Source organism: Streptomyces sp. NPDC058001 (genome assembly GCF_042886315.1).
Taxonomy (GTDB): domain Bacteria; phylum Actinomycetota; class Actinomycetes; order Streptomycetales; family Streptomycetaceae; genus Streptomyces.
This window is the reverse complement of sequence record NZ_JBHVQT010000023.1, coordinates 1-83426: the sequence shown is the minus strand read 5'-3', so window position 1 is coordinate 83426 and position 83426 is coordinate 1. Positions and strand designations below refer to the sequence as shown.

Genomic DNA, 83426 nt, shown 5'->3' with positions numbered 1-83426 from the left:
TACGTCGGATCGGCGCGGGCTTCGGGCGCCCAAGGATCTCGCGGCGCTGTGTTCCGAGGCGATCGTGATACCCCTGCCGGATCACAGGCCGTGTATGTAAGGGATCCCCAACCGGACACCGGTCAGCTCGTGCTGAGCGGGAGTCTGCTGGTCATATTGAGTTTCACCTCGCCGTAGGGCCGGACGTGGGACCAGAACAACGGGGTCAGGCCGCGCCGGTCCGCGGGCGTGAGGAGGCCCGCCCACTCCGGTTCGCCGAGGATGTCCTGGAGCATCAGGGCAGCATGGCCGCGTAGGTGGGGTGGGAGGCGTTGCGGGTGAAGCGGCGCAGGATCGCCTCGGTGGACGCGGTGCGGGTCCGGATCGCGGTGACGTACTTGATCATCTGGTCGTACTGCTGGGCGATGAGTTCCCAGCGGATCGGCCGGGTCAGCGCCGGGGTGAGCTGCGGGTAGGCGTCCGGTTCGCCAGCCACGGGCCGGTACAGCTTCACCTTGTTGATCCGCTTGATGCGCGGCAGTAGGTCGAAGTTCAGCAGCCTCGTGATGCCGAACCCGATCTCCGACTGGCCATGACTGTCGGTGTAGTTGGCCTCGACGTCCATGGTGGTGCCGTGCCGCATCGCGCCCTCGACCATCGCGGCGACCTCGGAAGCGGTGCAGTTGATCAGCTGGGAGTGGATGGCCAGGGACTTCTTCCCCGCGTGCCAGTAGATGAGCACCCCACGGCCGCCGTAGCGCGAGTGCCACTGTGCAACATCCCGCGAGTTCCACTGAGTACGGCTGCCCCCCCTGCCCCTGTGGCCAGGTGCTTCTACCTCTTTGCGGCGTCTTGTCGTCTGGTGACGTAACTTCGGGATTCTTGAAGCGTCCTCACTGTGTCCGACCGGTATGCCGTCAGGCTGAAGGTGAGGAGGCTGGGTTGGCGCTGGTGGTGAATGTAGTCAGCGGTAGTCGTCGGGGTGGTCCCGCATCCAGACGTTTATCCGGTCGCGGACGCCGATCAGCTGTGTACGGTGCGTCTCCAGGTTCTCCGTGGAGGTGTCGCCGTCGAGCGTCGTGCGGAGGCCGTCGATCCACGCGATGGGCTCGGGGAAGTGGCCTGGGCCTTTCGGGTCCGCCTTCATCGCCGCATCGAGGCCCATCACTTCTTCGTGGACCCTGCCCAGGAAGTACGCGCAGTCTCCCGAGCCTGGTGTGCAGGCGTCGTTGAGTGTGGCCTGGAGGCCGGCGAAGGCGTCACGGACCAGTTCCGGCCCCGGGGACGCCGCCGGGGTTGGGCTGACGGCGGCGTTCTCCTGCACGGTGGCGTCCGCAGGTGCCGGGGCGGACGAGGAACGGGAGGTGTCCCGCGTCCCGACGCCTCCGGAGGTGTCGTCCGTGCCCGCGGAACAGGACAGCAGACAGGCCGCAGTCACCGCGGTGAAGATCGCCGTACGCCGGACACGCCGAATCTGCATGAAGCCCCCCTCGTAGTGATCACAGCGACTCTACTGAGGGTGGGGAGGGCCAGGTCTTGCGAGTGGTCCGATACGTCGGCCGCAGTGTCGGCGCGTAAGTACGACATCCTCGAACACGGTGCCGGAACACCGGCAAGGGCGACGCTGATGTCGCCCCCGAAGCGCTTCGACTCGCTCACCACCTCGTGTTCCACCCACCCACGGATTCACCAGCCTGAAGCACACCGGTGGACCCGTGGGTTCGCACTGAAGAACCTTCAGTTTCCGCGAACCGCCGGGGCTCTCCGGCCTCGGAGAACATCGGTACAGCGGCTATCGGTGAGATTGATCATGGTCCGGGCGGCCTTCGCGCTTCTGCGCTGGTTGCGCCGGCCGCGTATCCGCTGGGAAATCCGCGCCGACATCCACCAGGCATTCCTCACCCTCGGCCGCGCAATCGTCTGCTGGCGGCGCCTCAAAAGCAGTCCTGATCCGATCCCTCAGCCCGTACCGCCTACCAGTGCCTCGCCGAGCGGGGTGCGCCGGTAGAGCACCGACCGTCCGGACCGGCCGCGGACGAGCAGTCCCGCGCCTCGCAGGATGGCGAGGTGGTCTCCCACCGCGCCGGGTGTCATGGCGAGGCTTCGGGCGAGGTGGCTGGTACTGGCCGGGGCGTCCAGCGCCAACAGCAGCCGGGCTCGGGACCGGCCGACCAGAGCGGTCAGGGCGTCCGGTCGGGGGACGCTCTCCTGTTCGCCCCACAGGGCGGCGGTGCCGCGGGCACGATAGATCAAGGTCCTGGGCCAGGGGTCTTCCAGGTGGGCGGCGATATTCGCGACGAAGACCGAAGGGATCAGCAGGAGCCCGTTGCCGGCGAGGCGGACTGTTCCGACTTGAGGGAAGTGGCCGATCTCGATACCGCCGGCTTGCCAGGCGATGCTCGGGTGCAGGCTCTCGATGGTCGTGACCCATCCGTGTTCGCCGATCACACCCACCCGGTGCACGACGTCGCGCTCACAGATCGCGCGCAGTTGCGGCCAGTCCGTGGCGAGCAGCTCGTGCCAGGCATGGTCCATCGCCTCGGCGATCCTGGAGACGGCGTCCGTCGAGTCCAGCACTGCGCGTACGCGGGGATCACGGGCGGACGGGCCGGTCGCGTTGGTGGCGATTTCGTGGCGGGCCGCTTCCAGCGGTGTGGCCCGGATCATGGCTAGGTCGTCTGCCCAGGTCTGGTTGAGGCCGCGCGGGGGCGGGGCGACGAAGTTCGGTCCGGATTGCGGGGTGTGCAGGGCGAGGGCGGCGTTCAGTTCGCTCTCGCGGCGAAGCCGTTCAAAGGCCGGCAGGAGGCGGGTGGCCCAGGCTCGCGGCAGCGGCCGGTCTTGGCCGGCGAGCGAGCGTAGCAGGAAGCAGAGGTCCATCGCGGGCGACAGCGCGAAGCGGCTGCGCAGCAGGTCCTCGACGGAGACTTCGAAGCGGAGCACCGCGCCATGCTACCGAAGGACGTCTGTTCCGATTCGTCCAGCGACGAATCATTGGTGAGTGGCGTGGGCGCACGGTGAGGGTGGGCGTCATGATCCCAACCGCCGGACCCGCGCAGGGCAACCACCGTGCCACCTACCGGGATGTGCTGGCCGAGCCGCGATTCCGGCTGCTCTTCTCAACCCGCACCGTCGCGATCACCGCGGACGCGCTGCGGATCACCACGTTCTCGGTTCTGGTCTTCTCGGCCACCGGCTCCGCGCTGCTGAGCGCACTGGCCTTCGGCATCGGCTTCATTCCGCAGCTGTTCGGCTCGCTGCTGCTGGGCTCACTGGCCGACCGGCTGCCGGCCCGCGCGCTCATCACCGGCGGCTACGCCTTGACGTGCGCCGCCGCTCTGCTGCTCGCCCTGTTGCGGATGCCGGTCGCGGCAAGCCTTGGTGTCGTGGCGCTGGTCGCCCTCGCCACACCGGTGTTTTACGGCGCGTCGAGTCGGCTGGTCGCGCAGTCGCTGGAGGGCGACGCCTATGTACTGGGCCGTTCACTGAACAACATCGCTGCCTCCGGCGCGCAATTGTTCGGTCTGGTGCTGGGAGGTGCGGCCGTCGCGGTACTCGGCCCGCGCCGGGCGCTCGCGGTCAGCACCGCCCTCTACCTCGGCTGCGCGCTCGCTGTCCGCATCGGGCTACCCCGGCTGCAGCTGGGAGAGTTCGGCGACACACCCGGCAGCGCTCGGGGCGATGGCGGCACCGTCCGGGCAAGCCTGCACGGTGCCGGCCTGCTGCTGCGCAAACACACGGTGCGACGACTGATGCTGGCCCAGTGGCTACCCGTCGCATTCGTAGCGGGCGCGGAAGGTTTGATCGTCGCCTACGCGGGAGGACGCCACTTCGCGCCCGGCTGGTACGCGGTGCTGATGGGCTGTCTGCCGGTCGGCATGCTGGCCGGTGATCTGCTGGTGGGTCGACTGCTGCGGCCGCCCACCCGGGAGCGACTGGTGGTCCCGTTGATTGTGCTGATGGGACTGCCGCTGGTCGGCTTCGCGGCCGAGCCCGGAGTGGGTGTCTCGTCCTGTCTGCTGCTGCTCTGCGGCTTCGGATTCGCCTCCGGTCTCGGCCTGCAACGGCCGTTTCTGGACGCCCTGCCGCAGGATGGCCAGGGCCAGGCCTTCGGTCTGCTCGGCTCCGGAAGCATGACGCTGCAGGGCGTTGGGCCGGCCGGCTTCGGCGCGGTGGCCGCAGGCATCGGAACAGGCGGCGCAATCGCCCTGGCAGGCGGTGCGGCGGCGCTTACCGCCGGCTGGATTCTCACCTGGCACCCGCCCACCTCACCGGTCCCCGTCCCGAACTGCTCAACGGGATCAGAGAACGGCACCGAACAGCATGCGTGTAGTTCTCCTGCGCAGTAACCGTCGCCGGTCGAGTCGGCCGCGAGCCGTCACGCACCCCACCCCCACCCCACATCTCTCTGACAGACAGTCATTCCCGGTAGTTCATCGTGTAAGGAGTCCTTAAGCCTCGGCTCTGTCAGCCGTTGCGGACCACGTACGGGATCTTGAGACCACGAACAGTCCATGGCAGGCTCATGCCGCATGATCGATGATTTCGCGAAGGACAACCTGCACGGGAGACTGCGGCGGGACCGCGAGGCGCTGCTCTGGAAACTCGACGGCTTGTCCGAATACGACGCCCGCCGGCCTTTGACAGCGACCGGGACCAACCTCCTCGGCCTGGTCAAGCACGTGGCCACCGTCGAGGCCAGGTACTTCGGCGAGGTCTTCGACCGCCCTTCCCCGGAGCCGCTGCCCCGGTGGCAGGACTCCAACGGCAGCGATCTGTGGGCGACGGAGGACGAGACCCGCGATCAGATCATCGGGTTCTACCGGCGCACGTGGGAACACTCGGACGCGACGATCAACGAGCTTCCCCTCGACGCCCCCGGCCACGTGCCGTGGTGGCCGGAGCCTTATCTCAACACGAACCTGTTCGCCGTCATGACCCATGTCCTCGCCGAGACCGTCCGGCATGCCGGGCACGCCGATATCCTGCGCGAGGGCCTCGACGGCCGGACCGGGGTGCGCGCCGAACACGAGAAGCCGATCGACGAGGAAGCCCGTGCCGCCTACTGCGCGAAGATCGAGCAGGCCGCCAGATCGGATGCACCAATCGAGGCTTAGTCGAATGTATCGGGCAACCTGACATCGGCTCCCCTGCCGGCGCTTGCGATTTCCGAGCACCCGGCCACCTGATATGCCCGCGTCACCCGATGTGGGCGTTCAGTCCGCGCGTTCGTCGTCCTCGTCCAGCTCGGGCGCGTCCGGGTCGCGCAGCGGGCGCAGGCCCTGGGGCGGGGTGGAGGGGGTGAAGCTGTAGCGGCCCAGGACGTTGAGGTTCTTGAACTTCAGCGGGGACAGGCGTGCGACATCCTCATCGCTGATCTCGTGGCCCTCGGCACGCAGCTGGGCGACTGCGGCGTCGATGTACTTCGTCGTCCAGAGCACGACAGCGTTCAGCAACAGTCCCGGCGAGCCGAGTTGGTCTTATCCGAACTACCCCAGCTCAGCGGCGGGTCTTGAGCTCGCCCTTCATGATGCGAGGTCCGACGAGTCCCAGGACTGCCGGCAACAAGGTCAGAGCGACAAGGACCGCGACGGCCACCGCGAAGGCCGCGGCCAGGCCGATGGTGACCAGCGACTTGATCCCGATCACGGTCAGACCCGCCAGCGCGATCATCACGGTCAGGCCGGCGAATACCACCGCCGAACCTGCCGTGCCCAGCGCTCGCCCGGCGGCCTCCTCCGGCTCCTGCCCGCGGCGCAGCTCGCCGCGGTAGCGGGAGACGATGAACAGGGCATAGTCGATGGCCACCGCCAGGCCCAGCATCAGCGCCAGGGTCGGGGAACTCGAACTCATGTCGAAGACCGCCGTGGCCATCGTCAGCATGAGAACTGCCGCGCCCACGCCGACGATCGCCATCAGTAGGGGCAGCCCGGCCGCGAGCAGCGAACCGAACGTGATCACCAGGGTGACGGCGGCGACCGCGACCCCGATCAGCTCGGCCGGGCCGGTGCCCGCCTTCCCCTGTACGGCGTTGCCGCCCATGTTCACCGTCAGCCCGGACTTCTCGCCCCGCTCGGCGACCTGGCGCAGGGCGTCCCGCGCGGCGCCGCTGACATCGGACTCGGAGACCTTGTAGGCGACCTGTGTGTAGGCGATGCTGCCGTCCTCGCTCACCAGACGGTTGGCGTAGGGGTCGGCGACGCTCGCCACCTGGGGTGCCGTCCTCAGCTTGGCGACCAGCGCCTCGATGTCGGACTTGTTCGTGCCGGAGGCGAGCGTCTGCCCCTCCGGTGCCTCGAAGACGACCCGGGCCGTGGCGCCGTCGGCGGATGCCTGCGGGAACTCCTTGTGCAGCAGGTCGATCGCCTGCTGCGACTGCGTGCCGGGAAGGGTGAAGCCCTCGGTCGTCTTGCCCGAGATGGTGCCCGCACCGATCCCGACGGCGGCCAGGACGACTATCCACAACATCAGAACGAGCCGTCGTCGCCGGAAGGCGAACCGGCCCAGCCGGTTAAGGAACGTGGCCACGGAAGTACTCCCACGGAAGAGGGGCTGCGCTGAGCAGGGCCGATGAGGCCCGGTCACCAACCTAGAAAGGGCCGCGGCCCCTCCACAGGACGCAAAGGGACACACTTCGCGGCCGGCACTCTCCTCCGAAGGTAGGAAGGGCGCTCATCCTCGGGGCCCATCCGTCCGCCTTCACGCAGCGCTGCGTGTCCGGTCGTCCCCGGCGGCGCACGGGCGCGTCAGTCCGTGCGGAAGCCAGCCATGATCGAGGCCGGGTAGCGGGCGCCCGCGGAGCCCTGGGGGAGGATCTCCCGGACACGGGCGAGGTCGGCCTCGTCGAGTGTCATGCTCGCGGCGCCTGCGTTCTCCTCCAGGCGTACGGCGCTGCGGGTGCCGGGAATCGGGACGACATCCTCCCCCTGGGCGAGCAGCCAGGCGAGGGCGAGCTGGGCGGGGGTGATGCTCTTGGTCGCGGCGAGCTTTCGGAGCTGCTCGGCGGCGTTGAGGTTGTACGCGTAGTTCTCTCCCTGCCAGCGCTCGTCCCAGCGGCGCATGTCGCCCTCGGGGTACTCGTCGGCCGGCTTGACCACTCCGGACAGGAAGCCGCGGCCGAGTGGCGAATAGGGCACCAGGCCGATCCCCAGCTCCCGCAGGACCGGCAGGATCTCGTCCTCCACTTCGCGCTCGAACAGCGAGTACTCGTACTGGAGGGCCGTGACCGGGGTGACGGCGTGGGCGCGGCGGATGTACTGCGAGCCGACGTTACTCAGGCCGAAGTACCGCACCTTGCCCTCGGCCATCAGTTCACCCACGGTGCCGGCGACCTCATCGGCCGGTACGTCGGGGTCCGAGATGTGCTGATAGAAGAGGTCGATCCGATCGGTACGGAGGTAGCGCAGGCTGTTCTCGGCGACCCTGCGGATGTTCTCCGGGCGGCTGTTGACACCACGCCCCGGCGTCTCGCTGGTCATGTCGAAGCCGAACTTGGTTGCCAGGACCACCTCGTCACGGAATCCCTCGACGGCGTTGCCGAGCAGCGTCTCGTTGCTGCCGGTGCCCTGGCCGTACAGCTCGGCGGTGTCGAAGAAGTCGACCCCGAGCTGGTGGGCACGGCGGATGGTGGAGATGCCGTCCTCGTCGCGGGAGGGGCCGTACGCCATGGTCATACCCATCACGCCCAGCCCGAGCGCGGAGACGCGCAGTCCCTGCTGTCCCAAGGTGCGGTGCTGCATGAGGTCACTCCTCGTATCGTGTCGGCGACCCCCGAAGGGCCAAACCGAACTGTTTGGTATGAGCGTATGTCCGGGTGTCGCACGATGCAAAACCGAACGGTTCGGTCGCCTATCCTGGACCCATGCCTCGCTCCACCACCCCTGGCCAGAGTCCGGACGCCGCCGTCGCGGGAGAGTCCGCCGACTCCACCCGCCGACGGATCGTCGCCGCGGCCAAGGAGGAGTTCGCCCGGCACGGTATTGCCGGCGCCCGCGTCGACCGCATCGCCAAGCAGGCCAGGACGAGCAAGGAACGGGTCTACGCCTACTTCCGCAGCAAGGAAGCCCTGTACGCCCACGTCTCCGAACGCGAACTGACCGCGCTCATCGAGGCCACACAGCTCGATCCGGCCGACCTGCCTGGCTATGCGGGCATCCTCTTCGATCACTTCACCGCCCACCCCGACCATTACCGCCTGATCACGTGGGGTCGCCTGGAGCTGGACGAGTCCGCCGCCGACCTCACTGCTCCGCTCCAGGCCACCATCACCCGCAAACTCGACCAGCTCCGCGACGCACAGCACCGCGGACTGCTCGATCCCGCCTGGGACCCGGTCGACGTCCTCGCCCTGATCAACCAGATCGCCACGACCTGGGCAGGTCAGCCCGAAATCGGCGCCGCCGCCGAGGACCAGGCCGCGGACCCGTCCACAGCCGCCCGCCGCGCCGCATTGGTGACAGCCGTCGAGCGTCTGTTTCCGCGCACCAACTGAGACCCCCGGCGCTCGGCCGGTCGCTCGTCCGAGAACTCCTCGTCACGGAGCTTCCGGATGGCGGCAAAGCGTGCAGGGGCCTTTCCTGAGCCAGAGGGCGTGCAGGAAGGCGCCTGCCGCGATGATTGCCACGTACAGCGGGGCGACGACCACCTCGCCGATGTAAGGGAATCACTACTGGCCATCGCGGACGCGGCCGGCAGGGACTGGTTGGAGGGGGCCCACGAAGCGTGCGTGACGTTGGTCAGCACGTGGAGATCTTTCCAGAGCATGGGTGTCCCGTCTCAGACGATCTGGCTTCGATGGGGGCCACTGACCTGTGGCGACCAGGTCAGATGAGACGCCGAGACGCGGGAATCTCAGGTGAAGTGGTCCCGGGCGGGTGAATGTTGGATTCCGTCTCAGTTGATCTGGTCCGGCTCTGCTGTTTCGAACTGATACCACGCCTGGGTCGTCAGCCATGACTGGTAGTCCCGGAAGATCCTTCCGAGGCCGTCGGGCTGTGCTCGTGCGTCGAAGAACTCGCCGAGGAGACGGTGGAGTGCGGTCACGGCTGCGGTGTCGGCCTGCTGGGTGAGCGGGTGGGTCCACCCCCGGGGGCGAGGCGGCGGACGAGGATGGGCCAGGTCAGGTCGTGTCCTGCGCCGCGGCGGACGACGAGCCATTCCTGGAAACCGGCAAGCATGTTCCAGTCGCTTCCGGCATCCAGGCCGAGGACGAAGGCGGTGGTTGTGTTGAAGGTGCCGTCGAGGCCGTGCCGGGCGGGCTCGCGGCGGACTGCGATCAGCAGCGCCCGGTACTGCTTGAACACGGCGGCGTGGAAGGTCTGCTGGGTGGCAGCGAGGTAGTTGCCTGTGGTGAGTTCAGTGTGGCTGATCAACGTGTCCGGGTTCTTGAGCGGGTGGCTGGACATGTAGCGGTGAACTGTTCCGTAGGAAGCGGCGGCGTCGTGGTCGGCCAGCAGCTTCTCCCAGACCTCTCTCACGGTGGGGAGCCGGCCGGCGTGCATATTGGCGTACTTGTCGAGGATGGCGTCGATGGTGGGGCCGAGGCGTTCCTTGGCAGGGCCGACGATAGGGGGCCGCTTCTTTCGGGGCGGCGGCGTTGGCGATTTCAGGGCCTGCCGGACCGTGGCATGGCTGACGTGGTGGCGCTTCGCCAGGTGAGAGACCGGCAGTTGTTCGGCTTGAGCGTCCTTGCGGATCGCCGCGAAGAGCGCGGGCTTGCCTTCGGCCCTCGTGAAGCGGCGCCTGGGCTTGTCGACAGTCTCAAACAAGCTGGTCAATGCAGGTCAGCAGAAGTTCGACCACTCCCGCGCCATCATCAGGACCGGAGGCACCGTGCCTGTGGGTCATAGCAGTTGAGGCCCATTGACGAAGCCACCTCGGCCGCGTAGGCGGATGCCTCCTCCGCCATGCTCCAGCGCATCGGGAAGTAGATCAGGGGGCCGCTCGCCTCGCCGATAAGCGGACCGGTCGACCACGGCGAGATGTCGTCCTCGTCTTCGGTGAGATCGGGCCATCGTTCCAAGAGTGCAGCGACATAGGCCGCGATCAGCTTGGTCGGAGCAACGTCGGGCCCGTCCGCGTCGATGTACTTGTCGTACAGATCGGTGAAGCACTGGCCCGCAGCAGCGTCGTCTGCAGGCCGCTCGCCTTCCCAGACCGCAAGGTCATAACTCATGGGCGAAGCCTGCCATCCAGCACCGACAGAAAGACCGCCGGACCAGATCGCCTGAGACGCCGAGCGAATCGGACCAGATCGTTCAAGACCGGGACCAGATCCGCTGAGACGGGACAATGGGCGGAGCGGGCCCGACCCGACCCGACTGAGCTGTCACAACGGTCTTTCAGCATGGCCGACACGATGAGGTCGATGTGTTCTGGTGGCCGTGTCAGGGGCGGGGACTGGAAGCGGAACATAGACCACCGCGCCAGTCCCCGGCCCTACTGAGGAGTTCCGTACGGTCTGTCCGGCACTGCTCGTCTTCGCCGTCCAGGCGTAGGAGCCAGAGCGGGTGATGCGGAAGACGGCGTACTCGGCATTGAAGACCGTCTTGGTTCCGAGGTAATGGGCCTTGTGTCCCGACTCCTGCACCGCGCGCTTGCCCGCCGTGAGTGGTACGAAGACTTCAGCTTGCTTGCCGGGTGAGGCGACGGCCAGCCTGACATCGCCTGAGGCGCTGTTCTTCCGGTACTGGACGTCGATGTGGCCGATCTGTGAGGGCACTCTGGTCTTGATGGAGAGGAAGCGGCCGGGTTGCGGGACGACCTGCCAGGTCGCATCAGGCGTTCTTGTACTCGGTGTCGTCGGCGCTGTCGAAGCTCTCGGTGCCCAGCGTCACGGTGACGACGGCGCCGGCGTCCAGGACGACGGGGGCCACGTAGACCGGGGTGGTGGTGTTCTCGCCCATGGCGGACTTCCTTCCGCTCTTGCCCGGCTTCGGTGTCGCCGGGCTGATGACCATCAGTCAACGCGCAGACGCGGAACGTGCACAGCTGCCGGAATGTCTGCCATCTGTAGGCCAGTTGTGAACCAGGACCGACGATCGGGCCGGACATGACCATCGGGGAGCGCATCCCCCGGCGCGTGAAGCACGGCGCCCCAAATGCAGCCAGGAAAAGCTCGCGGATGAGCTGTCGATGGCGCGCTGGGGGAAGACCGGGTTCTGTGACCGGCAGCAGGTCTACCGGTGGGAGAAGAGCATCAGGGCTCCCCGGGTGTGGCTGCCGTTCATCGAACAGGTTCTCGGCGTGGATCTTTCCGAGGACAATGGGGGCCGACTCGCCGATACCGTGACCTCGGTGCTGCTCTTGGGAGGCGGCGACGTGGACGTGGACCGGCGGCAGTTCCTCGCGGCGTCCGCCGCCGTCGGCCTGGCCGCGCTCGACCTCCCCGACGCCGAGGCGGTCACCCGGCGTATGAGGCATCCCGGGCCGGTCGCGGTCGGCATGGGCGAGGTCACCGCGGTCCGCACGATGACCACCACCCTCGGTGACGCAGCCTCAGAACTCGGCGGCGGTCACGCCCGTCACCTCGCGGTCCGGTATCTGACGGTGGACGTCAAGCGGTGGCTGGACGGCCGCTACATTGAGACGACCGGCCGGGAACTGTTCGCCGCAACCAGCGAACTGGTCCACCTCATCGGCTGGATGGCCCGCGACGAGGGCAACCAGGGCCTGAGCCAGAAATACCACCTGCACAGCTACCGGCTCGCCGCCGAAGCCGGGGAGAACGAACTCGCCGCCACAGCCCTGCGCGGACTCGCGGACCAGGCCATCGACCTCGGCCACATCCCCACCGCCGTCCGGCTCGCCGAGGCATGCGAACAACGCGGCCGGAAGCTGGCCAACCCCAAGGCACTCGCGTACTACCGCAATACCTACGCCCGCGCGGCAGCCGCCGACGGCGACCACACCACCGCCGCCAAGCTCCTCACCTCCGCCCAGAACGCCATCGAACACGCCCCCGCTCTGCCGGGACAGTCCTGGGCGAGCCACTACAGCCCTGGCAGATGGGCGCACGAGTCAGGCATGATCCACGCCCGGCTCGGCGACCTCGGCGCCGCCGAGGAACACCTCCACCTCGCCCTCGACATCCACGGCCTCGACCGCAAAAGGACCCTGGGCGATCGTGCTCGCCGACCTCGGACACGTCCAGCTCAAACGCGGCAACACCGAGACCGCCCTGGCCACTTGGAGCACATTCCTCGACTGCTCCGACGGCGTGCAGTCCGTACGGATCAACGACGGCCTGACCAACATCGCCGCCCGCCTGCCCTCGATCCCCGGCAACCCGGCCGCCGACGAACTCGGCGAACGCATCGCCGCCCGCGCCTGAGTCAGGTTGTACAGACGGCTACCGAGCCACGGAGTCGCCGGTGTGAGTCCTCGCCTCGGCCTTCACGTCCGCCTCGGCGGTCGACACGAGACAATCCCTCCGCCTTCGCGTACTCGGTGACCGCGGCCTGGACGTCGCGAGCGCGGTCCCGCCAAGTGCTCCAGGCCGTCTCGTACGTGCTGGTCTGCTCATCGCTCCAGGGTGCTGCCGTCGGCCGGCCATAGGAGTCGCGCAGTTGCCGTACTTGCGCGTTCGCCTCGTTGGCCGCGCGCTGCATCTCCACCAGTTCATCGAATGTGTGTGCCACGCGGATCTTAGGTAGGCATCGTGGGCGATATTCAGTGGCGACCCGCCGCCAGCCTGTCGTTCGTAGAGCTACCGTGGCAGGGTCGACGTCCGCCGGTCGCTGCGGGTGCAGCGGGACTTGACCGGGCACTTGCCGCAGTCCTCCTTTGAGAACCTGGCCTGGACACAGGGAGCGATCGCCGACGGCGTGGTCAGGGCACCGGTATGGTCCGGCATGACCCACGTGATCACTGCCGCGTATCCTGACGACGCCGCGACGTTGGGGCCCTTGCACCTGCGGAACTGGCTGCACAACTACACCGACGCAGGCGCGGGGATCGATGAGTCCTGGATCCGTGAGCACCGCGGTTCGTATGCCACTGCGGAAGGCGTCGCCCGGTGGCGGGAGTTCATCGACGTGGCAGACCAGCACCCGCATCCTGCCCCGCACTTCTGCCGTGTCGTCCGGTTCGGGACAGAGATCGTCGGTTACCTCTGCGGCCACTGGGAGACATCGGAATCGGTCACCCTCGGACCGATGTATGTGCTGGACCACGCACAGGACTATCCGTTCCTGACCCGACGCCTGCGCGAATGGTTCCTCTTCCGAACCATCGCACTGCGGCAACCGTGGCGTCCGGGACGCCCTGCTCGACTCATCCGACTGGCTCCAACTCAAAACAGCCGAAGCGGCGAACGCCGCCGCCCCTCGAGATCCTCGCCGACCGTGGCCGCACCAAGCGGATCCGCAACACCGCCCGGGCCAACCTGAAACAGCAAAGGAGACACTGACCGCAGTCAACTCATCGACAAGTCTTTTCTATTACTCAAGGCCCTTGCGGCCAAGCACCGTTCATCGGTGCCGAAGATGAGTGCCAAGCGCAGAGCCAGAATCGACACTCTCGGCGGGCCCCGAGTCTGTTTCGAGGCCCGCATCGAGCGGAGGAATAGGAAACTACTGGTGGTGCGGTGCGGTGGAATTCCACTCCAGCGGCAGCGGGCGGCGGAAATCGCCGACCGTGAGCCGGTCCGGGTGAACTATCCGCAGAAGGAACTCATTGCGAGGCTCCTGTCACCGCGCGGCCGACCCAACCTCCTGGCCGGCAGGCTGCCGACACCTCCACCGCCGCTACGAACGAAAACCAGAGCACTTCCTCGCCTTCACCGCCATCGCTGCAACCCTCATATGCCGTCGTCGACCGGTCACGTGAGAGGGCGTGTGGAGCTGATGTCATCCAAAGGTGGCGACCAACCGCCCGATGACTTCGCCGCGCTCAAGCCGGCCGATTCCGTCGGCGATCTCCTCGAAGTCGATCTCGGTGATGCGCGAGGACAGCTTGCCATCGGCAACGAGGTCCAGTACCGCCACGCAATCTTCCTTCGTCCCGGCCTGTGAGCCGACGAGTTCGACCTCGTTGAGGGTGAGCGCCTGGAGGTCGATCTCGGCGCGTGCGCGGCCGAGTCCGACCTGGACGATCCGTCCGCCGCGGCGGACGGCATGGATCGCGCCGTCGGTGGTCGTTCCGAAGCCGGCGAAGTCGATGACCACGTCGAGGCCCTCGCCGGCGAAGTCGGTGATGTCGCTGGCGACCGTCTCGGCGCCGAGCGAGCGGGCGAAGTCGTGCACGCGGTGGTTCTTCTCGGCGACGAAAACGCTCGCGCCGAGTGCGAGCGCGGTCTGTGCGCCGAGCGAGCCCAACCCGCCGAGGCCGATGATCCCGACTCGGGAGCCGGCGGAAACTTTCCCCTGCACCGAGACAGCGTGATAGGAGGTGAGACCCGCGTCGGTGGCGGCTGCCGCCTGGTCGAAGGGCACGCCGTCCGGCAGTGCGACGACGAGCCGTTCGAGGACGACGACCTCGTCGGCGAATCCGCCGTTCTTCGACGTTCCTGGTCCTTCGATGGCCGCGGGGATGACGACTTTCTGGCCTACGGTGAACTGGGTCACGGCGGGCCCCACGGCAGAGACTGTGCCCGCGATCTCATGACCGAGCGTGATCGGACGGAAGGGAAGCAGGGGCGTCAGAGTGCCGTCGAGAAATCCGACATCGCTGTGGCAGAGTCCGGCGGCGCGGACATGCACGACGAGTTCGTCCGCGGCAGGTGTCGGTGTCGGCACCTCGCTCAGGATGAGAGGTTTTCCGACTTCGGTGAACTGCCATGCGCGCATCGTCTGCTCCTTGGGTGCCTGTCTCCAGGCGGGTGACTGGTGTGGTGGCCGCGTTTCCGGCAACCGCCCGAAACCATACTGGTACCGCGTCCCAAAAATACTCCCCTAGGCTCGGCCGATGACTACCTCCCGTCCTCGCCGCGGGCGACCGCGGGCCTCGTCCCGCGAGGCCCTTGAAGAGATCGCCTTCGAGATGTTGCTCCGCGACGGCTACGAGGCGACGACACTCCAGGCCATCATGACGGCCGGCGGCGTAGGGCGGTCGACGCTGTTCCGCTACTTCGGCTCGAAGGCGGGAATCGTGTGGGGCGAGTTCGACCGCGCCGTCGAACGACTGCGCGAGGCCCTCTACGGCGCCGGCGACGTGCCCGTCATGACGGCTGTCCGCTCGGCGGTCGTCCGCTCGACGCGTCTGTCGCAGGCGGCGGCACCAGACTCGTGGCTCGACCGTTTCCGCGTACTCGACCGGGACCCCGCGCTCATTGCGGAGACTGCCGCGCACTGGCGCGTATGGGCGGAGACGGTGAGCCGGTACGCGGGTGAGCGTACCGGTCTCGCCGCGGGCGGTCCGGTCCCGGCCGCGATCGGCGGCGCCGTACAGGCGGCCTACGTCGCGGTGCTCAGACGGTGGGCCGAGGCGGATGAGGAGGTCGACGTCGACGAGCTGGACATCGCGCTGCGGCCGGTCACCGATGCGTTCCAGACAGTCCTCGACGGCACGACGCGGGGCTGAGCGGAAGGCTGCGAGGCCCGAGGCAGATTTGTGGGGCTGAGTTCCGACATCCGGATGCTCTATGCGCGACTACCGGCCGGCCGTCGTTGTCAGCGAGGCGCTCGAACTCGCGGAAAGGGGTGCGGGATTCCGGCGAGCTTCGCCTCCAGCGGCCCGTCTCCAAAGCCGCGGTCCAGGACTATCGTGCGGCCGCGGACGCGCTGGCCGAGCACGGCATGGACGTCACCGTCACTCTGGGGCCGCGGGGCTGGTTCAGCTCGGCGACCGGGCCTGTGTCACCGCCGCGCCGCAGCCGTCGCACGCCTCGGCGGGCCGAGTGCGCACCGTCGGCTTCGCGCCACATGCAGTCCCGACCACGCCGCGTCTGCGCCGTCTCGAAGGGAGGTCTGCGCTGGGTGGACAGCATCGGCTTCGAAGTGGTCGCGGCGGTGGCTGGGAGGCACCTGGCCGAGGTGGCGCATCGGCCCGCGACCTGCGTCAGGGTGTGCGCACCACGCGGTCTCAGGAGGCCGAGGCGAGACCAACGTCCTGCGGGCTGGAGGCCGCACCTGCCATGGTCGCGATTCGATCGGACGGCAACATGCCTCACGTGGCGAGTCATTGGCCGTCGATGGGTGAACACCTGCTATCAAGAATGGTCAGCGTGTTGGGTCAAAAAGTTGTCTCTTGTACCTAACCTAATAGGGCTACATGCCATACGCTCTCTGTGATGCGCTCGATCGCCACCGCAGGGGAGAGTGATGCCCGCATGTTTGACGTGAGGTCCGCTGACGACGAAGCGATGATCCGGCTCAGGCTTGCGCCGAGCGACGCCCGATACGCAGGCAACTTGGTTCCCGGCTCTAAGGTCATGGAGATCTTCGCTGATCTCGAGACCGAGCTCGCGCTGCGCGAGGGCGGTGACGAAGGGCTGTGCGCCGCGTACGAGTCGGTGGAGTTCACCGCACCGCTGCGGGCCGGGGACTACGTCGAGGGCATCGCGCGGGTGGTCGGTTCGGGACGGCGTAGCCGGAAAGTGGAGGCGCGGGTATACAAGGTGCTGGGCGTAGACGACAAGGGCGCCCGGATCGACCTTCCCGAGCCCGTGCTGGCGGCCACCGCGGTCGCGACCATCGTGATACGCACCCTCGACCGCGCCGGGACCGTCTGAAGTGGCCGGGGCCGCAGCTTCGGTCGTCTCCTGGATCGGAGCGGTCGTCCGGGCTCATCCCGGCCGGCCGGCCCTGATCCACGAGCAATCGGTGTGGACCTACCAGGAGTTCTGGGACCGGGCTGGCGCCGTCGCCCGCCGGCTGCTCCAGCTTGGCCTGCGGCCCGGGCAGGCGGTCGGCCTGGTCGGCGCCAACGAGCGCGACTACGTGGTGAACTACTTCGCCATCATGCGCGCAGGCGGCGCGGTCGTCCCGGTCAACCACCGCCTCGACGCCGCCTCGATCACCGAACAGCTCACCCTCGTCGACGCCCGAGTGGTGTTCGTCGGCGAGGTGGACGCGGCCGTGCGGGACGAACTGGCCGTGCCCTTCCGGCTGCTGCCCATGGCCGCCGCCCGGAACGACGCCACCGCAAGCCGCGGCCGCCTGCCCTACATCAAGGCCGGTTCGCCCTGCGCCATCATGCTCACCAGCGGCTCGACCGGGCGGTCGAAAGCCGTTGTGCACAGCCACGGCACGATGCTGCACTGCGCGCAGCAGCTCGCTGGCGTCTTCCCGTACGGGCTCGGCGAGCGCGGCGCCGTCTTCCTGCCGCTGTACGCCTGCATACCGGAGCAGGTGCTGCCGATGCTGTGCACCGGCGGGGCGCTGGAGGTGCTGCCCGGCTTCGACATCGAGCGGGTCGCCGACGCCTGCACCCGCGCGACCTGCTTCGACGCCGTGCCCACCATCCTCAGCCGGTTGATCGAGCACGCGCCACTGCCCAAGCTCGCCCACCTGAAGTGGCTCACCTTCGCCTCGGAGGTGATGCCCGTACCTTTGCTGCGCCGCTGGTGGGAGGAGCTGCCGGGGGTGAAGACGCATCAGTTCTACGGGATGACGGAGGTGGTGACGCTCACCGCCGCCCCCCACCGCCTGCTGCGTGCCGAACCCGGCACCGTGGGGCGGCCCTTTCCCACCACCTCCCTCGCTGTCGAGGACGCCGACGGGGCCACGACGCGCGTGGGCAGCGGCGAGCTGCTGGGCGCCAGTCCGGCCCGGATGCGCGGCTATCACGACGACGTCACCGCGACCAAGGCCGCGCTCACCCCCGACGGCTCCATGCGCACCGGCGACCTGGGGCGGATCGACGAGCGCGGGCTGGTCTTTCTGACCGGCCGCAGCAAGGACATCATCATCTCCGGCGGCATCAACATCGCCCCGGTGGAGATCGAGGACATCGCCGCGCAGCACCCGGCCGTCGAACGCGTGCTTGTCGTCGGCATCCCCAGCGCCCGCTGGGGCGAGACGCCCGTCGTGGTCGCCGTGCCGCGGGCGGGCCGGCCGCTCACCGCCGACGAGCTGCTGCACCACTGCCGGGACCGGCTGACCGGCTACAAGCGACCGACTGGGGCCGGCCTGATCGATACCTTTCCCACCACCGGGATCGGCAAGACCGCCAAGGACGCCGTACGCAAGATGATCGTGGACGGGAAGATCCGCATTGTACGCGTTTGAAGACATCGAGGCCGTCGCCGCCAAGGGCCGCAAAGGACTGTGGGGCCCGCTCGCCCGCTCCGTCACCGTCGTCGAGAACAGCCGGCCGTGGGAGGTGACCGTGCCGCGGGCGGCCGTGCCCTGCCACATCGTCGGCGTCACCGGGCCGCCCGGAGCCGGCAAGAGCACCCTCACCGGCCGGCTGATCGAGTCGTACGCCGACGCCGGGCAGCGCGTCGCGGTGCTGGCCATCGACCCGTCCAGCCCGCTCACCGGCGGCGCGGTGCTCGGTGACCGGCTGCGGATGGAGACCCATCTGTCTGGCCGCCCGGAGGTGTTCGTGCGCAGCCTCGCCAGCCGCGGCTCGCACGGCGCGGTGGCCGCGGCGACCCGCAACATTGCGCGGCTGCTGGAGCTGTCAGGGCTGTTCGACGTCGTCCTCATCGAGACCGTGGGGGCCGGTCAGACCGAGGTCGCCATCGTCGACGTCGCCGACACCGTGCTGCTGGTCACCGTGCCGGGTCTCGGCGATGCCGTGCAGTCCATCAAGGCGGGCCTGATGGAGGTCGCCGACGCCTTCGTCGTCAACATGGCCGACAGGCCCGGAGCGCGCGAGACCGTACGGCACCTGCGGCTGGCCGCGGGCCGCGCGAGCGCCGTCTACGAGACGGTCGCGACCGAGGGCGAGGGCGTCGAGAAGCTGCGGTCGGGACTCGCGGACCGCTGGCAGCGCCTGCTGGCCCAAGACCGGCTACAGCAGCTGCGGCAGCAGAAGTGGGGCTCGGACGCTGCCCTCACCGCCGAGGCATGGGTGGCGGAGGTCGCCGCAGCCCTGGACCTGGAGCCGCAGGACAGCATGCACCACTCCGTGAACAGGATATTGAAGGAGGCGGCGGGCCGATGGGCGCAATGAGCGACGACGCCAGGAACTGGGACGAGCGGGTCGAGACCTGGGAGCGGGAGCGGGTAGCCGCGGACTACGAGCGGATACCGCGCCGCCGCAAGGAGTTCACGACGCTGTCCGGCGCCCCGGTCAAGGACATCTACACTCCGGCCGATCTCCGCGGCCTGGACCCGACGGCGGACATCGGGCTGCCGGGCGAATATCCGTACACCCGGGGCGTGCACGCCACGATGTACCGCGGCCGGCCCTGGACCATCCGCCAGGTCGCCGGCTTCGGGCAGGCCGAGGACACCAACAACCGGTACAAGTACCTGCTGAAGACCGGGCAGACGGGCCTTTCGACCGACTTCGATCTGCCTACGCTGCTGGGTTACGACTCCGACCATGAGATCTACCGCCGCGAGGTCGGCAGGATCGGCGTCGCCATTGACACCGTCGTCGACATGCACGCGCTCTTCGACGGGATCCCCCTGGACGAGATCTCGACGTCGCTGACCATCAACCCGTCCGCCGCGGTGCTGCTCGCCATGTACCGCGTGGTGGCGGACGAGCGGGGCATCCCCGGCCACGCGCTCAACGGCACCACGCAGAACGACATCCTCAAGGAGTACATCGCCCAGAACGAGTTCATCTTCCCGCCGCTGCCGGCCGTGGAACTCGTCGTCGACACCATGGAGTACGGCGCCGACGTGATGCCGCGCTTCAACCCGCTGAACGTCTGCGGCTACCACATCCGCGACGCCGGGGCCACGGCGGTCGAGGAGGTGGGCCTGACGATCAGCAACGCGCTCTGCTACCTCGAGCACGCCGCCGCCCGCGGCATCGACCCCGACCGGCTCGCGCCCCGGGTGTCGTTCTTCTGGGACGTGCACAACAACTTCTTCGAGGAGGCAGCGAAGCTCCGCGCGGCCCGCCGCATGTGGGCCCGGCTCACCCGCGAGCGGCTCGGCTGCAAGAACCCGAAGTCGTGGCTGATGCGGGCGCACTGCCAGACGGCAGGGGTGTCCCTCACCGCCCAGCAGCCGATCAACAACGTGGCCCGGACCGCGATCCAGGCCCTGGCGGCGATCCTCGGCGGCACCCAGTCGCTGCACACCAACTCCCTGGATGAGGCGCTGTCCATCCCGTCGGAGAGCGCCATCAAGATCGCCGTACGCACCCAGCAGATCATCCTGCACGAGACCGGCGCCGCTGACGTCGTGGACCCGCTGGGCGGCTCGTACTACGTGGAGTCGCTGACCTCCCAGATCGAACAGGACGCTCTCGAACTCATCGAACGGATCGACGGCATGGGTGGCATGATCGAGGCCGTCGAGAACGGCTATGCCGCCCAGCTCATCGCCGACTCGGCCTGGGAGCAGCAGGTCAAGGTCGAGAGTAATGACGCGATCGTCGTCGGCCAGAACGGCTTCGTCGACGATAACGAGACCCAGGACCTTGAGATCGACCGCCCCATCCCCGGCGTCATGGAGCGGCAGATGGAGCGCCTCGCCGAGGTCAAGCGCGCCCGCGACGACCGGCAGGTGGCCGCGTCACTGCGCGCCATTGAGCAGGCGGCACCCGATCTGCACCACAACCTCATGCCGCTGATCGAGGACGCCGTCCGGGCCCGCGCCACCGTCGGCGAGATCTGCGACGTCCTGCGCGGCACCTGGGGTCATCACCAGCCGTCGACCGTGTTCTGAAAAGGAGCGAGACATGCAGTCAGTCACTGACGGGCGCCCGGAGGCGCCGCTCAAGGTGGTCGTGGCCAAGCCCGGCCTCGACGGGCACGACCGGGGCGCGAAAGTGGTCGCCAGGGCGCTGCGGGACGCGGGCATGGAGGTCGTCTACACCGGCATCTACCAGACGCCGGAATCGATCCTGCGCGCCGTGGTCCAGGAAGACGCCGACGTGCTGGGCCTGTCCAGCCTCTCCGGCGCGCACCTGGAGTACGCCAAGGAGCTCGGCGAGCTGCTCCGGGACAACGACCGCCAGGACGTGCTCTTCGTCCTCGGCGGCACGGTGCCGCCCGAGGACGCCGAAGTCCTCAGCGGCTACGGCGTGCACGCGGTCTTCGGCCCGGGCACGCCGACGGCCGAGCTCGTCAAGTACATCAAGGCCAACGCGCGCCGCGTGGGCGCGGCATGAGAGCCCGGGACCTCGGGATCATCATCGGCGAGCTGCCGACCGGGCCGTACAACGCGATCACCGACGTCGCCGGCGTGCGGGTCGGTCACCGCACGGTGGTCTCCGGCGACGGGCCCCTGAAGGTCGGCAGCGGGCCGGTGCGGACGGGGGTGACGATCATCGAGCCGCGGCCTGCGGTCTGGAGCTCGCCCGTCTTCGCCGGCTCCCACCGGCTCAACGGCAACGGCGAGATGACCGGTCTCGCGTGGGTTCGTGAAAGCGGACAGCTCACCACACCGATCGGCCTCACCAACACCCACTCGGTGGGGGTCGTGCGCGACGTGATCGTCGGGCAACTGCACCGCGAGCGGGGAGACGACGAGCTGTACTTCCACCTCCCGGTCGTCGCCGAGACCTACGACGGGATTCTCAGCGACATCAACGGCCACCATGTGTCTCAGGAGCATGTGGACGCTGCCTTCGAGGCGCTCGCAAGCGGCCCAGTGGAGGAGGGGGCAGTCGGCAGCGGAACGGGCATGATCTGCCACGAGTTCAAGGGCGGCATCGGCACTGCCTCGCGGGTGGTGGCGGCCGGCCGGAGGGATTATGTCGTGGGCGTGCTCGTCCAGGCCAACCACGGGCGCAGGCGGCGGCTGCGGGTCAACGGAGCGCCGGTGGGCGAGCGCATCCCCACCGACGTCGTGCCCTCCCCGTTCGACGAGGCACGCCGGGCCATGGCCGGCAGCGGATCCATCATTGTGCTCATCGCCACCGACGCGCCCCTGCTGCCGCATCAGTGCGAGCGGCTGGCCCAGCGCGGCGCCCTGGCGATCGGGCGGACCGGCGGCACAGGCGAGAACAGCAGCGGAGACCTGCTGCTCGCCTTCTCCACAGGCAACGACGGACTGCCCACCGTCCGCCTGGGCCCGGCGGCCGAGGGCGAGATCAGCGTCCGCACGGTCAGCGACACGGTGATCGACCTACTCTTCGACGCCGTCATCGACAGCACGGAGGAGGCCATTCTGAACGCCATGGTGGCGGCCACCACCACGGTCGGCCGCGACGGCATCACTGCGCACGCCCTCGATCACGACATGCTGCGTTCGGCGCTCGACGATCGCTGACCAGCCCTGCTGGGCTCAGGCGTCGGAGTCCTGCGCGCCGCCCCGCTTGGCGGCCTGCATGTCACTGACGACCTCGACCACCATGCGTTTGGACGCGGCATCCAACACGTTCCCGAACTCGATCACCCGCACCCGGCCCTCCAGGCTCTCCTTCAGATGCGGCATCTCGCTCGGGATGACGACCAGGTCCGTGCCCTCAAGATCCTCGTCCTCGGTGCCGTGCAGAACCTTGATGTTCTTGATGCCCGCCTGGGTCAGCGAGTCCTGGACACTCAGAGCCTGGTCGTCGGTGCGGTACCAGATGCCGACCGTCCGCTTCTTCGACACGGACGCGATCTGCACCAGCGTCTGCACATGCGGCGCCACAACGATCGCGACCACGTCACTCTTGAGGCGGCGGAACAGGCCGCGGACCTCGGCCAGATGGAAGAAGGTAGTGAGGACCAGGTCGGCCTGCTCCTCCTGTGCCTCGAACGCGCCGAGCACCAGCGGCTTTACCTTGAAGCCGAGATGCCCCTCGAGTTCGCTGGCGAAGTACTTGGCCCGGTCGTCATTGCATTCGATGAACGAGACCTTGAGGAGGTTTTCCTCTGCGCGCATGGCAAGGCCCGTGACCAGCGACTGGATCTCGGCAGCGGACAGGCCGAGGTTGATGCATTCCATGGCCGCCGTCTCGAGGATGTTCCGTGCCTGGTCGCGGGCCGGTGACGGCGTCTGTTCCGGGCCCGGGCCGACCACCCGGGTGCCGCTGCGGCCGTGGCTCTCGGCCAGGCCGAGCTCGCTGAGCTGCGCGTAGGCGCGGGCGACCGTGTTTCTGTTGATGTGCAGGTTGTCGCCCAGCAGCCGTGCGCTGGGAAGGGTCTGCCCCGGTGCGAGATCGCCGGACTCGATCATGAATGACAGCTGCGTGACGATCTGCCGAAAGATGGGCACGTCGGAGTGACGGCTCACGTGAAGGTTGTCCACCAAAGCTCGGCTCTCCTCTGCTCAACGCTGCCCCGTCCCCATGTACACCGGGCGCGTGCAACCCACAGGTCAACACAGTGCCGGTGTGAGCAGCATCGTCCTATGCTATTCAGCTGAGATCGCTAGGACAAATGGCCTGGATCTCATGCGTCATGCGGAGTGTCCAGGTTCAGGTGCCGAGTGAACCAGTCCATGATCCGCCGGCTCACGTCGATGACGTGTTCCCGCTCCGACATCCCGTGCCCGGCGCCCCGGTACGTGACCAGCTCGCTCTCGCATCCTGCGGCGGCCAGCCCCTGGTAGAACTCCTGCGCCTGGCCCAGCGGACAGGCCAGATCGGCGTCGCCGTGGAGCAGCAGGGTCGGTGTACGGCAGCCGCGCACGTACATGACCGGCGACCGGTCGAGGTGGGGCCCAGCCGGGTCGTACGGATCGCCGTCCAGGAAAATCTCGTCGAATCTGCCCACATTCGAAGTGTTGTGGAAGCTCAGCCAGTTCATCAGCCCGGAGATCGGCACCGACGCGGCGAACACCTCGCTGCGCACGGCCGCCCACGCGGCCATGAACCCGCCGTAGGAGAGCCCGACGATTCCCACCCGATCCCGGTCCACCAGGCCCGTATCGACGAGCGAGGCCACCCCGGCCTCCAGGTCCGCAAGGTCGCCGCCGCCGAGGTCGCCGATGTTCGCGGCCATGAACTCCCGGCCGCGACCGGTGGAGCCGCGGGGGTTGGGCAGCAGCACCGCGCAGCCGGCCTGGGCCAGCAGCAGCGCGTCGCCGCGGTGTGCACCCTGGGCGAAGGTCGAGGTGGTGGCGTTGGTGGGGCCGCCGTGCGCGACGACGACGAGCGGCAGTGACTCGGACGCCCGGTCCGTGGGGAGGAGCAACAGCCCGTGGACTTCGGTGCCGTCGCCGGCCTTCCAGCGGTGCACCGACTCCCGCGCCGGCGCGTAGCCGGCAAGCGCGGCATTGACCGCGGTGAGCGGCTGCCAGTCCGCGCCCGGCCGCAGCTCCTGCAGTTCCGGTGGCTGGTCGTGTGCCTGTCGTACGGCCACGATGGTGCCGCCGTCGTGACTGCAGTCCGCCCTGACCTGGTAGGTCCGGCCGAGTGTCGCCCGCCCTCGCCAGCTCTCGTCCACCTGCCAGGCGTGCGACTCGCGGCGCAGAAATCCGCAGGCGGTCTCGACCGACGCGATGCCCACCCAGAACAGCCGGCCGTCCCGCGTCCAGCGCAGCCGCGTGACATCCGCCTCGTGCGGCGGACGCTCGACCGACCCAGTGGTCAGGTCCAGGACGGTGATGTCCCCGGCCAGCAGCGCACGGTCGCTCTGCGGTGCCTCGACGAAGGCAAGGGTGCGGGCGTCGTCCGATATGACGGGCGACTGCAGCTGCCAGGTGGGAGTGTGTACGGTCCGTGCGGTCCGCGACTCGATGTCGAGGAGCGCCAGTTGGGCGTCGTACCAGCCGTTCTCGCCGGGCTCCACCGAGACCACCGCGGCGACCGGGCCGCGGCCTGTCCATCCGAATTCCCACACGGTCAGGTTGTCGGGGCTGACCTGCATGACCGTGCCCGAGGCCAGGTCCACCCGGTACAGCCGCCGCCATCCGGTGGCGGGGCGGCGGACGGTCCAGGGCGTATCCTCCTCGTCCTTGGGTGCGAACCGGACGCCGCCGCGGGCGTTGCCCGTATCGGAGCCGTCGTCGGCGGTGCACACGAGCAGCGCGGACTCGTCGTCGGCCCAGGCAATGTCCTCGACGACCCCGGGCAGGGCGCTGAACTTCCGTGGCTTGGTGGCTGCTTCGGCACCGGCGAGCGGCAGCACGTACAGCCGCCACAGGCCCGGCTGCTCGCGGTCCGAGGCGAAGGCCAGGAGGCGTCCGGTGGGGGAGATCCGGGGGGTGAGGTCCACGCCGGGACCGGAGGTCACCGGGCGGGCCTGGCCATCGCCCTGGACCACCAAGATCTCCGAGCGCGGGGCCGCTCCACGCGCCGGGGCGGGGTCGTGGACCACCCCCGCGCGGATCGCCCCGTCGTCGGACACCTGCGGGTCGGTGACGGCTCTGATGGTTGCCAGGTCCTCGGGAGTGAGCGGTGTTGACGGCACGTTCGACCCTTCCTTCGAGCGGGCACGCTAGCGCTTCGGGCGCCGTATGGCTGCCCGTAGAGGCCAATTTAGATGCCCTTAACTAGGCTATTGACGGCTGGAAGTTGGCCCAATGATACTGGCCCATGCCATAGGTGCAGGCTGGTTGATGCAAATGATCCCCGCCCGCGCAGCGACCGCGGTTCAGCACAGGCGGCCGGCCATCCGGCGCGAGCCGCGTTCACCACTGACTCACCGGCACCCCAATCGAACCCGGAGTCACCATGAAGTCCGATGTGAACGGCCCAGCAAGACGGCGCCTTTTGCGCCCGGCTGCGCTGGCGGTGGCCGCCCTCGTGGCGATAGGGGCCGCGGCCTGCACTGACAACTCCCCGGATGCCGGCGGAACGGCGGGTAAGGCCGGTGACGCGGTGAAGAAGCGGACCGTGGGGCCCGGCAAGCCAGAGTCGGACAAGAAGATCCCGCAGCTCAAGGTCGGCATCCTCGGCCAGGTGCCCACCCTGAACCTCAAGAAGGGCATCGGCGCCGGTCTCTACACCAACACCCTGGGCCTGGAGTCGCTGCTACGGGTCGGCCCCGGCGGCGAACTCGAGCCGTGGCTGGCGACCAGCTGGAAGCAGACCAGTGACACCGTCTACGAGTACACGTTGCGCGAGGGCGTGAAGTTCTCCGACGGCACGCCGTTTACCTCCGCCGATGTGAAGTATTCCTGGGACTTCTACCGCGACCAGGGCAGCCGGCGCAGCCACTACTACGCCAACGTGGACCACATCGAAACCCCGGACGAACACACGGTCAAGGTCATCCTCAAGTCGCCGACCGCCTCCTTCAAGTACACCCCGGCGATGTTCTGGTCGGTCATCTTCCAGAAGAAGTTCGCTCAGGCGCACCCGAAGGACTTCGGTCAGCCGGGCACCCTGCTGGTGGCCACCGGCCCCTGGAAGTTCGACAGCCTCAACCCCACCAGTGGCATGGAGCTCTCGGCCAACCCGTACTACTGGGGCGGTAAGCCGCCCATCGAGAAGATTTCCGTCAAATCCTACGCCGACGACAACAGCATGGCCCTGGCCATGCGCTCCGGCGAGATCGACCTGTCCCCGGGGATCGGTTCACCGAAAGGCTTCAGCGCCACCGCGGGCAAGAACACCGTCACCACGGTGGCGACGTGCGCCACCACCTTCCTCAGCATGCCGACCAAGACGGCACCGTGGGATGACATACACGTCCGCCGCGCCGCCGCGTACGCCATCGACCGCAAGGCCGTCATCGCCTCCACCCAGGGCCGCGCCGGCGCCCCGCTGAACACCCTCATCTCGCCGCTGCTGCTGGATCCGCTGGGCAGCAAGGACGAGGTCGACAAGGCGCTGGGCACCGTCCCCGTCTACGAGCACTCCGTCGCCAAGGCGAAGGCCGAGCTGAAGAAGTCCAAGGTGCCCAACGGCTTCAAGGACACCTACGTGAGCCCCACCTCGATCGCCGCCACCGGCGAGGTCATTGTCGACCAGCTCAAGAAGATTGGCATCAACCTCAAGCTGCAAAAAGTCGCCGACTCCGCCTTCGCCGCCAGAGCCACCGGGCCCGCGGACCAGCGGCCGGTGACCGCCTCCGAGACCGGTGCGTGTTCCCCCGACCCGAGCTGGGATGCGATCTTCCTCGGCAAGGCGAATACCGCCAAGGGCGGCCTGAACATCGCCAACTACACCCCGCCCGAGGTCGACAAGCTCCTCGCGGACGGCCTGGCCACACAGGAGCCGAAGAAGCGTCTGCAGATCTACACGGATCTGCTCAAGCGCCTCGGCGAGGACGTCCCGTACGTGCCGCTGTACGCCGAGGGCAACCACTACGCGTCCCCGAAGTACGACATCGCGGGCTATGACAGTTACTGGATGAACAGCCCCTGGGCGCTGAACGTGGTGCCCAAATGAACCTGCAGGGAATCGCATGGTTCATCGCCAGACGGCTCGGCGCGATGGTGGTGCTGATGGTCCTGCTGTCCTTCGGCGTCTTCTCGCTGACCTACCTCGCGCCCGGCGACGCCGTCGACGCGCTGCTCGGTGGCAGGCAGAGTTCACCCGAACTGGTCGCGCAGCTGCGCGCGGAATACCACCTCAACGACCCGTTCTTCACCCAGTACTGGATCTGGGCCCGCGACGCCCTGCACTTCGACTTCGGCGACTCGGTGCAGACCACCCTGCCGGTCACCGACGAGATCACCGCCCGCCTCGGCGCGTCGGCCTTCCTGGGCATCTACGCGTACCTGCTGACCGTGCTGTTCGGCGTCATCCCCGGCGTCGTCGCCGCACTCAAGCAGCGCAAGGCGCTGGACCGGGGCCTGGTGGCCGGGGCCGTCGTCACGCTGAGCACGCCGCCCTTCGTCCTCGGCATCCTGCTGCTGTATCTCTTCGCGGTGCTGATGCCGATGTTCCCCGCGGCCGGCAAGGGCGAGGGCTTCATCGACATGCTGTGGCATCTGACGCTGCCCGCGGTGGCGCTCTCCCTGACCATCGCGGCCTTCATGCTCCGCCATACCAGGGCCTCGATGATCGCCGTCCTGGACCAGGACTACGTGACCTTCGCCAGGGCGCGCGGGCTGGCCTGGCGCCGGGTGCTGCAGCGGTATCTGCTGCGCAACGCCCTCATTCCCGTGATCACCGTCAGCGGCGTGCTGCTGTCGTACTTCGTCACCGGCGCCGTGCTCGTGGAGACCACCTTCTCGCTCGGCGGCCTCGGTGAACTCCTGGTGCGCTCGGCGCAGGACAGCGACCTGCCCATGATCCAGGGGCTGACGCTGCTCATCGCCGCGGTCATCGTGCTGGCCAATCTGCTGACCGACCTGACCTACATGGCGATCGATCCCCGGATCCGATACGAAGGGCGCACCTGATGGCTGAGGGCGTTGTCGCCGTAACCGAGACCCGTAAGGCCACGGCCGAGTCGGCGGCGAAACGGCGCCGGCGGATGCCGGTCCCCATCGTCATGTGCTGCGCCCTCCTGGGCATCGTCGTCGTCATGGTGGTGTTCGGCCCGCTGCTGACACCGCACGACCCCGGGGCGCAGAACGCCCTGGCCGGGTCGGCCGGGCCCAGCGCCGAACACTGGCTGGGCACCGACGCGCTGGGACGGGACGTCTTCTCCCGGGTGATCGCCGGGGCCCGGTCCGCCATCCTCGGCCCGTTGCTGATCGCGGTCGCCACCATGGTGTGCGGCAACCTCCTCGGCCTGCTCTCCGGCTACCGCGGCGGCCTCGCCGACTTCGTGATCATGCGCTGGGTCGACCTGATGGTGGCCATGCCCGCGCTGCTGGTCATCATCGTGGTGGCGGGCGCGCTGGACGGTGGCTACTGGATGGCCGTCGCCCTCCTGACGGTGCTGTCGATCCCCTTCGACGCCCGGGTGATCCGTGCCGCCGCCCTGGAGCAGAACCCCCGGCCGTACGTGGAGGCCGCCAAGACGCTGGGGGTGGCGGACCGGCGCATCATGTTCTTTCACATCTGGCCCAACATCGCGGCGACGGCGTTTGCGAACACCTTCCTGCTCTTCGCCGGGGCGCTGATCGCGCTCTCCGGGCTGTCCTTCCTTGGCCTCGGCGCCGAACCGGGCACCCCGGACTGGGGCCAGATGCTCTCCGAGAACCAGGCACTGCTGTTCGCCAACCCCATCGCCAGCATCGCCCCCGGACTGGCGATCGTCCTCGCCGCCACCGCGACGAACCTGGTCGGCGACTGGACCTTCGAGAAGATCTCGAGCCGAGGAGCCACCCGTTGAACCCCACCACCGAACAGCCACAGCCTCCGGGTGCACCCGTCCTCAGCGTCAGCCGCCTCAAGATCGGCCGCGCGGGCCAGGGCGCCGCCGGGGCCATCGTCTCGGCCAACGAGTTCACCCTCGCGGCGGGCGAAAGCCTGGGCATCGTCGGCGAGTCCGGCAGCGGCAAGTCCATGACCGCCAAGGCCCTCACCGGGCTGCTGCCGCCCGGCGTGGAAGCCAGTGGCGTCGCCGAATACGGCGGCCGCAACCTCCTCGAATTCGCCGAGCGCGACTGGCGCACGATCCGCGGCAGCGAGATCGGCACCGTCATGCAGGACCCCTTCACCATGCTCAACCCGGTGATGCGTATCGCCACCATCCTGGTGGAGTCCCTCCCCCCCGGCCGCCGGCTGACCCGCGTGGAGAAGCGGGAGGAGGCCGTCCGCCGGCTCGCCGAGGTCGGCATCAACGATCCCTCGGTGGCCGACCGCTATCCGTTCCAGCTCTCCGGCGGCATGCGCCAGCGCGTCGCCATCGCCGCCGCGCTCGCCCGCGACCCGAAGGTGCTGATCGCCGACGAGCCGTCGACGGCACTGGACGTGGTGACCCAACGCGAGGTCCTCGCCCTCATCAAGCGGATCCAGCAGGCCCGCGGCATGAGCCTGATCCTCATCACCCACGACCTGCGCGTCGCCTTCGCGACCTGCGACCGCATCCATGTGCTGTACGCGGGTTCGCTGGTGGAGGCCGCCGCGGCCGACGACATGCAGCGCGAGCCGCGGCACCCGTACACCCAGGGCCTGCTGCTGTCCGAGCCGCCCGCCGACCGCCGGGTGCGCGGCCTGGTGGCCATCCCCGGCTCGGTGCCCGCGGCCGGCGAGGTGCAGGACTGCTGCCCCTTCGCCGCCCGGTGTCAGTGGGCGGCGCCGGAGTGCCGGGACGGCATGCCGAAGCTCGACGTGGTCGCGGACGGCCACGAGTCGCGCTGCGTCCGGCTTCCCGGGATCCGTACGGAGATGGCGGAGATACGGGCCCGCGCGGCCGAACCCGCGCCGTCGCTGCCCGACGGCCGCCACGGCCCCGCGCTGATCGAAGTCGACCACGTCGAGAAGGCATTCACCAGCGGCAACCGCACCGTCCGCGCCGTCGACGACGTGACGCTGACCGTACGCGACGGGGAAAGCGTCGGCATCGTGGGCGAGTCGGGGTCCGGGAAGACCACCCTCGCCCGGATGCTGGTCGGCCTGGAGACCCCGACCGGCGGCGACATCCGCATCGACGGCATCTCCGTACGCAGCTGGCGCGCCCTCAGCGACCGCGACCGGCGCAAGCTGCGCAGGACCGTGCAGACGGTCTTCCAGGACCCGTACTCCAGCCTCAACCCCATGCGGTCCATCGGCTGGACGCTGAAGGAAGCCATCACCACACACGCCGACGACGCGGTGGATGTCACAGGGCAGGTGGGCGAGTTGCTCACGTCCGTCGGCCTGCCCCGGGACTACGCCCAGCGCCGGCCCGCCGCCCTCTCCGGCGGCGAGCGGCAGCGCATCGCCATCGCCCGCGCGCTGGCCGCCGGCCCCCGCCTGCTGATCTGCGACGAGCCGGTATCCGCCCTCGACATGTCGGTGCAGGCGCAGATCCTCAACCTCCTGGAGCAACTGCGCACCGACCGCGGCATCAGCTACCTCTTCATCACCCACGACCTGTCGATCGTCCGGCAGGCATCCGAATTCCTCTACGTGATGAACAGCGGCCGGGTCGTCGAATCCGGCCCCACAGAGGTCGTCCTCGACAGCCCGGAACACGCCTACACCGGCGAACTCCTGCGCTCCATCCCGCGCACCGACGGCAACTGGCTCAGCGCGCCCGCATGACCGAACACATGCTCGCCCCGACCGACGACCAGGAGAAACACGCCGTGACGTCCGATCTGCACGCCCGGTACACGAAGGCCGAGGCACTGCTGCCGCACAACCTGAAGAAACTGATCCAATCCCCGCACGTGAGGCCCAACTGGATCCGGGACACCGAGACGTTCTGGTACCGCAACCGTACGAACGAAGGCGTTGCATTCGTTCTGGTCGACGCGCAGGCGGGAACAAGGCGCTCGCTGTTCGACCGCGTGAGGCTGGCGGAGGCGCTGAGCGGCGTCGTCGAGAAGAAGCTCGATCCGGCGGACCTTCCGATTTTCGAGATTGAATTCCTCGACGGTGCGATCCGCGTGGACGTCGAGAAGCAACGCCTCGAAGTCTCCCTCGATTCCTACACCGCGACCGTCCTCGGCCCGGCACCGACGGGGGAGAAGCGCTCACCGGACGGTCGCTGGGCGGTAGGCCGCCGCGACCACAACGTCTACATACGCGACACCACCACCGGCGAGGAGCGGCAGCTCACCACGGACGGTGTCGAGGCATACGCATACGCCTCGCCCGCCGACGCGACCGCCTCCCAGGTCATGCAGGAAAACCTCGACGTCACAATGCCGCCGCTGATCGTGTGGTCGCCGGACTCGACCCGTTTCATCACCCACCGCCTCGACCAGCGGGATTGTGCGCTGATGCACCTCGTCCGCTCCGCGCCATTGGACGGGGGCCGTCCGAAGCCCATGACATACCGCTACTCGATGGTCGGTGATGAGAACCTCGCCACCGCGGAGTTCATGGCCTTCGATGTGGCGACCGGCGAGATGACGCAAGCGAAGTGCGAGCCGGTGCTGATGCCGTACGTATCGCCGATTCAGCTCGACCAGTGCTGGTGGAACGACGGGGGGACGAAGGCGTACTGGCTGGCCGGCGACCGCGGTGAGCGGACGGTTCGGCTGTACGAGATGGACCCCGGCACCGGAGAGACCGCGGTCCTCGTCGAGGAGACCAACGAGACGACCATCCAGTACGGCCCGCACTTCTTCGACCGCAACGCCAGGGTGCTGGTCTCGGGCGAGGTGCTGTGGTGGTCGGAGCGCAGCGGCTGGGGCCACCTCTATCTCTATGGCACAGATGGCACAGTCGCCGCGGTCACATCCGGCGACTGGCTGGTGCGCAGGGTCGTCGCTGTGGACGAGGAGGCACGCCGCGTCATCCTCACCGCGTCCGGTCGCGAGCCCGGCGCGGACGTCTACTTTCAGGAGCTGTACTCGGCGCCGCTCGATGGCGGCGAGATCACAACCATCACCCGGGACGGCCTCGACCACGACGCGCGGCCGTCGCAGTCGGGCAGGTACTTCGTCGACGTCATGTCGCGCCCCGACACCCCCGCCGTCTCGGTTCTGCGCGACGGCACCGGCGCCGTGGTGATGGACCTGGAGCGGGCAGACGCATCCGCACTCTTCGCAGCCGGGTTCACGCCGGCCGAGCGCGTGGTCGTCAAGGCGGCCGACGGCACGACGGACCTCTACTGCTCGGTCTACAAGCCGCACGACTTCGACCCGGCGAAGAAGTATTCCGTGGTCGACGAGATCTACCCGGGCCCGCAGATGGGCGCACTGGCGCACCGCTTCCCGCTCTCAGGCGGAGTCATGGCCGCCGAGCGCAGCGGGCCACTCTTCGCCGCCCTCGGCTTTGTACACGTCGCGGTCGACCACCGCGGGACACCGCTGCGCGGCAAGGTCTTCCAGGACCACGCCCGCCTCGTCGGCGACGGGCAGTACATCGACGACCACGTGGCCGCCATCAAACAACTCGCCGACTCCCGTCCCTGGATGGACCTGGACCGGGTCGGCATCTTCGGTCACTCCGGCGGCGGCTACGCCTCTACGCGGGCAATGCTCCAGGAACCCGGATTCTTCAAGGTCGCGGTGTCCTCGGCCGGGGACCACGACGACGGGACGTACCACGCGTGGTGGGGCGAGAAATACTTCGGCCTCGTCGACGAGTTCGACTTCGCCGCACACGCCAACGCACCGCTCGCCGAGAACCTGAGCGGCAAGCTGCTCCTGGCGCACGGGGAAATGGACGACAACGTCACCCCACACCTGACGATGCGGCTGGTCGACGCCTTGATCAAGGCAAACAAGGACTTCGACCTGCTGATTGTCCCGAACGCGGATCACCGCATGCTCGTGCGCCAGGCGTACTGGTTGCGGCGCCGCTGGGACTACTTCGTCCGCCACCTGATGGAGGAGACGCCGCCGGTGTACCGCATCGCCGACATTCCGTTGGACCCGGAATCGCTCGCCGATCTCCTGGGCGGGTGAGCGACATGGCGCTGCCCCCCTACATTCCCGCCGAGACCTTCTTCGCCGACCCCGAGTTCTCCGGTGCCTCGATCTCCCCGGACGGCACACGCCTCGCCTACCTCGCACCGATGCACGGGCGGACCAACGTCTGGGTGCGCGGCATCGACGAAGATCATGCCGACGCCGAATGCGTGACCCACGACGCGCGGCGCGGAATCAAGACCTACTACTGGACCGACGACCCCCGCTGGCTGCTGTATCTGCAGGATACCGACGGCAATGAGGACTGGCACCTGTACCGGGTGGACCTGCAAGCGCCCGAGCAGCCGGCGGTCGACCTCACCCCGATGGACCCTGGGTCCCGGGTGACGGGCGTGCAGCTGTTGACATCACGGCCCGGCAGCGTCCTGATCTCAGCGAACCCTCGGCCCTTGACCTTCGATGCGTTCCGCATCGACATCGCCACCGGCGAGATGACGCTGCACCGGAAGAACCCCGACCCGAAGAGCACCCTCTTCTTCGGCCCTGCCGGCGAAGTCTTCTCGGCGTCGCTCGCCGACGACCGCGAGTGGGAGTTCCACGCCGTCGACGAGACGGGCGCGACACGGCTGATCACTCGGTGGCCCGGCGCGGAACACCCGATGGGCGTTAGCCCGATGCGCGTCACGCCCGACGGCAAAAGCCTCCTCATCGGTGGCTGCCTGGACTCCGACGACATGCTACTGCTGCGCGTGGACGTCGAGACGGGCGAGGTGACGACCTTCGCGGCCATGGAGGGCCACAGCCTGTGCATCTTGGGGGAGGTATCGCCCACGGTGCCACCCACGCTGTTCCTCAGCCGCAGGACGGGCGCGGTCCTCGCGGCCCGCTTCGTGGCCGGACGGCCCGAGATCGTGCCGGTGGACCCCTACTTTGCCGAGGTGTACGAGGCGCTGTCCAAGCTGTCTGACGGCGTGCTCGCCTCGGTGTCCTCGGACGAGTCGGAACAGCGGTGGGTGGCCACCTTCATCCACGACCGGGAACCAGGTCTGACGTACCTCTATGACCACGGCACGGGGGAGAGCCGTCTGCTGTTCCGGCCGTACCCACGGCTGAACCCCGACCATCTCGCACCGATGAGGCCGGTCGGCCTGCGGGCACGTGATGGGCTGCCGCTGCACGGCTATCTCACCCTGCCCACCGGCGTCGAACCCCGCGGGCTGCCGCTCGTCCTCAAGGTGCACGGCGGGCCCTGGCTCCACGACTCCTGGGGCTACGACCCCCAAGTACAGTTCTTCGCCAACGGCGGCTATGCCGTCCTGCAGGTCAACTTCCGCGGCTCATCGGGATACGGGAAGCGGCACATCACCTCCGCAATCGGCGAGATGGCCGGTGCGATGCACGATGACCTCATCGACGCCGCCAACTGGGCCGTAGAGCGCGGATTCGCCGATCCGAAGCGCCTGGGCATCTACGGCGGCTCCTATGGCGGCTACTCCGCGTTGGTCGGCGTCACCTTCACACCCGACTACTTCGCCGCCGCAGTGGACTACGTCGGCATCTCGAATCTGGCGAACTTCATGCGCACACTGCCGTCCTTCGTCAGGCAGCAGCTTGCCAACAGTTGGCACCGCTACGTCGGTGACCCCGACGCCCCGGCGCAGGAAGCCGACATGCTGGCCCGCTCGCCCATCACCAAGGTCGACGAGATCCGCACGCCGCTGCTGGTGGTGCAGGGCGCCAACGATGTACGGGTCGTGCAGGCGGAGGCCGACAACATCGTCGCGGCGCTGCGGGAAAGAGGCGTGCTTGTCGAATACCTGGTCGCCGAGGACGAGGGCCACGGATTCCAGAACCCCGAGAACCTCATCACCATGTTCCACGCCATTGAGCGCCATTTCGGCACCCACCTCGGTGGCCGTACCGCAGCAACCCGAACGAAGGAGCAGCAGGCGTGAGCAATGACGAACAGAAGACCAAGTCGGACTACGAGCCCCCGCGCGGCGCCTCGACCACCGGGAAGTGGAACGACATCACGTACACGGCGACGGCCGAATGGTTCGTACTCCGCAAGAAGGAAAAGCCCACCGCAGAGGTCTTCTCGGTCGCGTATATCGCGCAGGACGCCGGGCCGGAACGGCCCGTGACCTTCGTCTTCAACGGCGGTCCCGGCGCCGGCTCCGCGTATCTGCACCTGGGCGTGGTCGGCCCGCAGCGGGTGCTCTTCCCGGCGGACGGCTCCATACCGAAGCTGCCGCCGCAGCTGGAGCACAACGAGGACTCCTGGCTGGCCTTCACCGACATCGTGCTCATCGACCCTGTCGGCACCGGCTTCAGCCGCGTGATCGAGCCGGACGATGCGAAGAACGGAGCCGACAAGCCGAAGGACGGCCCGGACCACGACCCGCACCAGTACTTCGGCACGGTCCGCGACCTCGAGGCGATGTGCGAGTTCATCAGCGGCTGGCTGTCGAAGAACCGCCGCTGGGGCGCACCGCTGTTCGTCGCCGGCGAGAGCTACGGCGGGTACCGGGCCGGGCGGCTGACCCGCATGCTGCAGGAGCAGCCCGGCGTCGGCCTGAACGGGGTCATCCTCATCTCGCCCGCGCTCGAACCCGCCTTTCTCGCCACTGGGATGGGCTGGGGCGACTACGCGGTGGAGCCGTGGATCGACCTCCTGCCGACCATGGCGGCCACCGCCGCGCACCACGGCCGCTCGCGCGCCTTCAAAGCCGAGGGCCCGCTCGAGGATGTGCTGCGCGCCGCGGAGGAGTTCGCCACCGGCGACTACGCCAGCTTCCTGACCCGCGGCGTCGCGATGCCGGCGGAGGACCGCGACCGGGTGATCAACCGCTACGCGGACCTCACCGGGCTCGACCCGCGCTTTGTCCGGCGAGCCGAGGGCCGCGTCAACGTCCACCGCTTCAAGAAGGAGCTGCTGCGCGACGAGAGCAAGGTCGTCGGCGCCTACGACGGGACGATTCTGGCACCCGACCCCTTCCCCGACCGTGACCCGTACGAGGGCGCCGACCCGACGCTGACCGCCATGTACTCCGTCTATACGGCCGCGATCAACAAGCATCTGCGGTCGGAGATCGGCCTCGAGACCCACCGCGAGTACAAGCTGCTCAGCACCGACGTCATCATGAACTGGAAGAACGACGAGGCCCCGTTCTACCTCCAGGGCTGCCCGGGCGCCGTCGACGACTTCCGCTACGGCATGGCGATGAGCCCGCACACCCGGGCGTTCATCACCCACGGCTGGTACGACCTGATGACGCCGTACTACACGAGCGACCGCATGCGGAATCTGATGCGCCTCGACGAGTCGGTCGCCAATCGTCTGACCGTGCGCCACTTCGGTGGCGGCCACATGTTCTATGCCTGGCAGGAGAGCCGGCATGCCTTCTCCGCAGCCATCGCCGCGTTCGTGGCTGAGGCGACATGACCGAGCTGATCGTCCATGGCGCCACCCTCCTCGACCTGGAGTCCGGGGAGCTCATTCCCGGATCCTCGGTCCGCGTCTCGGGGGAGCGGATCGTGGAGGTGGCGCCCGGGGCCCGGATCACCGGCGACGCCCCGACGCTGGACGCCGGCGGCAGGACACTCATGCCCGGGCTGATCGACGCCCATGTGCACGCCGCCTTCACCACCCTGGACATGCCGGCGATGGGTCGACGACCGGCGTCGCGTATCGGCATTGAGGCCGCCGGGCTACTGGAGGCCATGCTGCGGCGCGGGTTCACGACCGTACGCGACGCGGGCGGACTCGACCGCGGGGTCGCCGACGCGCTCGACGCCGGGTTGGTCAAGGGCCCGCGGGTCTTCCGCTCCGGCCGCGTGATCAGCCAGACCGGCGGCCACGGCGACCTCGACCCGGCGCCGAACGAGCCGAAGCTGTGCGCCTGCCACATCCACAGCAACTGGTTCGCCCACGTAGCCGACGGCGCCGACGCGGTGCGCCGCGCGGTCCGCGAGGAGCTGAAGAACGGCGCCCAGCAAATCAAGATCATGGCGAGCGGCGGGCTCTCCTCCCCGACGGACGCCGTCGACATGGTGCAGTACACCCCCGAGGAGATACGGGCCGCCGTGACCGAAGCGGCGTCCCGGCACACCTACGTGCTCGCGCACGCTTTCACCCCGGCGGCCATCGTGCAGGCCGTGACCGCGGGCGTGCGGTCGATCGAGCACGGCCTGCTGCTGGACACCGCGTCCGCGCGCGTCATGGCCGAGCACGGGGCGTTCCTCGTCCCCACGCTGGTGACCTTCGACCGGCTGGCCGAGATCGGCCACTGCTGGAACTACCCCCGGGAGAGCGTCGAGAAGCTACAGGCCGTGCTGACCGCCGGAACGAGCGCGATCCAGGTGGCCCTCGACGCCGGCGTGCGGGTTGGCTTCGGCAGCGACCTGCTCGGCGAGGCGCACCCGGCGCAGAGCCGCGAGCTGCTGCTCAGGTCCCAAGTGCAGTCCCCGCTGGACGTGCTCAGGTCGGCCACCGCCGTGAACGCCGAGCTGTTGAACCGCCCCGGCGAGCTGGGCACGCTCGCTCCCGGCGCCCTCGCCGACCTGCTGCTCGTGGCCGGGAATCCCCTGGAGGACCTGTCCGTACTGGCCGACTCCGGCAAGGGCATCGAGTTCATCATGCGCGGCGGAGAGGTTGTGCTCAATGGCCTCCCCTGACGCCGAGGTCCGCGTGGCCCACGCCGCCGCGGTCGAGGCGGGCGAGGCCGGCTATGCCGACCCGGCCACCGGCCTGTTCGTGCTGACGGCCGTCTTCCTGGAGCGGCGCGGCCGCTGCTGCGGGCGGGGCTGTCGGCACTGTCCCTACCGAGCCGCACCGAGGAGGCCACGTGATCAACAGCTATGTGGGCGGCGTCATCTACGACGTGATGGCGCACCATGCGATGCCGGGCAACCATGCGACCGTCCTGCGTGACACGTACATCCCGCGCTGGCGGGCGGGAAAGCTCGACGCCGCCGTGGTGCAGGTCTCCAACTGGCGCGCGACCGGCATGTACTTCGCCGAGATCGCCCGCTCCGAAGGGGAGATCACCTACTGCAAGACCCGGGCGGACTTCGACAACCGCCCGGACGGATCCTTCGGGCTCTTCCTCTCCCTGGAAGGCCACGGCGAACTCGCCGGCGACCTGGAGGCGCTGTACGCGCTCGACGAGCTCGGCGTCACCACCTTCACCTTCTCGCACAACCTGCAGAACCTGCTGTGCACCGGCAGCAACGAGCGCTTCGGCGAGGGCGGCTTCAGCCACCTCGGCAAGCAGACACTCAAGGAGCTGGAACACACCTCCCTGATGGTCGACCTGGTGCACATGTCGCGGGCGTCGTTCTGGGACGCCCTCGACCTCTACGACGGCGACCTCTTCGTCTCCCACTCCAACGCCGACGCGCTCTGCCCCCACCCCCGCAACCTCACCGACGACCAGATCAAGGCGGTCGCCGAACGCAACGGCGTGGTCGGCCTCAACACCTTCCGAGGCTACGTCTCGCCCGACCCCATGACGGCGACCGTCGACGACCTGCTCGACCACGTCATCCACATCTATGAGCTCGTCGGTCCCGAGCACATGAGCATCGGCGCCGACTACTGCGAATCCCCGGTGGAGATGCTGGTGCCGATCCTGGACATGGTCGACCCGGAGGGCGCCCACGGCATCAAGGGCCGGGCGCGCGAGCTGTACGAGTTCGGCCCCGACGGCATCGAGGACGCCGGGCATCTAGGCAACCTTGCCGCCGGCCTCGCCGAGCGCGGGCTGAAGCCGGAGGAGATCGACCTCATCTGCGGCGAGTCGTATCTACGCATGCTGGAGCGTGCCCGACCGAGTGGGAGTGAGCACATTGACTGACGGCTGGGAGTACGACCTGGTGCCGCAGCCGGACGGCCGGCTGACCGAGATCATCACCTACGGCATCGGGACCAAAGGCACGCTGCTCGTCCACGCGGGCACCCCGGGTGGCATCACGCCGAGGAAGCCGTTCGCCGACGTCTGCGACGAGTTCGGCCTGCGCTACGTCATGGCCGCGCGGCCCGGGTACGGCCAGAGCTCGCCGCGCCCCGGCCGCGTGATGGCGGACATCGCCGACGACATCGCCGGCGTCATGGACCACCTGGGCGTCGACACCTTCATCAGCATGGGCGGCTCCGGAGGCGGCGGCAACGTCCTCGGCTGCGCCGCGCTGCTCCCAGAGCGCTGTGAGGCCGCGGCCGCCCTGGTCAGCCCGGCTCCGATAGACGCGGCAGACCTCGACTACTACGCGGGCATGGGCCCGGAGAACGTCGAGGAGTGGAGGCTCGCCGAACAGGGCCGGGCGGCGGTCGAGCCCTGGCTGAAGAAGACGGTCGCCGGCTGGGGCGAGATCACCGCCGAGGACTTCGTGGCCACCTACCGCGGTTCGCTGCCGCCGGTCGACCAGGAGCTGTGCACCACGGAGTTCGGCGACATCTTCATGGCCAGCCTGCGGAAGGCGACTTCCACGGGCGTCGAGGGATGGCTGGAGGACGACCTGGCCCTTGTCACGCCCTGGGGGTTCGACCTCGGCTCGATCACCACCCCGGTCACCATCTGGACCGGAAAACTCGACCTACTGGTCAGCTACGAGCACTCCGTCTGGCTGGCCCGCGCCATCCCCGGCGCCGATCTGCACGTCATCGCCGAACACGGGCACCTCAGCGTGCAGCACGTGTACCTGCGGGACGTCGTTCGCGACCTGCTCCGCAAACGGAAGGGAAGGCCATGACCCCCGCACCCGTCATCCCGATCGAGGACTTCTTCAAGAGCCCGGTCGCCACCGGCGGATCGATCTCCCCGGACGGCACGGAGATCGCCTACCTCGCCCCGGAACAGGGCCGGATGAACGTCTGGATCCGCGGCGTCGGCGCCGACGACGCCGTGTGCGTGACCCACGACCACCACCGCGACGTGCACAGCTACCACTGGACCGACAACCCACGCTGGTTGCTCTACACCCAGGACGGCGACGGCGACGAGAACTGGCACATCTTCCGCGTCGACCTTGAGAACCCGGACGCCCCCGCGGTGGACCTCACCCCGTTCCCCGGCGTCCGCACACTGGACTTCTGGCTGCCCGGCGGCCTCCCCGGCACCGTCGTCGCCGTGCTGAACCGCCGCCGGTTCGACTTGTTCGACGTGCACCGCATCGACATCGCCAGTGGTGAGGTCACCACCCTCGCCGAAAACCCAGGCCATATCGGAGACTGGCTCTGCGGCAGGAACGGCGAGCTGTTCGCGACCGTCATACCGACCACCGGGGGCCATGAGATCCACGCCTGGAACCCGGACACCGGCACTTCCCGGCTGATCACCGCGTATGACGGCGCCGACCTTCCGATGGGCCTCACCCCGACCGACGTCACCCCCGACGGCACTGGCATCTGGATCGGCTCCAACCGCGACAGCGATCTCATCCGCCTGGTCCGCCTCGACGTCGCCACCGGCAAGGAAACGGTGGTCGACAGCCACCCGGAGTACGAGCTCGACACCCGCGGCCGCGTCCATTCGATGTTCCCGTCCCCGCTGATCCTCAGCGAACGCACCGGCGAGATCCTCGCGGTCCGCTACCTCGGGGCGCGTCAGGTCATCCACGCCCTCGACCCGCACTTCGCCGAAGTCCACGAGCAACTGGCCCGGCTGTCCGACGGGGACCTGGCCTTCGTTTCCTCCGACAGGAGTGAGCGGCGCTGGGTGGTGAGCTTCACCCACGACACCGACCCAGGTGTCACGTACTACTACGACCATGAGACGGGCGAGAGCCGCGAGCTCTTCCGCCCGTACCCGCACCTCGACCCGGCCGCGCTGGCCGAGAAGCGGCCGGTCGCCTTCACCGCGCGCGACGGGCTCAGGGTGCACGGCTACCTCACCCTGCCGATCGGCGTCGAGCCCACCCAACTGCCCCTGGTACTGCACGTGCACGGCGGCCCCTGGTTCCGCGACGGCTACGGCTACGAGCCCCGGGTGCAACTGCTCGCCAACCGCGGCTACGCCGTGCTGCAGATCAACATGCGCGGCTCGTCCGGCTACGGCACGGCGTTCACCCGCGCCTCGATGCACGAGTTCGCGGGCCGGATGCACGACGACCTCATCGACGGCGTCGACTGGGCAGTCAAGCAGGGCTACGCCGACCCGGATCGCGTCGGCATCTTCGGCGGCTCCTACGGCGGCTACTCCGCCCTCGTGGCCATCACGTTCACCCCGGACGTCTTCGCGGCCTCGGTCGACATGTGCGGCATCTCCAACCTCGCAAACTTCATGCGCACTCTGCCGGGGTTCGCCCGTACCCAGATCGGTAACAACTGGTACACCTACGTCGGCAATCCGGACATCCCGGAAGAGGAAGCTGACATGCTGGCCCGGTCGCCGATCACCAAAGTGGACCAGGTCCGCACGCCGCTGATGGTCATCCAGGGCTCCAACGACGTCCGCGTCGTGCAGGACGAGTCGGACCTGATGGTCGAGGCGGTACGAGCCCGCGGCGTGGAAGTCGAGTACCTGGTCAAGGCGGACGAGGGCCACCGCTTCCAGAACCCGGAGAACCTCATCGACGTATACCGGGCGATGGAGCGCTTCCTCGCCCGCCACCTGGGCGGAGCACTATGACATCACCGCACGACGGGGCCCTGGTCGCCGACCTCCACAACGACCTCATCCTCCTCGTCGACCACTTCGACCGCCGCGGCCGGCCGGACTACTTCGGCGAGTTCTGGCTGCCGGAGCTGCGCGCCGGCGGTGTGAACGTCCAGGTGCTGCCGGTCTTCATCGACGAGCAGTTCCAGTCCGAGGGCGCGCTGCGCCGCACGCTGCTGCTCATCGAGCGCATCCACCGGCTGGCCGAGCAGTATCCGCAGCTTGCCGTCTGCCGCACCGGCGCCGACATCGCCCGGGCGACAGCCGATGACCGGATCGCGCTGGTCATCGCCCTCGAAGGCGCGCACGCTCTCGGCCAGGACCCGGAGCTGATCCGCACGATGGAGCGGGTTGGCGTGCGGGTGGTGTCCCTCGCTCATATGGGCCGCACCATGCTCGCGGACGGCAGCGGTGTCGACGACTCGTCCTGCGGCGGGCTCACCCCGCAGGGCCTTGAGGTGCTGGCGGAGATGGAGCGCCTGGGCATCGTTTTCGACCTCAGCCACCTCGGCATCGCCGGGGTCGAGGACGTACTGGAGCATGCCCGTCGGCCGCCGCTGGCGACGCATTCGGCCTGCCGCGCCGTCACCGACATCCATCGCAACCTCAGCGACACCCAGCTCAAGGGTGTCGCCAACCTTGGCGGTGTGATCGGCGTGGCGGCGGCGATCCCGCCCTTCATCGATCCCGGCCTGCCCACGGCGGCCCGGGTGGTGGACCACATCGAGTACCTGGCCTCGGTCACCTCGATCGATGCCGTCGCGCTCGGCCCCGACTTCGTGGACGACTACTTCCAGGAGGTCTACGGCGGTTGGCCGACCCTCCCCGGGATGGAAGGGACCTGGGGCGCCAGCGAGATCCAGCGGCCCTCGGACCTCCCCCGTATCACCGAGGAGATGATGACCCGGGGCTTCTCGGACGCCGACATCAAGAAGGTGCTCGGCGGCAATGCGATGCGGGTGCTCGACGAGGTGATGGGTGTCCCCGCAGCGGATTCAGTGCCGTAGCATGACGGCGCTGATCGTCGGGTCGACGCGGCTGGCCGACGAGCTGGTGATGGCCTTCGAGTACGGCGACCCGGACTATGTCCACCTCGCCGAGCGGGACGCGGATCCGGACGCGCTGGCGGCGGCGTTCCGCACCACCGCCGTCGGCGCCGTGATCAACGCGGCGCAGCCCTTCGCGACGGAGCTGACGGCCGCCGTCGCGGCTGCCTGCGCGGCAGCCGGTCTGCCGCTGCTCCGGGCGCTGCCGCCGTCCCTCGCACGCATCGCCGGGTCCGCGCGCTGGCGGTGGATCGACTCACTCGCTGCGGCGGGCCGCGCCGCCCACGACTGCCCCGGGGACGTCCTAGTCGTCCTGCACCCACCGGACCTCGTGCTCCCCGGGTGGGACCGGGAGCCCGCGCGCAGGGTCTACGGGCTCGGCGGAGCGCTTTCGACCATCGACGAACGCCACACACAGCTGCTGATCGCGGCCGACTCCGGCGACGACGACACCGGGTATTACCTCAAGGCAGCCGAGGCCCGCGGCCTGGACGTCGTCATCGTGCGCCGCCCGCACGCCGCCGGCAGTGTTTCCGACGCGTCGGCCGCCTTCGCCTGGCTCAACAACGTGCACACCATCAACTCCGTCGGGAAGGCGGAGCAATGACGCGCAACGGCTGGGACGCATCGTTTTGGGGGCGGGCTCCGCGGGCGCCGCGCTCGCGGCCGGACGGCGGCCCAGGGCAGACGGGTGCTGCTACTGGAGGCCGGGCCGACTACCGGTCGGCGGAAATGAAGGCCGTCTGGCACGCCCAACCCGCGGCTGGCGATCTTGGACCCGGTGGCCAGCGAGGAGCTCATCTGGCCGGAGGTGAACGCTGCCCGCACCGACCGGCAGGAGCAGCAGCTGTACTGGCGCGGCCGCGGCACCGGCGGTAGCTCGTCGGTGAACGGCCAGATCGCCATCCCCCCGCCGATGACCGACTTCGAGGAGTGGCCGGCGCTCGGATGCACGGGCTGGGCCCCCGAGGATGTACTGCCGTACTTCGCCCGGCTGGAGGACGACGAGCTGTTCGGCGACGAGCCGTACCACGGCCGCGGCGGCCCGATCCCGGTCCACCGGCTACCCCAGGAGAACTGGGGCGGCGTCGAAAAGGCACTGGCACGGGCCTGCGCGGCAGCCGGCTACCCCTGGGCCGAGGACGTCAACGCGCCGCGGGGGAGCGGTGTCTCGCCGTACCCGATCAACTCCCGGGACGGCCACCGGGTGACGGTCAACGACGGCTACCCTGAGTGGGCGCGCGACCTGGAGACCCTCACCGTACGCGGGGACAGCCTGGTCGACCGGGTGCTCTTCGACGGCGATCGGGCGGTGGGGGTGCGCCTGATCACCGGGAGAAAGGTGCGCACCGAGCAGGCGGACACCCTCGTGGTCAGCGCCGGAGTCATCCACTCGCCGGCGATCCTGATGCGCTCGGGCATCGGCCCGGCGGCGCAGCTGCGCGAGCTCGGCATCGGCGTACGGCAGGATCTGCCCGTCGGACAGGGGCTGCAGGACCACCCGCTGGCGATGCTGCTCCTGCCGCTCACCGACGAGGTATGCAGCAGGAGTCCGCACGACCGTCACACCAACGTCTGCGTCCGCTGGACCCGCGGACCGGGCGCGCCCGAGAACGACATGATGTTCGTCGCGCTCAACGAGAACGTGCTGGCCATGGGCTCGGCGACACCGACGCGGCGACGCGCCCGGCCTCGGTCAACATCGCAGGCCGGTCCGGCTGAGCGGCGCTACTGAGCAGGCACAATCCGTGCCTGCTCCGGGAAGCGCTCGGCGGCCGCGGCAGTGAATGGCAGCGCATCCGGCTCGCAGCTTGCCCCGTCCTTCGCCTTCAGCTCCACCAGGTAGCGCGCGACCTGCTGGTCCACGCACGCGCTCTGGTAGAGGGAGCCGGCATGGCCCCAGCCCTCCAGCGTGACCACTCGGGCGTCCGGGAAGTGGTCGGCGAACGGGCGGGTGGCCTCGTACGGGGTCGCCGGGTCGAAGCGGGTGCCGACCACCATCACTGGCGCCCCCGTCTGCTGCTCCCAGTCACCCATATGGGCATCGGCGTCCTCATTGCCGATCACCGTGCACGGCAGTCCTGCCCAGGACCGGTAGCGGCCGAAGTGCGGCGCCTTGGCGTCCTGGGAGTCCGCCTCCGCCGGATAGTCCCGCGGCCGGATCGGGTTGAGCGTGTCGACGCAGGAATTTGCCAGCGCCCCGCCAGCCGAGTGATAGTCCTCGCCTTCGCGTAGGGTGCGCAGGTACGTGGACACGTCGGCAGCCGCGTCGCCCGAGCCCTGGCCCGCGGTGGCCACGGCCGCGAAGGTCTCGGCGAGGGCCGGCCATCCGCCTGGGGCGTACATGCCGAAAAAGAGCGTCACGACGGCATAGGGGTAAGTGAACTCGACCGGCGGCCCGCCGGGCGGATCGATCGTGACCGGATCGGACTTCAGGCCCTCCAGTGTCCGTTCCAGCACCGTACGCGGATCGCCGTGCCCGGCCAGCGCGCATCGCTGCGGACCCGCCTTCTTGCACAGCCGGAGGAACTCGCCGTAGGTGCGGCTCGTCGCCGGACCCTGGCCGATCCGGGTCCCCATGGAGCGCCTGTCGCCCTTGCGCCCCGTGTAGCCCTCCGGTTCCAGGGTGGCGTCCAGCACCAGCGCGCGTACGCGGTGCGGGAAGAGCTTCGCGTACGTCGCGCCGAGGAAGGTGCCGTATGAGTAGCCGGCGTAGGTGATCTTCTTGTCGCCCACCGCGGCGCGGAGCAGGTCCATGTCCCGGGCCACATTGGCGGACGAGGCGTGCGCGATCCGTTCCCCGGAGCGTTCCTCGCACTTGTGGGCGAACGCGCGTATGTCGCGGGTGTAGCCGGTCTCCTCGGCCGAGGAGACCGGGAACTCCGTCAGGCCGGAGAGCGCGGCCGTCTCATCGGCGGCGCTCGCGAAGCAGGTGACCGGGTCCGAGGCGCCGACACCGCGCGGGTCGAACCCGATGATGTCGAAATGCTCGCGAACAATGGGGTCGTAGGCGGTCTTACCTGCGAGGTGGACGAATTCGATCCCTGAGCCCCCAGGGCCACCGGGGTTGGTGAACAGCGATCCGATGCGGTGATCCGGGTCGGTCGCCGGCAGCCTGGTCAGCGCGATGGTGGTCGTTGCGCCCTGTGGATTGTCGTAGTCGGTCGGCACCTCGACGCTCGCACACTGGAAGTCGGCGAGCTCCGGTTTGCCGCACGACTGCCAGTCGATCTTCGGCACCGTTGCGGCACTCGAGTGTGGCGCGGTGGTCGCCGCGCCCGTCAGTCCGAGTACGGCAGCCACGCTGAGCACCGCGGTCGTCGTTCGGCGCCCTCGCAGCGAAGGTCGGATCCGTAACATGGCGCGTTCCTCCTTGGATGGGGCGGCGTGCCGGATGGGCTGGGTGCTTACGGCGCGGGTCAGGGGACGCGGCGGTGGACCAGCTGCTGCATGGGTGCGCTCTGGGCGTACTCGTCGAGCTCGCCGTCTTGACTCACTCGGACCTGGGCGTCGGTGGTGCGCTGGACGAGCTGGCCGCCGTCGCGGTCGAGGGTTCCGGGCACTGGTGCGAGCCCGTTGGCCAGGCTCGTGGTGAGGGTGAGCACCGGTGGCAGCTCCTCTGTGCGAGAGCTTCGGACGGCAGCGAGGAGAGCTGGCACGCCGAGATCGCCTCCGGGCAGCAGCGGCCCGGGGACGTCGGCGGCCAGCCGGGAGTCGTCCAGGGCTGTCGTGTGCACGGTGTAGGAGGCGTCGTCGTTCCGCCGCACCGTGGCGGACTCGACTCCCTCGGGGCGGTGCCGCTCGATCTCGGCCGCCACCAGCAGGCCGGCGGTGTCGATGACCGTCGTGCGTGTCTCCGTGCTGTGCCGGGTCACCACCTGTTCCCGCCAAGTGGTCGTGCCGTCGGCCCTCGGGGCGGGAGGACACGCGCGTGAGCGCATCCACGACCCCGTGGTCGGTCCGCTCGTAGTCCCCGATGAGGCGATGGCCCTGGGGAACGGGGCGGAACAGGGACCTGTCCGGCTGCGCATGCAGCAATGCCTCTGCCTTCGTGAGCAGCGCGTCCAGCCGTGGCCGCTCCAGGACCGTCCCGGCCACGACGACCGCCGACGGATCCCGCAGCGCGGTCACGGAAGCCGTGGGGTCGCCGGTGACCGCGACCAGGTCCGCGGCGTAGCCGGCGTCGATCCGGCCGCGGTCGGCCAGCCCGAGGTAATCGGCGGCGCCGCGAGTGGCCATGGTCAGCACCTCGGCGGCCGTATAGCCCGCCTCTACCAGCAGCTCCATCTCCTCGACCAAGGAGGAGCCGTGGAAGACGAACGCGTTGTGGGCGTCGGTGCCGACCAGGACGCGGGCACCGGCGTCCCGTAGCGCCGCGACGATCCGCTGCCCGCGCCGGTGGAAGAGGTCGGCGGCGTACTGCAGCTCCTCCGCCGACAGCGCCTGGAAGCGGAAGTCGTGCTCCGGCAGCCAGGTCCTGGCCGTTACGGGATCGACGTAGCGCAGCCGCAGGTCGGACAGGTCGCGGCGGCCCAGCACGCGGTCGAAGACGATGAGGGTGGGGCAGGAGGTGATGTCTTCGGCGGCGAGGCGCTGGGCGAGGTCGGTGAGCCTTGCGTCGTCGAGGTCGGTGGCCGCTTCCGCCGCCTCGGGGGAGAAGCGGTTGCGTCCGCGGCTGTAGCTGAACCCCTGCGCGTAGAAGGCGTCCAGACGCCTTTGGGCGGCCGGGCGGAGGGTGCCGTACTCGTAGTTGTTGAGGTGCTCGAAACCGGTCTGGCCGCGGTCGATTGCCTCGTGGACGCTGAGCGACTGGGGGCAGTGGCCGACCAGCGGCAGGCCGGTGGCCCGACATGCCTCACCCAGGCCCTGCAGCGCGTCAGCGGAGAGCCATTGATAGGCCTTGACCTGCTGGTAGCCCAGTTCAGCCCACCGGCCCACGGCCTCGTGTGCGGCGGCCCGGTCGGATATCAGCGCTGCGTCAGGCCACACCGTCGTCCCCGGGACGCCGCGCCCGTCTGCCATGGGCGTGCTGGTGACCAGGTGCGGCCCCGGCTCGCGGCCCTCGGCGACCAGCTGCCGCCACCGCAGGTGCCAGGGCTTGCCGCACATGTTGCGGACGGTGGTGACCCCGTGCGCGAGGTTGAGGAGCAGGTCGGCCCGCTCGTCGACATGGGTGTGGCAGTCCGCGAGTCCCGGAACGACAGTCCGGTTCCGCCAATCGACGACGCGACCCCCGGGAAGGTGCTGCTCGCGCGGCTCGACGCGGCTGATCCGGCCGTCGACGACGGTGATTGCCTGGTTCCGGAGGACGCCGCGGTCGGTCATGGTGATGACGGTCCCGGCGAGGATGGTGGTCGGAGCTGACGGGTCCTTCAACGGCCCTCCAAAGCGGCGGTGTTCATGTCATGACGCCATACGTTAGCGTGGTATGGCCTATTGGAATAGGTCAAAAGTTGCCCTAGTCTCTAGCCATGTTTTCGGACCACGCGCTGCCTGCGATTCTGGCCCACTGGGCTGAACACGCCGCCGAGCGCGAATTCCTGCGGTTCGGCGACGAACCGGCGTGCACCTTCGGCGACATGGAGAGCGTCACCAAGCGCGTGGCCCGGGGCCTGCGCGAATACGGAGTCCGGGCCGGCGACAGGGTCGCCATGCTGCTGCCGAACTGCATCGAGGTCGTTCACACCTGGTTCGGCGCGGCCAAGCTCGGCGCCATCGAGGTCCCGGTCAACATCGAGCTGAAGGGCAAGCTGCTCGCCCACGTGCTGTCCAACTCCGGCGCGGGCGTACTGGTATGCGACGTAAGCCTGCTGGAGCAGCGCGCCGAGGTCATCAACGCCATGCCGGCCCTGCATACCGTCGTCACGGTCGCTGGCTCACCCGAGCAGGCGCGTGCCGCGGGGCTCACCGTGCCCGTCGAGCCCTTCGCCGAGCTGCTCGCGGCGGACGACGCCGCCGTGCGGTCGGACATCCGGCACGCCGACCCGATGGCAATCCTCTACACGTCCGGAACGACCGGGCCCGCCACGGGCGTTGTGCTGCCCCACCAGCAGTACTACCTGGGTCCAGCTGTACGCACAGAGCCTGGGGCCTCACCGGCCCGGACTCCTACTTCTCGCCGCCGCCGCTCTTCCACGCCGACGCCCAGCTCTGGGGCGTGTACTTCCCATTGGTCTTCGGGACGACGGGCACCTTCCAGCGGCGCTTCAGCGTCAGCCGCTTCTGGCCGCAGGTCCGGGCAAGCGGCGCCACCGCGACCAATCTGCTCGGGGCCATGGCGCAGCTACTGTGGCGGGCCCCGGCAGCAGCGGACGACACCGCGCACTCGCTGCGGATCGCGCAGGCCCTGCCCGTGATCCCGTTCAAGAGCGGATTCGAGGAGCGCTTCGGACTGCGGCTGGTCACGGCGTACGGCCAGACGGAGACGAACTGGATCGCCTACGACACCCCCTGTGAGTCGCGGCCGGGGGCGGCGGGCAAGGTGGCGGCCGACCACTTCGAGGTGCGGATCGTCGACGAGCTGGACGAACCCCTCCCGCCCCACACGGCGGGGGAGATCGCCGTCCGTCCGAAGCATGCCTGGAGTATGTCGCTCGGCTATCACGCGAGGCCCGGGGAGACCCGAACTGCCTGGCGCAACCTGTGGTTTCATTCCGGCGACGCGGGCTATCCGGACGAGGACGGCTGGCTGTACTTCGTGGACCGCATCAAGGACGTCATCCGCCGCCGCGGCGAGAACATCTCCGCCTTCAAGCTCGAGTCGGTAGTCAACGACCACCCGGCCGTGCGGGAGAGCGCGGCCATCGCGGTGCGTTCGGAGCTCACGGAGGACGACGTGCTGCTCATCGCCGTAGCCGAGCCGGGAGCCGCCCTGGACGCCGCCGGGCTGCTCGCCTACTGCCGGGAGCACCTGCCCAAGTACATGGTCCCGCGCTATCTGGAGATAGCCGGAGACCGGTTACCACGCACGCCGACCGAGAAGGTCGCGAAGGCGGAGCTGCGCAAGCGCGGGCTCACTGCGGCAGCGTGGGACGCCGAGACAGCCGATGGCGGTGTCGCGCGATGACGTACGCGCCCCGATCCCTCCCCGCGGAATTCCTCCGCCGCCCGCACTCGGTCGCGCATGCCGTCGCCACCTTCCTGGCCCGCTCCGGCGTGCTGCGGATCTACGGCCTCACCGGCAGCCACATCAAGCCGCTCTGGGACGAGGCCACCCGGGCGGGCCTGCGCGTGATCGACGTACGGCATGAAGCGGCGGCCGTGCACATGGCCCAGGCGGACGCCGAGCTCACCGGCGAGCCGGCGGTCGCCGTCGTGACCACCGGGCCGGGGCTGGCGAACGCGGTCCCGGGCATCGCCGCTGCCCACCAGGCCCGGGTGCCGGTGCTGATCCTGTCCGCCCTCCCGCCCAGCGCCCAGCTCGGCCTGGGCGCACTGGAGGAGCTCGACCAGGCCGGACTCGTGCGGTCGATCACGCGGCTGGCCGGCACTGTACGGCACCCGCGTCAGCTACTGCCGTTTCTGCAAGCCTCGTTCGAAGCCGCGGTCGGCGCCGAGGCACCCCCGGGGCCGGCCTTTCTCGACTTCCCCACGGATGTGCTGCGGGGGGAGACGACGTGGAGCCGGGCCGAGCAGATCAGCGGCGCGCCGCGCGCACTCCGGCCGATCGCACCCACCCCGGAGGCAATCGACGCCGCGGCCGCGGCTATACGAACGAGCCGGCGACCCGTAGTGATCAGCGGCCGCGGGGCCAGAGCCGCGCAACCGGCGCTGAGCCGGTTCCTCGCGACCAGCGGTGCGCTGTACCTCGACACCCCTGAGAGCAGAGGGCTCGTAGCCGACGACCACCCCGCCTACGTGCCCGCGATGCGGTCGGCGGTCATGGGCGGCGCCGACACGGTCATCACCGTCGGCCGTCGCCTGGACTTCGCCCTCGCGTACGGATCGAACGCCGCGTTCCCCGCCGCCACCTTCATCCGGATCGGCCGCCACGGGGAAGAACTCACCGCGAACCGCGTCGGCGACGTGCAGGTCCATGCGGACACGGGCAGGGCACTCGAACTCCTCGCGGCAAGCGACATCGCCCCCGACGCCCCGGACACCGGATGGCTGCAAGACATTCGCGACCGAAATGCACGCCGCCGCAAACGCTGGGCCGACCGGGCCCGCGCCGAGCCCACCGGACCGGACGGCGCCATCCACCCGAACGCACTGATCAGCGTGATCAACGAGACGCTCGCGGGAGCGGACCAGGCGCCGATCGTCATTGCTGACGGCGGCGACACCTTGTCCTTCGCCCGCGTCGGACTGACCCCGCCCCCGCGCCTGGACACCGGCACTTTCGGCCTGCTCGGCGTCGGCGTCCCCTTCGCCATCGCCGCATCCCTCCTCCACCCCGACCGCACCGTCCTCGCGCTCATCGGCGACGGAGCCTTCGGCTTCAACGCGATGGAGCTGGACACGGCCCGCCGCACCGGCGCCAGACCGATCTTCGTGATCTCCAACAACAGCGCCTGGAACATCGAGCGCTTGGACCACGTCGCCAACTACACGGCGAACCCCCGCTTCAACACCGAGCTCCCTGGCTGCCGCTACGACCAGCTCGCCCGCTCCCTAGGCATGCACGCACAGCGGGTCACCTCCCTCGACCGCCTGGCCCCGGCGCTGCACGAGGCCATCGCGCACGCACCCTCCCTGATCGACGTCCGCACCAGCGGCGAGATTCCCTCGCCCGACTTCACCGCAGGCCTGGCCGACCTCCCCGACCTGCACGTCGTGCGCGGCTGGGATGACGCCGAGCGCGCCCTCCACACCAGACAGGAAGAAGGCTGAGCAGTGATCAACATCTACGTCGGCCCCGCTATCGGAAACGTGATCAGCCTGCACGCGAGCGAGGGCCACACCGCCCAAGTGCTGCGCCACCACCACATCCCGCGGTGGCGCGAAGGCGGCCTGACCGCGGGCGTCGTGCAGATCAGCGACTGGGCCACACTCGGCATCGTCCTGTCCGAGATCCACCGCTCCGAGGGCGAACTGGTGCTGCTCACCAACCGTGCCGACTACGACAACCGCCCGCCGGGATCCTTCGGCATCTTCGTCTCCATCGAGGGCTACACGTCCTTCGCCGGCGACTTCGACGCCCTCCACATCTTCACCGAACTGGGCTGCACCGCCTTCACCTTCTCGCACAACATCCAGAACCCGCTCTGCACCGGCGCAAACGAGCGCTTCGGCGACGGCGGCTTCTCCCATCTCGGCAAGGCCACCCTCAAGGAGCTCGAGACACTCCCTCTGATGGTCGACCTCGTACACACCTCCCGCGGCTCGTTCTGGGACGCCCTCGACCTCTACCATGGCGACCTCTTCGTCTCCCACTCCAACGCCGACGCCGTCCGCCCGCACCCGCGCAACCTCACCGACGACCAGATCAAAGCCGTCGCCGAACGCAACGGCGTCATCGGCCTGAACAGCTGCCGCGAGTACGTCGCCCACGACCCCCTCCAGGCCAGGCTCTCCGACCTCCTCGACCACGCCATGCACATGTACGACCTCGTCGGCCCCGAGCACATCGCCATCGGCGCCGACTACTGGGAAGGCCCGATGGACATGCTGGCGTCCACGATGAAGGCCGTGGACCCCGACGGCGTCCACGGCCTCCGCGACACCGGCGCCCAGATCTACGGCCGCGGCCCCGACGGGATCGAGGACGCCGGACAGCTCAGCAAGCTGCCCGCAGGCCTCGCCGAACGCGGCCTCACCCCGGACGAGATCGACCTGATCTGCGGAGGCAACTACCTGCGCATGCTGGACCGAACTCGGCCACCGGCGTAGGCACGCCCAGCACACCTGGCAGCAGCACTTCACCGAAGGACGAAGACACAGGGTTGGGAATGTCTGCCGCCATCGCTGTGACGTCGTCGCGGGCGTCGGCGTGATTGGTGCCACCTGCGCGGAGGTGCTCAGCGCCGCCGGCGCCGCCGTGACCGTGCTGGATCGTGGCACCGCCGCCTGCGGCAACACCGCTACAGGTGCGGGCAATGTGCTGCTGTCCGACAAGGCGCCGGGCCCCGAGCTGGAGCTCGCCCGAGCCCCGCGGCGTCGCTGGCCCGAGCTGCTGGCCTCCTTGCGTGACGAGCTCGGCCCGCGCTCGCGGAGGCGGAGTGGGAGCCCAAGGGGGGCCTCGCCGTGGCTACCACCGTGAAGCGTCCGCGTTGCTGGCCGAGTTGTCGGACGCGCGGCGCGCCGCCTGCTTCCGAGCGGACGAGATCGTCCCGTCGGCCGCCGCGGACCTGGAACCGCACCTCACCAAGAACCTCACCGCCGCCGCCCACTATCCAGAGGACGCCCAGCTGCAACCGGTGCTTGCGGCGCGGCGCTGCCCGCCACGCCCCTCGCCACCCCTGCAAGACCGAAGGGAGGCGCTGTCGCCCCATCTCGACGCGATGACGTCCTTCCGGCTGGCCGACCGACAACTCGGCGGCGGCCACGTCTACCCCTCGCTTCTGGCCTACCTACGCACCGAGGTGGCCAGCAGCCTCATCGGACTCGGGAGCGTCCAAGGCGCGGAGGCGTTCCGCGACGCTGCGGTGCTGACAGAAATGGCCGGCTGGATGGCCCACGACTCAGGGCGTGACGACGTTGCACAGGGCCACTTCACCAGCGCCCTGAGCTTCGGCCAAGCGGCTGCCGACCCATCCGTTGCAGCCAACGTGGAGGCCGGCATGAGCCACCTGGCCCTCCAAGAAGGCCACGCCGACCAGGCACTCGACTTGGCCCGCAGCGGGCTGGCACGGCTGCGTGCCACCGAGTCCGTACCGGTCCTCTCCGCTCGACTCCACGCCATGAAAGCCCGGTCCCTCGCACGTCTCGGCTACGCCAAACAGGCACAGCACTCCCTGGACTCGGCCCGAGCGGAACTGGCGGCTGCCGACACGGCGTCTGTCCTGAACTGGGTGGCGCCCTTCGATGACGCGGCACTCGCGAGCGAAGCCGCCTCGATCCTCTTCGACCTACGGATGTTCCCAGCGGCCACCGAGGAAGCCACCCGCGCGCTGGAACTCCGCGATGCCAGCAGGGCTCGTAGCCGTGCTCTCAGACAGATCACCCTCGCCCGGAGCTTGATCGCTCAAGGTCAGCTGGAGGCCGCATGCGTAGTCACCCACGACCTGCTGGCAGCCTGCCAGTCACTGGGGTCCGTCCGCGTCAGCCGGGATCTTGTTGATCTTCAGACGGTACTTGAGCCATACGCCAGCTCGTCGAGACCGGTCAAAGAGATGCTTGACCGTCTGACCGGCGTGGCTCGGCATCGTAGATTGCTTCTTGCCAGCCTCACTGCCGCAGAAGGGCCCCAGGTGTGAGTGATGCGACCGATCCGGGAGACCCCGGACATGACGCGTACCTCGCCGAGGGCAATGCCAGGCAGGCCCGGAAGCGCGTGGCCGCAGATGCGCTGATCCGCGATCACCAAGGCCAACTACTGCTGGTGCGCCCCACATACAAAGCTGGCTGGGATCTTCCGGGCGGTATGTCCGAAGGCAACGAAGAGCCGCTGATCACCGTCTACCGCGAACTCGACGAGGAGCTAGGACTCGGTGACGTCGGTATTCAGGGCCTGCTGTGTCTGGACTGGGTGGCACCACACGGCCCTTGGGATGATCTCCTCGCGTTCGTGTTTGACGGAGGGGAACTGTCTGCAACGCAGATCGAGCAATTGGCACCCAGGGACGCTGAGCTATCGGGATACGGCTTCTTTGAAGCCGGGGAGGCACTTCACATGCTGCCCGCTCGTCAGAGCAGGCGCGCCGACCAGGCACTCCGGGCGCTGAGCGATGGCATCGTGAGATATCTCAGGAATGGAATTCCAGCATGGCCCGTACCCGGCGGAAGCGAGCGGCAGAGTCCGGCTGACGGAGCAGAAGACTCGGAGAGGGCGGTATGCGAGTTTTTGCCTTACATCTGATTCTGCTATGGGTTTGGCGTGCAGATCAGGGCGGTTAACGAGTACCGGTTGCATGGCGAGGACGAACAAATCGACTGGGATTCGGCCTGGCGGGCGTGTTGCCGCGGCCCGGCGCCCTGGCATGGGACCGAGCAAGAGGGCCATCCCGGCCCGGGCTCGGCGACATACTGCGGTCATGAGTGGAGAGGATTCGACACGGCTGGCGAGAGCCCTCATCGAGTTCCGTGAGGCCGAAGGCATCTCGGAGCGTGAACTCGCGCGCCGCACCTGGCTGAGTGAGGCGACCATCAGGACCTTCGAACGCGGCCGTGGGGACCTGCCCACCCCGACCGTTGCCCGAAGCTTCGAGGAACTCCTCGGCTGGGCTCCGGGCTGCATCAAGACCGCGCCGTCCGAGGCGATGGGCCGTGAGGCATCGGCCGACTCGACCATGGACCTCGAGTAGGCGTGCTGGTCAGGGCTGAACTCCAGGCGATTGCGGTCGTGGCCTGGTGAACAGTCCTGGCTCGGTTTCGGCCAGGATTCCGCGGTCGGCCAGCCGCTTGAGCTTGAGGCGGACGTTGTTGATGTTGTTGGGTGCGATTTCCAGGTCCATCGACTCGCACACCTGCCGCGCACGCAGCGGATGGTCGGCTACGGTGAACACCGCCATGATCTGCTGGTAGGCCGGATGGTCCGGCAGTTTCAGTGCCGGCGGCGCGGGCGGTTGCGGGTCCGGCAGCGCCAGCAGCGTCTTGCGGGTGATCTGGACTTCGTCGGCGGCCCGGCCGAGTTCGTCGAGCTGGGCGGTCAGCTGCGTGATCAATACCTTCGCCTCATGGCGCAGGGGATGAGCAATTCGGCCGCGCGCCGAGAGGCGGGAATCAACCGCAAGACCGGGAACCGCTGGAGATACGGAAGCAAGGTCGTCGACCGGGCCGGCAACGTGCGCGCCTACCTGCCGATCACAGAGGTACGGGAACCCGACGCGGTCTCCGAGCGGTTCTTGTCGGAGAAGATCCGGATGCACCCTGCTTCGGTGAGTCCGCGGACCCGCCGGTCGAGCAGTTGCCCCTTGGTGGACACGCATGCGTATCTCACGAGGCCGCCGGTCCGTACGGCCGGAACGGGAGCGAGGAGATCGGTGTGGCCTCGTCGGGAGGCTGCTGCACCTGCCAGATCGTACAAAACGGTGCTGCTCAAGTTCTTGAGTGCATCGACGTCTACGTAACACCGTTTCATCGGCATGATCCGGCGCCGATCCGGCCGTACGCCGCCACTTGCCGATCTTGCGCATCAATCGGTCGATCGATGAGCAGCAGCACCCCCGCAACGCGGGCTGGACCGTATGCCGTATGACTGATGCAATGGAGGGCCCCGATGACTCCACCGAAGAGAACTCAGTTGTCCTGGATGCCAGGGGGCTGCGTGCCCTCGCGCATCCGCTGCGGGTGCAGTTGGTCAGGTTGCTGCGGAAGTACGGCCCATCGACGGCCACCCGCCTCGCGGAGCGGCTGGGCGTGAATTCGGGGACGGCCAGCTACCACCTGCGCCAACTCGGTGCGGCGGGTTTCGTCGAGGAGGACGCGGAACGTGGCAACGCACGAGAGCGCTGGTGGCGTTCGGTCCATCAGACAACGGAGCTCAACGACCGGGAGCTGGCCGATCGGGAGCCCGAGGCCGCACTGGCGTATCTGCAGTCAGTCGCAGCCACCTACACCTTGCGCACTCAGCAGACGCTGAACGAGCTGCAGACGCTGCCTCATGCGTGGCGGGGCACCTTCGACATGAGCGACTGGCCCCTGCGGCTCACCCCTGAGGAAGCCATCTCCCTGCGGCAGGAGTTGAGGGCCGTCATCGCCCTCTACAGGAGAGATACTCCAGATGCGGCGGCCAGCGCCCCGAAGGGGGCCGAGCGGGTTTGCGTTATCACGCACATCCTGCCCGAACTGGATGCACCCGCCGCGTCGTCGCTCCCTTACGGCACTCAGGAAGCGGAAGGAAGCCCGACGTTATGACCGCCGACGCCTCGGAGGCCGGCGGCATACCCGGCAAGTGGTCCTTACGGCCGCTGGGCGGGGTGCTGGCGGCCATGGCCGTGTCGCTGACCGGCACTCAGATCTCCGTCGTGGCACTGCCCTGGTTCGTCCTCGTCGCAACCGGCAGCGCCACCCAGACCGGACTGGTCGCCTTTTGCGAGATGGCTCCCTACGTGATGGTCAAGGCGTTCACCGGACCGCTGGTGGACCGGATCGGCCCGCGGGCCGTTTCCTGGACCACCGATCTGGTCAGCGCGACCGCCGCCGCCGCGGTTCCCCTGCTCCACACCCTGGACCTGCTGTCCTTACCCCTTCTGCTGGTTCTGGTCGCGCTGATTGGCGCGGCCCGGGGACCCGGCGACCTGGCCAAGGAGGTGATGGTCCCGGAGGCGGCCGAGCGCGGCCGGGTGCCGCTGGAGCGGGCCACCGGTCTATCCGGCGTGATCGAGCGGCTCGCCTCCACTGTCGGCCTGGCGGTCGGCGGATCTCTGGTGGCGCTGCTCGGTCCCCTGACAGGGCTCGCCGTCAACGCGGGCTGCTTCGCCCTCGGATCGGTGATCATCAAACTCGCACTGCCTCGCGGCATGGGGCACGCGGCTGAGGAAGCCCCCTCGCAGGCCGGGGAGACGGGACCAGGTTACTGGCGGCGGTTCGGCGAGGGCTTCACCTTCCTGCGCGGCCAGCCGCTGCTGCTCACCCTCATCGTCATGGTCGGCATCACCAACCTGCTGGACGCGGCGTTCACCTCGGTACTCGTACCCGTCTGGGCCAGGGAGTCCGGCAACGGGCCGACCGCGATCGGCCTGCTGGGCAGCGTAATGGGGGCCGCGGCGGTCGGCGGGAGCCTGATCGCCGCGGTGGTCGCTCACCGGCTGCGGCGACGGATGGTCGTTCTCACCGGGTTCCTGCTGGCCGGGGCACCGAGGTTCCTGATCCTTGCCTTTGATGCCCCGCTGGGGGTGGTACTGGCCGTCTTCGCGGTCAGTGGGTTCGGTGCCGGCTTCGTCAACCCAGTGCTGGGGGCCGTCCTCGTCGAGCGGGTGCCGCGCCGGATGCTGGGCCGGGTCAACGCGCTCGGTGACTCGCTGGCCTGGTCAGGCATCCCTCTCGGCGGGCTGCTCGCCGGGGCGGCGGTGACCGTTATCGGACTCGTGCCGGTGCTGCTCGCCTGCGGCGCCGCGTACTTCCTCACCACGAATCTGGCCGGACTGCGGCCCGAATGGCGCGAGATAGACCGCACGCGTGGGCGGGGCGTCGTGAAGCCGTACTCCAACGAAGACGCCTCACAGGACAGTGCGAATGTAGCGACATGACGTTTACGGGAGGGAGGTGGACCATCTGGTTTTCTTCTCCCTCCCACCGCTCCTTCTGACCTCGCCCACGCTTCACGCACGCTCAGACGACTGCTGGTCGGCGGCGTCCGTCGGAACTCCGAAAGTCTGACCGCAGCAAGGTCGAGGCGAGTGTCCGTGCCGAAGTTGACCTGCCGCTCTTCGAGACAGACCAGGTTGAGCTTGTTGAAGCGCCGGTACGCCGTGTGCTCGAGGAAGGTCTTGGCGACCACGATGGGGGAGCCGGGCGGGCCGTCGGCGTAGACGCCTGGGCCCGCGAAGGCGTCCACAACCGTGGCCTCGGGGAACGTCTGGAGGATCTTGCCCATCCAGCACTGCAGGTAGTGCCGGTACACGAGGTGTTTGACCTGCGTGTGCGGATCGCTCTTCCAGACAGTCCGCTCCCACAGTTCATCCACTCGCCGCATGGTCCGTCCCCCTGACCCACACCGGTTGGACACCCAGCGTCACCGCTGCGGGACTTGTTGTCTGTAACGTCGGGTCAGCCATCTTCAACAAGCGCACCTGCCCCACGGAGTGGCGCCGCGCCAGCGTGAGGTCGAGTCGGAGCTGGGTGTAGGCGGCGATGATTGGACAGGTCCGCTGGTCGGCTGCCTCGGGTTCCCGCAGCTTGGGGCGAGTCCCGCCCAGCGTCTGCTTGAACAGGAACTCCGCAACCCAACAGCTATCTAGACCCCGTGGATATATTCATCTAGAGGGGCTAGATTCGTAACTCTCGTTCTGTCGCGAGGAGTTGCTGTGGATGCTGGTCAGATTGTGGAACCACCCCGGATCGTCGCGTGTCGAGCAGGCGACGGTTGGGTGCTGCACATGGATGGGGTGGAACCGACCTACGTACGACGCCTGGACGGTGCGATTGAGCACGGACGCATCCTGATGGAGGCAGCCAAAGTGCCCGGAGCCGAACAGGGGGCCGTACTAAAGATCGATCTAGGCGATGAACTCAACCAACGCGTCACGGTGTCGACGCAGGCCACCGTCGATGCGCACAAGGCGCAAGTGGCGGCCGCAGCAGAGCTACGGCGCACAGCGGCAGCGCTCAACGAGCACGGCCTGACCGGCAGGGACATCGCGCACGTCTTGGGAGTCTCACCCCAGCGCGTCTCACAGTTGCTCAACGACCAGCAAGCCCGGGGTTAGAGAACAAGCGAAGTGAGTTCGGGTTCGTGAGTTTCGCGGGGTGGTGACGGCCGCGAGGTGGGCAGCGGATAATGGGCGCAGTGAGTTCTTCCTCTTCAAGTTGGGCACGTGTTGAGCGGCTCGATGCCGCCCGCGTAGTCGACGCCCTTCGCGTGCAGACCGGTGTTTCCTTGACTCTGGAGGGTGCCTGTCCGGGCGGACAGGTGGGTGCGGCGTACGTGCGCTGGGCGGACGGTCACCGGTCCGTTCTGAAGTGGCGGCCGCATGGCTCGGTCGAAGAGATGCGGGCAGGGCCGCTTGTCGTTACCGAGGTGCTACGGCTGGCGGGCTATCCCGCTCCGGCTGCGGAGTTGGTCGCCCAGGTCGGCGATGCGGTGGTCGTGGTGCAGGAGTTGCTGCCGGGGAGGAAGATTGAACACCTCGGCCAGAGTGAGCTGGACCAGATACTTCATCTCAACCAGTTGCAGGCCGATCGGCTTGTCGGCCGGGCCGAAGTTCCCGCTATGGAACTTTATTTGCGTGACGATGGTGTCGGCTACTGCCTGCACGAGCCGCTGCGTCGGCACAATCGCCGCAGTGCGGCGCTGGAACGGTGGATCGCCGCTGTCGGCGCGGATCATCCCGCTCGGTTGGCCGGTGATGACGCGGTGCACCAGGATTTCCATCCGGGGAACATGCTGACGGCCGGGAGGCTGGTCACAGGAGTCGTCGACTGGGACGGCGCGAGCCGCGGTGATCGTCGATTCGATTTGGTCACGCTGCGTTTTGGCGTACACGCGGCGGAGACCGGCCCAGGAGTGACGGAACGTCTCGATGCCATCATCGACTCAGTCCCTGAAGAGGTTCTGCGGCCCGCGTGGGCGCACATGAGCCTTCGCATGGTCGATTGGGCCATCAGGCACTTCAGCCCGGCCGAGGTGGAGAACTGGATGGATCTGGCGGAACAACGCATGAGCTGAACTGGCGCACCCGCGCCGCCGACCATCAGGTCGTCCACGACCACATCGAGGAGTACGGCGAGCAGGGCGAGCAGTCGGCACAGCGCCTGTTCACCCGGGCATTCGCCGCGACCGCGCAGCGCATGTCCGGCCTCGGGCACCTGGACATCGGCCACACCCCGTGGGGGCAGGCATGAGCGGCGGCGAGGTGTCCGGCGTCGACCTGGCCCGAGTCGCACTGCGGACCGTGAGGGAGGCCGCGCGCAGGAACGGCGGCAGCCAGAAGGCGAAAATGACGCGCATCGTCACGACGGTGCGGCGCGACGGGCGCGAGCAGATGGCACTCGGAGCGGTGAGCGGTTCGATGGTCACCGAGCGGGCGTGCGTGTTCCCGACCGTCGGCGCGACGCTTCGGGAGTGGTGGGCGGCCTTCGCTCCCGAACTCGCTGGCGCGCGGGGAAGCAGGGACCGGCGCTCGCTGTCGTGCCCGCGCCCCGCACCGAGCGGTCGTTGAGAATGCCCAGGAACATCCGACCGAAAACCGGCGCTAATAGGACTCCGTTAGGTCTGTCTTGATCTTGGTGTTGTGGGAGTCCTGCTGGGCAGGGGTTGGTGGCAGGTGGTGCAGATGCCGGTCCAGCACCTCAGAGTGTTCTGGAGGGTGTCGAGGACCTGATAGAGAGTGAGGCTGGCGCGGTGTGAGCGTTCATGCAATTCCCCATCGGCGGCACCTTCGGCTCCACGTAATTCCCCAGTTGGTTGCGGCTGGTGACGGGCCGCCCGACTGCTGAGTGTGGGGCTGGACAGTGCCCTCAAGGGCGCCTTCGGCGGCGCTCCGCGCTGGGCCTTCGCCCACCCTTGACCGCCCTGACCAGCCCTGATGGTCGGCGGCTATCGAGCGGCCCGAGGACCCTGGCGTCCGTGGGGAGCACGGAGCACCTCCGCCGCCCGCATGGAGACGAAGGAGTCGGCTCCGCGATGTACCTGGCCCATACCGTGCCGTTCAGGCTGGGGAATTACGCGAACGTCCACACGTGGGGACTTTTGGGGACAGGCGCTGTTCGGTGAGGAAGGCGTGGGCGGCGGTCACGAGGGTGACGTGGTGGTGCCAGCGCTGCCAGGAGCGGCCTTCGAAGTGGTCCAGGCCCAGGCCGTGTTTGAGTTCGCGGTAGTCGTGCTCGATGCGCCAGCGGACCTTGGCCAGACGCACCAGGTCGGCGATCGGAGTGTTGGCCGGCAGGTTGGAGAGCCAGTAGTCGGTCGGCGCCTCGGCATCGGCGGGCCATTCGATCAGCAGCCAGCAATCGGGCAGGACCCCGTCCCACCAGCCCTGTTCAGCCGAGGCAGCGGCTTTGATCGGACGCTCAACGGCCTTGCCTGCCGGCCGGACGCGCACGGCGGCGAAGCGGGAACGTAACTCCCCCCGCGAGCCGTTCCGCCAGGTCAGGGAGGTGAATGAGCCCTACCCGAGACCGGCGGCAAGAGCTGAGGGCGCGGGGTGGCGGTAGCGGGGCTGGGGCCAGCAGCCGACCGGCCCCTTGCGCGCCGGGGCCACGGGCTTCGCGTCGAACGGGTGGGTGGTCACATCCGCCCGGATGGCCAGCACATAGCCGATCTGGCGGGCGGACAGAGCGGACCGGAAGTACGCGTTGGTGCCGTAGGCGGCATCGGCCACCACGGCCGGCGGTGTCATGCCCCAGGCGGCGAGGTTGTCGAGCATGTCCAGGGCCAGACGCCACTTCTCCCGGTGGGCGAGATCGGGTGGGACCCGGCATCTGGCCCGGCGGTCGCTGTCCGTGGCCCATTCCGAGGGCAGGAAGAGCCGCCACTGCAGCGGGCATGAGGCGGTGTCACTCGCAGCGTGGACACTGACGGCGACCTGGCAGTTGGCGCGTTTGCCCAGGGCTCCGCAGTATTGCGCGGCCACGGCGACCGACATCTGTCCGTCTTTGGGCAGCGACACGTCGTCGATCACCCAGGCCGCCGGGTTGACCAGCGGCAGCAGGCGTTCGTTGATCCGGCGCTGTACCGGAACCGGATTCCAGGTGGACTGGTTCACGAACTGCTGCAGATTCTGTTCGTTACCGTCCGGCAGCCGCGAGGCCATCGCCTGGATCGACTTGCGGCGGCCGTTTAGCATCAGTCCCCGCAGATAGCAGTTGCCCTTCGCGCGCTGGTCCTTGCGCGGCACCGACGCGAACACATCTGCCACGAACAACGCCAACTTCGCCCGAACACGATTCACTTCATATGCGTCCACACCCAACATGCTCGTGATCAGAACTAACAGGAAGACCTGACGGAGTCCTATTAGGCAGTGGCAAAGCGGGCACGCCACACAAGGGTGCACCGTACAAGTCCAAGTGGAGTCTGTGGGACTACTTCAGCCCTTCGATTTCACAGAAGATCGCTCTGTATGATGACCTGACGAAAGGGGCATGCGCTGCCAACCTTGAGCTGTCCTGTGGCCTGTGGAACCACTATCGCGGGGCCAGCGGGGACGATTACGTCCTCGACGCGGCCACTGTGGACGACCTGTTGAACGACAAGGGGATGCGAGGTCGCATCAAGCAACAGCTAAGGGGCTGGGGATTGGAAGCGGCCAACCGTTGCGAGGGAAGCAGGGCATGCTCGTTCGGCGCGGACAGTGGGTGGCTTCCGGGTGGCTTCAAGGGACTTGACGCCAAGAACGCCATTGGTCAGGCGAAGTACCGAATCAATGCCTCGGTCTCGGTCGGGGCGGATGATCGAGTCACCACCACCTATCGTGTGAAGATATTTAAGAACTGGAACTTCGACAGGGGGAAGACGGTAGATATTCCGTACACCGGGTTGACGATCGATCTGGGATAATTCCTGGATCTCCCTGAACATGGGTACGCGCAAGAGTACGACATGCTCGGCACCAGTTCGCTGCACGATTTTTAGCCGATAGGGAAGGGGACGACATGAAAAAGTTTCCTAGCGGACGGAGAGTGGCCTCTGGGTTCGTTCTCCCTGGGCTCCTCGCATTCTCGTGCTGGGGCTGCGCTACTGCTCGTGCAGGGGTGGGCACCGAGCCCGCGAGGCAGAATGACCCACGGATGTACGAAGGCTGCACCGGTGGACGAAGCCTCAAGGAGATTCGGCGAGTCTACGGCCTCTCGATTCCCGCTGAGGCAGAGAACCTGCGCTACTGCGAACAGGAGAGCTGGTCCGGCAGCGCTGGAGAGTTGCAGTTCGACACCTCCAGAAATGGATTGAAAGCATTTCTTGATGGAGCCGGGCCCGACCTGATCCTGGAAAAGGTGGAGGGATCCTTGCTGGAGAGGGACTGGCAGAAGATCCCACGTGGAGTCCAAGTCGAAAGCGGCACCTACGTGAACAGGATCGGCGGGTGCGACAACGCCATTACGGTCGACGTTCAAGAGCTGCGTACCGACGAGGTGCGGATCTATCTTGACGTGGTCTGTGCCTCGTGACGGGCTGGCGGACAGGGGGACCCCGGCGAAGGTTGGGGCGGCCGACTTCGACGTCGCACTAGCCTCGCGCTTTCACGTGGCAGGGCGTCGGGTGGGTGATCAGAATCGTGAAGAGCGCTCCTGACCTGCAACGATGAGCTTGTCCAAGGTCCAGGCCGTCGCATGAAAGAAGCACTCTCCAGGTGAAGGTGCGACACGAGGTCGCGTGTGTTGAGTGGATGCTCTTGGAGAGGGGTCGGCGGTGTCGCCGATGACAGGGTAGTTCTGGGTGCGTCGCCGATGACCCGTCCCTGCCTGGACGGGGCCTTGACCCAAGGCCGGTAGTTAGCGTATTTCCGCTGGTGGCATGAGGGTTGAGCGAGTTCTCGGGCTGCTGTAGGTGGCGCGGCCGGTCTTGGTGATGAGTCCGTTTACGGCCCATCTGTCGAGCTGTCGGTACATCGTGCTGAGGGTGATGTCGCCGAGGTGGCGGGCGAGGGCGCGGGTGTGCCACTGGCGGTCGGGTTCTGCGTGAAGGAGGTCCAGGACGCGCTGTCTGCGCCGGTCGGCGGCTGGTGTGTGCCGATCGTCGTGCGAGACGGTGGGCAGGTCGGGATCGGGTTCGACGTTGGTGACGCCCAGCCGAGCCGGTCGGGGATCGGCGGGGTGTAGGCGCGGGCCAGTTGGCGCTGGCCGTAGATCTGCCAGGCCCTGGTGTTGGTGTCCTCGGCGGGCACGGTTGCCTCCTGGGTGGGGGTGCTGGGGATCAGGTGTGCGTGATCAGGTAGGCGGGGCCCTCGCCGCGTTGGGCTCGTTCGTTGGCGTCGAGGCGGGCGAAGGCGCGCGGTGCCATCAGCTCCTGCCAGGTCGCGAGGTCGTGGACGGCCCACATGTCGTGCTCGGCGGGATCGAGGCGGATCCGGCCGAGCTGACTGGCGGTCAGCCGGCCTGCGCCGAAGATGAGCCCCACCTTGTTCAGCGGCTGGCGCGGCCCGGCGTGCAGGAAGTGCGTCAGGAGCAGCTTCGGCGTGTCCAGACCGAGTTCGAGGCTCGTCTCCTCGACCGCCTCTCGCCGTGCGGTCTGCAGCGGGTCCTCGCCTGCGGTGTCCAAGTTGCCGCCCGGGAACTGCCAGAGTCTCAAGCCGTAGACCGAGCGGAGCTGGACCGGCCGGTCGTTCGCGTCGCGGATGTAGAGGCAGCCGTACACCGTGTGGTGGGGGACGGTCTGCGCGTACTGCGCGGGCGTCATCGGCGTGGGGCGGCCCGGCCGTGCAGGGCGGTGGTCGAACGCGAGGGCGAGAGCGCCGAGGGCTTCCTTGGCCGGCGGGTAGATGCTGCGGAGGTTGGCAAGCAGGTCTCCGGGCGGCCCGTCCGGGTCGATGCGTGCGGCGTCCTCCGAGCTGAGCAGGTCCTCGAAGGAGGGGTACGGGGTGATCCGCTGCACGATGACGTCGAGTTCCCGCCCGGTGTCCCGGTCGTGGAAGACGACCGTGTCACCGACTGCGACGGCGCGCTTCTGCGGGGTGGCCGCCCGCACTTCGATCGTTTTGCGGCCTGCTTCCACTTGGCGGTAGTACCGCCCGAGCAAGTGCATGTGGTGCTCTGGTGGTTCACCTCCGGTCGCCGGACTCGGGACGGCTGGGATCGCCTGTTGGGTGTCGTCAGGCACGCGTGCCTCCGTTCGATGTGGTCCGTCCGTTGCGACCTTGGGATCGCAGGCGCGCCAGGGTGCGGTGGCCGCGCTCCTGTGTTTCCGCGTCGGCGTGGGTGGCGCCGTACTGGATTCCGGAGAGGGCGTCGAGTGTGGAGTCGACGACGAAGCGTTCGTCCTCGGCTGGGGTGAGTGCGCGGCCGTAGCCGGACATGAAGGCGTCGTGAAGGCCCGGCTGGGTGGCCCAGGCGTCCGCAAGGCGGACCAGGTCGCGGATGGCCGGGCCGGGCTCGCTGCGTTCGAAGTCGATCACGGCGAGGCTGCCGTTGCCGTCCAGCAGCAGATTGCGCAGCTGAAAGTCCCCGTGTGTCGGCACGCGGTCCAGGGGCGGAACGTCTTCGGCGCGCGCCACGATCTGGCGGATGAACTCCTCGTCCCGCGGGTGCAGGTAGGGGCGGGCTGCTTCCAGGTGCCGCTCGACCTTCGCGAGTGCGGGCACTCCTTCCTCAGCGGGGAGCGGTGCTGCGCTTCGGTGAATGTCCGCGGCCAGGGCGCCGATCTGGTGGAAGAGGAGCTGTTGCTGCTCAGGCGGGTGTGCGATGCCGTGCAGGGGCCGGCCGGGCACCGCGGTGATGACGACGGCCCGCAACGCGCTGTCGGCGGTCACGAGGGTGGGAGCGGCTGTTCCGAGGCTGAGGACCCAGCTGCAGTACGCGTCCACCTCGCGCTGGTGGAACCGCGTGTTCTGGTGGATCTTGACGTACCAGACCCCCTCTTGTACCCCGTCGGCCCGCCATACCCGGCTGCTGTCGCGATCCCAGGAGGCGTCCGTCCAGGCGGCGATGTGCCCCACCGCCTGCTCGGCGAGCTGCCGTACTTCCTCGGGCAGGAGGTCCGGGTGCGTGGACGCGACCGTGCTCATGCCCAGCCCGTTTCGGAGTAGAGGCGGCCGACGCGGATGCCCTCGATGACCACCCGGGTGTAGGGGACGAGATCGTCGGGGAGTGCGGCCGGGTCCCAGAACTTCCACTGGGTGCACTTGTCCGGCTCGCGCAGTTCCGGCTCGCCGCTCCAGGTGCGGGCACGGAAGAACAGGCCCATGCGGGGCCGGTCCCCGGCGCGGTCGATGTGGTGGACGACGTGGACGAGTTCGACGTCCGGTCGCTCGATGTGCAGGCCGGCTTCCTCCCGTGCCTCCCTGATCAGGCAGGTGATGGCGCTCTCCTGCTCGCAGTGGCCGGCCAGGACGTGCCAGGTGGACGGCGCGAACGCGGAGTCGGGGTGGCGCAGCCCGAGCAGCACTGTCCCATCGGGCCGCTCCAGGTAGAGGTGGACGCCGATGACGTTGAGGACCGTGCCGTGCGGGGAGGTAGACCAGCAGTCCTCGTGGGATGAGAGCCCGCTCTGTGGCGCGGTGCCGGCGGGGCGGCTGGCGGCGTGGCGCCGTACGAGGTCGCTGGTGGTGTCTGCGATACGGAGGCGGTGGAGGTCGTCGGGGGCGAACCAGGCCAGCATCACCCCTTCCGTCAGGTGGAGTTCGCGGGGATCGCCGTTCCAGCGGCCCGCGTAGATGGCGATGGGCACGGTCGCGCCGGCCTCGTCGGAGGCGTACTCGGTGCCGAACGGGGTGAGATCAGCGATGTCGAGGCCGGCTTCCTCGGCCAGTTCGCGCCGCACGGTGTGTTCCAGGGTGGCGTCCTGGGGCTCTCGGCCGCCGCCCAGCAGGGACCACATGCCCGGCTCCCAGATCCGGCCGGGGAAGTAGTCGCGCAGGTGGAGCAGGTACTCGCCGCGGTCGTTGTAGATCAGGGCGGAGGCGTTGGCCGTATCCGGTTCGGTCTTCGGCGGGAGCTTGAGCAGCCTCTCGCGCAGGGACGGGGAGGTCACCCTGTCCACGGGCCGCCACTCGATGCCGCCGACCTCTTCTTCCTGCAGCACCACCGGCACATCTGTCGCAGTGTGCAGGCGGAAGAGGAACCGGAGGTCGAAGTGCTGGTGGCCGGGTTCGCCTTTGTCCGGGTCGGCGTCGATGTCGTGGATGTCGATGTCGAGCGGCACGGCCTCGTAGCCGGGCCACGGTGCCACGGCCTGGGGCGGGATCCCGGTCTCCTCGTGCAGCTCCCGCAGCGCCGCTGCTGCCATGGACTCGTCGGCGGGCTCGGTGTGTCCGCCGGGGGCGAGGACCTTCCCGCTCGCCAGGTGCAGCGCGTGCAGGACGCGGCCGAGCGGGTCGACGACGATTGCGCCGCAGGTGAAGTGTCCGGTGAAGGTGGAGCGGCTGGCGATGTCGGTGGGACGGTCGAGGGCGTCCAGGAGGCCGCCGAGTTGCTCGCGCTCGTGAGGGTGGCGAGCGAGGTAGGTCTCGACGGTGGTGCGGATGTGGTCGTGCGACAACGGCATGGGGCTACCTCAGAGGGACGTGGAGCGGGACGAGTCGAGGCGGGGCGGTTGTTCGGGTCAGCTCAGCCGCATCCCCTCCGCCGGGATCTCCTCGATGGAGGCGGCGCGGGCCGTGGGCAGGCCCCACCGATACCGTGCTGTTTCCCCTGCGAGCTGGGCTTGCCGCGCGCCGGGCGGGCCCCAGCCCAGCAGGGCGGCTGCCTGGGTGGGGGTGGTGAGCAGGCGGGCGAAGGGGTGGCCGGTGGCGGGGTCGACGGCCGTCGGCCCGATGGCGGTGACCCGGGCGGCCAGGCGCAGCCGGGCGTTGGGCCCCACGCCGCCGTAGACCTCGCCGGTCTCGTCCAGCACCCAGCCCAGTCGCACCGGATCGGCCAGGGTGAGCTGGGCTTCCTCGGCGGCTTCGCGGTGCAGGGTGTCCTCGGGCGTCGCGTCGGTGCTCTCCACGGTGCCGCCGGGCAGCATCGGCAGCGCGCCCCGCGGGCCGGGGTCGGCCACGAGGACGACCCGGCCGTCGGGGACGAAGCACCACGCCCAGGCTTGCTGCACGGGCAGCTGCGCGGGGACGGGGCCGCGGTTGAGAGGGCTGTCCCACAAGGGCCGGTAGCGGACGTGCACGTCGTGGCGGTCCAGCGCCGGGACGTCGAGGATGTGCCGGCCGTCGGCGAGGTGAGCGGTGGCGGTGTTCCCGAGCCGGGCACGGTAGGCGGCGAGCATGATCTGCCCGTCCACGGGGCGCAGCCGCTGCACCGCGTCCCGGCTCTCCAGGAAGGCGTACTCGGACAGCTCCTCGTGCGGCAGGCGGATCGCCTCCACCTGGTCGGGGGTGAGGGTTCCCCCATCGAAGGCGAACCGGACCTCTCCGGGGCAGGGCGTGCCGGGTTGAAAGTCGGGGTGGTGCGGGGAGAAGGAGTGGACGGCGAGCACGGCCGACAGAGGCAGATCCAGGCCCAGTTCCTCGGCGATCTCGCGCCGGCAGGTGATGTGCGGGTGTTCGCCGGGTTCGACGACGCCTCCGGGCAGCAGCCACGAGTCGTCCTTGCGGTAGGTGGGGTGCACCAGCAGGACCCGGCCGACCTCGTCGGTGATGATCGCGGCGGCGCCGAGCCACGCCGCATGCCGGGATGCGGCGTACTGCGCTGCGGGCAGAGCCGTACGCAGTGTGACGTGATCCGAAGGGGAGACGGGAGAGGTCACGTATCTCTGCCTTTCACGACGGTGGACGGGCGAGTGCGCAGCGCGGACCGGCGAGCGGTGATCAGGAGGCAACGCCGCTCATCCGGCGCTGCAGCTCCCACAGGGTCCGGAACAGACCGGGCTCCTGGGTGAGTTGGGCGTAGGTGCCCTCCTGGACGATCCGCCCTTCATCCAGGACCACGATCCGGTCGGCGACAGCCACGTTGGTGAGCCGGTGCGTGATCAGCAGGATGGCGCGGTCCTTGGCCAGTTCGCGCAGGCCGGCGAAGATCCGGTGCTCTGCGCGGGCGTCGAGGGCGGCCGTGGGTTCATCCATCACCAGCAGCGCCGCCTGCCGGTGGAACGCGCGAGTGAGGACCAGGCGCTGCCACTGCCCGCCGGAGAGCTGCTGTCCGCCGAACCACTCACTGGTCAGGAGGGTATTCAGGCCGGAGCGGAGGCCCGGCAGCATCTCCGCGGCGCCGGACGCCTCGCATGCGGCGAGAAGAGCCGCGTCACTGGTGTCGCCCTGCCCGAACGTGATGTTGTCACGCATCGTCAGCGGCAGGTATGTGAACTTCTGCGGCACCAGCGCGACGTGCTCCCACGCCCCCCACGGGTCCAGGTCCGCGGTGGAGGCGTGGTCCCAGGCCACGTCGCCCTCGGTGGGCAGCAGCAGCCCGCACAGCAGGCGCGAGAGGGTTGTCTTGCCGGAGCCGTTCTCCCCGACCAGCGCCACGATCTCCCCGCGCCGCACGTGCAGGGAGACGTTGCTCAGGCTGTCCTTCGGGGCGCCGTCGTAGCGGTAGGTGACGTCGCGGACCTCGAAACGCTCCGGAGTCACAGCCACGGGCGCGGTGCCGCGGGAGTCGGTCATGGCCTGGCCGTGGGCGTTGTCGAGGAAGTTCTGCCAGTCCTGCACGTACCAGCCGGTGCGCACCAGGCGGGCCCCGCCGTTGATGATGCCGCGCACCGAGCCGGTGGCGGTCTGGAGAGCGAAGACGGCGCCGCCGCCGGCCGCCAGGCTCATCCGCCCGGAGGCCAGGAGCCACAGCAGTGCCGCCCACACCGCGGTCGAGGCGATCCCGCCGGCCACGGCTCCGGCCAGTCCCATCCAGGCACCGGTGTTCGCGGCTTTTCGTTCGGCCGCGTTGACCGAGGCGGCCAGCCGCCGGTACCGGCCGATCAGGAAGGGGCCGGCCAGGCAGGCGCGCATCTCCTCACTGGACTCCTGATAGGCCATGTGCCAGCGCAGCTTGCCCAGCATCCGGCGCCGCCCGGAGGTCTCCAGCCCGGCGAGGTAGAGCACGCGGGCGGCGCGGACGTAGGCGGCGGCCTGCGGCAGGCAGGCGAGGAAGAGCAGGGGAAGGAGCAGGGGGTGCAGGACGGTCAGGACGGTGGCGCCGGCCGCGAGCGTGGCGGTGGCCGCGAGGACGTCCTGCGCTTCTTCGACGAGGTCGGGGGTGACTTGGGCGCCGCGGTCGGCGATGTCGTAGGCGTCGTTGTAGCCGGGCTTGTTGTTGGCGGCCAATTCCGCGCCGAGCGCGGCCTCGATCATCGTCAGCTCCGCTGCCCGGCCGAGCACCGGGCGCAGACGGCCGGTCAGCCAGACGACGGTGATGCCCAGCAGGGCGCGCAGGCCGGCGGCGGCGGCGATCACGGCCAGCTGCGGGGCGGCGTCCCACAGCCGCTCGGTGATGTCGCCCGAGGAGATCAGCGCGGTGATCGTGCCGGTGATGGCCAGGAGGCCGAGGGCCGCGAGGACGCCGGTCCCGATCTGGCACACCAGCAGGCCGATGGTCGCGCCGCGGTCCGCGCGCCAGGCCATTTGCACCGAGCGCCGCACGAGTGAGGGAAGGCGCCGCGCCATGGTGCGGGAGGTCAGCAGGGAGCCGGCCTGGAGCCGTGAATCGTCGCGGTAGAGGTATTCCTCTTCTCGAACACCGGCCTCCTGCGGTTCGTTGTCCGGCGCGGTCCCCTTGGGCGGTTGTGGCGGCTGGTCCTGTGTAATGGCCGAGGTCATCGTTCCCCCTAGGACGGTCGCTGCGGCAGAGTCGTGAGGTCTAACGACACGGCTGCGATATCGAACACACGTCATTCGGTCGTGCTGGGGAGCCCGCTATTTCCTGCGTCAGGGAACCCCGCGGGCGCGGGATCCCTGGTCTGGCTTGGAGCGGCTGCGGGCAGGAAATGGCCGAAACGCCGACACCGCCAAACAGCGTGGGCAGTACGGCGGGGCATCCCGGGTCGTCCCCTCTTAGCTGGGATCTGGTTCGGCCTGCAGCAGCCTTTCCAGTTCTGTCTCGGCGTGGCCGACCGCGCCCGTCAGAGCCTCCTGGTGGTGGGCGGACAGGACGCCGGATCCCAGTCCGGCCGTGGCGATCACCGCGTTGAGCGCGTCTGTCGCCCGGTCGTCCAGGGCGGACGCGGCGACGGGGTGGTGCAGTGCGTCTCGTGCGGCGTAGGCGTCGAGTCGGGCGACGCTGAAGAGGGAGTCGAGTACGCGGGCGGCATGGCGTCCGGTGCGGTCCAGTTCCAGGGCTGACAGGCCCGTCCGGGTCTGGAAGGCGGCGGTCGGCGGATCGGGGTGGGCAAGGAGTTGGACGGCTGCATCAAGGGTGCGGTCAAGGTCGGGTTCAAGGACGGGGGCGTCTGCGGGTCGGCAGTGGGCGTGCAGGAGGAGGGCGATGGCTCTGCGGCGTTCCCTATTGAATGAGGGTGTTGAAGCCGTCAAGAGAGGTCTCCGAAACGTGAGTTGGCGAGTGTTCTGGGTGCCGCGAGATGCGGAACAGGGCGGGGTCCGGAGGAGCCTGTTGGAGGGCTGGGAGGACCTCGCCGAGCGCGAAGAGGCGGTGAGCGTGCAGGCCGGGGACCCGATCGTCTTGTCGCCGGATCGCCGCGTGGATCCGCAGCTGGCCCTGTACGGGCAGTCACGCAAGTTCCGCCGGTACACGGCGGAGACGAAGCGGAATTACACGACGGATATCGCTCTGCTGCTGACCGCGTTGTGGAGGCGGGGCAGGTCGTGGACTGAGGCGACCTCAAAGGACCTGAATGACTTCGAGGACTGGAGGCGATACGCCGTCGCGAACCCGACGCTGATCGGGGGCTCCAAGTGGAATCGTGAACTGGCGGCGTTCGAGAGCCTGTATTCGTGGGCCAAGAGGAAGGGCTATCTGCGGCAGAACCCGATCCTCATGAAGGAGATGACGGGTCGGAACGGGGAAGTGCTTCGGGTTCCCGAGCAGAGAGCCAACGACTCCCGGCCGAGCAACGTGCACTGGTTGACGCCGCGGACCTGGCGCCGGTGGATCGATATCGGGCTGCGAGGCCACACTCGCGAGGGGGTGCCGGAACCTGGCTGGGTCGGGCGCCTGGAAGACCGCAACGTTGCGTTCGTACGGACGCTCAACTCCTCGGGGTTACGCCTGAGTGAGGGCGGTTCCCTGCTGACGTTCGAGGTTCCTAAGCGGCGATTGGGCGGCGGCCGGTACTACCGGGGCAAGGTCGCCGCCGAGGTGACCCGGTCGAAGAAGCAACGGACGTTCTATGTCGCTTCGGACGCTGTCGGGGACATCGAGACCTATGCGGCATCCTCACGAGCCTGGGTCGTGAGGTGAGCCCAGCGAGCCGGCCGCTATGACCGGCTGCCCGAGATGTGGCTGGTCACCGAAGTCACGCGCGGGCTGAAGCCGAAGGTCCGCTGGTGTGATCAGAACGGCGTCATCTTCGAGCGTGAGCTGAACAAGCTCACCTGGCAGGAGCGGGCCCTGCTGTTTGAGGAAGGTCCTCACGGCCCGGAGCCGTTGTGGCTGTGGCTGAACGAGCAGGGTCTGCCGTTCCATCCGCACTCGTGGGAGGGCGTCTTTCGCACGGCGAACCAGCGGTGCGAGCGGACGCTGACCCCGCCCGAGCACCTCCGGCGGGACCCGCACCAGGTCTATGCGCCCTACGCAACGCCGCACTCCGCCCGCCATTCCCACGCCTTGTTCATGCTCGTGGTTCTCAACTACCTCATGGATCAGCGCTACGGGCTGACGCCGGAAGGCGCCGGGATTTCCGCCTCCTCTACGGCGACCCACGGTTCATGGTCCAGAATTTGTTGGGTCACGCTTCACGGGATACGACGGTGCAGCACTACCTCGCTCCCGTCGCGGACCTGCAGCTGCGGTCGATGCTCGCGACCGCTGGAGACCGGGTGGAGGCTCCGATGCCCGAGCTGGACGCGGTCTTCACCCGCATCGCACGGGAGTCAGAAGGCATTCAGGACCTCGATTCCCGGATGCAGTCCACCACTTGCGGTGCCGCGTGAGCCCACGAGGACGCGCCGCGTCCCTGCCGCCTGCCGATCACGCCAGCCCGGACCGGATCACCACCAACGGCCTGGTGGTGCGCCACTACAACCGGCGCAACAGCGTCAAGGAGTACGACTTCTCCACCCTTCCGGTCGCTGAGCCCCTGCAGCGCTCGCTGGCCGCAGCGTTCGCCTCACACTGCACACCGCACCGTTGGGGAGCACACACCACATCGCAGGGGCACTGGGAACACGTCGTACGGTTCGCCGAGTTCCCTTCCCGACAGGACCACCCACCCCAGGACTTGGACGAGTTCACCGCCGCGTTGATGAAGCGGTGGCGCACGAACCAGACCGCAGCCCCGGGCGGCTACAACGCCCTCACCGCGGTCGGCAAGCTGCTTCGCAGCGACAGCCGATTGCGATCCGGACCAGTCGCCGACGAACTGGCCGTGAGGATCCCGCGGGGAAAGAGCAAGACGCAGTCGTACAGCGAAGCGGAGTTCGACCAGATCAAGGTGGCTGCCCGTCGAATGTTCCGCGCCGCGTTGCTGCGGATCGAGGAGAACGGCCGTCATCTGGACGCCTGGCGCGCGGGGGCATTTCCCGAAGGCGGTCGCGCGTGGGTGCTCGGCGAGGGCCTGGACATCCTGGCCCGCACCGGGGACCTTCCGCACAACGTTGGCCCGAGCAGGAAGCGCAACCTTAAGACGCGTTATCAGCGCGCGATGGGCGGAATCTCTGCCGAGGTGACCTGGCAGCGGCTGTTCCTGACGCGGCTGGAAGCAGCCGCCCTGGCCGTGCTTCTGTTGGCCGAGTACGGCTGGAACCTGTCCGTCATCAGCCAGGCTGAGGTGCCCCGGGCTTCCCCGGATACCGGCGAGGACGGTTGTCCGACCTACCGGATTCCCCTGGACAAGTACCGTCGTGGTGCTGGCCAGTACTACGAGAGCCGAAACGTCACCGACGACGGCGCTTCGTCGCGCGGCCGTCTGATCACGCAGGCTCTGGAAGCAACCCGATTCGCTCGCGGAGCCGTCGAGATCCTCGCCCCCGGCACCAATCTGCTGGTGGTCTGGCGCACGGGCTGGCTGGGGCCGGCGTCAACCGATCAGGACCGGCACCCGCCGGTGGGTCCTTTCCGGTTCGGCGTCTTCACCAACGAAGCTCAGGAATGGGTACGGGCCGCAGGATTCGAGGGGTCGCCCTTCCGGCGGGGGAGGCGGACCGTGACGGCTATCGACCGGCGCGAACCGGCCCAGCACAGCCAGACTACCCACGATCGCAACTACGCCTTGGTCGACAAGCGCGTGCAGAACGAAGCCATTGAGGTCATCGCGGCCGGCGCTGAGGACGCAGCTGGTCGTGCCCGCAGAGCGGTGCTGGTGGCCCATCTCCGCGACCAGCCGACCGACGGAGACGTGGAGACCGCGACGGCGGACTGCTCTGACTTCGAGCACGGCCCCGATCCGGCACCTGACGGCGGCTGCGGAGCCTCCTTCCTGATGTGTCTGGGCTGCGAGAACGCCCGGGTCCACCCCGGTCACCATCCACGGCTCGTTCACTTCCACCAGGCCCTGACGAACCTGCGGACTGTTCTGCCTCCCCCCAGTTGGGGAGCCGACTGGGGCGAGACACACGCCCGCCTCGAGGACCTCAAGCGCAAGATCGGCGACGGCCCTTGGCAGCAGGCCCTGACGCGGGTGACCGACGGCGATCGCACACTCATTGACCTTCTACTGACCGGACAACTCGATTACTGATGACCACCGCGCCCGAGCTCGATCCCTACCTCTTGCCCATGCCCACACCGGCCACCCCGGTCGTCTCCGGCGATCGCGTCGCCGCTGTCCACGCCCATCTCAACGCCTGCTACGGCTCCTCGGTCTGGCCGCTTGCCCCGCTCAGCGAGAACCCCAGCGGCAAGACCCCGAAGATCCACTGGCGCAACTGTCCGGCGGTCTTCCAGGACGACATCCGCCTCCTTGCATGGACCGTGATCAACGGGCAACTCCGGCCGACGTTCCTGCGAGAACGCGGCAACCAGCTGCGCGGCCGCCTCAGCGCCGACCGCACCGCAGCCGCAGTGAACAAGTGGATGAACCTGACGACCTGGCTCGATACGCACGGCATCACGACCCTCGCCGACTGCGACTCCGCAGTCCTGCACGAGTACGGGCAACACCTTCTCGGAGAGCACCGCAGCCGCGGCACGGTCAAGCACATCCTGGGCGCGATGACACGGCTATGGGCATTTGACCAGCTCAGCGCCCGTCCGACCGGCATCGGCCGGCCTCCATGGGACGAACTCGGCGCCGACGACTACCTCCCCGCGGCCACTTCTTCCGGCGGTGAGAACATCACCGAACCCCTGGCCGAAGGGACCATGGGCCCTCTCCTGGTCTGGGCGATCCGCATGGTCGACGACTTCGCCGACGACATCTTCGCCGCCTGGGCCGAGACTCAGCGACTGAGCGCCATCGCCCGCACCGCCACTTCCACCCCGCAAAGCCTGGCTGCCCTGCACGCCTTCATCGCTCCACTCATCGCTCGACGCGACCCCCTACCCTCCGTGCAGAATCAGGGCAAGACGCGCGTCGCACGCATCTACATCAGCGGACTCACCGGCGCCTCCGACCACCAGGTCGGTCACCTCATCAGGCAAATGGGCTTGAGGACAGTAGTCACCGAACAGCCAGGCGCGTGCCCGCTGGAAGCCCCCGTGATGGGAGTCATCGGCGGAAAGCCCTGGCGAAAGAAGCTCGACTTCACCGAAACCGCTGGCCTGATGCGGCACCTCGGGACCGCAGCCTTCATCATCCTGTCCTACTTGACCGGAATGCGTCCCGGTGAGGTTCTCGGGCTGAGAATCGGATGCTGTCCCGATCCCGAGCCCGACGAGAATGGCACCGTCGGCCGTCACCTGATCCGCGGGCATGAATACAAGACCGCCCTCGACGAGGACGGCAACCACCAGTCCGCCGGCATCGAGAGGGAAGTGCCCTGGGTCGCGATCGCTCCGGTCGTCAACGCGATCCGCGCGCTGGAGCGCTTCGTCCCTGATGGAGCCCTTCTGTTCGACGTCCGTGTCCACGATCTGCGTTACCACCGCCCCGGAACCGGATCTCTTATGACCGAAGCTCTGGGCAGCCGGATCGAGGACTTCATCGTCTGGGCAAACGCAGAAGCCGCCGCTCAAGGACTGTCAGGCGACGTCATCCCGCCCGACCCCTATGGAAGTGTTGGCACTGAGCGATTCCGCAGATCGCTCGCCTGGCACATCGCCCGCAGGCCAGGCGGCCTCGTTGCGCTCGCCGTCCAATACGGTCACCTACGCACAGCCCTTGTCTCTGAGGGATACGCATCCCGCAGCCGGGGCGGCATCCACGAGCTCATCGACATGGAGACCGTCCGCGCAGTCGCCGACCTCCACGACGACCTCGAAGGCGGCGGAGGGATCTCCGGTCCCGCTGCACGGCACGCCATCAAGGCCGCCGCCCAAGGCCCACGCTTCGCGGGCACAGCCATCACCCCCACCACCGCCCGCCGCCTGCTGGACAACGAGGACGCCGTGATCTTCGACAACCCCCAGGCCTTCATGCTCTGCCATTACAAACGCGCTCAGGCGCTCTGCCACCGTGACGGCGCCAAGGACACTCCCAGCCTGGACCACTGCGTTCCGGGCTGCGGCAATATCGTCCGCACCGATCAGCACGCCGCCCAACTCCGGGTCCGCGCTGATGCCTTGGACACGAGAGCCGCCCATACGCCCCAGCCGGTCGGCGACCGACTCCGGGCCAACGCCACGAAACTCCGGGACTTCGCGGACACTCACGACCGCACGCGAATCACCCTCAAGGAGGCCACTGCATGACTCCGGCCTTCGATGAACGCGAGCGCATCCACGCCGCAATGGATCGCATCCTGGCCGGCACCCCGCAGAGCTCCAGTGGCGCACTGACCATCGTCGCCCTGGCCCACGAAGCCGGTGTTCCCAGGAACGCACTCACTCAGCGGCACCTTGATTTGAAGAACGCATTCTACGAGCGGGTCAAGGAACGCGGGGCACCCTCAGACGTGGAAGTCCGACTCCGCAAGACCGTCGTGAAACTCAAGAAGACAATCGCCAACAAGAACAAGGAAATCGACCAGCTCCGCAACGACGTCCTTGGGCTAGTCAGGGTGGTCAATCAACTCACTCTGGAGAATCAGCGGCTCCGCGAGACACTCGCACAGCCTGCACCGAATGTCGTTGCCTTCCGCAACCGAAACTCACCGCAGCCTGAGGAGTGAGGAGCATCGGCCCGGGAGGGCCTCGCACTGGCCGGGTTCAGAGCGGCCGGGTCTCGAGGATGTCCTGTCTCGCTGAAGCCGAGGCAGTCTCGGTCCATGCGAGGCATCAGGTCATACGTCTCGCTCGATTCCGGGCATCTGCTGCTGGGTCCCAGTGTCAGCCCGGCGCGTCCATCAAGGCGGTGACATAGGCATCCAGCCGCTCCTCCACGGCTCGCGTCGTCAGCTCCGCCCTCCCAGCCTCCCGCCATGGCTGGGACACCGACCGCACTTCTTCCGAGGCGGCCAGCGCGTCCCGCACCCGCCAGTACAGCCGCTCGCTCGCGGTCGCGGCCAGTACCCCGCCGGCCTCCTCGTACGCCTCGGCGAACCGCATACCCCACGCCGGGCCGTGCAGCAGCGCGAGATTGACGGAGCAGTGCGCCACATCGAGATCCGCCGGACCCCAGGAGGGTGCCCAGTCGACGACGCCGGTGATCCGGGCATCTTCCGGGATTGAAGGCGGTACGTCGAACAGCACGTTGCCGGGCTGGAAGTCCCGGTGCAGGAAGCGCCCTTCACAGCGCGGCGCGGGCTTGCGGATCACGTCGATCGCCGCGGTCCATACGGCCGCGTCGGCGCCCTTCGGGACGACGACGGTGTCGGCGGTCGTCAACGTCACATATTTTCGGGGCCGCTCGACGGGTCGTAACGCGTGGATCGCCACGAGTTGGCGGGCCAGCAGGCGAACACGCGTCTCCACTCCCTGATCGTCGAGGACCGTCCGGCCCGCCAGATGTGTCATCAGGAGCGACGGAAACTCGCACTGCGTGGCGGTCGGATCAACCGCGACCAGTGAAGGAGCCGGCACGCCGGTCCCCGTGAGCAGGGTCAGGGCGCCAGCCTCCGCATTCAGCCCGCCCTCGGCGTGCTCCACGTAGAACGGGTCGACGTAGGTCCGCAGCACCAGGTCACGGGTGCCTCCGTCCCGCGTCCCGATGGTCAGCCGCCGCATCTCGGCGGTGATGCCGCCGTGCAGCGCCACGGCCTTGACGATCCGCTCGCCGGCCTCCAGGTGCCGGCTCACCCAAGCCAGTGTCAACGGCCGGACAGTTGCCGCCTCATCGTGGTTCATCACCGTGCCACCTCATCATCCGGACGGCGGCACGCGCGAAGGTTTTTACGGGTGGCGACGGGCGTGCGGCTGAAGTCAGCAAGCCGAGGATCTCAACACGCTGACTTGACAGGGAACTCCCAAGGCTCGGCGGGCTGGGTGGTGTCGATCAGGTCGCGGGCCTGCTGGTCCAGGCCCTGCTCCATCAGGGCCATGATCTTGATCTGGCGGCCGTCGAGGAGCCGGTTGCCGATGCCGCGGTGCTGGGCCATGGCGTCGGCGGCCTCGGTCCACCGCCCGATCTGGGCGAGGGCGCGGGCGCCGTCCACGAGCAGGGTGACGTACAGCTCCTGGCACACCGTGCGGTGGTCCTCGTCCGTGCCGGTCAGAGCAGACAGGTCGACGGTGCGCCCGCCGATCTCAGTCTTGTTCCGGTGTCGGGCAGCGTCGTTGAGGCAGTACAACAAGCCGTAGGCGAGTTCGCCGTGGCCGGCGCGAGTCTGCAACCGGGAGAGGTTGACGAGCGGCATCAGCGACATGACGGCGACTCGTCCGCTGAGGCGTTCGGCGTTGGCGAAGACCTGGTGCTGCCGCCAGCACAGATCCTCGGCCAGGTCGGGCAGGCCGACGTCGGAGGCGATGAGCGCGGCGTAGTTGAGGACCCCGCAGGTGCGGGCCACCAGGTCATGGTGGCCCGCACCTGCGGGCGCGACGGTCAGCCCGGTGAGATGGTTGATGCGCTCCTCCAAGGGGAGCGCGGGCGCCTTGGTGCGGCGGACCAGGGGGATGCGGCTGGCTATCGCGGGGATCATCGGCTCAGCCCTTGCGCGCCCAGTCGACGACGAGACGGTGTACGGCTTGTCGACGACGAAGCGCGGGTCGTCCGCCGTCAGCCGGTCACGCGAGTCCGCGGCGGCCATCCGGAAGCCCGGTTCGGGGGCGTCGTTGCCGCCGGTCGCGTCCCAGGCGCGGATCTCGCTCACGACGCGCTCGGCGAGGTCGGCGCCGCCCTCGCCGTGGCCGATCACGCCGACCTCCCAGGACCGGCCCTTCTCGTCCTCGCCCTCGCGGATGGTCAGGTACGCGAGCGACCCGCCGTCGAGGGCGGCCATGGACCCCCACCCGAAGTGCGGAGTGAACCCGGGGCGCTGGCCCGGCAGCCGGGACAGGCCGTCGGGCAGCACGCAGGCCAGGTACAGGTACAGCCACTCCCACGCCGAGCCCTGCCGGAACTTCACCCCGGTGTAGAGCTTGGTCTGCTGCTGGTCGAGGACGGTACGCAGCGTGTCGCGGTCGACGTCCTGCTCGCTGAACGTCTCCCGGCGCACGTTGCCCTCGCCGGCCATCGGCACGAGGGTGTACACGTCGTCGCAGACGCCCTTGCGCAGCGGGATGAAGGTGGCCATCTCGCAGGAGACGCTCTTCCACGTGTCGCCGTCGCGTTCGAAGGCGAAGCTCCGGGAGATGCTGCCGCGGATGCGCATCGGTAGGACCATGCGTCCGCCGGGGGCGAGCTGGTCGAGGATCTTCACGGGGACGTCGCCGGCGCCGACGGTGAAGATGATCCGGTCATAGGGGGCGTGCTCGGGCAGCCCGGCCGCGCCGTCGGCCATCACCGCGGTGGCGTTGTCGACGCCGGCTTCGGCAAGGTGCTTGCTCGCGCCGGCGACGAGGTCCTGGTCGACGTCGAGGGTCCACACCTGCCCGCCGGGGGAGACGATCTTGCCGAGGAGGGCGGCGTTGTAGCCGGTTGCGGCGCCGGCCTCCAGGACCTTGTGGCCGGGCTGGGCGCCGAGCTGTTCGAGCTGGGTGGCGACGATGGACGGCGCGGAGATGCAGGAGATCATCTCCCCGTGCTCGTCGTGCTTGATCCGGACCGCGTCCTCCTTGTACGCGCTCTCCAGGTCGACGCCGGGCAGGAAGGCGTGCCGGTCGGTGGTGCGGAAGGTGTCGATGGCCGCCTGGCTGCGCAGGTGGCCGCTGTCGACGAGCCGCTGGGCGAGGGCTTCGCGCAGCTGGTTGGGGTCGGTCACGGGTGTCTCCATTCGAGGGAGGCTAGGGTCCGCGGATACGGACTTGCGGGTAGACACGTCAGCTCCTTCTCCGGCGGAGAAGGTGACGTGACGGCCGAGCCACGCGGTGGCGGCCTGCGCGTCGGCAGGCACGCCCGCGCGGTTGAACGCGAAGATCGCCTGATGGGCGATGACGCCCCGGATTCCGCGTATCAGTCGGCCGTCGGCGACGAGCCGGCGCAGGCGGCGGCCGGCGTCCTCGAACGCGGCGACGTGCTCGCCCCAGCCCGCCTCCGCGTCGGGGCGCCGGGCGGCGTCCGCGTTCATCAGCCGCCGCATCGCGGAGACGGCTTGCTATCGTCCACCCCCAGCACCCGGGGCGTGACCAGTGGCGGGAATGGCACCCGCATCAGCTGGGACAGGACGGTGCACCGCGAGAGCCTGATGTTCAAGATCCGAAGCATCCGGGAACCGCCCCGGGCGGCCAGCACCACACCGACGTCCCCGGTACCTGTTCGGCGAAGGTCACCTTCGGACAGGACGCGTTCTCGCACTACAGGCGGCGTACGGACAAGTCGATGCGCAGAGGCCGGCCTGCGATCGTGACGTCGGCGAGGCTCCGTCCATACCGACTATGGCACCACGCACTGAGCTGTCCGCATCCCGTACAGCCCGCCGACTCACCGGATCTGGTGCGGGCGCGGACCGCCACCACAGCATCGGAGACCTCGACCGAGACCACCGGCACATCAGACAACTGCGGTAACAAACTGGCCAGTTCATCAGAGCACAGTCACAGGCTGCCCGCTATGCGGACCGGCCCACCGCACCACCGAGATGATCTCCGGCTACGAAAATCTTGCCAGAGCCACTCAAACGAGTACGTGGACACCAGGAGGAGAACCTCAATCAGGGCCCGGGTGTCGTCCCGCTCGCCGTGGATCTTTCGGGCCTGGCCCCACCAGGCGTCGTGGACCGGGGTGAATCTGCCTGCCGAGCGGGCCTGTTCGAGGGCGGTGGAGCCGGGAAAGGCACCGGGCTTGCGGACCAGGACTTCCAGGTAGTGGTCCAGGTCCAGCCGGACATCGCCCTTCGCGATCAGCCGCTCGTGCCGGGCCACTTCCACGTTCTGGTCGTAAACCACCAGATGGGAAGCGTGTAGCACGACCCGCACCCGCTTGCCGATCAGCCGGACCGGCACCGAGTAGCGGTTGGTGCGGACCGGGATCTGGCCGTAACTGTCGACCCGCGGAGTGAACATCCGGCCCGTCTCGAACGGCTTTTCCGGCAGCGGCATCAACAGCGGCAGTTCGAGCGCGAAGTGCTCCGCGACCGTCTTCGGCCTCGAACCGATCCGGCGGCCGTCGTCCTGTCGGTCCCACTGCTCGACCATCTCGTTCAGCTCGGCGAGCGAGGAGACTTCGGGGACGGGAACGAAGTGGTCGCGGCGGAAATAGCCGATCATCCCTTCGACGCCGCCCTTATCGTGCGCACCCTCGATGCCGGGCCGGCAGCAGAAGCTCTCGATGCCGAAGTGCGAACAGAAGGCGATCCACCGGTCGGCCTCCGTCCTCGCCCGGCCCTGCCCCATCACCCTGGCGACGGCGGCCTTCAAGTTGTCGTAGCGGACCTTGCTCCGCGGCACCCCGCCCAGCGTCTGCGGTGCGTGGACGTGGCCTTCGAAGAAGGCTTCCTGGCCACAGGAGGCGAACACCCTTCTCTGCACTTCGGTATTCGCGATGTGCCTGAATCTTCGTTGGGGTGTGATCGCCATGAGCTTCGACGGGGTCCGAGGAAAACGAGCTGCGGCCCGCCAGGTGAGAGGGCACCATGGCTTGGTGCCTGACCTGCTGTGGGATGACGTCAAGAACTTCTTCGACCCCGATTTGATGGGCCCGCTGTCGGACGTGAGCGTCGCTGATACCTCCGTCGATGACTGGCAGGCGGTGCTCGACTTGGTGCGCTCGCGGGGTTGGGTGTGTGAATACTCCGAAGACGGTGCCGTCCTGCGGCTTCCACGGGCCGCGGTGATGTTGCCTCGGGGCGTCGAGGCCAGTGTGATGTTGAGGATCTGGCCAGTACCAGGAGTATTGGCAATCTTTCGCCCCTATGCGGCCGACTCGATCGACTTCGATGTTGATCTTCGGGAGCTCCAGGGTCAGACACAACTGAACGTGCTCTGCGGCTTCCTGCGCGCGATCGGACGGTGCTTGGGTAAACCTGTACTGCTCGGGCCGGAGACGGACTCCGGTCACCCGGTGCTCGGTTTTGACGTCGAAGCGGACCGTGTGGTGCTGCTGGCTGACCCGCACTTCACTGGATCGGTCCCGACGCGCTGAACCAGACGTCGTCCGCAGGCCGGGGGCGGCCGGGGCCGTGAACTGCGTAGGCTGCAGCGGTGATCGTCCGATGCGTCAAAATCATCAGGCCCGGGACCTCAACGGTAGCGAGCGAGAGCATCCAGGCGTGCGGATCGGCGAGGAAAACCCGGTCCCCGAAGTGTTCGCCGCCCGGCCCCACGTGTTGGCGTACACGTTGCCCAGCCACGTACGGATGAACGTGCCCAACTGGTGATGTGCTGGGCCGGTGGATCGCCCGCGCAGTACTCGCGCCCACGATGAAGGCCCCGACCGGTCTTGGGTTCTAATGGTCCTCGCAACACCCGCGATCTGTGGGAGTTGCGAGGACCGTGGCCGTTGGACACGATGATCTTTCGGGGTTGAGGGAGCG

General features: G+C 68.5%; 76 protein-coding genes and 8 pseudogenes. 52 read left to right on the top strand and 32 right to left on the bottom strand.

Annotated elements, in window-relative coordinates; genetic code table 11:
• Positions 1-122 precede the first annotated feature (122 nt).
• From ACFVT5_RS40830 to ACFVT5_RS40815, 4 genes are all read right to left on the bottom strand, one after another.
• Positions 123-275 carry a hypothetical protein gene (locus tag ACFVT5_RS40830; protein WP_389899112.1) on the bottom strand — a complete coding sequence of 51 codons (153 nt, stop codon included), beginning with the start codon at positions 273-275 and terminating at the stop codon, positions 123-125.
• On the bottom strand, positions 275-721 hold the full coding sequence (locus ACFVT5_RS40825) for a Tn3 family transposase (RefSeq protein ID WP_389899110.1): 447 nt from the start codon (positions 719-721) through the stop codon (positions 275-277). The genes ACFVT5_RS40830 and ACFVT5_RS40825 overlap by 1 nt, the downstream gene beginning before the upstream one ends.
• Positions 722-943: 222 nt before the next feature.
• On the bottom strand, positions 944-1459 hold the full coding sequence (locus ACFVT5_RS40820) for a hypothetical protein (protein ID WP_389899108.1): 516 nt from the start codon (positions 1457-1459) through the stop codon (positions 944-946).
• Positions 1460-1938: 479 nt separating this feature from the next.
• A complete protein-coding gene (locus ACFVT5_RS40815; RefSeq protein ID WP_389899106.1) occupies positions 1939-2919 on the bottom strand; it encodes an ArsR/SmtB family transcription factor in 981 nt (326 codons plus the stop codon).
• 89 nt (positions 2920-3008) lie between these two features.
• Between ACFVT5_RS40815 and ACFVT5_RS40810 the strand changes: the two genes are divergently transcribed.
• Positions 3009-4325 (top strand): MFS transporter, encoded by a 1317-nt coding sequence (locus ACFVT5_RS40810; protein WP_389899104.1) that lies wholly within the window; start codon positions 3009-3011, stop codon positions 4323-4325.
• 183 nt (positions 4326-4508) lie between these two features.
• Positions 4509-5093: a DinB family protein gene (locus tag ACFVT5_RS40805; protein WP_389899102.1), complete on the top strand. Its 585-nt coding sequence runs from the start codon at positions 4509-4511 to the stop codon at positions 5091-5093.
• Positions 5094-5192: 99 nt separating this feature from the next.
• On the opposite strand, the pseudogene ACFVT5_RS40800 reads toward ACFVT5_RS40805, so the two are convergent.
• The 3 genes and pseudogenes from ACFVT5_RS40800 to ACFVT5_RS40790 all read right to left on the bottom strand — a co-directional run.
• Positions 5193-5456: pseudogene (locus tag ACFVT5_RS40800) on the bottom strand (Tn3 family transposase); the annotation flags it as partial.
• 19 nt (positions 5457-5475) lie between these two features.
• Positions 5476-6504, bottom strand: a complete 1029-nt coding sequence (locus ACFVT5_RS40795) for an MMPL family transporter (RefSeq protein ID WP_389899100.1) — start codon at positions 6502-6504, stop codon at positions 5476-5478.
• Positions 6505-6722: 218 nt separating this feature from the next.
• Positions 6723-7715, bottom strand: coding sequence for an aldo/keto reductase (locus tag ACFVT5_RS40790; RefSeq protein WP_389899098.1), 993 nt, complete (start codon positions 7713-7715; stop codon positions 6723-6725).
• Positions 7716-7837: 122 nt separating this feature from the next.
• Between ACFVT5_RS40790 and ACFVT5_RS40785 the strand changes: the two genes are divergently transcribed.
• Positions 7838-8467 carry a TetR family transcriptional regulator gene (locus tag ACFVT5_RS40785; protein ID WP_389899096.1) on the top strand — a complete coding sequence of 210 codons (630 nt, stop codon included), beginning with the start codon at positions 7838-7840 and terminating at the stop codon, positions 8465-8467.
• A 57-nt stretch (positions 8468-8524) separates the two neighbouring features.
• A complete protein-coding gene (locus ACFVT5_RS40780; protein WP_389899094.1) occupies positions 8525-8806 on the top strand; it encodes a DUF3631 domain-containing protein in 282 nt (93 codons plus the stop codon).
• 62 nt (positions 8807-8868) lie between these two features.
• Here the strand turns inward: ACFVT5_RS40780 and ACFVT5_RS40775 are convergent, their stop codons facing one another.
• The 5 genes and pseudogenes from ACFVT5_RS40775 to ACFVT5_RS40755 all read right to left on the bottom strand — a co-directional run bounded on the left by ACFVT5_RS40775 (position 8869) and on the right by ACFVT5_RS40755 (position 10880).
• Positions 8869-9018, bottom strand: coding sequence for a hypothetical protein (locus ACFVT5_RS40775; RefSeq protein WP_389899091.1), 150 nt, complete (start codon positions 9016-9018; stop codon positions 8869-8871).
• Positions 9015-9743: a hypothetical protein gene (locus tag ACFVT5_RS40770; protein ID WP_389899088.1), complete on the bottom strand. Its 729-nt coding sequence runs from the start codon at positions 9741-9743 to the stop codon at positions 9015-9017. The genes ACFVT5_RS40775 and ACFVT5_RS40770 overlap by 4 nt, the downstream gene beginning before the upstream one ends.
• Before the next feature lie 47 nt (positions 9744-9790).
• Positions 9791-10150 carry a hypothetical protein gene (locus tag ACFVT5_RS40765; RefSeq protein ID WP_389899085.1) on the bottom strand — a complete coding sequence of 120 codons (360 nt, stop codon included), beginning with the start codon at positions 10148-10150 and terminating at the stop codon, positions 9791-9793.
• A gap of 153 nt (positions 10151-10303) precedes the next feature.
• Positions 10304-10732 (bottom strand): annotated as a pseudogene (locus ACFVT5_RS40760) (alpha-L-rhamnosidase C-terminal domain-containing protein); the annotation flags it as partial.
• A 19-nt stretch (positions 10733-10751) separates the two neighbouring features.
• Complete coding sequence (locus ACFVT5_RS40755; protein WP_389899082.1) at positions 10752-10880, bottom strand: hypothetical protein; 129 nt, start codon at positions 10878-10880, stop codon at positions 10752-10754.
• A gap of 307 nt (positions 10881-11187) precedes the next feature.
• On the opposite strand from ACFVT5_RS40755, the pseudogene ACFVT5_RS40750 reads away from it, so the two are divergent.
• Positions 11188-12307: pseudogene (locus ACFVT5_RS40750) on the top strand (tetratricopeptide repeat protein).
• 1 nt (position 12308) lies between these two features.
• Here the strand turns inward: ACFVT5_RS40750 and ACFVT5_RS40745 are convergent.
• Positions 12309-12614 (bottom strand): hypothetical protein, encoded by a 306-nt coding sequence (locus ACFVT5_RS40745; RefSeq protein ID WP_389899080.1) that lies wholly within the window; start codon positions 12612-12614, stop codon positions 12309-12311.
• A 117-nt stretch (positions 12615-12731) separates the two neighbouring features.
• On the opposite strand from ACFVT5_RS40745, the gene ACFVT5_RS40740 reads away from it, so the two are divergent.
• Both ACFVT5_RS40740 and ACFVT5_RS40735 read left to right on the top strand, forming a co-directional pair.
• Positions 12732-13364, top strand: coding sequence for a hypothetical protein (locus ACFVT5_RS40740; protein ID WP_389899077.1), 633 nt, complete (start codon positions 12732-12734; stop codon positions 13362-13364).
• A gap of 322 nt (positions 13365-13686) precedes the next feature.
• Positions 13687-13803, top strand: a pseudogene (locus tag ACFVT5_RS40735) (IS5/IS1182 family transposase); the annotation flags it as partial.
• Between the two features lie 20 nt (positions 13804-13823).
• Here ACFVT5_RS40735 and ACFVT5_RS40730 read toward each other — a convergent pair.
• Positions 13824-14762 (bottom strand): zinc-binding dehydrogenase, encoded by a 939-nt coding sequence (locus ACFVT5_RS40730; RefSeq protein WP_389899074.1) that lies wholly within the window; start codon positions 14760-14762, stop codon positions 13824-13826.
• Positions 14763-14880: 118 nt separating this feature from the next.
• Between ACFVT5_RS40730 and ACFVT5_RS40725 the strand changes: the two genes are divergently transcribed.
• The 7 genes from ACFVT5_RS40725 (at position 14881) to ACFVT5_RS40695 (ending at position 22259) form a co-directional block, all read left to right on the top strand.
• Positions 14881-15495 carry a TetR family transcriptional regulator gene (locus tag ACFVT5_RS40725; protein ID WP_389899072.1) on the top strand — a complete coding sequence of 205 codons (615 nt, stop codon included), beginning with the start codon at positions 14881-14883 and terminating at the stop codon, positions 15493-15495.
• A gap of 709 nt (positions 15496-16204) precedes the next feature.
• Positions 16205-16645: a hotdog domain-containing protein gene (locus ACFVT5_RS40720; protein WP_389899070.1), complete on the top strand. Its 441-nt coding sequence runs from the start codon at positions 16205-16207 to the stop codon at positions 16643-16645.
• Position 16646: 1 nt separating this feature from the next.
• The gene (locus ACFVT5_RS40715; protein ID WP_389899068.1) at positions 16647-18143 is read left to right on the top strand and encodes a class I adenylate-forming enzyme family protein; all 1497 of its coding nucleotides are present in this window, start codon (positions 16647-16649) and stop codon (positions 18141-18143) included.
• Positions 18130-19035, top strand: a complete 906-nt coding sequence (locus ACFVT5_RS40710; RefSeq protein ID WP_389899065.1) for an ArgK/MeaB family GTPase — start codon at positions 18130-18132, stop codon at positions 19033-19035. Before ACFVT5_RS40715 ends, ACFVT5_RS40710 begins: the two co-directional genes overlap by 14 nt.
• Positions 19023-20711: a methylmalonyl-CoA mutase gene (locus ACFVT5_RS40705; RefSeq protein ID WP_389899062.1), complete on the top strand. Its 1689-nt coding sequence runs from the start codon at positions 19023-19025 to the stop codon at positions 20709-20711. The genes ACFVT5_RS40710 and ACFVT5_RS40705 overlap by 13 nt, the downstream gene beginning before the upstream one ends.
• 13 nt (positions 20712-20724) lie before the next feature.
• Positions 20725-21156, top strand: coding sequence for a cobalamin B12-binding domain-containing protein (locus ACFVT5_RS40700; protein ID WP_389899059.1), 432 nt, complete (start codon positions 20725-20727; stop codon positions 21154-21156).
• Positions 21153-22259: a P1 family peptidase gene (locus ACFVT5_RS40695; RefSeq protein WP_389899056.1), complete on the top strand. Its 1107-nt coding sequence runs from the start codon at positions 21153-21155 to the stop codon at positions 22257-22259. Before ACFVT5_RS40700 ends, ACFVT5_RS40695 begins: the two co-directional genes overlap by 4 nt.
• Positions 22260-22274: 15 nt before the next feature.
• Here the strand turns inward: ACFVT5_RS40695 and ACFVT5_RS40690 are convergent, their stop codons facing one another.
• Together ACFVT5_RS40690 and ACFVT5_RS40685 are read right to left on the bottom strand one after the other, a co-directional pair.
• Positions 22275-23210: a GntR family transcriptional regulator gene (locus ACFVT5_RS40690; protein ID WP_389899053.1), complete on the bottom strand. Its 936-nt coding sequence runs from the start codon at positions 23208-23210 to the stop codon at positions 22275-22277.
• 158 nt (positions 23211-23368) lie between these two features.
• Positions 23369-25330, bottom strand: a complete 1962-nt coding sequence (locus ACFVT5_RS40685; RefSeq protein ID WP_389899051.1) for a prolyl oligopeptidase family serine peptidase — start codon at positions 25328-25330, stop codon at positions 23369-23371.
• Between the two features lie 263 nt (positions 25331-25593).
• Here ACFVT5_RS40685 and ACFVT5_RS40680 point away from each other — a divergent pair, with 263 nt between their 5' ends.
• The 8 genes from ACFVT5_RS40680 to ACFVT5_RS40645 are packed head-to-tail and all read left to right on the top strand — an operon-like array spanning position 25594 to position 37910.
• Complete coding sequence (locus ACFVT5_RS40680; protein WP_389899048.1) at positions 25594-27255, top strand: ABC transporter substrate-binding protein; 1662 nt, start codon at positions 25594-25596, stop codon at positions 27253-27255.
• Positions 27252-28214 (top strand): ABC transporter permease, encoded by a 963-nt coding sequence (locus ACFVT5_RS40675; RefSeq protein WP_389899046.1) that lies wholly within the window; start codon positions 27252-27254, stop codon positions 28212-28214. The genes ACFVT5_RS40680 and ACFVT5_RS40675 overlap by 4 nt, the downstream gene beginning before the upstream one ends.
• Positions 28214-29095 carry an ABC transporter permease gene (locus ACFVT5_RS40670; RefSeq protein ID WP_389899044.1) on the top strand — a complete coding sequence of 294 codons (882 nt, stop codon included), beginning with the start codon at positions 28214-28216 and terminating at the stop codon, positions 29093-29095. The genes ACFVT5_RS40675 and ACFVT5_RS40670 overlap by 1 nt, the downstream gene beginning before the upstream one ends.
• On the top strand, positions 29092-30951 hold the full coding sequence (locus ACFVT5_RS40665) for a dipeptide ABC transporter ATP-binding protein (RefSeq protein WP_389899042.1): 1860 nt from the start codon (positions 29092-29094) through the stop codon (positions 30949-30951). The genes ACFVT5_RS40670 and ACFVT5_RS40665 overlap by 4 nt, the downstream gene beginning before the upstream one ends.
• Entirely contained in the window at positions 30948-33269 is a 2322-nt protein-coding gene (locus ACFVT5_RS40660; RefSeq protein ID WP_389899039.1) for a DPP IV N-terminal domain-containing protein, read from the top strand. Before ACFVT5_RS40665 ends, ACFVT5_RS40660 begins: the two co-directional genes overlap by 4 nt.
• 5 nt (positions 33270-33274) lie before the next feature.
• Positions 33275-35188, top strand: a complete 1914-nt coding sequence (locus tag ACFVT5_RS40655; RefSeq protein WP_389899036.1) for a S9 family peptidase — start codon at positions 33275-33277, stop codon at positions 35186-35188.
• Positions 35185-36678, top strand: a complete 1494-nt coding sequence (locus ACFVT5_RS40650) for a S10 family peptidase (protein ID WP_389899034.1) — start codon at positions 35185-35187, stop codon at positions 36676-36678. Before ACFVT5_RS40655 ends, ACFVT5_RS40650 begins: the two co-directional genes overlap by 4 nt.
• Positions 36675-37910: an amidohydrolase family protein gene (locus tag ACFVT5_RS40645; protein WP_389899031.1), complete on the top strand. Its 1236-nt coding sequence runs from the start codon at positions 36675-36677 to the stop codon at positions 37908-37910. The genes ACFVT5_RS40650 and ACFVT5_RS40645 overlap by 4 nt, the downstream gene beginning before the upstream one ends.
• Here ACFVT5_RS40645 and ACFVT5_RS40640 read toward each other — a convergent pair.
• Positions 37894-38049, bottom strand: a complete 156-nt coding sequence (locus tag ACFVT5_RS40640) for a hypothetical protein (RefSeq protein WP_389899122.1) — start codon at positions 38047-38049, stop codon at positions 37894-37896. The two genes, ACFVT5_RS40645 and ACFVT5_RS40640, sit on opposite strands and share 17 nt — an antisense overlap.
• Between ACFVT5_RS40640 and ACFVT5_RS40635 the strand changes: the two genes are divergently transcribed.
• The 7 genes from ACFVT5_RS40635 to ACFVT5_RS40605 all read left to right on the top strand — a co-directional run bounded on the left by ACFVT5_RS40635 (position 37984) and on the right by ACFVT5_RS40605 (position 44668).
• Positions 37984-38166, top strand: a complete 183-nt coding sequence (locus ACFVT5_RS40635) for a DUF5522 domain-containing protein (RefSeq protein ID WP_389899117.1) — start codon at positions 37984-37986, stop codon at positions 38164-38166. The genes ACFVT5_RS40640 and ACFVT5_RS40635 overlap by 66 nt on opposite strands.
• Positions 38081-39091: a dipeptidase gene (locus ACFVT5_RS40630; RefSeq protein ID WP_389899028.1), complete on the top strand. Its 1011-nt coding sequence runs from the start codon at positions 38081-38083 to the stop codon at positions 39089-39091. Before ACFVT5_RS40635 ends, ACFVT5_RS40630 begins: the two co-directional genes overlap by 86 nt.
• Positions 39075-39983 carry an alpha/beta fold hydrolase gene (locus tag ACFVT5_RS40625; RefSeq protein WP_389899026.1) on the top strand — a complete coding sequence of 303 codons (909 nt, stop codon included), beginning with the start codon at positions 39075-39077 and terminating at the stop codon, positions 39981-39983. Before ACFVT5_RS40630 ends, ACFVT5_RS40625 begins: the two co-directional genes overlap by 17 nt.
• Positions 39980-41860: a S9 family peptidase gene (locus ACFVT5_RS40620; protein WP_389899023.1), complete on the top strand. Its 1881-nt coding sequence runs from the start codon at positions 39980-39982 to the stop codon at positions 41858-41860. The genes ACFVT5_RS40625 and ACFVT5_RS40620 overlap by 4 nt, the downstream gene beginning before the upstream one ends.
• Positions 41857-42894 carry a dipeptidase gene (locus ACFVT5_RS40615; protein WP_389899022.1) on the top strand — a complete coding sequence of 346 codons (1038 nt, stop codon included), beginning with the start codon at positions 41857-41859 and terminating at the stop codon, positions 42892-42894. Before ACFVT5_RS40620 ends, ACFVT5_RS40615 begins: the two co-directional genes overlap by 4 nt.
• Before the next feature lies 1 nt (position 42895).
• Complete coding sequence (locus ACFVT5_RS40610; protein WP_389899020.1) at positions 42896-43540, top strand: precorrin-6A/cobalt-precorrin-6A reductase; 645 nt, start codon at positions 42896-42898, stop codon at positions 43538-43540.
• A 174-nt stretch (positions 43541-43714) separates the two neighbouring features.
• Positions 43715-44668, top strand: a complete 954-nt coding sequence (locus ACFVT5_RS40605) for a GMC family oxidoreductase (protein WP_389899018.1) — start codon at positions 43715-43717, stop codon at positions 44666-44668.
• On the opposite strand, the gene ACFVT5_RS40600 is transcribed toward ACFVT5_RS40605, so the two are convergent.
• The 3 genes and pseudogenes from ACFVT5_RS40600 to ACFVT5_RS40590 all read right to left on the bottom strand — a co-directional run.
• Positions 44662-46173: an alpha/beta hydrolase gene (locus ACFVT5_RS40600; RefSeq protein WP_389899116.1), complete on the bottom strand. Its 1512-nt coding sequence runs from the start codon at positions 46171-46173 to the stop codon at positions 44662-44664. The genes ACFVT5_RS40605 and ACFVT5_RS40600 overlap by 7 nt on opposite strands.
• 179 nt (positions 46174-46352) lie before the next feature.
• Positions 46353-46808 carry a hypothetical protein gene (locus tag ACFVT5_RS40595; protein ID WP_389899121.1) on the bottom strand — a complete coding sequence of 152 codons (456 nt, stop codon included), beginning with the start codon at positions 46806-46808 and terminating at the stop codon, positions 46353-46355.
• A 268-nt stretch (positions 46809-47076) separates the two neighbouring features.
• A pseudogene (locus ACFVT5_RS40590) lies at positions 47077-48258 on the bottom strand (amidohydrolase family protein); the annotation flags it as partial.
• A gap of 146 nt (positions 48259-48404) precedes the next feature.
• Here ACFVT5_RS40590 and ACFVT5_RS40585 point away from each other — a divergent pair.
• The 9 genes and pseudogenes from ACFVT5_RS40585 to ACFVT5_RS40545 all read left to right on the top strand — a co-directional run.
• Positions 48405-48929, top strand: a pseudogene (locus ACFVT5_RS40585) (AMP-binding protein); the annotation flags it as partial.
• 140 nt (positions 48930-49069) lie between these two features.
• Positions 49070-49474 (top strand): annotated as a pseudogene (locus ACFVT5_RS40580) (AMP-binding protein); the annotation flags it as partial.
• A gap of 45 nt (positions 49475-49519) precedes the next feature.
• Positions 49520-49999, top strand: a complete 480-nt coding sequence (locus tag ACFVT5_RS40575) for a hypothetical protein (RefSeq protein ID WP_389899114.1) — start codon at positions 49520-49522, stop codon at positions 49997-49999.
• Entirely contained in the window at positions 49996-51765 is a 1770-nt protein-coding gene (locus tag ACFVT5_RS40570) for a thiamine pyrophosphate-binding protein (protein ID WP_389899015.1), read from the top strand. Before ACFVT5_RS40575 ends, ACFVT5_RS40570 begins: the two co-directional genes overlap by 4 nt.
• Before the next feature lie 3 nt (positions 51766-51768).
• Positions 51769-52764, top strand: a complete 996-nt coding sequence (locus ACFVT5_RS40565) for a dipeptidase (RefSeq protein ID WP_389899013.1) — start codon at positions 51769-51771, stop codon at positions 52762-52764.
• Positions 52765-52864: 100 nt separating this feature from the next.
• Entirely contained in the window at positions 52865-53134 is a 270-nt protein-coding gene (locus ACFVT5_RS40560) for a hypothetical protein (protein WP_389899010.1), read from the top strand.
• 10 nt (positions 53135-53144) lie between these two features.
• Positions 53145-54290, top strand: a complete 1146-nt coding sequence (locus ACFVT5_RS40555) for a hypothetical protein (protein WP_389899008.1) — start codon at positions 53145-53147, stop codon at positions 54288-54290.
• Positions 54287-54892 (top strand): NUDIX domain-containing protein, encoded by a 606-nt coding sequence (locus ACFVT5_RS40550; protein ID WP_389899006.1) that lies wholly within the window; start codon positions 54287-54289, stop codon positions 54890-54892. The genes ACFVT5_RS40555 and ACFVT5_RS40550 overlap by 4 nt, the downstream gene beginning before the upstream one ends.
• A 175-nt stretch (positions 54893-55067) precedes the next feature.
• Complete coding sequence (locus ACFVT5_RS40545) at positions 55068-55337, top strand: multiprotein-bridging factor 1 family protein (protein WP_389899004.1); 270 nt, start codon at positions 55068-55070, stop codon at positions 55335-55337.
• Between the two features lie 9 nt (positions 55338-55346).
• Here the strand turns inward: ACFVT5_RS40545 and ACFVT5_RS40540 are convergent, their stop codons facing one another.
• Complete coding sequence (locus ACFVT5_RS40540) at positions 55347-55697, bottom strand: hypothetical protein (protein ID WP_389899002.1); 351 nt, start codon at positions 55695-55697, stop codon at positions 55347-55349.
• A gap of 529 nt (positions 55698-56226) precedes the next feature.
• Here ACFVT5_RS40540 and ACFVT5_RS40535 point away from each other — a divergent pair.
• The 6 genes from ACFVT5_RS40535 to ACFVT5_RS40510 all read left to right on the top strand — a co-directional run bounded on the left by ACFVT5_RS40535 (position 56227) and on the right by ACFVT5_RS40510 (position 60854).
• Positions 56227-56889 carry an ArsR/SmtB family transcription factor gene (locus tag ACFVT5_RS40535; protein ID WP_389898999.1) on the top strand — a complete coding sequence of 221 codons (663 nt, stop codon included), beginning with the start codon at positions 56227-56229 and terminating at the stop codon, positions 56887-56889.
• Positions 56886-58223, top strand: a complete 1338-nt coding sequence (locus tag ACFVT5_RS40530) for an MFS transporter (protein ID WP_389898997.1) — start codon at positions 56886-56888, stop codon at positions 58221-58223. Before ACFVT5_RS40535 ends, ACFVT5_RS40530 begins: the two co-directional genes overlap by 4 nt.
• Before the next feature lie 777 nt (positions 58224-59000).
• Positions 59001-59402, top strand: coding sequence for a hypothetical protein (locus ACFVT5_RS40525; protein ID WP_389898994.1), 402 nt, complete (start codon positions 59001-59003; stop codon positions 59400-59402).
• Between the two features lie 71 nt (positions 59403-59473).
• A complete protein-coding gene (locus ACFVT5_RS40520) occupies positions 59474-60361 on the top strand; it encodes a phosphotransferase (protein WP_389898992.1) in 888 nt (295 codons plus the stop codon).
• On the top strand, positions 60289-60537 hold the full coding sequence (locus tag ACFVT5_RS40515) for a hypothetical protein (protein WP_389899119.1): 249 nt from the start codon (positions 60289-60291) through the stop codon (positions 60535-60537). Before ACFVT5_RS40520 ends, ACFVT5_RS40515 begins: the two co-directional genes overlap by 73 nt.
• Entirely contained in the window at positions 60534-60854 is a 321-nt protein-coding gene (locus tag ACFVT5_RS40510) for a hypothetical protein (RefSeq protein WP_389898990.1), read from the top strand. Before ACFVT5_RS40515 ends, ACFVT5_RS40510 begins: the two co-directional genes overlap by 4 nt.
• 489 nt (positions 60855-61343) lie before the next feature.
• Here the strand turns inward: ACFVT5_RS40510 and ACFVT5_RS40505 are convergent.
• Positions 61344-62600 (bottom strand): annotated as a pseudogene (locus ACFVT5_RS40505) (IS701 family transposase).
• Positions 62601-62866: 266 nt separating this feature from the next.
• Between ACFVT5_RS40505 and ACFVT5_RS40500 the strand changes: the two are divergent.
• Together ACFVT5_RS40500 and ACFVT5_RS40495 are read left to right on the top strand one after the other, a co-directional pair.
• Positions 62867-63193 carry a hypothetical protein gene (locus tag ACFVT5_RS40500; RefSeq protein WP_389898988.1) on the top strand — a complete coding sequence of 109 codons (327 nt, stop codon included), beginning with the start codon at positions 62867-62869 and terminating at the stop codon, positions 63191-63193.
• Between the two features lie 194 nt (positions 63194-63387).
• The gene (locus ACFVT5_RS40495; protein ID WP_389898986.1) at positions 63388-63801 is read left to right on the top strand and encodes a hypothetical protein; all 414 of its coding nucleotides are present in this window, start codon (positions 63388-63390) and stop codon (positions 63799-63801) included.
• 410 nt (positions 63802-64211) lie between these two features.
• On the opposite strand, the gene ACFVT5_RS40490 is transcribed toward ACFVT5_RS40495, so the two are convergent.
• The 7 genes from ACFVT5_RS40490 to ACFVT5_RS40460 form a co-directional block, all read right to left on the bottom strand.
• Positions 64212-64517 carry a hypothetical protein gene (locus tag ACFVT5_RS40490; RefSeq protein WP_389898984.1) on the bottom strand — a complete coding sequence of 102 codons (306 nt, stop codon included), beginning with the start codon at positions 64515-64517 and terminating at the stop codon, positions 64212-64214.
• A gap of 29 nt (positions 64518-64546) precedes the next feature.
• Positions 64547-65449: an NUDIX domain-containing protein gene (locus ACFVT5_RS40485; RefSeq protein WP_389898982.1), complete on the bottom strand. Its 903-nt coding sequence runs from the start codon at positions 65447-65449 to the stop codon at positions 64547-64549.
• A complete protein-coding gene (locus tag ACFVT5_RS40480) occupies positions 65442-66353 on the bottom strand; it encodes a phosphotransferase enzyme family protein (RefSeq protein ID WP_389898981.1) in 912 nt (303 codons plus the stop codon). The genes ACFVT5_RS40485 and ACFVT5_RS40480 overlap by 8 nt, the downstream gene beginning before the upstream one ends.
• On the bottom strand, positions 66350-67831 hold the full coding sequence (locus ACFVT5_RS40475; RefSeq protein ID WP_389898979.1) for an NUDIX domain-containing protein: 1482 nt from the start codon (positions 67829-67831) through the stop codon (positions 66350-66352). Before ACFVT5_RS40475 ends, ACFVT5_RS40480 begins: the two co-directional genes overlap by 4 nt.
• A 57-nt stretch (positions 67832-67888) precedes the next feature.
• Positions 67889-69025, bottom strand: coding sequence for an NUDIX domain-containing protein (locus ACFVT5_RS40470; RefSeq protein ID WP_389898977.1), 1137 nt, complete (start codon positions 69023-69025; stop codon positions 67889-67891).
• A gap of 61 nt (positions 69026-69086) precedes the next feature.
• Complete coding sequence (locus tag ACFVT5_RS40465; protein WP_389898975.1) at positions 69087-71027, bottom strand: ATP-binding cassette domain-containing protein; 1941 nt, start codon at positions 71025-71027, stop codon at positions 69087-69089.
• Between the two features lie 234 nt (positions 71028-71261).
• Positions 71262-71738 carry a hypothetical protein gene (locus ACFVT5_RS40460; protein ID WP_389898973.1) on the bottom strand — a complete coding sequence of 159 codons (477 nt, stop codon included), beginning with the start codon at positions 71736-71738 and terminating at the stop codon, positions 71262-71264.
• Between the two features lie 79 nt (positions 71739-71817).
• On the opposite strand from ACFVT5_RS40460, the gene ACFVT5_RS40455 reads away from it, so the two are divergent.
• From ACFVT5_RS40455 to ACFVT5_RS40435, 5 genes are all read left to right on the top strand, one after another.
• Positions 71818-72624 (top strand): site-specific integrase, encoded by an 807-nt coding sequence (locus ACFVT5_RS40455; protein WP_389898971.1) that lies wholly within the window; start codon positions 71818-71820, stop codon positions 72622-72624.
• Positions 72625-73133: 509 nt separating this feature from the next.
• Positions 73134-73316, top strand: a complete 183-nt coding sequence (locus ACFVT5_RS40450) for a hypothetical protein (protein ID WP_389898969.1) — start codon at positions 73134-73136, stop codon at positions 73314-73316.
• The gene (locus tag ACFVT5_RS40445; protein WP_389898967.1) at positions 73313-75061 is read left to right on the top strand and encodes a hypothetical protein; all 1749 of its coding nucleotides are present in this window, start codon (positions 73313-73315) and stop codon (positions 75059-75061) included. Before ACFVT5_RS40450 ends, ACFVT5_RS40445 begins: the two co-directional genes overlap by 4 nt.
• The gene (locus ACFVT5_RS40440; protein WP_389898965.1) at positions 75061-77172 is read left to right on the top strand and encodes an integrase; all 2112 of its coding nucleotides are present in this window, start codon (positions 75061-75063) and stop codon (positions 77170-77172) included. The genes ACFVT5_RS40445 and ACFVT5_RS40440 overlap by 1 nt, the downstream gene beginning before the upstream one ends.
• Positions 77169-77591 carry a hypothetical protein gene (locus ACFVT5_RS40435; RefSeq protein WP_389898963.1) on the top strand — a complete coding sequence of 141 codons (423 nt, stop codon included), beginning with the start codon at positions 77169-77171 and terminating at the stop codon, positions 77589-77591. Before ACFVT5_RS40440 ends, ACFVT5_RS40435 begins: the two co-directional genes overlap by 4 nt.
• A 157-nt stretch (positions 77592-77748) precedes the next feature.
• Here the strand turns inward: ACFVT5_RS40435 and ACFVT5_RS40430 are convergent, their stop codons facing one another.
• From ACFVT5_RS40430 to ACFVT5_RS40420, 3 genes are all read right to left on the bottom strand, one after another.
• The gene (locus ACFVT5_RS40430; RefSeq protein ID WP_389898961.1) at positions 77749-78705 is read right to left on the bottom strand and encodes a phosphotransferase family protein; all 957 of its coding nucleotides are present in this window, start codon (positions 78703-78705) and stop codon (positions 77749-77751) included.
• A gap of 92 nt (positions 78706-78797) precedes the next feature.
• Positions 78798-81023 carry a methyltransferase, FxLD system gene (fxlM, locus tag ACFVT5_RS40425; RefSeq protein ID WP_389898959.1) on the bottom strand — a complete coding sequence of 742 codons (2226 nt, stop codon included), beginning with the start codon at positions 81021-81023 and terminating at the stop codon, positions 78798-78800.
• Between the two features lie 466 nt (positions 81024-81489).
• Complete coding sequence (locus ACFVT5_RS40420) at positions 81490-82410, bottom strand: hypothetical protein (protein ID WP_389898956.1); 921 nt, start codon at positions 82408-82410, stop codon at positions 81490-81492.
• A 124-nt stretch (positions 82411-82534) separates the two neighbouring features.
• On the opposite strand from ACFVT5_RS40420, the gene ACFVT5_RS40415 reads away from it, so the two are divergent.
• Positions 82535-83035 carry a hypothetical protein gene (locus ACFVT5_RS40415; RefSeq protein ID WP_389898954.1) on the top strand — a complete coding sequence of 167 codons (501 nt, stop codon included), beginning with the start codon at positions 82535-82537 and terminating at the stop codon, positions 83033-83035.
• Positions 83036-83426: the final 391 nt, after the last annotated feature.

Excerpts from the sequence above, each read along its gene's own strand:
- ACFVT5_RS40830 (WP_389899112.1), bottom strand. The coding sequence starts at position 275 with ATGCTCCAGGACATCCTCGGCGAACCGGAGTGGGCGGGCCTCCTCACG.
- ACFVT5_RS40820 (WP_389899108.1), bottom strand. The coding sequence starts at position 1,459 with ATGCAGATTCGGCGTGTCCGGCGTACGGCGATCTTCACCGCGGTGACT.
- ACFVT5_RS40810 (WP_389899104.1), top strand. The coding sequence starts at position 3,009 with ATGATCCCAACCGCCGGACCCGCGCAGGGCAACCACCGTGCCACCTAC.
- ACFVT5_RS40805 (WP_389899102.1), top strand. The coding sequence starts at position 4,509 with ATGATCGATGATTTCGCGAAGGACAACCTGCACGGGAGACTGCGGCGG.
- ACFVT5_RS40790 (WP_389899098.1), bottom strand. The coding sequence starts at position 7,715 with ATGCAGCACCGCACCTTGGGACAGCAGGGACTGCGCGTCTCCGCGCTC.
- ACFVT5_RS40785 (WP_389899096.1), top strand. The coding sequence starts at position 7,838 with ATGCCTCGCTCCACCACCCCTGGCCAGAGTCCGGACGCCGCCGTCGCG.
- ACFVT5_RS40780 (WP_389899094.1), top strand. The coding sequence starts at position 8,525 with ATGGCGGCAAAGCGTGCAGGGGCCTTTCCTGAGCCAGAGGGCGTGCAG.
- ACFVT5_RS40765 (WP_389899085.1), bottom strand. The coding sequence starts at position 10,150 with ATGAGTTATGACCTTGCGGTCTGGGAAGGCGAGCGGCCTGCAGACGAC.
- ACFVT5_RS40755 (WP_389899082.1), bottom strand. The coding sequence starts at position 10,880 with ATGGGCGAGAACACCACCACCCCGGTCTACGTGGCCCCCGTCGTCCTG.
- ACFVT5_RS40730 (WP_389899074.1), bottom strand. The coding sequence starts at position 14,762 with ATGCGCGCATGGCAGTTCACCGAAGTCGGAAAACCTCTCATCCTGAGC.
- ACFVT5_RS40725 (WP_389899072.1), top strand. The coding sequence starts at position 14,881 with ATGACTACCTCCCGTCCTCGCCGCGGGCGACCGCGGGCCTCGTCCCGC.
- ACFVT5_RS40720 (WP_389899070.1), top strand. The coding sequence starts at position 16,205 with ATGCGCTCGATCGCCACCGCAGGGGAGAGTGATGCCCGCATGTTTGAC.
- ACFVT5_RS40705 (WP_389899062.1), top strand. The coding sequence starts at position 19,023 with ATGGGCGCAATGAGCGACGACGCCAGGAACTGGGACGAGCGGGTCGAG.
- ACFVT5_RS40700 (WP_389899059.1), top strand. The coding sequence starts at position 20,725 with ATGCAGTCAGTCACTGACGGGCGCCCGGAGGCGCCGCTCAAGGTGGTC.
- ACFVT5_RS40695 (WP_389899056.1), top strand. The coding sequence starts at position 21,153 with ATGAGAGCCCGGGACCTCGGGATCATCATCGGCGAGCTGCCGACCGGG.
- ACFVT5_RS40680 (WP_389899048.1), top strand. The coding sequence starts at position 25,594 with ATGAAGTCCGATGTGAACGGCCCAGCAAGACGGCGCCTTTTGCGCCCG.
- ACFVT5_RS40675 (WP_389899046.1), top strand. The coding sequence starts at position 27,252 with ATGAACCTGCAGGGAATCGCATGGTTCATCGCCAGACGGCTCGGCGCG.
- ACFVT5_RS40670 (WP_389899044.1), top strand. The coding sequence starts at position 28,214 with ATGGCTGAGGGCGTTGTCGCCGTAACCGAGACCCGTAAGGCCACGGCC.
- ACFVT5_RS40660 (WP_389899039.1), top strand. The coding sequence starts at position 30,948 with ATGACCGAACACATGCTCGCCCCGACCGACGACCAGGAGAAACACGCC.
- ACFVT5_RS40655 (WP_389899036.1), top strand. The coding sequence starts at position 33,275 with ATGGCGCTGCCCCCCTACATTCCCGCCGAGACCTTCTTCGCCGACCCC.
- ACFVT5_RS40645 (WP_389899031.1), top strand. The coding sequence starts at position 36,675 with ATGACCGAGCTGATCGTCCATGGCGCCACCCTCCTCGACCTGGAGTCC.
- ACFVT5_RS40620 (WP_389899023.1), top strand. The coding sequence starts at position 39,980 with ATGACCCCCGCACCCGTCATCCCGATCGAGGACTTCTTCAAGAGCCCG.
- ACFVT5_RS40615 (WP_389899022.1), top strand. The coding sequence starts at position 41,857 with ATGACATCACCGCACGACGGGGCCCTGGTCGCCGACCTCCACAACGAC.
- ACFVT5_RS40610 (WP_389899020.1), top strand. The coding sequence starts at position 42,896 with ATGACGGCGCTGATCGTCGGGTCGACGCGGCTGGCCGACGAGCTGGTG.
- ACFVT5_RS40575 (WP_389899114.1), top strand. The coding sequence starts at position 49,520 with ATGTCGCTCGGCTATCACGCGAGGCCCGGGGAGACCCGAACTGCCTGG.
- ACFVT5_RS40570 (WP_389899015.1), top strand. The coding sequence starts at position 49,996 with ATGACGTACGCGCCCCGATCCCTCCCCGCGGAATTCCTCCGCCGCCCG.
- ACFVT5_RS40545 (WP_389899004.1), top strand. The coding sequence starts at position 55,068 with ATGAGTGGAGAGGATTCGACACGGCTGGCGAGAGCCCTCATCGAGTTC.
- ACFVT5_RS40535 (WP_389898999.1), top strand. The coding sequence starts at position 56,227 with ATGACTGATGCAATGGAGGGCCCCGATGACTCCACCGAAGAGAACTCA.
- ACFVT5_RS40530 (WP_389898997.1), top strand. The coding sequence starts at position 56,886 with ATGACCGCCGACGCCTCGGAGGCCGGCGGCATACCCGGCAAGTGGTCC.
- ACFVT5_RS40520 (WP_389898992.1), top strand. The coding sequence starts at position 59,474 with ATGGGCGCAGTGAGTTCTTCCTCTTCAAGTTGGGCACGTGTTGAGCGG.
- ACFVT5_RS40510 (WP_389898990.1), top strand. The coding sequence starts at position 60,534 with ATGAGCGGCGGCGAGGTGTCCGGCGTCGACCTGGCCCGAGTCGCACTG.
- ACFVT5_RS40480 (WP_389898981.1), bottom strand. The coding sequence starts at position 66,353 with ATGAGCACGGTCGCGTCCACGCACCCGGACCTCCTGCCCGAGGAAGTA.
- ACFVT5_RS40475 (WP_389898979.1), bottom strand. The coding sequence starts at position 67,831 with ATGCCGTTGTCGCACGACCACATCCGCACCACCGTCGAGACCTACCTC.
- ACFVT5_RS40465 (WP_389898975.1), bottom strand. The coding sequence starts at position 71,027 with ATGACCTCGGCCATTACACAGGACCAGCCGCCACAACCGCCCAAGGGG.
- ACFVT5_RS40440 (WP_389898965.1), top strand. The coding sequence starts at position 75,061 with ATGACCACCGCGCCCGAGCTCGATCCCTACCTCTTGCCCATGCCCACA.
- ACFVT5_RS40435 (WP_389898963.1), top strand. The coding sequence starts at position 77,169 with ATGACTCCGGCCTTCGATGAACGCGAGCGCATCCACGCCGCAATGGAT.
- ACFVT5_RS40430 (WP_389898961.1), bottom strand. The coding sequence starts at position 78,705 with ATGAACCACGATGAGGCGGCAACTGTCCGGCCGTTGACACTGGCTTGG.
- fxlM (WP_389898959.1), bottom strand. The coding sequence starts at position 81,023 with ATGAACGCGGACGCCGCCCGGCGCCCCGACGCGGAGGCGGGCTGGGGC.